Origin of the sequence: Streptomyces sp. NPDC058291 (genome assembly GCF_042880855.1) — a bacterium.
Lineage (GTDB): Bacteria > Actinomycetota > Actinomycetes > Streptomycetales > Streptomycetaceae > Streptomyces.
Window position 1 is genome coordinate 1 of sequence record NZ_JBHVYK010000017.1, and the last position, 107,936, is coordinate 107,936.

The 107,936-nt window shown below is 71.7% G+C and carries 104 protein-coding genes, 1 tRNA gene and 4 pseudogenes; 55 read left to right on the forward strand and 54 right to left on the reverse strand.

Features of this window, described 5'->3' with window-relative positions; all coding sequences use genetic code 11:
• The first annotated feature begins 510 nt into the window (after positions 1–510).
• Positions 511–1,329: an SAM-dependent methyltransferase gene (locus tag ACFVYK_RS11335; protein WP_389771607.1), complete on the forward strand. Its 819-nt coding sequence runs from the start codon at positions 511–513 to the stop codon at positions 1,327–1,329.
• Positions 1,330–1,429: 100 nt separating this feature from the next.
• Positions 1,430–2,014, forward strand: a complete 585-nt coding sequence (locus ACFVYK_RS11340) for a suppressor of fused domain protein (protein WP_389771609.1) — start codon at positions 1,430–1,432, stop codon at positions 2,012–2,014.
• 18 nt (positions 2,015–2,032) lie between these two features.
• Here ACFVYK_RS11340 and ACFVYK_RS11345 read toward each other — a convergent pair whose 3' ends face one another.
• Positions 2,033–2,761, reverse strand: coding sequence for a TetR/AcrR family transcriptional regulator (locus ACFVYK_RS11345; RefSeq protein ID WP_389771611.1), 729 nt, complete (start codon positions 2,759–2,761; stop codon positions 2,033–2,035).
• 53 nt (positions 2,762–2,814) lie between these two features.
• On the opposite strand from ACFVYK_RS11345, the gene ACFVYK_RS11350 reads away from it, so the two are divergent.
• Positions 2,815–3,933: an FAD-dependent oxidoreductase gene (locus ACFVYK_RS11350; protein ID WP_389771614.1), complete on the forward strand. Its 1,119-nt coding sequence runs from the start codon at positions 2,815–2,817 to the stop codon at positions 3,931–3,933.
• Positions 3,934–4,090: 157 nt separating this feature from the next.
• Here the strand turns inward: ACFVYK_RS11350 and ACFVYK_RS11355 are convergent, their stop codons facing one another.
• Both ACFVYK_RS11355 and ACFVYK_RS11360 read right to left on the reverse strand, forming a co-directional pair.
• Positions 4,091–4,531, reverse strand: coding sequence for a VOC family protein (locus tag ACFVYK_RS11355; RefSeq protein ID WP_389771616.1), 441 nt, complete (start codon positions 4,529–4,531; stop codon positions 4,091–4,093).
• A gap of 230 nt (positions 4,532–4,761) precedes the next feature.
• Positions 4,762–6,018: an MFS transporter gene (locus tag ACFVYK_RS11360; RefSeq protein WP_389771619.1), complete on the reverse strand. Its 1,257-nt coding sequence runs from the start codon at positions 6,016–6,018 to the stop codon at positions 4,762–4,764.
• Positions 6,019–6,130: 112 nt separating this feature from the next.
• Here ACFVYK_RS11360 and ACFVYK_RS11365 point away from each other — a divergent pair, with 112 nt between their 5' ends.
• From ACFVYK_RS11365 to ACFVYK_RS11375, 3 genes are all read left to right on the forward strand, one after another.
• On the forward strand, positions 6,131–6,688 hold the full coding sequence (locus ACFVYK_RS11365) for a CGNR zinc finger domain-containing protein (protein ID WP_389771622.1): 558 nt from the start codon (positions 6,131–6,133) through the stop codon (positions 6,686–6,688).
• A gap of 353 nt (positions 6,689–7,041) precedes the next feature.
• Positions 7,042–7,263, forward strand: a complete 222-nt coding sequence (locus tag ACFVYK_RS11370; RefSeq protein ID WP_389771625.1) for a hypothetical protein — start codon at positions 7,042–7,044, stop codon at positions 7,261–7,263.
• A gap of 614 nt (positions 7,264–7,877) precedes the next feature.
• Positions 7,878–9,032, forward strand: coding sequence for a N(5)-(carboxyethyl)ornithine synthase (locus ACFVYK_RS11375; protein WP_389771628.1), 1,155 nt, complete (start codon positions 7,878–7,880; stop codon positions 9,030–9,032).
• Positions 9,033–9,691: 659 nt separating this feature from the next.
• Here ACFVYK_RS11375 and ACFVYK_RS11380 read toward each other — a convergent pair.
• Positions 9,692–10,099, reverse strand: coding sequence for a cupin domain-containing protein (locus ACFVYK_RS11380; protein ID WP_389771630.1), 408 nt, complete (start codon positions 10,097–10,099; stop codon positions 9,692–9,694).
• Positions 10,100–10,470: 371 nt separating this feature from the next.
• On the opposite strand from ACFVYK_RS11380, the gene ACFVYK_RS11385 reads away from it, so the two are divergent.
• The 3 genes from ACFVYK_RS11385 to ACFVYK_RS11395 all read left to right on the forward strand — a co-directional run bounded on the left by ACFVYK_RS11385 (position 10,471) and on the right by ACFVYK_RS11395 (position 13,155).
• A complete protein-coding gene (locus ACFVYK_RS11385) occupies positions 10,471–11,052 on the forward strand; it encodes a sigma-70 family RNA polymerase sigma factor (RefSeq protein WP_389771632.1) in 582 nt (193 codons plus the stop codon).
• 376 nt (positions 11,053–11,428) lie between these two features.
• Positions 11,429–12,265 (forward strand): alpha/beta fold hydrolase, encoded by an 837-nt coding sequence (locus ACFVYK_RS11390; protein ID WP_389771635.1) that lies wholly within the window; start codon positions 11,429–11,431, stop codon positions 12,263–12,265.
• A 56-nt stretch (positions 12,266–12,321) separates the two neighbouring features.
• Positions 12,322–13,155: an alpha/beta fold hydrolase gene (locus tag ACFVYK_RS11395; protein WP_389771638.1), complete on the forward strand. Its 834-nt coding sequence runs from the start codon at positions 12,322–12,324 to the stop codon at positions 13,153–13,155.
• A gap of 284 nt (positions 13,156–13,439) precedes the next feature.
• Here the strand turns inward: ACFVYK_RS11395 and ACFVYK_RS11400 are convergent, their stop codons facing one another.
• Positions 13,440–16,556, reverse strand: a complete 3,117-nt coding sequence (locus tag ACFVYK_RS11400; protein WP_389771641.1) for a BTAD domain-containing putative transcriptional regulator — start codon at positions 16,554–16,556, stop codon at positions 13,440–13,442.
• Between the two features lie 791 nt (positions 16,557–17,347).
• On the opposite strand from ACFVYK_RS11400, the gene ACFVYK_RS11405 reads away from it, so the two are divergent.
• Positions 17,348–18,496 (forward strand): serine hydrolase domain-containing protein, encoded by a 1,149-nt coding sequence (locus ACFVYK_RS11405; protein WP_389771643.1) that lies wholly within the window; start codon positions 17,348–17,350, stop codon positions 18,494–18,496.
• A gap of 410 nt (positions 18,497–18,906) precedes the next feature.
• On the opposite strand, the gene ACFVYK_RS11410 is transcribed toward ACFVYK_RS11405, so the two are convergent.
• The 5 genes from ACFVYK_RS11410 to ACFVYK_RS11430 all read right to left on the reverse strand — a co-directional run bounded on the left by ACFVYK_RS11410 (position 18,907) and on the right by ACFVYK_RS11430 (position 23,102).
• On the reverse strand, positions 18,907–19,353 hold the full coding sequence (locus tag ACFVYK_RS11410) for a DUF3618 domain-containing protein (protein WP_389771646.1): 447 nt from the start codon (positions 19,351–19,353) through the stop codon (positions 18,907–18,909).
• Positions 19,350–19,721 (reverse strand): phage holin family protein, encoded by a 372-nt coding sequence (locus tag ACFVYK_RS11415; RefSeq protein ID WP_389771849.1) that lies wholly within the window; start codon positions 19,719–19,721, stop codon positions 19,350–19,352. Before ACFVYK_RS11415 ends, ACFVYK_RS11410 begins: the two co-directional genes overlap by 4 nt.
• Before the next feature lie 272 nt (positions 19,722–19,993).
• Positions 19,994–20,494, reverse strand: coding sequence for an FtsX-like permease family protein (locus ACFVYK_RS11420; protein ID WP_389771649.1), 501 nt, complete (start codon positions 20,492–20,494; stop codon positions 19,994–19,996).
• A 98-nt stretch (positions 20,495–20,592) separates the two neighbouring features.
• Positions 20,593–21,387 (reverse strand): maleylpyruvate isomerase family mycothiol-dependent enzyme, encoded by a 795-nt coding sequence (locus ACFVYK_RS11425; RefSeq protein ID WP_389771651.1) that lies wholly within the window; start codon positions 21,385–21,387, stop codon positions 20,593–20,595.
• A 206-nt stretch (positions 21,388–21,593) separates the two neighbouring features.
• Positions 21,594–23,102 (reverse strand): MFS transporter, encoded by a 1,509-nt coding sequence (locus tag ACFVYK_RS11430; RefSeq protein ID WP_389771654.1) that lies wholly within the window; start codon positions 23,100–23,102, stop codon positions 21,594–21,596.
• Between the two features lie 115 nt (positions 23,103–23,217).
• Here ACFVYK_RS11430 and ACFVYK_RS11435 point away from each other — a divergent pair, with 115 nt between their 5' ends.
• The 4 genes from ACFVYK_RS11435 to ACFVYK_RS11450 all read left to right on the forward strand — a co-directional run bounded on the left by ACFVYK_RS11435 (position 23,218) and on the right by ACFVYK_RS11450 (position 25,242).
• Entirely contained in the window at positions 23,218–23,655 is a 438-nt protein-coding gene (locus ACFVYK_RS11435; protein ID WP_389771657.1) for a MarR family winged helix-turn-helix transcriptional regulator, read from the forward strand.
• 155 nt (positions 23,656–23,810) lie between these two features.
• The gene (locus ACFVYK_RS11440; protein ID WP_389771660.1) at positions 23,811–24,416 is read left to right on the forward strand and encodes a dihydrofolate reductase family protein; all 606 of its coding nucleotides are present in this window, start codon (positions 23,811–23,813) and stop codon (positions 24,414–24,416) included.
• Between the two features lie 80 nt (positions 24,417–24,496).
• The gene (locus ACFVYK_RS11445; protein ID WP_389771662.1) at positions 24,497–24,700 is read left to right on the forward strand and encodes an SRPBCC family protein; all 204 of its coding nucleotides are present in this window, start codon (positions 24,497–24,499) and stop codon (positions 24,698–24,700) included.
• 14 nt (positions 24,701–24,714) lie between these two features.
• Positions 24,715–25,242 carry a DUF6584 family protein gene (locus tag ACFVYK_RS11450; RefSeq protein ID WP_389771664.1) on the forward strand — a complete coding sequence of 176 codons (528 nt, stop codon included), beginning with the start codon at positions 24,715–24,717 and terminating at the stop codon, positions 25,240–25,242.
• A 338-nt stretch (positions 25,243–25,580) separates the two neighbouring features.
• Here ACFVYK_RS11450 and ACFVYK_RS11455 read toward each other — a convergent pair.
• Positions 25,581–25,922, reverse strand: a pseudogene (locus tag ACFVYK_RS11455) (ATP-binding cassette domain-containing protein); the annotation flags it as partial.
• Positions 25,923–26,079: 157 nt separating this feature from the next.
• On the opposite strand from ACFVYK_RS11455, the gene ACFVYK_RS11460 reads away from it, so the two are divergent.
• The 5 genes and pseudogenes from ACFVYK_RS11460 to ACFVYK_RS11480 all read left to right on the forward strand — a co-directional run.
• Positions 26,080–26,517, forward strand: coding sequence for a GDSL-type esterase/lipase family protein (locus tag ACFVYK_RS11460; protein ID WP_389771667.1), 438 nt, complete (start codon positions 26,080–26,082; stop codon positions 26,515–26,517).
• Between the two features lie 297 nt (positions 26,518–26,814).
• On the forward strand, positions 26,815–28,242 hold the full coding sequence (locus ACFVYK_RS11465; protein ID WP_389771852.1) for an arabinofuranosidase catalytic domain-containing protein: 1,428 nt from the start codon (positions 26,815–26,817) through the stop codon (positions 28,240–28,242).
• Positions 28,243–28,492: 250 nt separating this feature from the next.
• Positions 28,493–30,475 (forward strand): alpha-L-fucosidase, encoded by a 1,983-nt coding sequence (locus ACFVYK_RS11470; protein ID WP_389771669.1) that lies wholly within the window; start codon positions 28,493–28,495, stop codon positions 30,473–30,475.
• A 55-nt stretch (positions 30,476–30,530) separates the two neighbouring features.
• Complete coding sequence (locus ACFVYK_RS11475) at positions 30,531–31,868, forward strand: ricin-type beta-trefoil lectin domain protein (RefSeq protein ID WP_389771671.1); 1,338 nt, start codon at positions 30,531–30,533, stop codon at positions 31,866–31,868.
• Between the two features lie 295 nt (positions 31,869–32,163).
• A pseudogene (locus ACFVYK_RS11480) lies at positions 32,164–32,262 on the forward strand (hypothetical protein); the annotation flags it as partial.
• A 209-nt stretch (positions 32,263–32,471) separates the two neighbouring features.
• Here ACFVYK_RS11480 and ACFVYK_RS11485 read toward each other — a convergent pair.
• The 3 genes from ACFVYK_RS11485 to ACFVYK_RS11495 all read right to left on the reverse strand — a co-directional run bounded on the left by ACFVYK_RS11485 (position 32,472) and on the right by ACFVYK_RS11495 (position 35,008).
• Positions 32,472–33,737 (reverse strand): Ig-like domain-containing protein, encoded by a 1,266-nt coding sequence (locus ACFVYK_RS11485; RefSeq protein ID WP_389771673.1) that lies wholly within the window; start codon positions 33,735–33,737, stop codon positions 32,472–32,474.
• A complete protein-coding gene (locus tag ACFVYK_RS11490; RefSeq protein WP_389771675.1) occupies positions 33,734–34,303 on the reverse strand; it encodes an alpha/beta fold hydrolase in 570 nt (189 codons plus the stop codon). Before ACFVYK_RS11490 ends, ACFVYK_RS11485 begins: the two co-directional genes overlap by 4 nt.
• A gap of 189 nt (positions 34,304–34,492) precedes the next feature.
• On the reverse strand, positions 34,493–35,008 hold the full coding sequence (locus ACFVYK_RS11495; RefSeq protein WP_389771678.1) for a 2'-5' RNA ligase family protein: 516 nt from the start codon (positions 35,006–35,008) through the stop codon (positions 34,493–34,495).
• A 153-nt stretch (positions 35,009–35,161) separates the two neighbouring features.
• Between ACFVYK_RS11495 and ACFVYK_RS11500 the strand changes: the two genes are divergently transcribed.
• Entirely contained in the window at positions 35,162–36,670 is a 1,509-nt protein-coding gene (locus ACFVYK_RS11500; protein WP_389771680.1) for a DUF4246 domain-containing protein, read from the forward strand.
• A gap of 410 nt (positions 36,671–37,080) precedes the next feature.
• Complete coding sequence (locus ACFVYK_RS11505; RefSeq protein ID WP_389771683.1) at positions 37,081–37,710, forward strand: hypothetical protein; 630 nt, start codon at positions 37,081–37,083, stop codon at positions 37,708–37,710.
• 30 nt (positions 37,711–37,740) lie between these two features.
• On the opposite strand, the gene ACFVYK_RS11510 is transcribed toward ACFVYK_RS11505, so the two are convergent.
• From ACFVYK_RS11510 to snpA, 3 genes are all read right to left on the reverse strand, one after another.
• Positions 37,741–38,442 (reverse strand): DUF4232 domain-containing protein, encoded by a 702-nt coding sequence (locus tag ACFVYK_RS11510; RefSeq protein ID WP_389771686.1) that lies wholly within the window; start codon positions 38,440–38,442, stop codon positions 37,741–37,743.
• 83 nt (positions 38,443–38,525) lie between these two features.
• The gene (locus tag ACFVYK_RS11515; RefSeq protein ID WP_389771688.1) at positions 38,526–39,425 is read right to left on the reverse strand and encodes a PIG-L deacetylase family protein; all 900 of its coding nucleotides are present in this window, start codon (positions 39,423–39,425) and stop codon (positions 38,526–38,528) included.
• Between the two features lie 1,482 nt (positions 39,426–40,907).
• Positions 40,908–41,594 carry a snapalysin gene (gene snpA, locus ACFVYK_RS11520; protein WP_389771691.1) on the reverse strand — a complete coding sequence of 229 codons (687 nt, stop codon included), beginning with the start codon at positions 41,592–41,594 and terminating at the stop codon, positions 40,908–40,910.
• A gap of 184 nt (positions 41,595–41,778) precedes the next feature.
• Here snpA and ACFVYK_RS11525 point away from each other — a divergent pair, with 184 nt between their 5' ends.
• Entirely contained in the window at positions 41,779–42,750 is a 972-nt protein-coding gene (locus ACFVYK_RS11525; RefSeq protein WP_389771694.1) for a LysR family transcriptional regulator, read from the forward strand.
• Positions 42,751–43,042: 292 nt separating this feature from the next.
• The gene (locus ACFVYK_RS11530; RefSeq protein WP_389771696.1) at positions 43,043–43,549 is read left to right on the forward strand and encodes a hypothetical protein; all 507 of its coding nucleotides are present in this window, start codon (positions 43,043–43,045) and stop codon (positions 43,547–43,549) included.
• Positions 43,550–44,594: 1,045 nt separating this feature from the next.
• On the opposite strand, the gene ACFVYK_RS11535 is transcribed toward ACFVYK_RS11530, so the two are convergent.
• Complete coding sequence (locus ACFVYK_RS11535; RefSeq protein ID WP_389771699.1) at positions 44,595–45,560, reverse strand: helix-turn-helix transcriptional regulator; 966 nt, start codon at positions 45,558–45,560, stop codon at positions 44,595–44,597.
• Positions 45,561–45,623: 63 nt separating this feature from the next.
• On the opposite strand from ACFVYK_RS11535, the gene ACFVYK_RS11540 reads away from it, so the two are divergent.
• Both ACFVYK_RS11540 and ACFVYK_RS11545 read left to right on the forward strand, forming a co-directional pair.
• Complete coding sequence (locus ACFVYK_RS11540; protein ID WP_389771702.1) at positions 45,624–46,010, forward strand: VOC family protein; 387 nt, start codon at positions 45,624–45,626, stop codon at positions 46,008–46,010.
• A 23-nt stretch (positions 46,011–46,033) separates the two neighbouring features.
• Entirely contained in the window at positions 46,034–46,336 is a 303-nt protein-coding gene (locus tag ACFVYK_RS11545) for a putative quinol monooxygenase (RefSeq protein ID WP_389771705.1), read from the forward strand.
• A 289-nt stretch (positions 46,337–46,625) separates the two neighbouring features.
• On the opposite strand, the gene ACFVYK_RS11550 is transcribed toward ACFVYK_RS11545, so the two are convergent.
• Both ACFVYK_RS11550 and ACFVYK_RS11555 read right to left on the reverse strand, forming a co-directional pair.
• Positions 46,626–48,020, reverse strand: a complete 1,395-nt coding sequence (locus ACFVYK_RS11550; protein WP_389771708.1) for an NAD(P)-binding domain-containing protein — start codon at positions 48,018–48,020, stop codon at positions 46,626–46,628.
• A gap of 276 nt (positions 48,021–48,296) precedes the next feature.
• Entirely contained in the window at positions 48,297–48,605 is a 309-nt protein-coding gene (locus ACFVYK_RS11555) for an ArsR/SmtB family transcription factor (RefSeq protein ID WP_389771711.1), read from the reverse strand.
• A 114-nt stretch (positions 48,606–48,719) separates the two neighbouring features.
• On the opposite strand from ACFVYK_RS11555, the gene ACFVYK_RS11560 reads away from it, so the two are divergent.
• Positions 48,720–49,124 carry an arsenate reductase ArsC gene (locus tag ACFVYK_RS11560; protein ID WP_389771854.1) on the forward strand — a complete coding sequence of 135 codons (405 nt, stop codon included), beginning with the start codon at positions 48,720–48,722 and terminating at the stop codon, positions 49,122–49,124.
• Positions 49,125–49,562: 438 nt separating this feature from the next.
• Positions 49,563–50,582 (forward strand): DNA-directed RNA polymerase subunit alpha, encoded by a 1,020-nt coding sequence (locus ACFVYK_RS11565; RefSeq protein WP_389771714.1) that lies wholly within the window; start codon positions 49,563–49,565, stop codon positions 50,580–50,582.
• 364 nt (positions 50,583–50,946) lie between these two features.
• Here ACFVYK_RS11565 and ACFVYK_RS11570 read toward each other — a convergent pair whose 3' ends face one another.
• The 3 genes from ACFVYK_RS11570 to ACFVYK_RS11580 all read right to left on the reverse strand — a co-directional run bounded on the left by ACFVYK_RS11570 (position 50,947) and on the right by ACFVYK_RS11580 (position 53,053).
• Positions 50,947–51,600 carry a sigma-70 family RNA polymerase sigma factor gene (locus ACFVYK_RS11570; RefSeq protein ID WP_389771716.1) on the reverse strand — a complete coding sequence of 218 codons (654 nt, stop codon included), beginning with the start codon at positions 51,598–51,600 and terminating at the stop codon, positions 50,947–50,949.
• A gap of 221 nt (positions 51,601–51,821) precedes the next feature.
• On the reverse strand, positions 51,822–52,523 hold the full coding sequence (locus tag ACFVYK_RS11575) for a hypothetical protein (RefSeq protein WP_389771719.1): 702 nt from the start codon (positions 52,521–52,523) through the stop codon (positions 51,822–51,824).
• Positions 52,520–53,053 carry a copper chaperone PCu(A)C gene (locus ACFVYK_RS11580; protein ID WP_389771857.1) on the reverse strand — a complete coding sequence of 178 codons (534 nt, stop codon included), beginning with the start codon at positions 53,051–53,053 and terminating at the stop codon, positions 52,520–52,522. Before ACFVYK_RS11580 ends, ACFVYK_RS11575 begins: the two co-directional genes overlap by 4 nt.
• Here ACFVYK_RS11580 and ACFVYK_RS11585 point away from each other — a divergent pair.
• Entirely contained in the window at positions 53,027–53,878 is an 852-nt protein-coding gene (locus ACFVYK_RS11585; RefSeq protein ID WP_389771721.1) for a class I SAM-dependent methyltransferase, read from the forward strand. The two genes, ACFVYK_RS11580 and ACFVYK_RS11585, sit on opposite strands and share 27 nt — an antisense overlap.
• Positions 53,879–54,132: 254 nt before the next feature.
• Here the strand turns inward: ACFVYK_RS11585 and ACFVYK_RS11590 are convergent, their stop codons facing one another.
• The gene (locus ACFVYK_RS11590) at positions 54,133–54,723 is read right to left on the reverse strand and encodes a TetR/AcrR family transcriptional regulator (RefSeq protein WP_389771724.1); all 591 of its coding nucleotides are present in this window, start codon (positions 54,721–54,723) and stop codon (positions 54,133–54,135) included.
• Positions 54,724–54,890: 167 nt separating this feature from the next.
• A complete protein-coding gene (locus tag ACFVYK_RS11595) occupies positions 54,891–55,391 on the reverse strand; it encodes a PaaI family thioesterase (protein WP_389771725.1) in 501 nt (166 codons plus the stop codon).
• A 103-nt stretch (positions 55,392–55,494) separates the two neighbouring features.
• Between ACFVYK_RS11595 and ACFVYK_RS11600 the strand changes: the two genes are divergently transcribed.
• Positions 55,495–55,962, forward strand: a complete 468-nt coding sequence (locus tag ACFVYK_RS11600) for a winged helix-turn-helix transcriptional regulator (protein ID WP_389771727.1) — start codon at positions 55,495–55,497, stop codon at positions 55,960–55,962.
• A gap of 496 nt (positions 55,963–56,458) precedes the next feature.
• Here ACFVYK_RS11600 and ACFVYK_RS11605 read toward each other — a convergent pair whose 3' ends face one another.
• Positions 56,459–56,932 (reverse strand): winged helix-turn-helix transcriptional regulator, encoded by a 474-nt coding sequence (locus ACFVYK_RS11605; protein ID WP_389771859.1) that lies wholly within the window; start codon positions 56,930–56,932, stop codon positions 56,459–56,461.
• A 193-nt stretch (positions 56,933–57,125) separates the two neighbouring features.
• On the opposite strand from ACFVYK_RS11605, the gene ACFVYK_RS11610 reads away from it, so the two are divergent.
• On the forward strand, positions 57,126–58,139 hold the full coding sequence (locus ACFVYK_RS11610; RefSeq protein ID WP_389771729.1) for an NADP-dependent oxidoreductase: 1,014 nt from the start codon (positions 57,126–57,128) through the stop codon (positions 58,137–58,139).
• 129 nt (positions 58,140–58,268) lie between these two features.
• Here the strand turns inward: ACFVYK_RS11610 and ACFVYK_RS11615 are convergent, their stop codons facing one another.
• Complete coding sequence (locus tag ACFVYK_RS11615; protein ID WP_389771731.1) at positions 58,269–59,279, reverse strand: enoyl-CoA hydratase/isomerase family protein; 1,011 nt, start codon at positions 59,277–59,279, stop codon at positions 58,269–58,271.
• A 364-nt stretch (positions 59,280–59,643) separates the two neighbouring features.
• Here ACFVYK_RS11615 and ACFVYK_RS11620 point away from each other — a divergent pair, with 364 nt between their 5' ends.
• A complete protein-coding gene (locus ACFVYK_RS11620; RefSeq protein WP_389771734.1) occupies positions 59,644–60,459 on the forward strand; it encodes an oxidoreductase in 816 nt (271 codons plus the stop codon).
• A 418-nt stretch (positions 60,460–60,877) separates the two neighbouring features.
• The gene (locus ACFVYK_RS11625) at positions 60,878–61,900 is read left to right on the forward strand and encodes a zinc-dependent alcohol dehydrogenase family protein (RefSeq protein WP_389771737.1); all 1,023 of its coding nucleotides are present in this window, start codon (positions 60,878–60,880) and stop codon (positions 61,898–61,900) included.
• Between the two features lie 38 nt (positions 61,901–61,938).
• Here ACFVYK_RS11625 and ACFVYK_RS11630 read toward each other — a convergent pair.
• The 3 genes and pseudogenes from ACFVYK_RS11630 to ACFVYK_RS11640 form a co-directional block, all read right to left on the reverse strand.
• Positions 61,939–62,154: pseudogene (locus tag ACFVYK_RS11630) on the reverse strand (MarR family transcriptional regulator); the annotation flags it as partial.
• A 40-nt stretch (positions 62,155–62,194) separates the two neighbouring features.
• Positions 62,195–62,632, reverse strand: coding sequence for a glutaredoxin domain-containing protein (locus ACFVYK_RS11635; protein WP_389771739.1), 438 nt, complete (start codon positions 62,630–62,632; stop codon positions 62,195–62,197).
• A 255-nt stretch (positions 62,633–62,887) separates the two neighbouring features.
• Positions 62,888–63,256, reverse strand: coding sequence for a hypothetical protein (locus tag ACFVYK_RS11640; protein ID WP_389771742.1), 369 nt, complete (start codon positions 63,254–63,256; stop codon positions 62,888–62,890).
• Between the two features lie 366 nt (positions 63,257–63,622).
• Between ACFVYK_RS11640 and ACFVYK_RS11645 the strand changes: the two are divergent.
• From ACFVYK_RS11645 to ACFVYK_RS11660, 4 genes and pseudogenes are all read left to right on the forward strand, one after another.
• Positions 63,623–64,086, forward strand: a pseudogene (locus ACFVYK_RS11645) (flavin reductase family protein); the annotation flags it as partial.
• A 173-nt stretch (positions 64,087–64,259) separates the two neighbouring features.
• Complete coding sequence (locus ACFVYK_RS11650; protein WP_389771744.1) at positions 64,260–64,943, forward strand: DUF4389 domain-containing protein; 684 nt, start codon at positions 64,260–64,262, stop codon at positions 64,941–64,943.
• A 243-nt stretch (positions 64,944–65,186) separates the two neighbouring features.
• Positions 65,187–65,873 carry a class I SAM-dependent methyltransferase gene (locus ACFVYK_RS11655; protein ID WP_389771747.1) on the forward strand — a complete coding sequence of 229 codons (687 nt, stop codon included), beginning with the start codon at positions 65,187–65,189 and terminating at the stop codon, positions 65,871–65,873.
• 412 nt (positions 65,874–66,285) lie between these two features.
• A tRNA-Met gene (locus ACFVYK_RS11660) sits at positions 66,286–66,359 on the forward strand.
• A gap of 113 nt (positions 66,360–66,472) precedes the next feature.
• On the opposite strand, the gene ACFVYK_RS11665 is transcribed toward ACFVYK_RS11660, so the two are convergent.
• The 3 genes from ACFVYK_RS11665 to ACFVYK_RS11675 form a co-directional block, all read right to left on the reverse strand.
• Positions 66,473–66,781 (reverse strand): SCO5918 family protein, encoded by a 309-nt coding sequence (locus ACFVYK_RS11665; protein ID WP_389771749.1) that lies wholly within the window; start codon positions 66,779–66,781, stop codon positions 66,473–66,475.
• A gap of 127 nt (positions 66,782–66,908) precedes the next feature.
• On the reverse strand, positions 66,909–68,399 hold the full coding sequence (locus ACFVYK_RS11670; RefSeq protein WP_389771751.1) for a DEAD/DEAH box helicase: 1,491 nt from the start codon (positions 68,397–68,399) through the stop codon (positions 66,909–66,911).
• A 342-nt stretch (positions 68,400–68,741) separates the two neighbouring features.
• Complete coding sequence (locus ACFVYK_RS11675; RefSeq protein ID WP_045556499.1) at positions 68,742–68,945, reverse strand: cold-shock protein; 204 nt, start codon at positions 68,943–68,945, stop codon at positions 68,742–68,744.
• A gap of 743 nt (positions 68,946–69,688) precedes the next feature.
• Between ACFVYK_RS11675 and ACFVYK_RS11680 the strand changes: the two genes are divergently transcribed.
• Positions 69,689–70,531, forward strand: a complete 843-nt coding sequence (locus ACFVYK_RS11680) for a hypothetical protein (protein WP_389771754.1) — start codon at positions 69,689–69,691, stop codon at positions 70,529–70,531.
• A gap of 48 nt (positions 70,532–70,579) precedes the next feature.
• A complete protein-coding gene (locus ACFVYK_RS11685) occupies positions 70,580–70,726 on the forward strand; it encodes a hypothetical protein (protein ID WP_389771755.1) in 147 nt (48 codons plus the stop codon).
• 101 nt (positions 70,727–70,827) lie between these two features.
• Here ACFVYK_RS11685 and ACFVYK_RS11690 read toward each other — a convergent pair whose 3' ends face one another.
• Positions 70,828–71,808 (reverse strand): aldo/keto reductase, encoded by a 981-nt coding sequence (locus tag ACFVYK_RS11690; RefSeq protein WP_389771757.1) that lies wholly within the window; start codon positions 71,806–71,808, stop codon positions 70,828–70,830.
• Positions 71,809–72,125: 317 nt separating this feature from the next.
• Complete coding sequence (locus ACFVYK_RS11695) at positions 72,126–72,971, reverse strand: SDR family oxidoreductase (protein WP_389771760.1); 846 nt, start codon at positions 72,969–72,971, stop codon at positions 72,126–72,128.
• Positions 72,972–73,220: 249 nt separating this feature from the next.
• Between ACFVYK_RS11695 and ACFVYK_RS11700 the strand changes: the two genes are divergently transcribed.
• On the forward strand, positions 73,221–74,180 hold the full coding sequence (locus tag ACFVYK_RS11700) for a helix-turn-helix transcriptional regulator (RefSeq protein WP_389771763.1): 960 nt from the start codon (positions 73,221–73,223) through the stop codon (positions 74,178–74,180).
• 48 nt (positions 74,181–74,228) lie between these two features.
• Here the strand turns inward: ACFVYK_RS11700 and ACFVYK_RS11705 are convergent, their stop codons facing one another.
• Both ACFVYK_RS11705 and ACFVYK_RS11710 read right to left on the reverse strand, forming a co-directional pair.
• On the reverse strand, positions 74,229–75,686 hold the full coding sequence (locus ACFVYK_RS11705) for an amidase (RefSeq protein WP_389771765.1): 1,458 nt from the start codon (positions 75,684–75,686) through the stop codon (positions 74,229–74,231).
• A 185-nt stretch (positions 75,687–75,871) separates the two neighbouring features.
• Entirely contained in the window at positions 75,872–78,241 is a 2,370-nt protein-coding gene (locus ACFVYK_RS11710) for a WD40 repeat domain-containing protein (protein WP_389771767.1), read from the reverse strand.
• A 152-nt stretch (positions 78,242–78,393) separates the two neighbouring features.
• Here ACFVYK_RS11710 and ACFVYK_RS11715 point away from each other — a divergent pair, with 152 nt between their 5' ends.
• Positions 78,394–78,669, forward strand: a complete 276-nt coding sequence (locus ACFVYK_RS11715; protein ID WP_389771770.1) for a hypothetical protein — start codon at positions 78,394–78,396, stop codon at positions 78,667–78,669.
• A gap of 87 nt (positions 78,670–78,756) precedes the next feature.
• On the opposite strand, the gene ACFVYK_RS11720 is transcribed toward ACFVYK_RS11715, so the two are convergent.
• From ACFVYK_RS11720 to ACFVYK_RS11740, 5 genes are all read right to left on the reverse strand, one after another.
• Positions 78,757–79,020 carry a DUF6199 family natural product biosynthesis protein gene (locus ACFVYK_RS11720; protein WP_389771773.1) on the reverse strand — a complete coding sequence of 88 codons (264 nt, stop codon included), beginning with the start codon at positions 79,018–79,020 and terminating at the stop codon, positions 78,757–78,759.
• A gap of 87 nt (positions 79,021–79,107) precedes the next feature.
• A complete protein-coding gene (locus tag ACFVYK_RS11725) occupies positions 79,108–79,401 on the reverse strand; it encodes a hypothetical protein (RefSeq protein WP_389771774.1) in 294 nt (97 codons plus the stop codon).
• A gap of 77 nt (positions 79,402–79,478) precedes the next feature.
• Positions 79,479–79,682 (reverse strand): hypothetical protein, encoded by a 204-nt coding sequence (locus ACFVYK_RS11730; RefSeq protein WP_389771777.1) that lies wholly within the window; start codon positions 79,680–79,682, stop codon positions 79,479–79,481.
• Between the two features lie 178 nt (positions 79,683–79,860).
• Positions 79,861–80,451 (reverse strand): lytic transglycosylase domain-containing protein, encoded by a 591-nt coding sequence (locus tag ACFVYK_RS11735; protein WP_389771779.1) that lies wholly within the window; start codon positions 80,449–80,451, stop codon positions 79,861–79,863.
• Between the two features lie 85 nt (positions 80,452–80,536).
• On the reverse strand, positions 80,537–80,959 hold the full coding sequence (locus ACFVYK_RS11740) for a DUF2809 domain-containing protein (protein ID WP_389771862.1): 423 nt from the start codon (positions 80,957–80,959) through the stop codon (positions 80,537–80,539).
• A 139-nt stretch (positions 80,960–81,098) separates the two neighbouring features.
• Between ACFVYK_RS11740 and ACFVYK_RS11745 the strand changes: the two genes are divergently transcribed.
• From ACFVYK_RS11745 to ACFVYK_RS11755, 3 genes are all read left to right on the forward strand, one after another.
• A complete protein-coding gene (locus tag ACFVYK_RS11745) occupies positions 81,099–81,530 on the forward strand; it encodes a VOC family protein (protein ID WP_389771782.1) in 432 nt (143 codons plus the stop codon).
• Between the two features lie 500 nt (positions 81,531–82,030).
• Positions 82,031–82,480, forward strand: coding sequence for a spore-associated protein (locus ACFVYK_RS11750; RefSeq protein WP_389771784.1), 450 nt, complete (start codon positions 82,031–82,033; stop codon positions 82,478–82,480).
• Positions 82,481–82,790: 310 nt separating this feature from the next.
• The gene (locus ACFVYK_RS11755; RefSeq protein WP_389771787.1) at positions 82,791–83,414 is read left to right on the forward strand and encodes a sugar O-acetyltransferase; all 624 of its coding nucleotides are present in this window, start codon (positions 82,791–82,793) and stop codon (positions 83,412–83,414) included.
• A gap of 19 nt (positions 83,415–83,433) precedes the next feature.
• Here the strand turns inward: ACFVYK_RS11755 and ACFVYK_RS11760 are convergent, their stop codons facing one another.
• Positions 83,434–83,868, reverse strand: a complete 435-nt coding sequence (locus tag ACFVYK_RS11760) for a VOC family protein (protein ID WP_389771790.1) — start codon at positions 83,866–83,868, stop codon at positions 83,434–83,436.
• Between the two features lie 207 nt (positions 83,869–84,075).
• On the opposite strand from ACFVYK_RS11760, the gene ACFVYK_RS11765 reads away from it, so the two are divergent.
• Positions 84,076–84,933, forward strand: coding sequence for an SGNH/GDSL hydrolase family protein (locus tag ACFVYK_RS11765; protein WP_389771793.1), 858 nt, complete (start codon positions 84,076–84,078; stop codon positions 84,931–84,933).
• A gap of 138 nt (positions 84,934–85,071) precedes the next feature.
• Here the strand turns inward: ACFVYK_RS11765 and ACFVYK_RS11770 are convergent, their stop codons facing one another.
• Positions 85,072–85,314, reverse strand: coding sequence for a DUF5302 domain-containing protein (locus tag ACFVYK_RS11770; protein WP_389771796.1), 243 nt, complete (start codon positions 85,312–85,314; stop codon positions 85,072–85,074).
• 210 nt (positions 85,315–85,524) lie between these two features.
• On the opposite strand from ACFVYK_RS11770, the gene ACFVYK_RS11775 reads away from it, so the two are divergent.
• From ACFVYK_RS11775 to ACFVYK_RS11795, 5 genes are all read left to right on the forward strand, one after another.
• Positions 85,525–85,989, forward strand: a complete 465-nt coding sequence (locus ACFVYK_RS11775) for a GNAT family N-acetyltransferase (RefSeq protein WP_389771799.1) — start codon at positions 85,525–85,527, stop codon at positions 85,987–85,989.
• Between the two features lie 479 nt (positions 85,990–86,468).
• Positions 86,469–86,816 carry an STAS domain-containing protein gene (locus ACFVYK_RS11780; protein ID WP_389771802.1) on the forward strand — a complete coding sequence of 116 codons (348 nt, stop codon included), beginning with the start codon at positions 86,469–86,471 and terminating at the stop codon, positions 86,814–86,816.
• Positions 86,817–87,124: 308 nt separating this feature from the next.
• Positions 87,125–88,873 carry a diacylglycerol kinase family protein gene (locus ACFVYK_RS11785; RefSeq protein WP_389771804.1) on the forward strand — a complete coding sequence of 583 codons (1,749 nt, stop codon included), beginning with the start codon at positions 87,125–87,127 and terminating at the stop codon, positions 88,871–88,873.
• 1 nt (position 88,874) lies between these two features.
• On the forward strand, positions 88,875–89,828 hold the full coding sequence (locus ACFVYK_RS11790) for a YihY/virulence factor BrkB family protein (protein WP_389771807.1): 954 nt from the start codon (positions 88,875–88,877) through the stop codon (positions 89,826–89,828).
• A gap of 1 nt (position 89,829) precedes the next feature.
• A complete protein-coding gene (locus ACFVYK_RS11795) occupies positions 89,830–90,600 on the forward strand; it encodes a phosphatase PAP2 family protein (RefSeq protein WP_389771810.1) in 771 nt (256 codons plus the stop codon).
• Between the two features lie 197 nt (positions 90,601–90,797).
• Here ACFVYK_RS11795 and ACFVYK_RS11800 read toward each other — a convergent pair whose 3' ends face one another.
• From ACFVYK_RS11800 to ACFVYK_RS11835, 8 genes are all read right to left on the reverse strand, one after another.
• Entirely contained in the window at positions 90,798–91,139 is a 342-nt protein-coding gene (locus tag ACFVYK_RS11800) for a DUF3140 domain-containing protein (protein ID WP_389771812.1), read from the reverse strand.
• A complete protein-coding gene (locus ACFVYK_RS11805; RefSeq protein WP_389771814.1) occupies positions 91,139–91,366 on the reverse strand; it encodes a DUF2945 domain-containing protein in 228 nt (75 codons plus the stop codon). Before ACFVYK_RS11805 ends, ACFVYK_RS11800 begins: the two co-directional genes overlap by 1 nt.
• A gap of 181 nt (positions 91,367–91,547) precedes the next feature.
• The gene (locus ACFVYK_RS11810; protein ID WP_389771815.1) at positions 91,548–92,339 is read right to left on the reverse strand and encodes a hypothetical protein; all 792 of its coding nucleotides are present in this window, start codon (positions 92,337–92,339) and stop codon (positions 91,548–91,550) included.
• A gap of 414 nt (positions 92,340–92,753) precedes the next feature.
• Positions 92,754–94,307, reverse strand: coding sequence for an FAD-dependent oxidoreductase (locus ACFVYK_RS11815; protein ID WP_389771818.1), 1,554 nt, complete (start codon positions 94,305–94,307; stop codon positions 92,754–92,756).
• Entirely contained in the window at positions 94,304–95,098 is a 795-nt protein-coding gene (locus tag ACFVYK_RS11820) for a class I SAM-dependent methyltransferase (protein ID WP_389771820.1), read from the reverse strand. The genes ACFVYK_RS11815 and ACFVYK_RS11820 overlap by 4 nt, the downstream gene beginning before the upstream one ends.
• A gap of 179 nt (positions 95,099–95,277) precedes the next feature.
• Entirely contained in the window at positions 95,278–96,471 is a 1,194-nt protein-coding gene (locus ACFVYK_RS11825; protein WP_389771822.1) for a lycopene cyclase family protein, read from the reverse strand.
• 169 nt (positions 96,472–96,640) lie between these two features.
• Positions 96,641–97,084 (reverse strand): hypothetical protein, encoded by a 444-nt coding sequence (locus ACFVYK_RS11830; protein WP_389771825.1) that lies wholly within the window; start codon positions 97,082–97,084, stop codon positions 96,641–96,643.
• 197 nt (positions 97,085–97,281) lie between these two features.
• Positions 97,282–97,908, reverse strand: coding sequence for a sigma-70 family RNA polymerase sigma factor (locus ACFVYK_RS11835; protein WP_389771828.1), 627 nt, complete (start codon positions 97,906–97,908; stop codon positions 97,282–97,284).
• 361 nt (positions 97,909–98,269) lie between these two features.
• Here ACFVYK_RS11835 and ACFVYK_RS11840 point away from each other — a divergent pair, with 361 nt between their 5' ends.
• The 5 genes from ACFVYK_RS11840 (at position 98,270) to ACFVYK_RS11860 (ending at position 104,896) form a co-directional block, all read left to right on the forward strand.
• Positions 98,270–99,571: a polyprenyl synthetase family protein gene (locus ACFVYK_RS11840; RefSeq protein WP_389771830.1), complete on the forward strand. Its 1,302-nt coding sequence runs from the start codon at positions 98,270–98,272 to the stop codon at positions 99,569–99,571.
• The gene (gene crtI, locus ACFVYK_RS11845) at positions 99,568–101,154 is read left to right on the forward strand and encodes a phytoene desaturase family protein (RefSeq protein WP_389771833.1); all 1,587 of its coding nucleotides are present in this window, start codon (positions 99,568–99,570) and stop codon (positions 101,152–101,154) included. Before ACFVYK_RS11840 ends, crtI begins: the two co-directional genes overlap by 4 nt.
• Positions 101,151–102,233 carry a phytoene/squalene synthase family protein gene (locus tag ACFVYK_RS11850; RefSeq protein ID WP_389771836.1) on the forward strand — a complete coding sequence of 361 codons (1,083 nt, stop codon included), beginning with the start codon at positions 101,151–101,153 and terminating at the stop codon, positions 102,231–102,233. Before crtI ends, ACFVYK_RS11850 begins: the two co-directional genes overlap by 4 nt.
• On the forward strand, positions 102,230–103,372 hold the full coding sequence (locus ACFVYK_RS11855) for a DUF5914 domain-containing protein (RefSeq protein ID WP_389771838.1): 1,143 nt from the start codon (positions 102,230–102,232) through the stop codon (positions 103,370–103,372). Before ACFVYK_RS11850 ends, ACFVYK_RS11855 begins: the two co-directional genes overlap by 4 nt.
• A gap of 264 nt (positions 103,373–103,636) precedes the next feature.
• On the forward strand, positions 103,637–104,896 hold the full coding sequence (locus tag ACFVYK_RS11860; RefSeq protein ID WP_389771840.1) for an NAD(P)/FAD-dependent oxidoreductase: 1,260 nt from the start codon (positions 103,637–103,639) through the stop codon (positions 104,894–104,896).
• Positions 104,897–104,958: 62 nt separating this feature from the next.
• Here the strand turns inward: ACFVYK_RS11860 and ACFVYK_RS11865 are convergent, their stop codons facing one another.
• Both ACFVYK_RS11865 and ACFVYK_RS11870 read right to left on the reverse strand, forming a co-directional pair.
• Complete coding sequence (locus tag ACFVYK_RS11865; protein WP_389771842.1) at positions 104,959–105,921, reverse strand: anti-sigma factor RsbA family regulatory protein; 963 nt, start codon at positions 105,919–105,921, stop codon at positions 104,959–104,961.
• A complete protein-coding gene (locus ACFVYK_RS11870; RefSeq protein ID WP_389771845.1) occupies positions 105,918–106,724 on the reverse strand; it encodes an MEDS domain-containing protein in 807 nt (268 codons plus the stop codon). Before ACFVYK_RS11870 ends, ACFVYK_RS11865 begins: the two co-directional genes overlap by 4 nt.
• 408 nt (positions 106,725–107,132) lie before the next feature.
• Between ACFVYK_RS11870 and ACFVYK_RS11875 the strand changes: the two genes are divergently transcribed.
• The gene (locus tag ACFVYK_RS11875) at positions 107,133–107,858 is read left to right on the forward strand and encodes a GAF and ANTAR domain-containing protein (protein ID WP_389771848.1); all 726 of its coding nucleotides are present in this window, start codon (positions 107,133–107,135) and stop codon (positions 107,856–107,858) included.
• Positions 107,859–107,936: the final 78 nt, after the last annotated feature.

A 107,936-nucleotide genomic window follows, 5' to 3' on the forward strand; every position in this document is an offset into this window, starting at 1 on the left:
CCTATAGGCTGCCGGGCGGCGCGTGCACCCCGCCCAGCCCAAGTCCAGCAGCCAGCAAGGAGAGTCAACCGTGTCCCAGGCGACCCACCAGGCCGAGACGTACGCCCCCCCCTCCCTCGAGGCGCCCCCCCCCCCCCCCCCCCGCCGACGAGCGAGCCACATCGCCGCCGACGGCGTGACCAAGCGCCCCGGCCAACGGGCCGACACCATGGATGCGTCGGCGCGGAGGACTTCAGCAAGGGCTCACGGGAGCAGCGCGATGCGGGGGTGGGACGGGGCGACCGGGCAGGCGGAGCTGGAGGTTGTGCTCGACGGCGTCCCCTGCGCCCAAGGCCAAGGCCTGGCCGTAACGCATACGACGCGAGCCCGTCAGTGAAGCCGGTCGCCCTGTCGTCCGGTCGAGGCCTTCGGCAGGAAGCCCCGACGTCCGTGCCCTTCCGCAGCCCCGACCGGTCTGGATGCCCTCAAAAGGAGGGTGCGCAGGCGGGGTTGCGGGGAAGAATGGCCGCCATGACGAACGCAGGCTCCTCCATCGACCCGACCAAGCCCAGCATCGCCCGTGTCTACGACTACCTGCTCGGCGGCAAGGACAACTACGCCGTGGACCGGGAGATCGGCGACGTGTTCAAACGCGATCTGCCCGGTTCGGTGGCCATCGCCTTCGCCAACCGTTCGGCCCTGACCCGGGCGGTCAGGGAGATCGCGAAAACCACCGGCATACGGCAGTTCATCGACCTGGGCAGTGGCCTGCCGACCGCCGACAACGTGCACCAGGTCGCGCAACGACACGCTCCCGAGTCCCGGGTCGTCTACGTCGACATCGACCTCCAAGTGCTGGTCCATGGCCGCGCCTTGCTGGAGAACAACGACCAGACCCGCGTCGTCGCCGTCGATGTGCGCAACCCCGAGGGCATCCGCACCCACCCCGACACCCTCGAACTCATCGACTTCACTCGGCCCGTCGCCGTCATCCTCAGCGCCATCCTCCACCACGTCAACGACGACGAGGACCCGGCCGGCATCGTCCGCTACTGGCGCGACCAAGTCCCCTCCGGAAGCTACTTCTTCATCAGCCACTTCCGCTCCGGCAACAACCCGGAGACCGTGGAGGCCGAGAAGGTCCTCCAACAGACGTTCGGCCGCGGCCGGTGGCGCACGGACGCGGAAATCGCCTCCCTGCTGGACGGCCTGGAAATCCTCGACCCCGGGATCGTCCCCGCGTCCCTGTGGCGTCCGGACATCACCGACAACCCGTGGAACGTCGGCGAAGCACGAGAACTCACGGTGTGGGAACACCTCATCGCCGCCGGACTGGCCCGCAAAGCCTAGAGCCGATCCCGGGAGACGATCGCCGGCCGGGTCGCGCCGACATCCCATGACCTCGAGTGAGCTGTCCGGGGGCGGTCGGTCGCGGTGGGATGATCGCGCGGTGAGTGATGCGAGGGTGTTGGCCGCGGGAGCCGTTGAGTCACATGTCCGGGCGTTCTTCGAAGGGCACTCCGTGGAGGTCGTCGACTACGACCTCGGGCCGGAACGGCGAAAGGTGGTGCCCGATCTCGATCTGCGAGTTCTCGTTGCGGGGCCCGGCCCCCGCAGCGACAGCTGGGCCTATGTCACCGCCGGGTGCTGGGCCGCGATGGAGAAGGACGGTCACGGCCTGGAGTTCGTCATGACCGCCCACGTCCGCGACCAGCGGTTCATCGAACTCATGGCGATGGTCGCCCACTACCACTGCGGAGGACATCAGCTCGACCTGGAGCACAGCTTGCCGATCGGTGAACCGTGGGTGCCGGGGTCGACCTGCGATCACCTGCTGATCAGCCTGCCCTATCTCCACGGACCCGACCTCGAACACTGTCCCGTTCCCGGGGGCCACGCCCGCATCCTGTGGACCCTGCCCGTGACGACAGCCGAGATCGAGTTCCGCAGGCGTCATGGGCACGAGGCGTTGGAGCAGCTCTTCGACGAGGCGGAGATCATCCCCACCGATCCTTTCAGGGCATCGGTAGCCTGAGTTCCTCTCCCCCGGCGGTCACCGATCGTGGTCGCCAGGGGCCTTTCGGCTCCAGGTTCCGCCGGCCTGGGCGAGTTTGGCGGCCACGGCGTCGAGGACCCAGTCCAGACCGGTCGCGAAGGACGCCTCGGCGTCCACGTCCGTTGCGTCGTGCACGGCCTTGGACAGCGCCGGGAAGCGGCCCGTGGCCAACATCCTCGTCACATGCGGGCCCGACGCGCGCTGCCAGTCGCGCTTGGACAGGCCCGTGGCACGCTCGGCCCGCAGGTTCGCGATCTCGCGCCTGACCGCGCCGGCGACGTAGGCGCTGACCGTCTCCACAGCACGCATGACGGTGTCGACGTCCGCGAGGCCGTCGAGGGCGGCCAGCTTGGCCTCGGTCACGGCGAGGCCGTTCGGGCCCAGGGTCGGGCGACCGCCGAGCAGGTCGCCCAGCCATTCGTGACGGAGAACGGCCTGCCTGGTGCGGCAGGCGAGGACGCCCAGCGCCTCCCGCCAGTCACCGGGACGCTCCTCGGGGAGAATCTCGGCCTGGACCTCGTCCACCATGAGATCGAACAGCTCCTCCTTGGTGGAGATGTAGCCGTACAGCCGCATCGGTCCGGCGTTCAGCCGGGCGGCGACCTTGCGCAACGACACGGCGTCGAGCCCGCCCTCGTCGGCCAGCGCGACGGCGGCGGCGACGATCCGCTCCCGGTCGAGCGGCACGGGGCGAGGCGGCGGCTCCGGCCGGTCCCACACAGTCATGGTGACATCGTACTGTTGCGAAACATTGTCACAGAGCAATACAGTGTATCGATATGAGACAGCGCATCGCAGTGGTCGGGGGCGGTCCCGGCGGCCTTACCTTCGCCCGTGTCCTGCACCGCTATGGCTACCCCGTCGCCGTCCTCGAACGCGATCCCACCCCTGACGCCCGTCCTCCGGGCGGCATGCTGGACCTGCACGAGGGGCTGGGCCAGCTAGCGCTGGCCAAGGCGGGGCTGCGGGCGGGGTTCCAGGCGCTGTCCCGTCCCGAGGGACAGGCCATGCGCATCCTGGACACGGACGGAACCGTCCTGCGCGACTGGCAACCCCGTGCAGATGACCGGGCCAATCCCGAGATCGACCGCGGGCAACTCCGTGACCTGCTGCTCGGCCCTCTCGACGTCCAGTGGGGCCGCGACGTGACGCAGGTTACGCCGGGGACCCGGGACGGCGTACTGGTCCATTTCGAGGACGGGCGACAGGAGACGTTCGACCTCGTGATCGGCGCGGACGGCGCCTGGTCCCGGACCCGCCCGGCCCTCTCGCCTGTGACGCCGCACTACACCGGCGTCACCTCGGTCGAGACCTCCCTCGACGACGTCGACACCCGCCACCCTGACCTCGCCCGGTTGATCGGCGACGGTTCCGTGGCGGTGTACGGCGTGAACCGCTCCCTGGTCGCCCAGCGCAACAGCGGCGGCCACGTCAAGGTGTACGCCAAGTTCCGCGCGCCGCTGGACTGGCACGCGAACCTGGATCTGGCCGACGTCGAGGCCGTGCGATCGAGCCTGCTGGCTCTGTTCGACGGCTGGGCCGCTCCCGTCCTCGACCTCCTCCGTCACGGCACCGCTTTCGTCCACCGCCCCTTCTACGTGCTGCCCGTGTCCCACACCTGGACCCACGTCCCCGGGGTGACGCTACTGGGCGACGCCGCCCATCTGATGCCCCCACTGGGGGCGGGCGCGAACCTCGCCATGCTGGAAGGCGCCGAACTCGCCGAGTCCATCGGCACCGGCCCTGGAGACCTGGACGAGGCCGTGCGCGCCTTCGAGGAGCAGATGTGGGCACGGGCCGGGAGGTGGGCGAAGATCACGACGGCCGGTCTGGAACGCCTCGTGGGCCCCGACCCCGCCGAGGCCGTCGCCCACTTCGACCAAGTCCAGCCATCCTGACCGCCCAGCACGCACACGACCGCGAAAGTTCGAACGGCCCGCCGTCGGGAGTCCCGTGCGGCGACGGCGGGCCGCAGGCGGGGGGAGCGGCGCGCGGCTCCTGATCCGGCCGTTCGCCCCCTCGATGATCTCGTCCGGCTGCATGGTTCGGTTTCCCTCAGCGCAGTTGCTCGGCCAGTCCGACGATGATGCCCTCCGGGCCGCGGATGTAGCAGAGCAGGTAGCTGTCCTCGAACCGGGCGATCTCGCCCAGGAGTTCGGCGCCGTGAGGGCGCAGGCGGGCAACGGTGTCCTCGATGTCGTCGACGGCGAACATCACGCGGTGCGTGCCCAGGACGTTGTGCGGCCGGTCGCGCGGCCCGGCGCTGATCGCCGCGGGACTGCGGTACTTGGCCAGCTCGAGCCGGCTCTGACCGTCCGGGGTCCGCACCATCGCGACGTCACAGCGGACGCCGTCGAGTCCGGTGCACTGGTCGGCGACGAGGCCCTCGACCTGCGCCCTGCCCTCCAGCTCCATGCCGAGTTCCACGAAGAACGCGATGGCGGCCTCCATGTCCTCGACGACGATGCCGACGTTGTCCATCCGTTGAATCGCCATACGGGTCCTTTCCGTTTTTTCTCATGCGGCCGGTAACGGGCGTTACCGTCCCCGGGCGGAGCGGGGTCATGGCCTCGACCTCCGCCGACGTCAGACCTCAGACCTCAGACCTCCGAGACTGCGGGGTCACGCCTCAGCACCGTGAAACGACAGACCCGCCGGCCAGGTGCCGCCATCGAGAGTACGTGCGGGCAGGTGGCCGCTCCGATGAAGACGCGGCAGAAGGAAGTTCAGGGCTTCGCGCTCAGGTCGGATGAGCGGTGGTCGGCGCTGCTACGGCTCTCGTGCAGCAGGAGTACGCCCAGCGCGGCCGCCACGACCTGGCAGGCGGCCACCGCGACGACGAGGCTCCTGGGCCCGGCGGCCTGCCAGACGCCCGCAAGAGCGGCCCCGCCGGCGGCGAAGGTGCTCTTGATGCTTGCTCCCAGGGTGAAGACCTGAGTGCGCGCACTCGCGGGCGCGTAGCGGTCGCGTCCGGTCAGCAGTGCGGCGAAGAGCGGGCCGGTACAGCACCCGGCCAGGACGAAACCACCGGCTGCCACGATGGCGCTGTCCGTCAAGGGCACAGCGGCCAGCGGCACCCCCGTGGCGAACAGCAGGGCGACGACGGTCCGTTCAGGGCGCCGGGCGCCCCACGGCCGCCAGGCGTACACCAGGGATCCGGCCAGCGAGCCGAGTGCCATCGCGGTCATCAGACCGCCTGCCATCCAGGGCGTCCGGTAACGGGCGGCGAGCAACACACAGACCACGGGCAGAGCGCCGACCCCGAGTTGCCCCAGCCCGCTCGCCCACGTGAGCGAGCGCAGCCGCGGATCGCGGACCAGCAGCACGATGGCGGCGCCCAGACCGGCGGGGCGCCGTGCGGAGCCCTGTCCGGGGCGGGCTCGCAGCGGCAGGGCGAAGACCAGCAGACCGCCGACGGTGGCTGCGGCGCCCAGGGCCACGACGGCGAGGGCGGGACCGGTGACCGCCGTGAGCACGGACGCGAGGGCGGGCCCGGTGATCCCGGCCAGATTGTAGGAGACGGCGTCCAGGCTGAAGGCGCGGCCCAGCGTCGTGGACGGCAGCAGATCGCTCAGCAGACTGGTCAAGCCACCGGTCAACAGAGGGGTACAGCAGCCCGCCGCGCCGGCCACGGTCAGGACGACCGGAGCAGGCGCCCGCCCGATCAGCACCGCGACCGCGGTCAGTCCGGTCCCGTAGCAGACCAGGCAACCGGCGTGGAACAGCCGGCGGCGCCGGACCCGGTCCGCGAGGGCGCCGGCCAACGGGGCGGCCACGACGCTGGGAACCAGCAGGGCAGCGACGAGGGCACCGCCGAAACCGGCACTGCCGGTGCGTTCCACGGCGAGCACCACCACTGCGACCCGCGCTCCTTCGGAGGCGAGGCGGACCAGCAGGGCCACCTGCAGGTACCGGGCGAGGACCCAGCTGTGCGTGCCTGGGCGCGTTCCCGGACGCGCGGGGGTCCGCGTACGCATGTGCATGCCCCCATCCCGGGCTCCGTACCTGGGTCGCCCCATGCGGCCCGCCTCCTCTTCGTCATACCCTGAAGGTATGACGACATGTTCCCTCCAGATCCCCGCCCATACTCGGGGTGTGAGATTCACCTTCGTCAGCGATCACTTGGCCCTCGACTTCGCCGCAACCGTGGCCTGGCGCACCACCCGTCACACGGAACTGCTCGCCGAGCCGGAGGACTTCGCCCGATGGGCCACCGCGGCAGCGGTGGTCGAGCGCCTGGAGGCGGTGACTCAGGCTGACCTGGCCACTGCCCGCAGGCTGCGCGAGGCGATCTACCGCCTGGCCCTCGCCGCCGCCACAGGAGAACCGGGTGACCCGCAGGACGCGGCCCGGATCCGGCAGACCGCCGCACGCACACCGGTCCGCCCAGCGCTCCAGGCCCTGGGACGGGTGGAACGCCGAGGCGGAGTCACAGAGGTGCTGGCCACGGTCGCCGCGGGCGCCAGCGACCTGCTCGGCGGCCCCGATCGACTCCGCATCCGGCGCTGCACCGGTGAACCATGCACACGCCTGTTCCTCGACCGCTCCAGGGCAGGCAACAGATGCTGGTGCTCGAAGCGAAGCTGCGGCAGCAGGATCAACGCCGCCGCCTACCGCCGTCGAGTCCGCCAGGACGAGCAGACCAGAGAGTGAGGAGGAGCAAGCACCCCCTGAGGAGCCACGCGGCGGCGACCGAGTCCCACATGCCGACAGGTACGGCATCTACGTGCGCTGACGGACGTCTTCGGGGTGACGGGACAGCCAAGCTGCAAGGGTTGCGCCTGCCGAGCAGCGGCACAGGAGGCCAGGACGCAGCGCCGACCCGTCGGACGGCCGTCGCCGCGTCCCCCGAGGCTCCGTGCGGGCGTCGGCCCTGCGGAGCCGATGGAGCGGGACGACATAGCCGATGGCACCGGCGGACGTCCCCGTCATCGGCCCTTGATCATCGGCTGGGGTGCCTGCCCGGGGACAGGGGTAGGAGAAGGTACGAGGGAGGAGGGACGCCTATGAGTGAAGGTCAGGGCCGTGAGTGGCCGGCGATGACGCCGGCGGACTTCGACCGGGACGTCCCGCTGTGTCTGAACGTGGGGACGGGACCCACCCCTGTGCCGGCCGAACCCGACGAGTACGGCACGCTTCCCCTCTTCGGCAAGGCGCCGCCCGCCCGGCAACCGGCCCGGCGCGCCGAGCGCCGCCCCGGTCTGGTGGAGCAGGGCGAGCTGTTCTGACCGACTCAGGACCGGGCCGTGACTGCCAACCCCCGCAACGCGTGCTGATCGCCTGCACCGGCCATGACGGATACGTCCGGGAAAGCCTGGCCACCGACGGGGGGCTCCGTTTCGGCCCGTGGAATCGTCCGGCAGGCACTCGGGCACCCTCCCGGGCGACGCCGGCCATCGACGCCACCGCCGACTCCTTCAACATCACCGTCAGGTGGGACGGCACAAGGAGCGGCGCGTTCCCCGACAACTCCATCGTGGGAAAGCGCATCAACCAGTAGGGGCTTCGGCGCCTTGGGCGATCCCGCCTGATCTTGGGCGTCTTCGAAGCATGAAGTCGGAGGAAGTGGACGGGCTCCGGGGCCGGTTGCCGGTGCGGTGAGGTCGTCGCAGAGCGGTGATCGGGCCGGATCTATCGGCGGGGTCTGATGCCGGCAGGGCCCGTTCGGCGACCTGACCGCACCGATTTCCTGGCGCGGCAGGCCCGGCGGTAACGGCGGGACACGGCCCGGGGCCGGCGACGTGAGCGCATCTGACTACTTCCTGCGGAACCCGGACCTGCTCCGGTGTGCTAGACAGGGGGCAACCAAAGGGGCACTTTGCAGCAGCTCACGCTCGGAATCATGTCGCAGACCCGCAAGGAAAACGAGCATCGTCTGCCCGTTCACCCGGCACATTTCGACCGCATCGATCCGTCTCTCCGCAAGCGCATCTATCTTCAGGAAAGCTACGGAGAGCATTTCGGCGTCCCGGACAGCCAGCTCGCGCCGCTCGTCGCGGGCTTTCGCAAGCGCGAGGAACTCATCGCCGACTGCGATGTCATCCTGCTGGCCAAACCGCTGCACGACGACCTGGCCGAGTTGCGCGAGGGGCAGGTTCTGTGGGGTTGGCCGCACTGCGTGCAGGACGAGAGGGTCACCCAGACCGCCATCGACCGGCGGCTGACACTGATCGCCTTCGAAGCGATGAACCACTGGACCGCCAGCGGCGCCTTCAACCTGCACGTCTTCCACAAGAACAACGAGCTGGCCGGGTACTCCTCGGTCCTGCACGCCATGCAGCTGACCGGCGTGACGGGCGACTACGGGCGACGCCAGCGTGCCGTCGTCATCGGCTTCGGCGCGACCGCCCGCGGCGCGGTGACCGCGCTCAGCGCCCTGGGCGTGCATGACGTCGACGTGCTGACCGCCCGTGGCGTCACCGCCGTGAGCTCCCCCATCCACTCAGCGCGGATCGTCCACTTCGACCACGACGAGGCCGACGACACCCTTGACCCGCGGCGCAGCGTCGCCCTCACCGAGGACGGCCCCCTGCCGCTGGCCGAGTTCCTCGCCGGGCACGACATCATCGTCAACTGTGTGCTGCAGGACACCGAGGCGCCGCTGATGTTCCTGATAGACGAGGACCTGCCCAAGTTGGCCCCCGGCACCCTGGTCATCGACGTCTCCTGCGACGAGGGAATGGGTTTCGACTGGGCCCGGCCCACCACCTTCACCGACCCGATGTTCACCGTCGGGAACCAAGTCAGGTACTACGGGGTGGACCACAGCCCCTCCTACCTGTGGAACTCCGCGACCTGGGAGAACAGCGAGGCACTCCTGCCGTATCTCGACGTCGTGCTCCAGGGCCCCGACGGCTGGGACGCCGACGACACGATCCGGAAGGCCATCGAGATCCGTCGAGGCGTCGTGCAGAACCCGAAGGTGCTCGCCTTCCAGCAGCGCGCCGCGGAGTACCCGCACGCCCACGAGGGGCCCCGGGCGGCGTCTCGGCCGTAACGGCGGGGACTCGCCGCCAGGGCGCGTACGACCGCGCGGCGCGCACTGCCGTGGTGCGGTGGCCGGCCTGGCCCCGAGCGGGACCACCGGTGACGACCTGCAGGGGGACGGAGAACCGGTCGTCGCGCGCAGAGACGCCGACCCGCCGTGCACGGAACGGGACCAACGTCCCGTTCCGCGCACGCGGCCACCAGCAGCACCCGGTCCACCAACGGCAGACGCCCGGGCCGGCCCTCACCGGGGCCATGCACGCCCCGCTCCTGCACCGCCCGCAGCCTCCCGCACCACCCTGGGCAAATCTCTCACGGCTGGACATGCCGGAGCGCGTCAGCAGACGGTCCCGCTCACGGCGCCTCGAAGTACTTCTGCTTCTCCGACCAGGCGCTGTACGCCGGGCCGTGTGCCGGCTTCCTACCGGGCACACATCCGGCGGAAGCCGGTGCCGGCATCCCGGCCGCAGCCCCACCCCTCCGCCGGCCTTTGCCGTTGACGAACAGGCGTCCGGCGGTGTCTGCGCCGGCCCGGCTTCCGCCGCCCAGACGGCCCGCCAACGCTGACACGCCGGCTGGTGAGCGATCCCCTTCAACGCTGCGGTGCACAAGCTGTGCCACAACCCCGCGGAGCGGCGGGAGCGTTCCGGTGCCTCCGTTACACGCCCTTCAGCTCGTGGGCCGCGCGTGGATCTGCATGCCGGGGCGACGCCGGTGGACGGTCAGGTAGGACAGGCCCTTGTCCCCCGCGGCAACGCTACGGCCGGTGCCGTGCGGGAGCCAGACGAGGCTGCCCTGGCGCAGCGGTTGCGGTGCCGGCTCGACGTCGAGGGCGCCGTCACCGGAGACGACCAGTACCAGGACGTCCAGGTCGGGCTCGACGTGCGGGGCGATACGCTCGTGCGGCGGGATGCGGACGAGGTTGGCGTCGAGCTGGCGTCCCGGCTCGGTCAGCCGCCACAGCGCCCCGCCCGGCGCGTCGTCGCCGGCCGTGAGCGACTGCGCGTCGCACAGGACACGCGGCCCCCCGACGTCGATGCGGCCGCCCTCGTCGGGCTGGTTGCCTGCGCCGTTCATCGTCCCGCCGCCCTTCTCCCATTGACCTTCGCCCGGTGGCCTTCGCCGTCGGGGACTCCGTCGCGTCCGCGGTCGGTGATCGCGAAGGCGTGAGTTCCGGAGTCCCGTCCCAGGATCCCACGGTGGACGGGCCGTCCGGCAGGCGGACGCAAGGCAGTGCGGCCCAGCGGCCGGGTCCTCACCCGCCTGCAGGAGAGAGGCATCGCCGCAGCGGCTACGACGACGTGTCGAGGTCGGGCGGCAGGAGTCGACAAGCAGGGCGGCAAGAAGACGACAAGGTCTGGCCAAGCCTCGCCGAAGAGTGTTGACCCACGTGCCTGCCTGTGCGGGAGGCACGCCACAGCACACTTGAACAAGATGGGGCGCCACCCATGAACGGGACCATGGAGCCGGGGACTGCCACCCTCGTTCCCACCCGGGCGTATGCCCGGCACGTCGCGTCGGACGTCGACTGCGACACCTTCATCCGGGACATCTACGAGCGGTACGGGCCTCTGCTCGTCCGATACGCCGTGCGGCTGCTGGACGGTGACTGGCACAAGGCGGAGGACATCCTCCAGGAGACCACCGCCCGCGCCTGGAAGCACGCAGGATTCCTGGACGCCCGCGGCGAGCACATCCGCCCGTGGCTGTACACCGTGGTCAGAAACCTGGTCATCGACCACCACCGGGCCCGGCAGATCCGCCCGTTGGAACTGATGCCGGTCGAGGATCTGGACGCCACCTGGGACGGCACGGACGCCACGATCACCTCCCATGTGGTGCTGGAAGCCCTGCGAGACCTCACCGAGCAGCAGCGGACCGTCATCCGGCTGATGTACTACCTGGGATGCAGCGTGGCCGAGGCAGCCGAGCACCTCGGCATCCCGGCGGGGACCGTCAAGAGCCGCTCCTTCTACGCCATGCGGGCACTGCGTAAGGCGCTGGAGAAGCGGGGCCTGCTGCGCGAGTAGCCGCGGTGTCGCCGTGAACGGGGCGCCGGGTCGGCGGGAGTCCGTCATCGCCTGTACGTGCCACCGGCCGGGCAGGCAGTTCGCCTCGATCGCCGGCCATCGGTGCATCCGCCGCGATGGGCATGAGGGGCCGACGGCCGCTCGTGGCAGCTGTCCGGTTCGGGGGACCGTCGGTCTGACCAGGCAGGCGGACGCCCGGCCGCCCGGGGCGCGCGGTGCGAGGAAACAGAGGTGAACCGGTCCCGGCCTCCGGTCGTAGGGCAGGAGGTAGGCCCGTTCACTGCGGTGCCGAGACACGGCGCCGCCCACCCTTCGGCGTCAGCCACAGTCCAGCCGGTCCGATCGGGGCCGGAACCCGTCAGAAGGAACCTTCACCATGCGCATCACCCGCCCGACCCGCATGACCCGGCACGCTCTGCTCGGGGTCACTGCGGCCGTGGGCCTGGCCGTCACGGCCCTGACCCTTCCCGGGGCGGCCGGAGCCGCCCCCCGTCAGCAGGACCGGCCGACGATCGTGCTGGAGCACGGGGCGTTCGCCGACGCCTCCAGCTGGGACGGTGTCGTCCGGCGCCTGAAGCGGGAGGGCTACCCGGTGGTGGCCGCCGCCAACCCGCTGCGCGGCCCGGCGACCGACGCCGCCTACCTGCGCAGCGTCCTCGACCACATCGACGGACCGGTGGTCCTCGTCGGCCACTCCTACGGGGGCACCGTCATCAGTCAGGCCGCCAAGGGCCTGGAGGGCAAGGTCAAGGCCCTCGTCTACATCGCCGCGTTCCTGCCCGACACGGGCGAGAGCTCCCTCGGGCTCACGAACAAGTTCCCAGGCAGCACCCTCGGCGACGCTGTCACCTCGGTGAACTACACGCTTCCGGACGGCAGTCAGGGATCCGACGTGTACATCGAGCCGGACCGGTTCCGCCACCAGTTCGCCGCGGACGTACCGGCCTCCGAGGCCGGGCTCATGGCCATCGGACAGCGCCCGATCGCCGCCGCCGCACTCGAGGAGAAGTCCACCCTGGCCGCCTGGAAGACCATCCCCTCCTGGTCCCTGGTCACCACGGAGGACCTGAACATCCCCGTGGCCGCCCAGCGGTTCATGTCGGCCCGTGCCCACGCGCGCACCACCGAGATCGACGCCTCCCACGCGGTGTCCGTCTCCCACCCCGGCGCCGTGACCCGCATCGTCGAGGACGCCGCCCGCACCGTCCGCTGACCACCCCGAGCCCCACCCGCACAGACGACAACCCACCACGAAAGGCAGCGACCACCATGGCGTTCATCACCGTCGGCCAGGAGAACTCCACCGACATCGAGCTGTACTACGAGGACCACGGCACCGGGCAGCCGGTCGTGCTCATCCACGGCTACCCGCTCGACGGCCACTCGTGGGAGAAGCAGGCCGCCGCCCTGCTGAAGGCCGGCCACCGGGTCATCACCTATGACCGGCGCGGCTTCGGCCGCTCCAGCCACCCCACCACCGGCTACGACTACGACACCTTCGCGGCCGACCTCAACACCCTTCTGACCACGCTCGACCTCAGGGACGCCGTCCTGGTCGGATTCTCCATGGGCACCGGCGAGGTCGGCCGCTACCTGGGCGCCTACGGGTCCGACCGGATCGCCAAGGCCGCCTTCCTCGCCTCCCTGGAGCCCTTCCTGCTCAAGACCGACGACAACCCCGGCGGTGTCGACGGCGGCGTCTTCGAGAGCATCGCGAACGCCGTCACCGCCGACCGCTACGCCTACTTCACGTCCTTCTACGAGGACTTCTACAACCTCGACGAGAACCTCGGCAGCCGCATCAGCGAAGAAGCCGTCCGCAACAGCTGGAACGTCGCCGCCGGCGCCTCCTGGCACGCCTCCCTGGCCTGCGTGGCCACCTGGACCACCGACTTCCGCGCGGACATAGCCAAGATCGACGTTCCGGCCCTCATCCTGCACGGCTCCGCCGACCGCATCCTGCCCATCGAGTCCACCGGCGAACTCTTCCACCAAGCACTCCCGCAGGCCGAGTACGTCGTGGTCGACGGCGCCCCGCACGGCCTGCTGTGGACCCACGCCCAGGAGGTCACCGACGCCCTCCTCGCCTTCCTGGCCAAGTGATCGGCGGCGACTCGCCCCTTCCCGCCGGGCGGTGAACCACCCGCGCCCCGCCACCGTTTCCGCGGTGGCGGGGGCATCGGCGCCGCCGTCGCCCTTCCGAGACGGGCCCGTACAAGTAACCGGTCATGCCCTGCCGACAGGGGGAGAGCCGCCCGCGCGTGCTCGGCAGCCGGACGACCGTCCCGCCCATACGTGCTCGGCAGCCGGACGACCGTCCCGCCCGCGCCGCCGAGGCGAGGCGTGGCCCGACGCGAGGTTGGGCGGCCCGGGCCGGACGACGGCCATCAGCCACCGGCGTGGGTCTTCACCTTTCCGACGGCGGCCCCCGACGGCGCGGGAGCCGCGAGGCCCGTTTCGGCGTCCAGGCCCGTGAGCCGGTCACGGAGCTGCTCGGCGCTGTACGACAGCAACTGCTGTTCGGCACTGTCGAGCGCACGGATCCAGTCCGCTCGCGCGGCCTCCCGGTCGCCCATGATCAGCCGTGTGTCGCCGAGCCGCATCAGCGCGCCGACGAAGTTCCTGGGGTCGCCCAGATCCGCGAACGTCTCCATCGCCCGCCGGTAGCAGGCCAGCGCGTCCTCGTACCGGCCGAGCAGACGCAGGGCGTGCCCCAGGACGTCCCGGCACTGAGCCTCCTGCCACGGTGCGTTCAGGAGCTGGAACAGGGAGAGGGCCTCCTCGCTGTAGGCGAGCCCTTTCTCGGGCTCTCCCAGGTTGGAGTACAGCCAGGAGAGCTCGACGAGGCACTCGGCCAACCACAAGTCGTCCCCCGTCGCCCGGGACAGCTCGAGCCCTCGCTCGGAGAACGCCACGGCCTCCCGGACCCGGCCGAACAGGAACAGGGCGCACGCCTTGCCGTAGTGGGCGCGGGCCTCGTCGTTCACCGCGCCGAGTTCCTCGAACAGCACCGTGGCGCGTTCCATATGGGCCAGGGCCTCCCCCTGGTGGCCCAGGTAGCCGTGGATGCTGCCGAGGCTCCGCAGGCAGCGTCCCTCCTCCAGGCGGTCGCCCCGTCGCCGGGCCACCTCCAGGGCCGGGCCGAGCGCCGCGATCGCCTCGGGCCAGTGTTCCTGCCGGTTCAGGTACTCCTTCAATGACCAGGCCAGTCCGGTGATGTGACGGTCCAGCCCCTGATCGACGGCGGTGTGCAACAGGCCGCTCAGTACGCGGTGTTCCTCGCTGAGCCACCGGCCCGCCTGTTCCACCGTGGTGATGCTCTCCGGAACGACGCCGACACTCGGGGAGCCGAGGTCGCGTTCCGGTTCGGAGTCCTGCTTCAGCAGCCGGTTGGCCGCTTGCGCCGTGAACATGTAGTGGTCCAGAACCCGGACGGTGGCCAGGTCGCGCTCTTGGGCGGTGTCGTGGGTGTGGGTGAGTTCGGTGGCGTAGCCGCGCAGCAGGTCGTGCAGCGTGAACCGGCCGGGCACCGGCTGTTCGGCGAGGCAGGACCGCGTCAGTCCGGCGAGCAGGCGGCGCGTCCGGGCGAGGGGCAGTCCGGCGAGGCCGGCGGCGGCCGGGGCGGTGATGTCGGGCCCGGGATGGAGGGCGAGGAGGCGGAAGAGGCGTGCGGCGGCTACGTCGAGGGCCTGGTAGGACCAGGAGAAGACGGCCCGGACATCGGTGGTGGCGTCGAAGCCGGTGAACGCCTCCAGACTGCCGTGGGCGTCCCGCAGATCGTCGGCGATGGCGTACAGGGGAAAGGTGGGCTCGAGCTCGGCGCGGGCGGCGACCACGGCGAGCGCCAGAGGCAGTCGGCCGCAGAGTCGGACGATGTCGGCGACGGCGGCGGGCTCGGCGGCCAAGCGCTCCTCCCCCAGCCGCCGCGCCAGCGTTTCATGGGCCTCGGCTTCTGAAGGCAGGGGCAGGGTAAGGGACTTGGCCCCGTCCGCCGCTATCAGACCCTGAAGCTGGTTGCGGCTGGTGACCAGGGTGAGACAGCCGGTTCCCGCGGGCAGCAGAGGGCGGACCTGCTGCTCGTCGCGGGCGTTGTCCAGGACGAGGAGGACCCGCCGGTCGGTCAGGAGACTGCGGAAGAGCGCGCTGCGGGCGGCGGTGTCCTCGGGGATGCGCTGGGCGGGGACGCCGAGAGCGGTGAGGAAGCCGCGCAGGGCGTCGCCGGGGTCCACTGCGGAGGCATGGGGATGATGTCCGCACAGATTGACGAAGAGCTGCCCGTCGGGGAAGGCGAACGCCATCTGGTGGGCGTGGTGGACGGCGAACGTGGTCTTGCCCACGCCGGGAGCGCCGCCGATGACGATGACGGGGGCACCGGCCGGGCCGGCCAGGCCTGCCGGGCCGGCCGTTCCGCTCGCGGCGGACAGCCACGCGCCCTCGGTCGTCCGTCCTGTGAAGACCGGCAGGTCGCCCGGCAGCTGCGCCGGACACGACACGGGCGGTGCCCCGGATCCACCGCCGTCCTCGATCGAGAAGCCAGGCGCATGGGATGGCCTCGCCCCCGCGGGCGGCTCGAAGGCCTCGGCGCCAGGAGGTGCGGCGGCGGCTTCGGTCCCCTCCTGCTTCGCCGCTGCTCCGGATCCTTCCGGTCCGCCCGGATCGCCGCCGCCGTCCGCCGCGCCGGCCACAAGTCCCACGGCGTTCCCCGCGTTCGGCACCGTCATGGGCGGTAGCTCATGGCGGAGGATGCCGTCGTGCAGCGCGCGCAGTCCCGGGCCGGGATCGAGACCGAGTTCGTCGACGAGGTGCCGGCGCAGGTCGGCGTAGCGCTGCAGCGCTTCGGGGTGGCGTCCGGCCAGGTACAGGGCGCGCAGCAGAAGGGCCCACCCGGTCTCCCGCAGCGGGTGCCGCGTCGTGAGATCCCCTGCCGCGTCCACGGCTTCGGTGATGCGCCCGTCCAGGAGCAGGGCGGTGGTGCGGACCTCCTGGACGGTCTGCCGCAGTTCCTCCAGGCGTGCCGCCTCGTGGGCGGCGAACAGGTGATCCGCGGCGTCGGCGAGCGCGGCCCCGCGCCACATGTCGAGGGCTCGTCCGGCCTCCTCCACCACACCATCGGCCCGGCCTTGGTCCAGCAGTCGGTGCGCGCGAGCGACGGCCCGCTCGAAACGCACCGTGTCCCGGCTCTCGGACGGGACGCGCAGGGCGTATCCCAGCGGCTCGGTGACCAGCACCTCGAACGCCCCTCCCCCGCGCAGATGCGCGGGCTCCAGTACCGCCCGCACCTTGCTGACATGGGCGTGGAGCGAGGCCATGGCTCCGCCCGAGGTCCGTCCCGGCTGCCCGGACCACAACTCCTCGCACAAGGCCTCCGGAGCGACCGCGCGGCCGTCGGCGAGCAGCAGCCGGATCAGCAGCAAGCGCTGCTTCCGGCGTCCGCAGTCCAGTGCCACGCCTGCCCGCCGTACGATCAGCGGACCCAGCACTCCGAAGTCGAGTTCATTCCCCACAGTCTTCACCGTCCCCCCGGCACATCCTGCTCAACGGTGTCGCCACCCCACGCGCCTCGCGCCTGCCCCCAGTCACACGAGCGGGCCGATCCAGCCACGGACGACTGCTTCCGGTCTGCTCTGGTGCGTACAATCCCGCCGTGACGCGGCGGTGAACGCCGCGCCCTGTCCGGTCCGAACGCCTGCGGTCATGGCCACCCTGTCGCACGGCACGCCACCCGAAACCGGGCGTCACGCCTGATCAGAGGTGAGGACTTCGTCGTCCGCTTCCCGCGTCCCAGCTGCGATTTTATCAGGGCGCGATGCGGCTCCGGCTCCCGTCGGTGGCAGGCTCGTGCCATGGGGCGGCGCATCCGGCAGGAGGCGGGAGGCGATGCCTCGGCACGCCCGGGCTTCTCCGTGTGGTGAACCAGAAGCGTCGGATCCACGTTGAGCCGTTCGGACGCGCGCGCGTCCAGTCCCGCGGGCCGCCGAAGAGCCTCCGTTTCGTCGTACAGGGGCCCCGTCAGTACTTGCCGGCGCCATCAAGACGCTCAACGTCCCCGCGGCGCAAGCCCATGACAGCCCGTGCCCCGCCGGGCACTTGTGCGTCTGACAGCACGGCAGCTGCGACGGCGCCTCTCGAACCTGAAGTCCTGACCTCGAGCGTCCGCCCTTCCGCTCGAAGCCCTTGGCGTTCAAGTAGCGCCCCGAATTCCTGCTTTGTGAGCTCGGGCACGGGACGTGAACCGAGCCGTCGGTCCCCCCGTTCCTGTCCTTGAAGATCGCCGTCGAGCACAGAAGAGAAGACCATGGTCACCATCGAAGGAACAAACAGCGCCCGGTTCGAACCGCTCCGCGCGGCGCTGGCAGCTCACCTCGAGTGCGGCGATGAGCTGGGGGCGTCGATCGCCGTCGACGTCGACGGCGTCATGGAAGTCGATCTGTGGGGTGGGCACGCCGATGCGCAACGAACCGTTCCTTGGGGTGAGGACACGCTGGTCAACCTGTGGTCGACCACCAAGACGCTCAGCAGTCTGGCGGCCCTCGTCCTCGTCGACCGGGGAGCGCTGGAGCTGCACCGCCCGGTCGCGCACTACTGGCCCGAATTCGCCGCCCGCGGCAAGCAGGACATCGAGGTGCGACACGTGCTGGCACACACCTCGGGCCTCTCCGGCTGGGAGCAGCCCTTCACCGTGGACGACCTCTACGACCATGCGAAGGCGAGTGCCCGGCTGGCCGATCAGGCCCCCTGGTGGAAGCCGGGAACCGCTTCGGGCTACCACATGCAGACGCAGGGGCAGTTGGTGAGTGAGCTCGTCCGCAGGGTCAGCGGCCGAACCCTGACCGAGTTCGTCACCACGGAGATCGCCGATCCGTTGGGGGCCGACGTCCAGATCGGGGCACGGGAAGCCGACTGGTCGCGTATCGCCGAGCTGGTTCCGGCCTCGCAAGCCCTCGACCTACCGGCTGATCTCGATCCCGAGGCCGTCTTCACCAAGACGTTGCTCGGAAGTCCCGCCCGGGACGAACACGTCGACACACCGCGGTGGCGCCACGCCGAGCTCGGAGCCGTCAACGGCCACAGCAACGCACGTGGCATGGTCCGCGCGCTCTCCGCCATCTCGCGGCGCGGCGAGGTGAACGACGGCCGGCTGCTCTCCCCGGAAACGGTGGACAAGGTCTTCGACGTGCAGGCCGACGGCATCGATCTGTTCCTCGGCGTCCCCGTGCGCTGGGGCATCGGCTACGCCATCGCCGACGTGCGGACGATGCCGCACATGCCCACCGGACGGATCTGCTTCTGGGTCGGTCATGGCGGCTCGATCGTCATGATGGACCTCGATCGGCGCGTCACCTTCGCGTACACGATGAACAAGCTGGGCGCCGGAATCCTCGGCTCGGAGCGCACCCACCGCTACCTCCGGCACGTCTACGAAGTTCTCGACGCCGCGAACTGAGCGCCCCGGCGCGGCCTTGAGGCCGTCGACGCGGCAGCCGCGTGCTTGTCGGATACGACGGTGATCTTCCGTGGGACCTTCGACCGGAGGGAGGCCGGTCATCCGGTCTCGGCCGGCCTCCCTCACGCTGACGGTATCCACCGGGGCCGGGGTCCAGTCACACGACTGGTGGCGGCAGCGCCGACACGATGGACGGCCGCTCGCCTCCGGCCGAGGTCGCGCCCCGCACCGCGGTGGCGAGCCGGGCTTCGCTCGGGCGCGGTCCTCGGCGGTGGCGTCCGGCGCGCCCTCGTCAGGGCCGGGCACCGTTCATGCCTGGGTGAACAGTGCTTCCACGAGCATGCCGCCGACCGCGTGCAGGGCGAGTGACCGACCGGCTTCTGGTCGATCAATTCGCTGCCCTCACGGCATCACCCCTTCCGGCGGCACAGCAGCCACAGCGCGACACCGGTGCCCGCGGCCGCCAGCAGCAGGCCGCGGTTGTCGCGCGCGACCCGGGCCGCCTGTGCCGCCTGAGCCCGCACCGGCTCGGGCGCCTTGTCCTGGATCAACTTGCCGGCCTGGGCTGCCTTCGCGCGTGCTTGCGAGGCTGCCTGGGCGGTCTTGTCCTTCACCGGGTCGGGCAGCTTGTCCTGCACCCGGGACGCGGCCTCGGCTGCCTTGGACTTCAGTTCCCCGGACTTGAGCGCGGCCTGTTCCCTGACCTCGGCGGCCTTCTCCTGGGCGCGGGCCCTGACGTCGGTCTTGCCCGCGAGGGCCTCCACGGTCCGGCCGAGCTCCTGGCGGGTCCGCTCCACCTGATCGCGCAGCTGCTCGGGGTTCTGCGCGGTGGGCTCGTCATGAGGCGGCTGGGTCATCGGTGTGCACTCTCCTTGATCTCGGCCACATCGGCCTTCACGTTCTCGATCGTCTGCTCGGGCGTGGGAGGCGCGGCCCGGCTGACCTGCTTCTTCCCGGTCAGCGCCATCACCGCGGCGATGGTCCCCAGGACGGCGGTGACGATGAGGGCCGCGGCCCACACCGGCAACGGCACCGCCAGCGCGGCGATGACGGTGGTCACCAGCGCCTGAAGCGTCAGGAATCCGACCAGGCCGGCGCCGCCGAACAACCCACCTCCTTTGCCGTACCGTTTGCCTTTCTCCTTCATCTCGGCCTGCGCCAGCCGCAGCTCGCCTCGCACCAGTTCGGTCAACTGCTGCGATGCCCGCTGCACCAGCTCTCCCACCGGCTCCGAATCCGTCGTGGCCCGCTGACCGGATCCGGCATGCGGCTGGATGCTCGACACGGTGATCACCTCCCGTCACACGATTCCTGTAAAGCCCGTTGGGCGCCGCAGCGCGCCCTCCCGGTGCGCAGGCGAGTACCCCGAACGCGGCGGTTAAGGGCGGCCGAGTGCAGACTGTCCGTCACCCGGTCAGCGGTAGGCGGTAGGCGGTGCGAACGGGCCCCCTGTGACGCGCCACGCTCCGCGGCCACTCCCGCGTGGTCACTCGCCCGTCACTCCTGGATCCCGATGGCCTCCACCGGTCGGGCACGGAGCATCAACCGGGTGGGCAGCATCCCGCCCGCCACGGCCAGGAGCGCCGTCGCCCCGATGACGGCGAGCCGTCCCAGCGTCGGCGCCGTCGGCCAGGGGCCGGTCAGCGCCGGAGAGATCTGGACCAGCGGTGGGACCGAGAGCAGGGTGCCCAGGCCGCCTCCGACGGCCGCCACGGCGAAGCTCTCGCGCCGCGTCATGGCCAGCACCTGCGATCGGCTGCCGCCGGTCAGCCCCAGCAGCGCGAACTCGCGCCGGCGGCTCGCCGTGTTCATCGCCTGGGTGCTGACCGAGTCCCAGTTACGAGGCCGACGTGGTGCTGAGAGCGGCCGTGCCCGGCGCCAGGGCGGACAGGTCCCCTTCGCGTTCGTCGAGGTGTCGACGGTGGCGCTCAGGGCCGACGGCTGAAGGCCCTGCGCGGACGGGGAGACCGCCTCCTGCGTGCCGAGCAGCGATCCCACGCCGACCGCCTTGGACCGCACGCGGACCGGACCTGCTCCAGCCGATCCAGTGACGCCGACCTGCCCGAGCGTCGGCTGGCCGGCCTCTAACTGTGCTTTCAGAAGGCGGAGTTGGCGAACCAGTGCGCCAAGAGGTCCTTGTCTCCGTCGTGTGTGAAGGCCGCCGCGTCCCGGTGCGGTCGGCCGTAGACGAGCAGCAACAGGTCGGCCGCGGTTCCCTGGACGGTTGCGTCGGCGGATTCGGCGGCGCCGGGGTTCGCGTCGAGCCCGAAGCCGTCGGGCCGCAGGCGGACGAGCCAGTCGCCCTCGCCGTCGGTCGCCCGGAAGCGGATCGACTTGTCGGGGCCGCGCAGCTTGGCGACGTCGGGCGCGAAGGACGTGGCGAAGGGCAGATTGACGAGGAACTCGTCGATCCCGTCGACCGCCAGCGGGCGGTCGAGCGTGGGCCGGCGGCCCAGGGCCAGCTCGGCGTCGACCCGGTGCACCAGGGTCTCGAAGAGCATCCGGCGCGCCCAGAAGCGGGCGTGCTGGTCGACGCCCCATGCCCACATGGGAAGGTTCGGGTCGGTGGCCGCGAAGGCCTGCGCGGCGACGGTCGCACTGTCGGCCAGCCAGTCGACGTACTCCTCCTGCCGCTCCGGGATCCGCAGGTCCACCTCGCGCTTGCGCGGCGGCTCCTGGATGCGTGCGTGCAGAAGACTCGAGAACCAACGCTGGACGCTGCCGGTGTGCTTGACCAGGTCGGCCAGCGTCCAGTCGGGACAGCTCGGCACGGGCGTCGTCAGGTCGGAACCCTTGAGCGCCGCGACGAATCGGGCGGTCTCCACCGCGATCGCGGCGCGGTGGTCGACCGGACCGGATCCGTCCACGGGGCGGTCCGAGGAGTTCATCATGAAACCTTTCTCTGGGTGACGGCTTCGGTGTGACGGCGAATCGGGCAGCCATCAGGCGGCTGAGCTGAACGTGCCGGACCCGATCCCTCGGCGGCGGGGAGGATCAGGGTGCCTCGGGTCTCGGGTCCCCCTCCGACGGACGAGGGGTCGCCTACCCGATACCCGCCGACCGCCTCGCCCGGTCAGGGCCCGCTCAGCCGGCCTGATCACGCCGACTTCGCCCCGGACTGAACCGCTGCAAGCTCCGCCGTCTCGGATGAGGCGAGATTGCGCGTCACGGGAGTGCGCGGCGCGGCTGCTCTCCTGAGTCCGACGAGAGCGACGGCGGCGACCAGGAGGAACGCGGCTCCGGCGATGGCGAAGCTCAACGTGAACTGGCTTTCCTGAGGGAGGGCGGGCATGCCGGCCGGCAGCGGGACGGACTTCGACGCCAGCAGCGATGTGATCACCGCGCTCGCGACAGCGCTGCCCACGGAGCGTGAGATGGAGTTGATGCCGTTGGCGATGCCGGTCTGGTGGGGCGGGACGCTGGCGACGATGAGCGCGGGCATGGAGGCGTACCCGAAACTGATCGCCAGACCGATGAGCATGCCGGCGCCGATGACGGAGGCACTGGTGTCGTGTGCGACGGTCAGCCAGGTGAAGCCCAGCACTCCGAAGCACGCCCCGGCGGCCAGCGTGACGCGTGCGCCGAGCCTGCCCACCAGCACACCGCCGAACTGGGCGCCCAGCAGGGAGACGAGCGTGGTCGGCAACAGATAGACGACGGACGCGGCGAGGACGGAAGCGCCGAAGCCGTAGCCGACCAGGCCTTCGGGCATCTGCACCAGGTACGAGACGCCGATGAAATGGGTGAACATCGCGAACCCCAGCAGCAGGCCCGCAAGGTTGGTGAAGACGACGGGCCGGTGGGCGAACATCTTCATGTCCACCATCGGATTCCTGACCCGGCTTTCGGTGAGGACCCACACGCCCGTCATGACGACCGCGCCGGCGAAGGAACCGAGCGTGCGGCCGGACGTCCAGCCCCACTCGCGCCCCTGCGAGATCGGCAGCAGCAGGAGCAGGAGCAGGATCCCGAGGGTCAGCGCGCCCAGCCAGTCCGTCCGTCCGCCCGATGTCGCACGGGAAGCGGGCACCGTGACCAGCACACCTGCCAGTGCCACCACTGCGAGCACGGCGGCCAGCCAGAAGACGCGGTGGTAGTCGGGGTCGGAGCCCCGGGTGAGCAGCCCGGCACCGACCAGGGCGAGTCCACTGCCGAACGCAAGCGTGCCGCTGACCAGCGCCATCGCTCCATGCAGCTTCTCCGGCCTGATCTCCTCACGCAGCACGGAGAGGGCCAGCGGGAAGATCGCGGTCGCAGCGCCCTGCATCACCCGCCCGATGATCAGCCACGTCAGCGAGGTGGTGGTGGCGGCGAGCACCGACCCGGCGATCATCACGATCAGCACACCGACGAGGGTGGGCTTCTTGCCGTGCTGGTCGCCGAAACGGCCGAGCAGCGGGGTGAACACGGCGGCTGACAGCAAGGTGGCCGTGGTCACCCAGCTGACGTTCGCCGTGCTGACCTTCAGGTCGCTCTGGATGATGCCCAGGATCGGGACGACCAGGGTCTGCATCATCGAGACGACCATCGCGGCGAGTCCGAGCACCAGGACGATCCCGGTCTGTCCGGAGGACCTCGTCGACGGTGCGTGCGTTGCGTGGAGCACGGAAGCTCTGCCCTAACTATTTGAGAACCTCGATGCTTGAGAACTTCAAGCAATGCGCCAGACGGTATCCGGCAATATTTGAGATGGTCAAACTTCCGGGCTTAGGGTGACTCACATGACAGGAACCCGCGGTGTCGACACCGCGCAGCTCATGGAGCTGCTCTCGGTGTCGCTCGGTGCCTACTACGGTGATTTCACGGTGGCCGCGGCGAGCGAGAACCTCACGGCCAGCCAGGGCAAGACGCTCAACGTCCTGCGCCGCGGGCCCGCCGCGATGCGTGTCCTCGCCTCCATCCTGACCTGCGACGCCTCCAACATGACCGGGATCATCGACCGGCTGGAGAAGCGCGGCCTGGTGCGCCGCGAGCCCAGCCCCACGGACCGTCGCGTCAAGAACGTCGTCCTCACCGAGGAGGGCGAACGCGTCATCGACGTGATCCGCGGCAGGATGCACGCCACGCGCGCCGGCCTGGACAACCTCAGCGCGCAGGAGCGGGAGACCCTGTACACCCTTCTGGAGCGCGCCTTCGTCTCGCATCCCCCTCGCGTCTGATCCGCGCACTCGGCCGGCCAGGGCGGCGGCGGTGCATTGGATCCCGTCGCAGGTAAGCGCTGATCCGGACGACGGCCCTGGTGCCGAGCCTCGGAAGTTTCGCCGATGAGTTTCCGGCGGCTGTGCCGTCTACCCGTCGACGAAGGGAGCGCACCATGCGCAAGATCATCGTTTGCACGTTCCTGACGCTGGACGGCGTCATGCAGGCCCCGGGCGGCCCGGACGAGGACGCCGAGAGCGGATTCGCGTACGGCGGCTGGCAGAAACCGGTCTCCGACGACGAGGTCGGCACGGCCATCGCCGGCTGGTACGAGGACTCCGACGCGATGCTGCTCGGCCGCAAGACGTACGACATCTTCGCGTCCTACTGGCCGACCGCGGATCCCGGCAACCCGTTCACCGATCGAATGAACAGCATGCACAAGTACGTGGCGTCCCGGACCCTGACGTCCGTCGAGTGGCAGAACTCGACGCTGCTGGAGGGCGACGTCGTTGACGCCGTACGCCGGCTGAAGGCGTCCGACGGCGGCAACCTCAACGTCGTCGGCAGCGGTGACCTCGCCCAGACCCTCATGCGGCACGACCTCGTCGACGAGTACCGGCTGACCATCCATCCGGTGATCATCGGCACCGGCAAGCGGCTGTTCGCCGACGGAGCGATCCCCACGGCCCTGGAACCGGTCAGCGTCTCGACGACGAAGGGCGGCACCGTCGTCGGCGTCTACCGGCCGAGCGGCAAGCCCGGCTACGACAGCTACTGAGCACCTGCCGACGGGGGCGAGCGTGTCACGCGGCGCCACCTTTACGCGGCCGTGACCCGCGCCCCTGGGAGCTTCCCCATGTGGAACTGACCGCGACCACGACCGTCGCCGAGCCTGCGGAGGAGGTCTACGGCCTGTGGAGCGACCTGGAGCGACTGCCGGACTTCATGGCGCACCTGGACGAGGTACGCGTCACCGGCCCGCGCACCACCCACTGGCGTGCGAGCGCGCCGTTCGGCGAGTTCCGAGCGGCAAAACCAGATCGACGTAGATCAGTGCGGTAGTCGATCATGCGTTCATGCCCCTGAGAGAGACCCTTGCCCGAGTCGACGAAGAGCTGGCCGTCGGCCGCGTTCCCTCCGCACGCCAGCGCCTGCGTGGTCTCGTCTCGTCCTTCCCGCAGGACCTGACGCTGCGATGTCGTCTCGCCGAGGTGTACCGGCTCTACGGCGACGCCGCCGAGGCGGGACGCTGGATGTACCTCGACGAAGACCGGAACGCCGACGAGACCGCCGCCTTCGAGGCACGGTACGGGTCTCCCAGGCGGCGGATGAAAGCCCTCGCCTGGCACGGCCCCGAGACGGAGGCCGCCACCGCCTTCGCCGAAGGACAGCTGACCGCGGTGCGGGCCGCCTGCGCCGAGGAGTTGGGGCGCCCCGTCGACTGGAACGACCCCGCCTCCTACCGGGACGACTTGGAAGGCGAGGACGAGGCGCCCTCCCGTCCATGGACGCTGAGCGGTGTGCTGGCGGGCGCCGGCTGCCTGGTGGCCGCCCTCGCATTCCTCGCGATCTGGGTGAACGGACTCGTCGCCCTCTTGACCTGACACAGGTCACCGAGGTCGGTGAGGGCTCCGTGCCGGTCGTTCCGGCTGGGGCGACGGCACGCCCAGAACCTCCCGCCCCTGTCAGAGGGTCGTCGATGGGCGGGCCTCTTGTTCTTGCGGAACGTGGCGCCACCCGCATCCGCCGTCGGCTCTTGCCCGCCCATGTCGGCCTCGGCCTGACCGCGGGCCTGCACGTCTCCGGCGTAGGCGGTGAGCGTGACACGGTCACCGTTGTGCCCGTGACCGCGGTCCAGGTCCGACGGCGGGCTAGGCCACCGCGCTCAGCGCGTCCGCAAGTCTGCGGCGGGAGGCCCGGGTCGCGGGGAGTGCGGCGAGCGTCACCGCGCCGAGCAGTGCGGCCGCGCCGAACGCGGACAGCGCGAGGGCGGACGGCGCCCGTGCGATCCCGGCTCCGATGCCGCTCGAGCGGCCCTCGGCGTCGATCTGATCACGCGGTCCGCGGCGCTCGCCATGCGTGCGTCATGGGCGACCAGGAGAATCGTCCGGCCGCGCTGGTGGAAGCGGGACAGCGGTCGCGTCACCTCGCGGGTGCCCTTGCCGTCCAGGCTGCCCGCGGGCTCGTCCGCCAGCAGCAGGGGGGGATGGTTGACCAGGGCCCGGGCGAGCGCCACCCGCCGCTGCTCGCCGCCGGACAGCTCCCCGGGCAGCAGCCGTGCGCGCCGGGGCGCGGACGCGGGCGGCGCCGCCCGCCGGACTGATCACGGGCGGACGGACGCCCCTCGCCCATGCGGCCCGACCGGGGCCTGAGAAAGCTCCCCGGGCGGGCTGCCAGGCGTTGACGCGCGTCGCCCACCCCCACAGCCTTCGAACGTTTCGATGCCCTCGGCGAATCATGCGGAAGCTCTTGACGTCCTTCACCGGTTCCCTAGTATCCAGGTTGCCCGATGCTCCGAGCTGCGTTCGACAGGACGAACACGCTGGAGCGGCTCCACCCGAAGAGCAGGAAATCTCCGGGGCACGCGCACCGAACCGGCATCGCGGACTCCGCGCCGGGCCCGTTACCGGCCGAACGTGGTCACCCTGGAGATCGGCGCCAACGACCTCAACGGCAACTACCAGATTCCGACCGCCCCCGACCGGCTCCGGGCGCTCATCCACCGGATCACCAGCGACGGTGCCGACGCGACCGTCCTCGTCGGCACCGTGATCGTCTCCACCAGCGGCACCGAGGAGGCAGACCGGCCGGCGCCCGGGACGGAGAGCCGTCGCCGGGCGTGTGTCCCGGCCTGCCCTCATCAGGCACCGACCCCTTAGACATGGGATGGATCCAGTCCTGGCAGGCTAGGCATGTGTATTGACAGGGCATCAGATGCGTGGGATCACTGATGACATGGGATGTCTGAGCGTTCCCTTCGGGTGCTCTCGGACACCACGGGAGCGGTCTGCAGCAGGTGGAGCCGCCTCGCTGACCCATCCCTTCCGACAGGCACGGCACTCTCTGTCCCCTTCCCCCCGCATATCCGAGGAACAGAAATGCAGCCTTCAACCGCTCCGCCGCGGAGCCTCGCTCGTGCACCACGCCTGCCGGCGGCCGCCGTCGTCGTCTGCGTGATGGCACTGCTGCTCGTGTTGCTGGAGACAGCGCCGACCTGGTCGGCGCCGGCCGCTGCCGCGCCCCTGACGAGCTCGGCGTCGGGGCGGTGCCTGGACGTCAGGGGCAACGTCGACACGCCGGGGACGACCTTGGACGTCTGGGACTGCAACGGCCAGACCAACCAGGCGTTCGCGTTCGCGTCCGAGGGTGAGCTGAGGACGATGAGCGGCACCCGGTGCGTGGACGCCTACGACGACCGGACGGCGCCGGGAGCCCCGGTGGTCATCCGCTCGTGCGACGGGCGGACGAGCCAGGTGTGGCGGCAGAACCCCGACGGCTCCGTCACCGCCGTCCGGTCCGGATCCTGTCTGGACGTCAACGGGGCGGGCACGGCCAACGGCACGACGGTCGTCCTGTGGACCTGCACCGGCCGGAGCAACCAGAAGTGGAGCACGCCGACGTCTCCGCCCCCGCCCGGCGCAGCGGGCCCGTGCGACCTCTACGCCGCGGGCGGCACGCCGTGCGTGGCCGCGCACAGCACGGTGCGGGCGCTGTCGGGCGAGTACCGGGGCCCGCTCTACCAGGTCAGGCGTTCCTCGGACAACGCGACCAGGGACATCGGCGTGCTGGCCCCGGGCGGCTTCGCCGACGCCGCGGCGCAGGACTCGTTCTGCGCGGGCGCCACGTGCGTGATCACGGTCGTGCGCGACCAGTCCGGGCACGGCAACGACCTGTGGTACCAGGGATCGACCCAGGTCCCGGGATCGAGTCGGAGCAGTCCTGCGAAGGCGACCTCCGAGTCGCTGACCGCCGGAGGCGCCAAGGCGTACTCGCTGTACATCAGTCCCGGCAACAGCTACTGGCGCGACGGTCATCTGACGGGCGTGCCGACCGGCGCCGCTCCTGAAGGGGAGTACATGGTCACCAGCGGCACCCACGTCAACGGCGGCTGCTGCTTCGACTACGGCAACAGCGAGACGAGCCGGAAGGCTGACGCCGCCGGGGCGATGGACGCGATCAACTTCGGCACTCAGTGCTGGTTCGGCGGTTGCGCCGGCGGCGGTCCCTGGGTGCAGGCCGACCTCGAGTGGGGCCTGTACTCCGGCGGCAGCCAGTCCTGGAACTCCGGCCAGCGGGCTCTTCGCAGCAAGTTCGTCACCGCGATGCTGAAGAACAACGGAACGTCGAGGTTCGCCCTCAAGGGCGGGGACGCGCAATCCGGTGGCCTGACCACCTTGTGGGACGGCGGGCTTCCCGGCGGATACAGCCCCATGAAGAAGCAGGGGGCCATCGTCCTGGGCAGCGGTGGCGACTGCTGCAAGCCCGGCGGCGGCGCCAACCTCAGCGCCGGCACCTTCTACGAAGGAGCGATCGTCGCCGGCTACCCCTCCGACGCGACCGACAACGCCGTGCAGGCCAACGTCACCGCGGCCGGCTACCGCTGAGCCCCCTTCGCCTGCGAGGGGGCGCGGCCCCGGCACGGCTGAGACACCGACGCGTCCCGCGGGTTTGCCTTCCCTCACCAGCCCCGCGTCCGCGCATCGACGACGCCACCGGCGCGGGCACGGCCAACGGCACCTTGCTCAAGCTGTGGACCTGCACCGGCAGCAGCCATCAGAAGTGGACGCGCGACTGACCCGACGACCGGCCGACGACCCCCGCTCCACCCCGTCGATCCCCCGAGAGGCCCCCCACATGTCCTCCTCGTCACTGCCGCTCAACCGGCGCCGACTGCTGGCGGCGGCCGGCGCGGCCACGGCCTTCGGCCTGCTGCGATTCGCCCCCGAGGCCGCCGCGACCGACGGCCCCCGAAGCTATACGGCGAACTGGTCCTCGGTGGACCAGCACCCCCCGGCCCCGGCCTGGTTCCGGGACGCCAAGTTCGGCATCTACTACCACTGGGGCGCCTTCAGCGTTCCCGCGTTCGGGAACGAGTGGTACCCGCGCAACATGTACATCGGCGGCTCGAACGAGAACAGGCACCACATCACCACCTACGGCGACCCCTCGGCATGGCCGTACAGCAACTTCATCGACGGCGCCCGCGACAAGGCCGGCGACTACGTGCAGTTCGCGCCCAAATTGGCCTCCCAGGGGGGCAGTTGGGACCCGGACGCCTGGGCCCGGCTGTTCAGGTCCGCCGGCGCGAGGTTCGCCGGCCCGGTCGCCGAGCACCACGACGGCTTCTCCATGTGGAACAGCCGCGCCAACCCCTGGAACTCGGTCCGGCACGGCCCCCGACTCGACCTCGCGGCGCTGCAGGCACAGGCCATCCGCGCGCAGGGGCTGAAGTTCATGGCCTCGCTGCACCACGCCTACCACTTCAACGGCTTCTACGACCACGTGCCCTCCCAGTCGGACCCGGCGCTGCGCGTCCTCTTCGGCCAGCAGGGCTCGGCGGTGGAGAACAAGCTCTGGTACGACAAGCTGGTCGAGGTCATCGACGGCTACCAGCCGGACCTGATCTGGCAGGACTTCGACCTCGGCCTGGTGCAGGAGTCCTACCGGCTCCAGTTCCTCGCGCACTACTACAACCAGGCCGTGTCCTGGAACAAAGACGTCGTCGCCACCTACAAGGACGGCCTCGACAACAAGGGCGAGGTCTTCGACTTCGAGCGCGGCGGCCCGGCGGGGCTGCTCACCCCCTACTGGCTGACCGACGACAGCATCTCCTCCTCCAGCTGGTGTTACACGGTGGGCATCGGCTACTACTCGACGCAGGCCCTGCTCCACTCGCTGATCGACCGGGTCAGCAAGGGCGGCAGCATGCTGCTGAACATCGCCCCGACGGCCGACGGCGCCATCCCGTCCGGGCAGCAGTCGATCCTTCTCGGCATGGGCGACTGGCTCGGCCGCTTCGGAGAGGCCGTCTACGCCACCCGCTCCTGGACCAGCTACGGCGAAGGTCCCACCAGGATGGGCGGCGGCTCCTTCAGCGGACCGGTGGCCGGCACGGCCAAGGACATCCGGTTCACCCGCAGCCAGGACGACAAGGCGCTCTACGCCACCGCGCTCGGCTGGCAGGGCTCAACCATGACCGTGACGACGCTGAACTCGAACCGGATCAACCTCGGCAGCCTGACGGGCGCGCAACTGCTGAACAACGCCGCCGGCGCCTACACCGACCTGCCCGCACCGGTCCAGGACGCTTCCGGCCTGCACTTCACGATGCCCTCGTCCGACCCGCCGTTCACTGCGCTGGCGTACACGGTCAAGCTCACCTTCTCCGGTGCGATCCCCGTCCTCGGCGCGCCCGGCGGCTCCACAAGCTGGGTGAAGATCACCAACGTGGCCAGCGGACTCGTGCTCGACGGCGGGGGCGACGTCGCATCCGGCTCCGACCTCAAGCAGTGGAACTACGACGCAAGCACCAATCTGCAGTGGCAGCTGACCGATCTCGGCAACGGCTACTACCGCGTCATGAACCGCACCAACGGCATGGCCGCCGACAGCTGGGGCGACTCCGCCGACGGCGCTCCCGCCCGCCAGGAGACCTGGAACGGCGGCGACAACCAGCAGTGGTCGCTCCGCAGCCTCGGCGGCGACCGCTACCAGATCGTCAACCGGGGCACCGGCACCGCCCTCGACGGCGGCGGCAGCACCACCGTCGGCTCCACCACGGTGATGTGGACGCCCAACTCCAGCACCAACAACGCATGGACCGTCACCGGGGCTTGATACGCCCCGGCCGCCCACCTCCCCCACCCGTCCTCAACCACGGAAGAAGGAGTGTATGCAACGCAAACCGCTCTTCCTGTCGATCGTGGCCGCGTTACTCCTCGTCCTGTCAGCTGCGGGCACCTCGTTCAGCAGCGGCCTCGGCGCGCCCGCGTCGGCCACCGGCGCCGCCGTCCGGGCGACTGCGGGCTGTGGCAGACCCCCGGCGCTGGCGAGTGGCGCCCACACGATCCAGAGCGGCGGCCAGACACGCACCTACCTGCTGCGGGTCCCGGCCGGCTACGACAACAACCACCCCTACCGGCTCGTCTTCGGTTTCCACTGGCGCGGCGGCACGGCCAACGACGTCGACTCGGGCGGAACGGACGGCTACAACTGGTCCTACTACGGCCTGCGTCGCCTGGCGGACGCGAACAACAGCACGATCTTCGTCGCCCCCCAGGGCAACGGCAACGGCTGGGCCAACCCCGGCGGCCAGGACGTGGCCTTCGTCGACGCCATGGTCAGCCAGCTCGAAGCAGGACTGTGCGTCGACACCACGCAGTTGTTCTCCGCCGGCTTCAGCTACGGCGCCGCGATGTCGTACGCCCTCGCCTGCTCCCGGGCCACGGTCTTCCGCGCGGTCGCGGCCTACTCCGGCGCGAACCTCAGCGGATGCAACGGCGGCGCCCAGCCCATCGCCTACATGGGCCTGCACGGCATCAGGGACAACGTGCTGCCCATCTCCTCGGGACGGGAACTGCGCGACACCTTCGTCCGCGACAACGGCTGCACCCGGCAGAACCCGCCCGAGCCGGCCTACGGCAGCCTGACGCACATCATCACCGCCTACTCCGGATGCAGGCCGGGATACCCCGTCGTCTGGGCCGCGTTCGACGGAGCGGGCCACGACCCCGGTCCCATAGACGGTTCCACCGGTGACGGCTGGCGCACCTGGACGTCGGCAGCGGTGTGGCAGTTCTTCACGCAGTTCGACTCGGGTACGCCCCCGCCGCCGCCCACCGGCAACCAGAAGATCGTCGGCCAGCAGTCGGGGCGCTGCCTCGACATCGGCAACTCCGCCACGGCCAACGGCACCCAGGCCCAGCTGTGGGACTGCAACGGCGGCGCCAACCAACGGTGGACCCACACCACCGCGAAGCAACTGGTCGTCTACGGCGACAAGTGCCTGCGCGCCTCCGGCCAGGCAGGGGACAACGGCGCCCCGGCGGCGATCTGGGACTGCAACGGACAGACCGACCAGCAATGGAACATCAATCCCGACGGCACGATCACAGCGGCGCAATCGGGGCTCTGCCTGGACGCGGTCGGCCAAGGGACCGTCAACGGCACGAAGCTCCAGCTGTGGAGTTGCAGCGGCGGCGCCAACCAGCGCTGGCGCCTGGAGAACTGACACGCGGCGACCGGGCAGCCACGGCACCGTGGCTGCCCGGCCGCCGCGAACTGTGCCGCGCTCTACGTCTCGCCGGCCCTGCCGCGGGAGAACGCCGACGTCCATCCGCTCCTGCGGACGGCCTTCTTCGCCGCGTTCGCGCTGGGCCCGTCCGAACACGCGCGCCGCTCGCAAAGCCGCGGAGCACGCCGAGCGTGCCCGGCGCCTCGAACAGGAGTGGACGGCAGCGGTGTCGCGCGAACGCGCCCGTATCGCCCGGGACATGCACGACATCGTGACGCACTCGGTCGGCCTGATGGTGCTCCAGGCGGTGGCCGGTCCCTTCGCCCGGCGCGACGAGGCGGTCGCCACGGACCGCGGGGACGCCCCGGCGGAGGTCTTCGACCGCGTCGCCGCCGACACCGGACGGGCCACCCTGACCCAGTTGCGTTCGCTGCTCGGCGTCGTCAGGGACGTGCCTGCGAATCTCGCCCTCGCGGCCATCGGTCGGCGGCGCGGGCAACGGGTCCGGGCCGGCGTCACGGGGAGCGACAGCCAGGCTGACGAACACTGTGACCCGGCCGGGGAGGGGATGCCGGTGCGCCGGCGCGGAGTGTGGCCGCGTCAGCCGGTCGGGCTGCCGGCGACCCACTCGCTCCAGGACATGTTCCAGTCACTGAGGCCGTTGTCGGGGGCCAACGCGCTCTTGTCCGTGGAGTTCTTGACGATCACGATGTCGCCGGTCACCGAGTGGTCGAAGAACCAAGCGGCGGGCTGCCTCGCGTCGCCGCCGCCCCTGACGTCCTTGAGTCCCACGCAGCCGTGACTGGTGTTGACCTTGCCGAAGACGGCGTCGGTGCCCCAGTAGTTGCCGTGGATGAAGGTGCCGGAGTCGGTGAGCCGCATGGCGTGCGGGACGGCCTCGATGTCGTACGAGGGCTTGCCGTTCTTCTCCGTGAGGCCGACGCTCGCACCGTTCATGTGGGTCTTCCGGAACTTCTCGGAGATCACCATCCGACCGTTGTACGTCGGGTGTTCGGAGCTGCCCGACGAGATCGGGATGGTCTTGATCACCTTGCCGTCCCGGACGACGGTCATCTGCTTCGTCCTGGCGTCGACGGTGCTGATCTGGCTCCGGCCGATCGTGAACGTGACCGTCTTCCGCACGCCTTGGTGGTCGAGCGTGACGGTGACGGTGGAGCCGGCCTTCCAGTAGTTCTCGGGGCGGAAGTCCAGGCGCTGGCCGTTGAGCCAGTGGCCCACGACCCGCTGGCCGCTGCTGGAGCTGACCCCGATCTCCGACTGCACGAAGGCCTTGTCACCGACCGCGTGGTCGAAGGTGACCGTGACCGGCATGCCCACGCCGACGATCGAGCCGTCCTCGGGAGAGACGTGCCCGATGAAGTCGTTGGCCGGAGAGACTGTGGTGATCGTGGCGTTGCCGGTGGCCGAGCGGCCCTTGGCGTCCTGGGCCTCCGCGGCGATCTGGTACTTGGTGGCCCGCTCCAGCCGGTCGTTCGGCTTCCAGGATGTGCGGTCCGCGGACAGCCTGCCCGAGACCTCGGCCCCGGTCGCGACGGCGGTCATCGTCACCCTGGTGAGCTTGCCCTTACCGACGGTGACACCGACCGGATCGTTGACCCCGACGTCGTAGGCGCCCTGCCCAGGCGTGATCTGTATGCGAGCGTCGGAGGCTTCCTCCGCACTCGCCTGCTCTGCCTGCGCTGTCGCCTTCGGGTGCTTCCCGGCAGGGTCGCCGCCGGTGGCGGCGTTGCTGGTACCGCCCAGTGCCGTGACTGCCAGGACGCCGCCGAGTACGCCGGCCGTAGCCACCAGCCCGGTAGGTCGTTTACACAGCGTGAACAAACGCTTCTCCCATGCCACTGTCATCGGTCCGTGCTCCAGGCGCTGATCGCCGACGGAGCGCAGCGAGGTCTACCTTCAGTTATAGGCACACCTCCGGCAGCAAATGGGCAAATCGTGATGAAGGGCACGTGACAGCAGGCGGGCCCCGGTGGGTGCGCGGCGCGCGCCGGCCCTTGACCCAGCGTGAGCATCGCCTCGGCTACCTCGTCGTTCGCCATGTCGGGGATCGCCGTGTCGGCGTCCTGGAGGACGAGCAGCCGCACCCGAGGGATCTCGCGCGCGATCGCCTCGCCGTTGCCGACGGGGAAGAACCGGTCGCGGCATCCGTGCACGACGAGCGTGGGGATCTCGATCTCGGGCAGGCGCTCGCGCCAGCGGGGCCGGCAGTCGAGCCTGGAGAACACCATGCCCATCTGGTTGGCCCTGTGGGCCGGGGGTGCGGCACTGGGCCTGCGGTCCCAGATGCGCGCGGCGAGCACCCGCGCGGCGGCGGGACCGTCGCCGAGGGTCTCCGCGCCGGCGGCGGCGAACGCGGCCACCGCCTCGCGGTCCGCCCAGTCGGGCGATGGACGCGCGAACGGCCGGCTCATCGTGGCTTGGTCATGGCCGGGGAGGTCGTCGTCCGGCGGGCCGGGCGCGACCGGGCGGGTGCCGACCAGGGTGAGCGCCGAGAGCGCGCCACTGCTCCGGTCATCCGCCCCTGCGCCGCCCCCGCTCTGCCGCTCGGCTCCGCGGGCGCCAGTTCGCGGTGCGCCGACCGGTCGGGGCCGGCGGCTGTCTCAGGAACGGGGCTCCAGCAATTCCAGGGCGCCGGTTTCGGTGTCGTAGCTGCGCAGGGTGGTGAGCCGCACCGACAGCGGCGGCATGGGCAGCAGCTCGGGAATCCGTCGGCCGGCGAAGGCGCCGGCCCTCCGGGTCCGGCCGAGGGTGACGTGCGGACTCCAGCGTCCGGGTTCATGGAAAGGGTTGAGGGTTTCGGGCGGGCTGTCCGAGGCGACCGCCTCCCACACCCGGCGGTGCAAGCGCACCAGCACGGGGTCGAGGTCCAACGCCCAGGCCAGGACCGAGGTGGGCCGTTCGAAGCGGACCAGACCGGTGAACCGCACGGGCAGCGGCAGGGCTGCGGCCACCTGGGCGAGCTCCCAGCGAATCGGAGCGGTCAACTCCGCACAGGCGGCCAGCGTGAGGTGCGGGCTGTTGGTCGGTGAACGGTGGCGCGCCTGACTGGGCAGCCCCGCCTCCGCGAGCCGCCGCCACGCCTCCCGGACGGCAAGGTCCGCCGCCTCATCCAGCAAGAGCTCGACCGTACGCACCGCCGCAGCCTACCGGCGACGACCCACCGCGCCGTCGCGGGCCGCGCTCACAGTCCGAGGTGGACCGCGGCTGCGGTGTCAGTCTGCTGAAGTATCGTTCCCGCCACCGCACACCGACTGGGAGGACCAGAAGAGTTGACCGGCCTGTCTGCTTTCCCGCTGCCCTTCAACGCATCCCGTTCCATAGCGTACGCAACACCCCGAACTCTGCGCGAAATTGAGATGATGCAGTGCAGCTCGCTCATCCGGGCGAAGCCGGAATGGTTCGACAAGATGAACGATGCCGGCATCGTCGCCAAGTGGACGCAAGAAGCCGCCGCCCAGGGCCTCACCGAAGCGCAGATTCGTTACGTGCTCGCTGAACTTCGGTATTACGCCGCACTGAGGGATGAACGAACCGGCGTCGAGGTGTCCGGCGTCGACGGGGTGTGGCAGTCGGACGCCCTGGTGGACGACAAGCTCAGATCCCGGCTGCGCGAGGCGGTCCGGGTTCTGGAGCAGGTTCCCGAAGCAGAACTGGACTGGCATCCCGGATCCGACGGCCAAGTGCTGGATCTGGTTCATCCCTCACTGTTCTGCCTGGTGAGAGAAGTGAGCGGCGGGCCCGAGAGGGCTTGGCAGAATCCGACGGACCCCTACTCCAAGTACGAGTTCTCGGAGACATTCCAGTGGCTGCCCACGGACGTCGACGTCAGTGACGACGGCGCTGTCGCCTTCCGGTCGTACGTCAACAACGTTCACCCCGAGACCCACCGTGAACTGGTCGACGTCCTACCGCACTTGTTCGCGCGCCTGCGCCCGCTGTTCGAGAACGTGCTCACGGATCTGCGCCATCCGCGGCCCGTGCGGATCGAGGCCGACCCGTACGGGTGGTACGACTCGGAGCCGGAGTATCCGGACAAGTCCTCCTACGGTGACGCTGCGGCCCACGCAGAAGCCGTCCGCGTATGGGAAGAGGCACAGGACGACTGGTGGGAGAACCGGAGCCCGGTCATCCCGGACGCCCCGGATTTCACCCCGCCCGAGGCGCCCGACGAGTCCGCCCGAGTCGACCTGCGCGGCCGCAGCCTCCAGGTCATCGTCAAGCTCGCCACCATTCATCTCACCCCGGACAAGCCCGAGTACGCCGGCGGTTCCTGGCATGTCGAGGGGATGATGAACGAGCGGATCGTCTCGACCGGCATCTACTACTGGGACAGCGAGAACATCACCGAAAGCCGGCTGAGTTTCCGGGCGGCACTCGACGATCCGCACTACGAACAGAACGACGACAACGGCTTGCGTGAGGTCTACGGACTCGAGAACGAAGACGCGCTGAACCAGTTGCTGGGATCGGCATCGACCCCAGCGGGCCGCTGCCTGGCCTTCCCGAACATCCTGCAGCACCGCGTCGGCTCTTTCCGCCTCGCGGACCCCACGCGTCCCGGATATCGCAAAATTCTCGCGTTCTTCCTGGTCGACCCGTCGGAAAGAATCGTCTCGACGTCCGATGTGCCACCGCAGCAACCCTGGTCCGACACCTCGACGATGACGCTGGAACAGGCCAAGGACTTCCGCCGACAGCTCATGCAGGAACGCAAGTTCTTCGTCGACGAACACAACGAGCAGCTCTACGAGCGAGAGTTCTCCCTCTGCGAGCACTGACCGCATCCGTCTCGACCGCCCGTTGCCCGCACCCGCGGGGGTGGTCTCTCGACAGGGTGGCCGGTCACGACGGTCGGCTCCTCGCAGCGGCAGCCCTGCTGCGCGGGCCGGCCGACCCGTGTGGCTTGTCGTCTATGGGGTGGGTGCGATGGTGTGGCCGCCTGCCACACGACATGGCGTCACGGAGGAGCCTGGCCCACCCGTGCTCCTGGAGTAGCCGGCGGCGCGTGCGGGCCACCACGCCGTCCGGTGTCCTCGCATCCGATCACCCGACACACCGGGGCAGCGAACGGGTCGCACATACGCCCGAATCCGCCCATTCGGGTCACAGCACCATCACGTCCGGCACAGGCTCTCCCCGCCGGTCCTAGGCTCGCCAGGATCACCACCTGCATAACAAGGGGGCACCCATGGTCAGCCGGAACATCATCGGCCTAGCGGTCGGCGTACTCGTCATCGCCGGCATCACGTCGGCCTGCGGGCCCGACGATGTGCACAACAGCAGCACGCCGTCCGCCACCGGCTCGGCGAAGACCGCGGGCAGCAAGGACGACAAGACCGAGACGAAGACCGTCCCCGACTTCGTCGGCATGGGCCTGCAATCCGCCCAGGACAGCGCCCAGTCGCTCGGCTTCTACAGCCTCGCCTCTCACGACTCCCTCGGCCGCGACCGCATGCAGGCCTTCGACCGCAACTGGAAGGTCTGCACACAGAACGTCGCAGCCGGCAAGACCGTGCCCGTCGACACCAAGCTCGACTTCGGAGCGGTGAAGCTCGACGAGACCTGCCCCGCCAAGGACCAGGCCCCGCCGGCCAAGGCCCGCGGCACGATGCCCGATTTCGCGGGCAAGAGCGTGAAGGCCGCCCGTGCCGCCCTGGACTCCGGGACGTCGATCTCCGTGAAGGACGCCGCCGAAGACCGGTTCGTGCTCGTGGAGTCGAACTGGCAGGTGTGCACGCAGAAGCCCGCCGCGGGAGCGGAACTGAACGGACAGCCCGTCGAGTTCGGGGCGGTCAAGTTCGGCGAGAGCTGCCCCTGAGCCGGAGCGTCCTGTCCCGCGCGGTGGGACTCAGAAGTCGTCCGCTCCGTTGCGGAGTTCGGGAGTCCAGTAGCCGGTGAGGGCCTTCGCCGGGTCGACGGCGATGCCCTCGCTGCCGGGCGCGGTGACGGCGATGACCGTGGAGTCGCCCTCCAGCGTGACGGAGAACCCCGCCACGGGTTCGTTGTCCTCGTCGACTCCGCCGTCCGACAGCTTCACCAGGGCGTAGGCCGGGGCGCCCGCCGCCAGCACGACCGGTGTGGCCGGCTTGCTCTTGGCGACGGCCGGGACGTCCTGCCGATGACTCTCCAGGAACTGGACGTGCGGGAAGCCAGCCAACCGGCAGGGGTGACCGGCGGTGTTCTTCGCGGTCAGGACGATGTGGGTGTAGGGCGGTCCGTCCTGCCGGGCGGCGGTGACCTGGACGTCCCCCGCGGTGCACACCGCTGTGGAGGCCGCTGCCTGCTCACCGGTCCCGCCGGCCGAACCCGAGGCGGCGGTGCCCGTCGAGCCCTTCGATCCCGTGGAGCTCGCCCCGCCGGCCGACCCGGACGCACCGGTGCCGCCGCCGGTCGTCGACGCCTCGGCGCCCGGGGACGACGCCACCGTGGCCGCGTCGGTCGCCGTGGAGGAGGACTGGACGCCTGAGCCGTTCTGACAGGCGGTGAGGGACAAGGCGAGGGCCGTGCCGGCGAGGGCGAGCAGCGTGGAGCGGTGACGTGCGGTGTTCATGGAGAAATCCCCCGTTGGTGGTACGGGGCCGCGGCTCGCAGCCGTCGGCCGGTGTCGTGGTGCCTGTGTGCTGTGCTCGGTAATCAGTTGCCCCTGCCCGGCCGGTAGCCGGAGGGCAGGGTGTGGACGAACTCGCGCGGGTCTGCGTGCGCGGCCTCCAGCAGCTCCGGGACGCTGTGGTAGCCGAGGGCGTACAGGTTTCGGGTGGGGTCCCAGGTGTTGTAGGCGTACATGGCGTTGCGCTTGATCTTCATGTGGGCGTCGGGGATGTTCAGGACGTAGGCGGCGCCGTCCGCGCGGTCCTGTCGGGGGCGCTCGTAGGCGTAGACGTGGTTGAAGCGCACATCGGAGATCGTGCCGTCGTTCATCAGGCGGTAGGCCACGTCGCTGCACGCCTTGTGCGTCTCGGTGTGTTCGAGCCAGCCGGCGGTGAACTTGTGCGAGGCGCCGGGGTGTTGCGCGGCGAGCGCCCTGACCTTCGCGTCGATCCGGTCGACCAGCTTGTTGTAGGCGGAGTCGCTGGAGAATCCGTCGTCCGCCACCTTGAAGTTGATGACCTTGTCCACGCCCAGTGCCTTCGCGGAGGCCCTGAACTCGGCGGTCCGGCCGGCGACGATCCCGGTGGTCCCGTCGGTGGGCCAGGACAGGTGGTGCCGGCCGCCCGCGGCGCACGGATGCGGGCTGGACCACTGGGTCAGGGGGCACGGGTCGGTGTTCATGCGCACGGCCAGGTCGGGGTTGCGGCCGTTGCTCACCAGGACGAGGTAGACGGGCCGGCCCGCCGCCTTGTGCTCCAGGATCGACCCGGCCAGCCCGATCGCGTCGTCGTCCTGGTGCGGGGCGTAGAAGATGGCCGGCTTGGCGGCGGCCGACGCCGCGGGAGCGCGGCCCGCCTGGTACGCCACGGCGCCGGCGGTCAGCGCGGCGGCGGCCAGGACGCTGCGCCTGGACAACCCTGCGGTGGGCTCGTTGCTGCTGTTCATATGAGAGGTCCCCGTTCGGTGAACTACGGCGTGGCGGTGGTCCGCCGACGGCGGGTGGACGGCGGACCGCGTGGCGGTGGTCCGCCGACGGCGGGTGGTCGGCGCCGCCCCCGGACCCGCACCGGCTCTCGGTCCCGGCAGCCGTCGGCCGGCGGGTGTCGAGCGCGGTGCGTGCGAGCCTGGCGGCGTCCCCGTCAGCCATCAGTCGATCATTTCCGGTCCCCCTCGCCCAGGCGGTTCTACCGGCGGAAGTACCGTCGTCCGTACTTCTGCCGGGCGCTCGCATGCGGACGAGCCGGATGATCGGGGACATCGACGGTGCGCGTCGGCACGCCTTCCACGGCGGGCTTCGGGGAGCAGTTGCCGAATCCGCGGGTCCGCGCCGGGCTGAGCGAGGAGGCGCTGTCGCATGCGGCCTGGGTGAGCGTCAGGGCGCTGGCCGCCGACATGGAACGCGGGCGCACCAGCGCCGTATCGTCGAGGCGCCGGCCGAAGCGCTGGGACTCGACGACGCCGAGGCCGTGAGGCTGGACAAGTCCGCCGCCGCCGGACGCCGGCGTCCCATGGGGGCCACGGGCCCGGCGGGTTCTGGCAGCCTGGCTCTGCCGCGTGACATCCAGGACTTCACCGCGCGGGGTCCGGCCCTGGCCCGGCCGCTGGAACTGGCGCGGGCCGCCGATCCGGGCCCGCCGACGGTCACCGTGGTCGCCGGGCAGCCCGGCCTGGGCGAAACCCCACGGACGACGTCATCGCCCTCTACTACGCCGTCGCCCTTTACCACGCCGCCGCCCAGCAGCAGATCGGCAACGACCTCGCGGCCCTCAAACGCTGGCCCGAGGCCGAAGAGCCGCTGCGCCAAGCCCTCGCCGCCTTCGACGCCGCGCAGATGCCGGCCTGGTCGGAGCAAGCCCGGCTCGGCCTCGAGCACGTGCTCGGCGCCACGGGACATCCGAAGGCCCGGGAGACGCTCATCACCGCCCGCGACGCCCTCGCCGCGCCACGCAGCCCACGCCGGGCCGAGGCCGCGGAGGCGCTCGCCGCAGTCGACGAAGCCGGTGCCGATGCCGGAGCGGGAGCCGGGGCAGGTGCCGGGGCAGGTGCCGGAGCCGGGGCAGGTGCCGGGGCAGGTGCCGGGGCAGGTGCCGGAGCCGGGGCAGGTGCCGGAGCCGGGGCAGGTGCAGGTGCCGGGGCCGGAGCCGGAGCCGGAGCCGGGGCAGGTGCGGGGGCCGGAGCCGGGGCCGGGGCAGGTGCCGGGGCCGGGGCAGGTGCTGGGGCCGGGGCCGGGCCGGGGCAGGTGCTGGGGCAGGTGCAGGTGCCGGGGCCCCCTGACGCGCGAAGTTGACAGGACGTCAGCCATGGAGGCCACGGTGCGGGGCTGATCTGCGGGGGTCGCGGCGCGGGCACGGCGGGAGCGGGCCGTGCCGCCGGGGCACGGCCCGCTTGCCGCGAAGGACGCAGAAGGACGCAGAGTCAGCCTGGCTGTCAGCGCACGCGGTTCAGCTTGTCGAGAGCCTTGGCGAGGCCGTTGGCCCACAGCTGGTTGACGCGCGACCGCTCGGTCGCGTTGGGGTACCGGTTCGTGCAGGAGGTGCCGGGTCCGCCGCCGGACATCAGTTCGCTGCACGGGCCGCTGTAGTGGTCAGGCAGGCCCAGCACGTGGCCGGTCTCGTGCGCCGCCACCCGGACGGAGTCGTACTGCCGGTTCTGGGCGTAGTCGAGGAAGATGTAGCCGCTGCCGTGGCCGTTGGTGGAGGCGTACGACCCGCGGGAGTCGTTGCCCTCGTAGTACGAGAAGTCGGCGCCGCCCGAGGTGGACTGCAGCTTCACGTTGCTCACGGAGCTGTTCCACACCGAGGCGGCGCTCGATATCTGGGACCGGAAGCTCGGCGCCTGGGAGGCGTTGTAGTACACGGTCACGGACCTCAGGCTGGGATCGGCCGCCTGCTTCTTCGCGACGGAGTTGAGCACGGCCTCGAAGAACGCCTTGTTGTTCGCCGCCTCCTGGGCCGAACCGGTGTAGCCGGCACGGACGGCCGTGGAGGAGCCGGTGGCCTGGGCGCTCGCCGGGACCGCGCCGCCCAGGGCCGCGAACGTCACGCCCAGACCGAGCGCCAGCAGTCTCCTGGAGGCCTTCGCGGAGGACGCGGGGGACGTACGGGTGAACGTCATGTGGGGGGCTCCTACTCGTTCATGTGGGGTGGTGAACGATCGGTCGACCCGAGTGTGGGGCAGCGCGGTGGCCGAGCGGATGATGGCAACAGGCGATAGCCCGCCGCTATCAGGGCGACTCGTGCTGTTTCCTTCGCGTTTGAACATCTGGTGCCTCACCAGGCCCAGCCTTTACGCTCCGCGCATGGAGCTCGAGGTGAGGCACTTACGCGTGCTGTGCGCCATCGCCGACGCCGGCAGTCTGCACAAGGCTGCCCGTGAACTGGGCATGACCCAGCCCTCGTTGAGCACCCAGCTGCGCCGCATCGAGCAGTTGCTCGGCGGCCGGCTCTTCGCCCGCGACTGTACGGGCAGCCGCCCCACGCCCCTCGGACACGCCGTGGTGAGCCGCGCCAGGCCGCTCGTCGCCGAACTCTCCGCCATCGTGATCGAGACCCGGTCGGCGGCCGCCCGCGCGGCGGGCGGTCCCCGGCTGCGCGTCGGCGCCACGGCCAGCCGGGCGGTCCCGGGCTGGCTCAGGCGGCTGCGCGCCCGCGTGCCCACGGTCGAGCCCAGCCTGCAGATGGACGTGTCGGCGAACGCCCTACTGCGGCAGGTGGCCGAGGGCAGGCTCGACCTGGCGTTCGTGCACGAGGTCGAGGGCAGCCCGCTGCGCGTCCCGAACGGGCTGTCTGTGCGGATCCTGGTCGAGCGCGAACCCCAGTTCGTCACCATGGCCGCCGACCATCCCGCAGCGTCCCGGCCGGAGGTGCGTCTCGCGGACCTCGCACAGGACCGCTGGATGGTGGACGCCACGGTCGACGGCGAGTGGGACGGAGTGTGCCGGGTGCTGCGCGCCGCCGGCATCGAGCCGGACCTGCTGCACGGCGACTACCTCACCGCCTACTTCCTGGCCGCCATCGGCGAGGTCGTGACGGTCAGCCAGCCGACCTCGCTCCCGCCCCGCTCCGACCTGGCCATCCGGCCTCTCCACGGTGACCCGATAGGGGTTCGGCTGCTGCTCGCGGCTCGGACGGCGGACGAACTCGACCTCGGGTTCGACGAGTTGGAGGGAGCCTACTGGGAGGCGGCCCGGCAGGCCCCGGCCTACCAGGAGTGGCTGGCGCGCGAGGCTGCCGGGAAGGCCGCCCACACTCCGCGAGCGGTGGACGCTTGAGGAGCGAAGCCGGTCGTAGACGGCGGCGAGCACCTCCTTGGGGTCGGCGTCCTCCTCGTCCGCGAAGACGAGGTGGTCGAGCATTGTGGGGGCGAACCGCAGGTCGCGCCCATCGCCTCGTCCGCGCAGGCGTCGGCACCGGCCGCCGGCCTCGGGCCGACTCGTCCCCGCAGCGTTTCGACCACGCCGAAGCCCTGGAGCCGGTGGCTGGCCTCGGGCCGACTCGTCCCCGCAGCGTTTCGACCACGCCGAAGCCCTGGAGCCGGTGGCTGGTCTCGTGGATGCTTACGGGGTGAGCGAAACTGGCGCGTACATGCTGAGAGAACTTCGGTCGCTGGATCCCGCGGCGCGCGCGGACGTCCTGCGCGTGCTGGACTGCGTCGTCCGGGACCTCCCCGTCCATTGGCGGCGCCGCAAGGGGGTGCCGCAACTGATGGTGTTCCTCGACGGCCCGGAGGACGTGCGGATGGAGAAGATCACGTTGCGCGAGCTGTCCGAGCACGGGTATCTCGACGAGTTCAGCCGCTGGGCCGGCAGCGTCCCGGTGGCGAAGGCACGGGAACACGGCTGTGCGGCTCTGGTCTTCGGGGACCGTATCCACGCGCGGATCAATCGCATCGGACCCATCGGATCGGGTTGGCATCTTCCCGACACCTTCGTCAGCGTCCGCACGGTGCACCGGGATGTGAAGATGAGCCCGTCCTTCTCGCTCACCTTCGACGTAGTGGGCCGCCTCTTCCCGCGGCTCGTGTTTCGTCAGTGGGTCTTCGACACCCTCGCCCGCGCCCGCCAGATCTGACCGGGACCCGGCCCGCCCGCGGGCCCGATCGCCTGCTCGAACCTGTCCCACGGCATGAACACGTAGAGCTGCGGCCCGTCGGCGAAGCCGTGGCACGCCTGGGTGTGACGCTCCGCCGAGTCCGACCGGGCTCAGCCGCAGACGACAGGCGCACGGCCGAGCCGCCCCTGCTGACGCAGCGGCGGCTCTGGCAAGGCGCGGCCAGGACGCCGCGGACGCTCTGCCCCATTTACTGAGCGGCCCCCGCGTCCTGGACGACCTCCCTTCGAGGCCTTGGTGACGATCCCGGCCGAAGAGAACCTCGTCAGCGCCGGGCAGTGGACCTTCGACCAGCCGCTGGTACGCCAGGCGACACCGTCGACGATGTCCGTGCCGCCCTCCGTCCAAGCGCGTGCAGTTGACGGTGGCCTTGCAGTGGCCGCCGTAGCCGTGATCGCAGCAGGCCATCACAGCGTTGCCGAAGTCGCCTTGACAGGCCGGGCGGTGGGCCTCCTGGGCGCTGCGAAGGGGGCGCCCTGGGAGCCGAAGGCGAGCGCGGCGAGCCCGCCTCCCATGACGAGTGCGGACCATTGCCTCGCCGCCGCTGTGGTTCGTGTCGGATTGCGGTCGTTTCCCGGAATACCGGGCACGGGAGGCCGACCTCTCGCATTCAGGTGACCCTGGTGTCGACACCGGTGGACACGGTCCTGGTCGAGCTCGGCCAGTCACAACGTCTCGTTCTCATCGCGTGGTTCCCCCGGAAGGTCGGTGCGGTTGGCTGAGATGACCGCGGCGATCTTGCGATCAGGGGCCTGTCCCATGTGGAACAAGTCCCAGGATCACTGCGGCGATCACAAGGATGTACGGCGGTTCTTCGCCCGTCATTGGCGGACAGTCCACATCTGCTTGGCGCACAGTCCAAGGCGTACGGGGGGCGGTGCCGTCAGGGCCGGACACGCGGTTTGCGGTTCACCGGTGTTCTCCCGCACCCGTCACCGCGAGGCGGGAGGCGGGAGGCGGATCCCGCGCAGCCGGTCGAGGTTCGGCGCTCGTGCCGACCCGACCCTTACAGCGGCTGACCGCCCCCGTTGTCCTCGAACAGTTCGCGGGTGCGGCGCAGCAGCGCCTGCCGTACGTCGTCCGGGGACAGCACCCGTAGCGGGGCGCCCAGGCTGAGGAGGTATCTGGCGAGCCCGTCCGCATCGGGGCCGCCGATCTCGACGACGGTGGCGTCGGGACCGTCCGGGTGGTGCGCGCCGACGGTCGGCGGGATGATCCGCACCGCCTGCTCCATGGGCAGCGGGAGACGGATCGTCACGTAGAGCGGGTAGGCGCCGGTGGCGATGCCTCGGGAGACGAGCAGCGCCGGGTCGGGCGGGTCGAGGAGTTCCACCATGTGTCCGGTCGGTCGCGCCTGCGTCACCCGGTCGGCCCTGAACGTCCGCCATTCGCCGCGCGCCACGTCCCGGGCGACGAAGTACCAGCGGCGCCCGGTGTGCACGAGGCGGTACGGGTCGACGTCTCTGACGGTGTCCTTCCCTGCCCGGTCGCTGTACGACAGGCGGACGCGCTCACTGCGGCGGCATGCCATGGCCAGTTCCAGCAGCATGCGGGGGGCGATCTGCGGCTCGTCGGGCCTGGGTGTGTGCACGAACGCGGCATTCATCTCGCCCAGTCGGTCCGCGATCCGCGGGGGCAGGGCCTGGCGTAGCTTCAACAGCGCCGACAGCGCGGCCTGGTCGCTGCCGAGGACGCCGCTGAGGGCGGCCTCGCGCAGTGCGACGGCCACGGCGAGTGCCTCCTCGTCGTCGAGGATCAGTGGCAGAACCCGCGTACCGCCTCTGAGGCGGTAGCCGCCCCATGGCCCGGGCTCCGACTCCACGCCGTAACCGAGTTCCCGCAGCCGGGAGACGTCCCGGCGGACGGTGCGCTCGGTGACCTCCATCTGCCCGGCCAGCTCGGCGCAGGTCCACAACGGGCGCGCGGACAGCAGCGAGACCAGTCGCAGCAGGCGGGCGGAGGTGCTGATCACACACCGCAGTCTCCCTCATGACCAGGACCGAATCTGTCCTGGTCCCGTCATAGCGTCTTCCCCATGAGCACCGGAACCCCATCCGCGCCCGCGATTCGCTACTCGGCCGTCACGTTCGACTGCCCGGAGCCGGCCGAGCTGGCCCGCTTCTACGGCGACGCCCTCGGGCTGCCCGTCGTCCACACCAGCGACGACTTCGTCATGCTCGGCCAGGAAGGCGCGCCCGGCCTGGGCTTCTCCCGGCTGGCCGGCTACCAGCGTCCCACCTGGCCGGACCCCTCCCGTGAGAAGAGGGCCCACATCGAACTGGGCGTCGACGACCTGGACGCCGCCCAGGCCCGGCTGCTCGCCCTGGGCGCCGTCGAACCCCCCGCTCAGCCGCAGCCCGACCGGTGGAGGGTCCTGCTGGACCCGGCCGGCCACCCGTTCTGCATCTCCACCCTGGTCTGAGCGTGATCGGCCGACTGATGGTCATGACCGCACACCCGGGCAGCGGAGGCGCGCTCGCCGCACTCCTGCTCGAGGTCGCGGAGAGGCTGCGCGGCTTCCCGGGCTGTGAGATCTACCTGATCAGCCAGGACGGAACCGACCCGGACACGGTCCACGTCACCGAGGTCTGGAGGGACGACGCCAGCGCACAGGCCGCCCTCGCCGCTCCGCCTCCCGCCGACGGCCCGACCCCCGCCGACGTCCTCGCCCTGCTGTCGGCCCCGCCGCTCCGCACGGACCTGACCGTCCTGGGCGGGGTGGGCCTCCTGACCGACGGCCGCCCCTGACTGACCCGCCACCGGCCGGCAACGGACCCGGACGGGCTGCCACCGTCGGGGGCGTGCATGCCGACCCTGTGGCGCCGGGACCGGCATGCACGCCCCGGTCCGAACAGCAACTGGCTCACGGCTGACCGAGCGGCGCACAGCCATCGCCTGCCTTGCCTGGGCGGGAGGCCCTGTCATGATCCCCGTGGCACACCTCAGGCGACGCGGGCCGGTCCCGGAGGCGACGCGAGGGGCCGCGACCGGTCCCCCGTTCCGGTCGCTGCCCCGCCCCCGGGGGTTCCGAGGTCGGTCACGAGCCGCAGCAGCCGCCCGCCGACGCCTCCCCGGCCGCTGTGGCGGCGGGCGCGTCGCCGCCGATCCGAACGAGCACGGACGACTGAGCGGGGGCGCAGCAGCCGCCGCCGTCCGCCTGCCCGGCGGCCGGGTCGTCGACGAGGCCGGCGCCGCCGCACACTCCGGTCTCCGGGAGGGTGAGTTCGACGCGGTCGGCGGACTCGAGATCGCCGGCGATGGCGGCGGTGACGGAGCGGACCTGCTCGTAGCCCGTCATGGCGAGGAAGGTGGGGGCGCGGCCGTAGGACTTCATGCCGACCAGGTAGACGCCGGGTTCGGGGTGGGACAGTTCGCGGTGGCCGTGCGGGTGGACGGTTCCGCACGAGTGCTGGTTGGGGTCGATCAGCGGAGCCAGCTGGACGGGCGCCTGGAGTCGTTCGTCCAGGCCCAGTCGGAGCTCGGACAGGAAGGACAGGTCGGGGCGGAATCCGGTGAGGACGATGACCTCGTCGACCGGGTCGACGCGGCGGCCGTCCTCACCGGTCAGGACGACTCGGCCGTCGTCCGTCCGTTGGATGGCTTCGGTGCGGAATCCGGTGACCGCGTCGGCGTAGCCGTCGTCGACGGCGGCCTTGGCCGCGAGTCCGAGGGCGCCGCGGGCGGGCAGCTGGTCGGCCTCACCGCCGCCGAAGGTGGAGCCGGAGATGCCCCGGCGCAGGATCCACACCGCGTGCGTGCCCGGCTCGTCGCGGGCGACGTCGGCGAGTATGGCGAGCGCGGTGAAAGCGGAGGCGCCGGAGCCGATGACGGCAGTGCGCTTGCCCGCGTAACGGGCGCGTACGGCCGGGTCCTTGAGGTCGGGGACGCGGTAGGTGACGCGGTCGGCCGCCGCTTTCTCGCCGAGGGCGGCGAGGCCGCCGGCGCCGGCCGGGCCGGGAGTGGTCCAGGTGCCGGAGGCATCGATGACGGCATGCGCGAGGAGGCGTTCTTCGCCGTCGGCGGCCGTGAAGTGGACGACGAAGGGCTGGGCTTCGCGGTCGGCGTCGACGACTCGGTCGCGTCCGCTGCGGGAGACGCCGGTGACGGTGGCGCCCACGCGAACGCGCGCGCCGAGGACGTCCGCGAGGGGCTGCAGGTAGAGATCGGCCCAGTCCCCGCCGGAGGGGTAGGTCGCCGGGTCGGGCTTGGTCCAGCCGGCGGGGGCGAGGAGCTTCTCCGCGGCCGCGTCGGTCAGCTCGCCCCAGGTGGAGAACAGCCGGACGTGGGACCACTCGCGCACCGCGGAGGCCGCGGTCGGTCCGGCTTCCAGGACCACGGGTTCGATGCCGCGCTCGACCAGGTGGGCGGCGGCCGCGAGTCCTGCCGGGCCGGCGCCGATGACGACGACCGGCAGGTCCGAAGTGGTGGTCATGGCAGATCGTCCTCCTGGTTGAGCGGCCCGACCCGGATCGCTGTTTCGATCACCGTCGATGCCTATGTCCCGACCTTGGCACTTGCATCGACGAGTGTCAACATAGACGTATGTCAAAATAAGAACGAGCGGCACTGCCGGTGCCGCCGGCCCTGGACGCCAGGTCGGTCCTGAACGCCGGAGCGGTGGCGCCGTGTCGCCCTCCGGTCAGCGGCGGGGAACCGTCGCGGGCCGCGTCGGCGCTCCGGGCCGGGGCGGCGGTGGGCTCGGTGGACGTCACGGACAGGCGCGCTTGTTCTCGGCGGCGGCACGGGCGGAGGCGGCGAGAGCGGCGAACTGCTCGGAGAGACCGGCCAGAACCTCGGGCTTGAGCTTGTAGTACGTGAAGCGGCCGCACGGCTCGGTCTCCACGATCCCGGCCTCGCGCAGCACCTTCATATGGTTGGACAGGTTGGCCTGCTTGGATCCGGTCTCCTCCACCAGGTGCGTCGCGCAGAGCGTTTCGCTCGCCAGCAGCGTCACGATCCTCAGACGGAGCGGATCGCCCAACGCCCGGATCACATCAGGATCGACTGAAGTCAGCATCCACTGATACTGTCACATCACTTTTCGCTGATATCAGCGCAGACGGAAGTCTGCGGGGCCGGGTTCCCCCTACGACGAGAGAGAACGATCACCGTGGCCGACAAGCCGTCCGACTTGGCCGACAAGCCGTCCGTCCTGTTCGTCTGCGTCCACAACGCGGGCCGCTCCCAGATGGCCGCCGCCTGGCTGACCCATCTCGCCGGAGACCGCGTCGAGGTCCGCTCCGCCGGCTCCGACCCGGGCGACCGGGTCAATCCGGCCGCCGTCGAGGCCATGGCCGAGGTCGGCATCGACATCTCCGCCGAGACGCCCAAGGTCCTCACCACCGACGCGGTCCGCGCGTCGGACGTCTGCATCACCATGGGCTGCGGCGACACCTGCCCCGTCTTCCCCGGAAAGCGTTACCTGGACTGGAAGCTCGAAGACCCCGCCGGACAGGGCGTGGCGGCCGTGCGTCCCATCCGCGACGAGATCAGGACCCTGGTCGAAGGCCTGATCGCCGAGATCGCCCCCGCCTGATCGCCGAGCGGTCTTCGTCGGCGGATCCGCTGAGAACGCGCCCGACGCCGCCACGGGGCCGGCACCCGAGGCACGATCCCGGAACCGGCCGACCAGCTCGGCCGGTTGGCTCGGCCGGCCGGCTCGGTTCGGCCGGCTCGGCCGGAGCAGGCGTCGCAGCAGCAACGGTGAACGTTTTCGCGGACGAGCGGCTCCTCCCCCGCTCTCTTGCCCATGGCGGCCGGATCCCGCCCAGGACTGTCCGCCAAGCAGAGGCAAAGAGGCAAAGGGGCGACGGGCGCGGGCGGGGCGGGCAGAAGGGCGGGCAGAGAGGGGCCTCCCGGGTGTGAAGTCGGGCGGTTCGGCCTCTCCGGCGGCCGTAACGCCGGTAGGGCACGTACCCTTCTTGGTGTCTACGGCGTCACATAGCGGGCGCCAAACCACTGGAGGCAACACCCCGTGCTGATTGCTCAGCGTCCGTCCCTGACCGAAGAGGTCGTCGACGAGTTCCGGTCCCGGTTCGTGATCGAGCCGCTGGAGCCGGGCTTCGGCTACACCCTCGGCAACTCCCTGCGCCGTACGCTCCTGTCCTCGATCCCGGGTGCGGCGGTCACGTCCGTCCGCATCGACGGCGTCCTGCACGAGTTCACCACCGTGCCGGGCGTCAAGGAGGACGTCACCGACCTGATCCTCAACATCAAGCAACTGGTCGTGAGCAGCGAGCAGGACGAGCCCGTCGTGATGTACCTGCGCAAGCAGGGCCCGGGTCTCGTCACCGCCGCCGACATCGCGCCCCCGGCCGGTGTCGAGGTGCACAACCCCGACCTCGTCCTCGCCACGCTCAACGGCAAGGGCAAGCTGGAGATGGAGCTGACCGTCGAGCGCGGTCGCGGCTACGTCTCGGCCGTGCAGAACAAGCAGCTGGGCCAGGAGATCGGCCGTATTCCGGTCGACTCCATCTACTCGCCGGTGCTGAAGGTCACGTACAAGGTCGAGGCCACGCGTGTCGAGCAGCGCACCGACTTCGACAAGCTGATCGTCGACGTCGAGACCAAGCAGGCGATGCGTCCCCGCGACGCCATGGCCTCCGCGGGCAAGACGCTGGTGGAGCTGTTCGGTCTCGCCCGCGAGCTGAACATCGACGCCGAGGGCATCGACATGGGTCCGTCCCCGACGGACGCCGCCCTGGCCGCCGACCTGGTGCTGCCGATCGAGGACCTGGACCTCACCGTCCGGTCGTACAACTGCCTCAAGCGCGAGGGCGTCCACTCCGTGGGTGAGCTCGTGGCCCGTTCCGAGGCCGACCTGCTCGACATCCGCAACTTCGGCGCGAAGTCGATCGACGAGGTCAAGGCGAAGCTGGCCGGTCTGGGCCTGGGCCTCAAGGACAGCCCGCCCGGATTCGACCCGACCGCCGCGGACGCGTTCGGCGCCGACGACGACGCGGACGCGGGCTTCGTGGAGACCGAGCAGTACTGAGCGCGGCCGGTTCCGCCCGGCCGGGAACTCGGCGTCATCAGCGCCGGGTCCGGCCGGCGGCGGGATGCCGCTGGGGCCCGACGCACGGACCGCGCGCGCGGGGGCCGTGGACGTTCCGGCGGGCGGCACGGTGCGCACGGCGCCGGGCGGGGTCGCGGTCCTGGGCCCTCCTGCGCTCAAGGGCGGACAGGAGGAGCCCTACGTCCTGTGGTTCCGGCAGAGCGGGAAGGTCGTCGTCCCGCAGAGCGGGAAGGTCGTCGTCCGGGCGACGGTGGCCGAGGGCCGCGCAGTGAGCCTCGGTGGCCGGCCGGCTCCGTACGGGGTCCGGCCAGGGGGCGCCGACACCGGCCGGCGCCCCCTGGCGTCATGCGGCCACGGCAGCCGGGAGACCGGGTTCCTCCGCTTCGGCGAGCAGCGCGACGAGGGCCGCCCGAGCCCGCGACACCCGCGAGCGGATCGTCCCGACCGGGCAGCCGCCGGCCTCGGCGGCCTCCTCGTACGGCAGTCCCGCCAACTGGGTGAGGACGAACGCCTCTCGGCGCTCGGCGGGCAGGCCGTCCAGCAGGTCGAGCAGGGCCACGCCGTCGTCGAATCCGGGCAGGCCCTTGGGCTGTGCCCGCTCGGCCCAGATCGTCCAGTCGTCCACCTCGGCCGACCGCGGCCGGGCGGACGCGTACCGCAGGCTGTCGACGACCGTGCGGCGCGCGATCGACAGCAGCCAGGTGCGCGCCGACGAGCGCCCCTCGAAGCGGTGCAGGCTGCCCAGCGCGCGCAGGAACGTGTCCTGGGCGAGGTCGTCGGCCAGCTGACGGTCGGCGGACAGGTACGTGACATAGCGGACGACGTCGGAATGCAGGGCCCGAACGAAGCGGTCGACGGCGTCGGGGTCGCCGGTGCGGGCGGCGAGGGCCCAGGCGGTGGCCGGGTCTTCAGGCGCCGCGGGCGCGTGGGACCGGTCGGTCACAGCGTGGTCCGCGGCACGTTGCTCGCGCGACGCGGGGAGGACAGGAGTGATCACCTGATGTCCTTCTCGGGGAACCCGGGACCGCTCCGGCGCGACGGCGCGCGCGTGTGCGCGACGTGGCACGGCGGGCGCGCGGCGCGCGGCGCGGGGCGCGCCGTCGCCGGAAGGTCCCAGGACAGGAGTGGGAGGGGTCGTGCGGTGTGCACGCCCCGTGCCCGAAGCCCTGCAGCCGCTGATGCGGCTCGCATGGGGAAGACCTCGGGAAACCGGCTGTCTCAGACGACAGCGGTCCCGGCCGGAGGCCCCCGAGAGATGATCGTGTGCGTCAGCGCCAGCCGCGGCACCCGCTGCGAACGCTCGCGCGTCGGCCGCAGACCGGGCCGGCACGGCGGGACGGGAGTCGCGGCGGGAGGGAGCCGCAGCGGGGCCGCCAGCCACCCGGCGACGACCCGTAGCAGACGGAACGCGGCCCGCTCGCCGTAGGCCAGCCACAGACCGGTCAGCAGCGCGGCCAGGGCGTGGGCGACGAGCATGCCGAGCGACGACGTGCCGCCCGTGCCGTGCGCCATGTGGCCGAGATGCTCGGCGTGCGCCGAGTGCCCCATGTCCGTCGAACCCATGGGCGCCATGGACCTCATGGAACCCATGGCGCCCATGTCCATCGCGTCCATGGACATGCCGCTCGTGCCGGGCGCCGCGGAGCCCGTGCCAAATCCCGAGGGCGCCGACTGGACCAGCGAGAAGGCTGAGTGGAGCGCGCCCTGGGCGACGACCACGACCGACACCACCAGCGGGACGCCGCGTTCACGGTCCGCCAGAGCCCAGCCGACGCCGCCGGTCGCGGCGAACCCGGCGGCCATCGTCCACCACGGCACGGTGGAACCGGACATCATGACGTGCCCGAGGGCGGCGAACAGCGCACAGACGGCCGCGAACATCGCGGCCCGTACCGTGCGCGCACCCCACCCAGCAGTCATGACGGCCTCATCCTCGCATCCGAGCTCCGCTCGTCACCCGTGGGTACGCACAGAACCCGGGCCTGCCACTCATCCCGAAGAGAGTGATACAGGACACAGCGCTCTGACGGAACTCGGCATACGGGCCGACCGACGAATCCGGATGGGGGGTCATATGCCGTCCTGACCCGGCCGGACCACCACCGCGAGGTCTGCACCGCGCCGCAGCGCTCGACATACAGGGTGAAGGAGACGAGGTCGCCCGACCGCCAGTTCGCCTTCGCCGGCAGTACCACGTCGAGACCGTCCGGGGACATGGCCAAACTGTCACCGGCAGCTGCGACGACCGAGGCCACCGTCTTGTCGGTGGCCGTGTCGCCGCTGAGCATGAGGTGGCGGCTCAACGTGGGGGTGCCCGCGCCGGCCTCGGCGGTCGTGACCTTCACCAGCCGGTCGGCCGACCCTCCGGCATTGGTGATCCGGAAGGAGGCCGCCGTGAGCGGGGTGTCATTTACGCTGACGCGGTGACTGGTGAGCAGGAGCGGGTGCAGCCGTCGGGAGTGTGGGCCACGGCGGTGGGCGTGGCCAGGGTGCGGGCGCTGGAGACCGAGCGGGAGAACGCGCTGTTCCGCGACCCACTGGCACAGGCCTTCGCCACCGCCGGCGGCCTTTGGCCCTCCTCGCCGCCGCTGCCGGACGACGAGGCCGCGCGACGTCGCCGGCTGGCCGTGTCGTTCTCCATCGTGATCAGGACGAAGTTCCTCGACGACCTGTTGCAGCAGGCCTCCGCGTCCGGGGTCCGGCAGGTCGTGCTGCTCGGCGCGGGCATGGACAGCCGGGCTTTCCGGATGGACTGGCCCCAGGGCACCCGGCTGTTCGAGGTCGACACCGCCGCGCCCTTGGACTTCAAGGCTTCGGTGCTGCGCCAGGAGCGGGCCGACGCACGCTGTGAGCGGATCACCGTCGCCGTGGATCTGCGGGAGGACTGGCCGGCGGCGCTGACCGCCGCAGGGCATGATCCGGCGGCGCCGACCGTGTGGATCGCCGAAGGACTGCTGATCTATCTGCCCGCCGACGCGGTGGAGTCGCTGCTGGCGCGGATCAGCGCGCAGTCGGCCGCAGGCAGTCGGATGGGGCTGACGTTGGGCTCGCGCGGCGTGATCGAGCGCTTCGGGGCGGGCGCCGCGCCCGGGTCGGCGGCGTCCATGTGGGTCTCGGAGATGCCCGACGACCCGGTGGGCTGGCTGGCCGGACACGGCTGGGAGGCCGGGAGCCGCACCCTGCGCGAGTGCGCCGCCGCCTACGGCCGCCCGATCGGCACGCCGCCGCAGCGTGAGGAGCAGCCCGGTGGACTGATTTCGGCGGTCCGCCGGTAGAGCGCCTCCCGGTCCCCTGGTGATCGACTGCTTCGTCACCCATCTGTGGGCCGGGCACGGCGTTGACCGTGGCGGGGTGCGGCCCGTCCCGTGAAGAGGAGCCGACAGCCTTGGCGCGTCCGCCCCGCGGTCTGCCTGGCACCCGCGGCCACCTCGCCGCGCCAGGGCGTCGGCCGGCCCAGCCGGGGAAAGCCCGTCAGCCGTCGGACTGTTGCCTCGGAGGCGACAGCCCGAGGCAGCCGGCGTACGGCACGTCAGACGCGTTGCCCGGCGTCCAGCAGCGCGAGGGCGTTGTCGATCCCCTGGTCGAGGAGCTCATCGGAGAGTCTGCTGTCCGTCAAGGCGCGGGAGAGCTGCAGCGTCCCCGCCATCATGCCGAGGAGGCCGAGGGCCTCGACGCGTGCGGAGGCCGGGGCGTCGGGCGCCATGCGGGCGGCGATGCCCTCGATGAGGACCAGCACGCCGTCGGTGTACGCCTGCCTGGTCGTCTCGGTGCAGCGCCCGATCTCGTCGAGCAGAGCGGCGTTGGGGCAGCCGTCGCCGAGACTGTCGCGGTGCTGGGGCGACAGGTATCCCCGCACGATCTGCTCGAGTCCGGCACGGCCGGGCGCGGCCTGGGCGACGACCTGTTCGGCCTGTGCCGTCAACTGGTCGGCGATCGCCGTGGCGACGAGGTCGTTCTTGGACTCGAAGTGCGCGTAGAAGGCCCCGTTGGTCAGCCCCGCGTCCTTCATGAGCGTCGAGACCCCGGAGCCGTCGATCCCGTCCTGCTTGAACCGGCGGCCCGCCGTCTCGATGATCCGCCGCCTCGTCTCCGACTTGTGCTCTTTTCCGTACCGCACCACTGCGCACACTCCTCCGCCGGCGGGAGGGCCGGTTGCCCTTCGCCGACGTCGGCAGTCTATGATATTGCGAACGTAATCCCAAAGGGCGGCGGCGAACGCACCGACACCTCACCGGCTCGCCCGCACGCTCACCCGCGGGCTCGCCGGCGCCCTCACCGCCGGTGGAGTCACGCCTGAGGGGCGGGCACCGGGAAGAGCATGCAGCTGCTGGTGGCGTGCGCGAGCAGCCGGCCCTCCGCGTCGACCAACTGCGCCTGGGCCAGGGCGGTTTGGCGGCCCCTGCTGATGACCGTGCCGATGGCGCGCACCGGGCCCGTGTCCACGGTGACCCGTCGCAGGAACTTCACCGTCAGGTCGAGCGAGGTGTAGGCCATGCCCTGCGGCAAGGTGGACTGGACGGCGCAGCCCGCCGCCGAGTCGAGCAGGGTGGCGAAGACGCCGCCGTGCATGCTGCCGATCGGGTTGTAGTGCTCCTCCCCCGGCGTCAGCGAGAAGACCGCTCTGCCCGGCTCCACCTCGTCGAGGTCGAAGTCGACGGTGTGACTGATGGGCGCCCTCGGCAGCCGTCCCGCACGCACCTCGCGGAGGAAGTCGATGCCGGCCATGCCCCCGGCGGCCTCCGCCGAGATCGCGGGGTCGTCCCAGTGATACGTACGCGTTCGCCCCACGATCCAGCGCCTTTCATCAGACGGTCGGCTGACTTCTTCAAGCGAAGCTAGACGTCCGTTCGGCTGACTGTCAATGGCGAAGCCAGGCGCTTACGATGGCGGGATGGAGTGGCTTGAGGCGAGCACGGAGAACTGCCCCGTACAGCGCACGCTCGACGTGATCGGGGAGAAATGGACGCTGCTGATCCTGCGCGACGCCGTCAACGGGGTGCGACGCTTCGATGACTTCCACCGCCACATCGGCCTGTCCGAGGCCGTGCTCAGCGACCGCCTGCGCAAGCTGAGCACGGCCGGCATTCTGCAGACCGTGCCCTACCGGGAGCCCGGCAGCCGCTCCCGCAACGAATACCGCCTGACCCGCAAGGGCTGGGACCTGTGGCCCGTCCTGATGGCGCTGACCCAGTGGGGCGAGGCCTACGCCCTGGGCTCCGAGGAACCTCCCCTGGACATTCGTCACACCGGTTGCGACGCGCCGGTCCGCGTCGTCGTCGAGTGCTCCGCGGATCACTCGCCCCTCACTCACCGGGACGTCACCGCCCAGCTGGGAACAGGCGCCCGCCTCCGGTCATGAGCCGTCGCCCCGGCGGTCGCAGGCCAGACAGCGCCGGGCCGTCAGCCGAGTGATCTGCAGTCGCCGGCATCACCGTTCGCACGCGCCGCTCGCAGTCTGCTCGCGGACCCGCCCGTCGATCGCCACCGTCAAAGGTGCTCGCCGAGTCGACGACCGTCACGCCGCGGGCACGCGAACGACTCATCGCCATCGCCGGACGCTTCGACGTCCCGGTGACCGCGCTGCGGTTCGATCCCGGCGTCACCGATCTCCTCCAGCGGTACACCGAGCGGGGCCGCACGGACCTCACCGCCGCGGACGTGCGTGCCTACGCCGCCGTCATGGCACGCGACGCAGACGCCGACCGACTGCGCGCCGAGGGCGCGACCACCGTCCACGACGTCCCCGGGCGTCGCCAGGCGACCACACCCGCCGGAGCCGCCGCGCGCTTCCTCTTCGCCTGCCCCTCCGGCGCGTTCCTCCGCGCTCGCGAACTCCTGCCGCGACCGGGCTCGGCTCAGTCGGCGGGCCGCATGCGAAACGCGGGGCCGGGGACGCTGTCGATGTCTTCCGCCCGCACGGCGTGGCCCCGTTCACAGCGGATCTGGGCGTCGACGCGCGCGCCGCAGCCGCGGTGTCGCGCCAGCACGGCCGGGCCCTCCGGGTCGGCGCGGTAGCGGTCGCCCCACTGCAGCAACCCCATCACGGCCGGGACCAGGTCCATGCCCTTCGCCGTGATCACGTACTTCGGCCGGCTCCGCGCGCCGGGCTCCTTGTAGGTCTGCGTGGCCAGGATGCCTTCCTCCACGAGCATCCGCAGCCGCGCCGCGAGAAGGTTACGAGGACAGCCGAGGACACGCTCGAAGTCGCTGAAGCGGGACGAGCCGTACCAGACCTCGCGCAGGATCAGGAGGGTCCACTTCTCCCCCACCACCTCAAGGGTCCGGGCGATCGAGCAGTTCGACGTGTCCCGGTCGAGACGGGGGTCCATGCCGGCGCCCTGAAGGGCTTCGGTCCTCGCATCCATGGGGTGATACTAACCTCACCTGAGTTTACTTTCCTATACTTAGATGGGTAGCGTCTCCGTCAGGACCTCGCCCCTGCGGCGCCGAGAACGGGCGAGCAGGGGGATCTCCGCGAAGAATCACAGCAATCACGCCCTACCCAGGCAGAAGGCGGCCGGCATGAAGGCATTCGTCGTCGAGAAGTACGGCAAGGACGGCGCGCGCGCCGCAGAGGTACCCGAGCCTCCCGTCGGAGACCGCGACGTCCTGGTCCGGGTGAGCGCCGCCGGCGTCAACCCGCTCGACAAAATGGTCCGCAACGGGGAGTTCAAGCAGCTGATCAAGTACAAGCCTCCGTTCGTGCTCGGCCACGACCTGGCCGGCGTCGTGACGCGGGTCGGCTCCGCCGTGCACGGTTTCGCGGCCGGCGACGAGGTCTACGCCCGTCCGCGCGACCTGCGGATCGGAGGCTTCGCGGAGTTCATCGCGATCGACATGGACGACGTCGCGCCCAAACCGGCCTCCCTCACCTTCCAGGAGGCTGCCGCAGTACCGCTGGTGGCCCTGGCCGCCTGGCAGGTCCTGGTCGACCGCGCCCATGTGAAGCCGGGCCAGAAGGTGCTCGTCCACGCCGGCGCCGGCGGCCTCGGCTCGACGGCCGTCCAGCTCGCCAAGCACCTCGGCGCCACCGTGGCGACGACCGCGAACACCAAGACGGCGGAACTGGTCAGGAGCCTTGGCGCGGACGTCGTCGTCGACTACACCAAGGAGGACTTCTCGAAGGTGTTGTCCGGCTACGACCTGGTGCTGGACTCCGTGGGCGGAGCGAACCTGGAGAAGTCGCTGACCGTGCTCAAGCCAGGCGGCCTGGCAGTCAGCGTCGTCGGCCCGCCGGACGCCGGATTCGCCAAGCAGGTAGGAGCCCCCTTCTTCCTGGGTCCGGTCATGAGCGGGCTCAGTCGCAGGATCCGCAGGCAGGCGAAGGCGCTGGGCGTGCGCTACCAGTTCTTCTTCATGCGGGCCGACGGCTCCCAGCTGCGCAAGCTCGGCGCCCTCTACGACAGCGGGAAGCTGCGCCCGGTCATCGACAGCACCTTCCCGTTCGACCAGACACTGGAGGCCATGGCGTACGTCGAGCAGGGCCGCACGAAGGCCGGCAAGGTCGTGGTCTCGATGACGTCCGGCAACGACTGAGCCCCCGCACCGGCGCCTCGCCGGTCACCGGTCTTCCGTCCGGCACGGCCCACAGGCGCGTTCGACACCGAAGGCGGTCCCCCGGCGACTGCGGCCGCAGAGAACCGCCGCGGCGGGCGGCACAACGGCTCAGGACGGCAGTGTGCCCGCGCCGAGCGACGCTCCCTGCCAGCGGGGAGTGCGGTCCTTGTCGACCAGGGCGGCGCGCACACCCTCCAGGAAGTCCGGCGTGCGGATGGTCGTGCGGGTGAGGGCGAGTTCGGCGTCGAGGCATGCGCGCAACGTGCGCTGCCTTCCCCCGGCCAGCAGGGCGTGGGTGATCTCCAGGCTCTGCGGCGAAGCCGACTCCAGGGCGGCCAGCGCGGCGGTCGCCCAGGGAGTGCCGAGGCGGCGCAGGCGTCTGTGGATCTCGCCGAGAGCCGGCGCGCCGAACGCCTGGTCCACGTCCCCGCGTACGGTCGCCAGCTCGCTCTCCGCCACCGGGGAACGGCCGGCCAGGCGGTTCAGGACGACGTCCACCGGGTCGCCGGGGTGGTCAGCCAGGGCGTCCCCGACCGCGTCGAGCCCGTCCGCGGGGACGAAGTGCGTGGCCAGCCCCGTGTACAGGGCGTCGGCGGCGTCGATCCGGTGCCCGGTCAGTCCCAGGTACATGCCGATCGCGCCGGGCAGCCTCGGCAGGAACCAGCTGGCCCCGACGTCCGGGAAGAACCCGATCGCGGTCTCGGGCATCGCCAGCACCGCGCGTTCGGTGACGACGCGGAATGCGCCGTGAACGGACAGGCCGAGCCCTCCGCCCATGCACACGCCGTCGATGAGCGAGACGAGCGGCACGGGATACTCGGCGATCCGGGCGTTGAGCCGGTACTCGGAGGCGAAGAACCGCTCGCTGGCCTCGGCATCCCCGGCGAGGCTGTGCTCGCGGATCGTACGGATGTCCCCGCCGGCGCAGAACGCCTTCGCGCTGGTACTGGCGAGCACCACGGCGGACAGCGGTATGCGCTCCCAGTCGGCGAGCACACGGTCGACGGCGACGACCATGCCGGTCGTCAGGGCGTTGAGGGCCCGGGGCCGGTTCAGCAGGATACGGCCGACGCCCCGGTGCACCTCGGCGAGGATCTCGCCGGTAGCGGTGTCAGTCATGGGTCAGCGCCTCGGGGTCCGCGGGGACCCGGCTGTCGTGGCCATCATGTTCCTCACTCGCGGGCTGTCCGGCGTGGATCTGTACGCCTCAAGATCCTGACACAGGGCTCGGAACGCTTTCACGAGCCTGTCGTCGACCCGGGGACCGCAGGCCTTCCTCCCGGGCGAGGCCGCGCCACACAGCGCCGCACGTGCCGCAGGCGCCCTGAGTGCGCTGAGTGCCGCCTGAGCACCGCGGGAAACCTCACGTCTCCCGGATCACCGCAGGAATCGCCGGGCCCGCCCACTTGCCATCGACCCATGCCCGCCCTATGGTCGAATGAACGTAAGTCATACGATCGTAATTCAAATTGAGGAGTTCGTGATGGCGACAACTCGGCCGGTGGCGCTCGTGACAGGTGCGTCATCAGGGATCGGCAAGGAGACGGCCCGCGCGTTCGTCGCGGCGGGCTTCGAGGTGATCGGAACCGGCCGCAAGACCTCCGCGCTCACCCCGCCCGCCGGGGTGACCTACCTCGACCTCGACGTGGCCGACGATGACTCGGCGACCGCCGCGGTCGCAGCGGTGATCGACCGGTTCGGGCGCATCGACGTCCTGGTCAACAACGCGGGCGTCGGCTCGTCGGGCGCCGTCGAGGAGAACTCCGTCCTCCAGGCCCAGAGCGTCCTGAACGTCAACGTGCTCGGCGTCGTCCGGATGACGAAGGCCGTCCTGCCCCACATGCGCACCCAGGGCGGGGGCCGCGTCATCAACGTCTCGTCCGTCCTCGGCATCGCCCCCCAGCCCTTCATGGCCGTCTACGTCGCGTCGAAGCACGCCGTCGAGGGCTACTCGGAGTCGCTGGACCACGAGGTCCGCGAGTACGGCGTCCGGGTCCTCCTCGTGCAGCCCGCCTACACCAGGACCAGCTTCGAGGCCAACGCCGCACAGCCCGACACCCCGATGTCGCTCTACGCGGAGCGCCGGCGCGTGTTCGACGAGGTGATGGCGGACGCGATGGGGAGCGGCGACGACCCCGCCGTCGTCGCCAAGGTGATCGTCGCCGCGGCCACCGACAAGAAGCCGAAGCTGCGCTACACCGCAGGCCCGCTGGCCTCACGCGTCGCCACGGCGCGTCGCTTCGTCCCCGCCGCAGCGTTCGACAGGCAGATCCGCAAGAACAACCGCATGCCCGCGTGACGTCCCGGTCCGGCTCCAAGGCGCGGACGCCGGCCGTATGCGCGTGGACGCCTCGGTGGACGTTCCGTGCGACTCGGCCCGCCCGTCAGGCGGATCGGCGGGGAATCGGCGTCCTGGTCGCGGAGATGAAGCATGACCACGCGAGGAGGCGCTCCCCACGCCCGCCGCGACCCTGATCCCTCCACGCCCGCCGACCCTGATCCCCGCGGTGGCCCTCGCCCTCCTCCAGCGCCGCCGTCGGGTCGTGCACGCCCGGGCTGCCACGGCGTGCCGCACGGCCCTGGGGCCCGTCACGGGATTCTCACCGGCTCGACAGGCGCGAGACACGCATACCGGGGAGAGTGCGGAGATACCGCGCCTTCCTGAAAACCCCGTCGACGCCACAGGCGCCGGTGCACAGAAGCAAGGAGATCCGCCCATGCGTGGAGTAGTCATGCACACAGCCGGTGATGTCCGGGTCGAGGAGCGCGAGGGCCCGAAGATCATCGAGCCCACCGACGCGATACTCAAGCTGACCGCGACCTGCATCTGCGGCTCCGACCTGTGGCCTTACCGCGGCGTCGAGCCCGCCGACCACACGCTCATGGGGCACGAGTACGTGGGCGTCGTGGAGGAAGTCGGCTCCGAGGTGAAGACCGTCAAGGTCGGCGACTTCGTCGTCGGGTCGTTCGTCATCTCGGACAACACGTGCGAGATCTGCCAGGCCGGGTTCCAGTCCAAGTGCGTGCACGCCGAGTTCGTCCACGGAGGAATCGGCACCCAGGCCGAGAAGGCCCGCATCCCGCACGCCGACGGCACCCTCGTCGCCACCCCCGGCCAGCCCGCCCCCGAGCTCATCCCCTCCCTGCTGGCCGCCTCCGACGTCCTCGGCACCGGCTGGTACGCCGCCGTCGCCGCCGAGGCCGGACCCGGCAAGACCGTCGCGGTCGTCGGCGACGGCGCGGTGGGCCTCATGGCCGTCCTCGCAGCCAGGCACCTGGGCGCGGAACGCGTCATCGCCATGTCCCGGCACCCCGAGCGGCAGAAGCTGGCCCGCTTCTACGGGGCCACCGACATCGTCGAAGAGCGCGGCGACGAGGGCATCGCGAAGATCAAAGAGCTCACGGGCGGGCTCGGCGCGCACTCGGTCATCGAGGCGGTCGGCACCCAGGAGTCGTTCATGCAGGCCGTCGGCGCCACACGCGGCGGCGGACACCTGGGCTACGTGGGCGTCAACCACGACGTGTCCATCCCCGGCATCGAGCTGTTCTTCGCCGGGATCCACACCCTCGGCGGCCCGGCCCCGGTGCGCCGGTTCCTGCCCGACCTGATCCGGCTCATCTGGGACCGCGAGATCGACCCGGGCAAGGTCTTCGACCTCGCCCTCCCCCTCGACCAGGCCGCGGAGGGCTACAAGGCCATGGACGAGCGACGCGCCACCAAGGTCCTGCTCACCCTCTGACGCGCGGCTCACGCCCCTCGCGTCAGTCGCCGGTCGTCGTGATGGACGCGTCCGAACGACTCCGGCGGGTGGATGCCCCGCGCCACCGCGTCGAGCACGTGGGCCTCCGTGCCGCCGACGTGCGCACCGACGAGGGCGGCTACGTGCCCGTCACCGCGGTGCTCGCGCAGCATGGTCGCGGAATGCCACAGCCGGGCGACCGGGTCGCCCGGCACCGGCAGGGCGAGCATCCCGGCGTACATCACCCGGCCCTCACAGGCGCGATCCTCGACCACCCTCCGACGGCGCGGTTCTTCAGCCGGAAGGACGGAGCTGTTCGCGCAGCCATGCGGGATCGGGGTTGGTGTGCGGCTGACCTGCCACGACGACGGTCGGCACCGTCTCGTTGCCGTCGTTGGCCTCCCTCACCGCCGCGGCTGCTGCCGGGTCACGCCAGATGTCGACCCAGTGCAACTGGCCTGCGCTGCGGCCCAGTCGGATGCGCAGGCGTATGCAGTACCTGCATCCCGGACGCCAGAAGACGACTGGCCGGCCGTCGGCCGCACTGCGGCGCTGTGCCTCCCCCGCACCGATCGAACTCGGAAAGATCAGGGGCGAGTTCACGCCTGCGAGCACCAGGAACACCAGCAGGAACGCTGCGGCTGTGCCACGGTCCCCGTTGAGGAGGGGCCCCGTCGCGACGGCTGAGCCGCAGAGCACGAACACCATCGGCAGGATCCACACGCGCATCATGGTGACGCAGGCTATCCATAGGCCGAGACGCTTTTCACGGCAGTCAGCGCTTCGGGTGGGGCAGGGCGTTGAGCACCGCCGCGATGGAGCGCTTGCCGCCCGCACCGGCTGACGCCGGTGCGGGCCATGACCTGCTCGAAACGGGTGCAGTTATCCGACGTTCCCAGCGGTGGTCGCGAAGGCGGGCGAGCGGCCGGGCCTGTCCGTCACGAGCAGGTGGCGGCCCCACGCCCGCACCGCGGCGACGCCGCCGGCTCAGCGGCCGGCGATCCAGCGCCGGACGGACTCGTTGACGGTGTCGTCGAGGGTGCTCAAGGCTTCCACGGCGTGCAGGTCTCCGGACGCGGGCGCGACTCCCGCCCGGATGAGGGCCGCGTGCAGCTCCAATCGCCGGCGGTCGGCCGCCGACATCGCCAGGGGCAGCCGCCGGCCGGGGTCGGGAGCAGGCCACGATTCCTCCTCGACGGCCCGCCCCTGAGGGGGCACACGCCAGTCCTCGTCTCCCCACTGCTCCCCCGTCTCCGGCGCGCCCAGAGTCGTGTGGGCGTCGAAACCGCAGCGGTAGGGGTCCAGGATCAGCTCGGGCACCGTCACGGCGGTCGGCGAGTACTGCCACTCCTGCATACATCCTCCAGCGTTCGGCGTTCGCTTGGTGTCCAGGAGGCGGTCTGCCCGGTCGGCAGTTGCAGGAGCGGCGGCGAACCACCCGAACGCCCCCAAAGCCATCTCGTCACACGACTGCGCCACCCGGCGCCTTCGAGCCCCTGCCGCAGGCGCGGGCAAGCGATGAATTCGGCTGCGGATCGCATTCTCAGCATCCCCCCGGACCTGGTCGCGCTGATCACCCCGCTGCCCGCGGGCGGGGGGCCGGTGCCGGGCGAGATCATCGAGCAGGGTCTCGGACGGCCGTCGTAGATGCGGAACGGCCGCACCCCTGTATCCCGCCGAGAGCGAGGCCGGGTGGCCGCCTTCATCGGCCCGCCCCGCGTCGGCACCCTGGTGCACGCCTGCGGTCCGGAGCCGCTGCTGCGCGCCGCGCGGGAGGCGTGCGCCGACTGGCCCGCCGACACGCTGGGCATCGAGCGGTTCGCCCCCGTTCCGCCCTCCGCGGCCGACGCGGCTATGGCCGCCCCGTTCGACGTGGTGCTCGCCAGTCCGGGCCGCACGCTCACCGTGCCGCCGAACCGCTCGGTTCTCGAAGCGGTCGAGGAGGCGGGTGTCCCGGTGGCGTTCTCCTGCCGGGCCGCTCGGTGCTCGAAGCGGTCGAGGAGGCGGATGTCCCGGTGGCGTTCTCCTGCCAGGAGGGCACCTGCGGCACCTGTGAGACCGACGTGCTGGAGGGCACGCCGGACCACCGCGACTCACTGCTCGACGAGGACGAGCGGGCCGCCGGCGAGACCATGCTCATCTGCGTCTACCGTTCCTGCGGCCCCCGGCTGGTGCTCGACCTCTGACCGCCGGGCGCCGACGCGGGCCGCACCGCGACCGCGTTCGACGGGGACGGCCGCCCGCAGACACGCAAGCACCTGGTCCGGGCCGTCCTGCCTCGCGGCCCGGCACGGAAGCGGCCAGGCTGGTCATGAGCCCCTCGGCGATGTTGACGCCGGGGTGAAGGAGTTGATCACCCATGACGAATTCGGTGGGATTCCCGGAACGCCCGGTCCGGGTGAACGCGCGTGTCGACTCACCACTGTCCCGATGGCTGTGGCTCGTGAAATGGATCCTCGCCGTTCCGCACTACGTGGTGCTGTTCTTCCTCTGGATCGCCTTCACCGTGGTCACCGTGATCGCGTTCTTCGCCATCCTGTTCACCGAGCGCTATCCCCGTGCACTGTTCGACTTCAACGTGGGAGTCCTGCGCTGGAGCTGGCGGGTCTCCTACTACGCGTACGACACCCTGGGCACCGACCGGTACCCGCCGTTCAGCCTCGGCGAGGAACCGGACTACCCGGCACGGCTGGACATCGTCTACCCGGAGCGGCTCTCGCGCGGTCTGGTGCTGGTGAAGTGGTGGCTCCTGGCCATCCCCCAGTATGTGATCATCGGCTTCTTCGTCGGCGGGGCCCATCTCGGCTGGTGGTCCGGCGGGCTGATCGGGGCGCTGACGATCATCGCGGCCGTGATCCTGGCCTTCACCGAGAAGTATCCGAAGGACCTGTTCGACCTGATCACCGGGCTCAACCGGTGGGCCATCCGCGTCACCGCCTACGCCGCGCTGATGACGGACGCGTACCCGCCGTTCCGCCTGGACCTCGGCGGCGCGGAACCGCCCGGTTCCGGCTTCGAAGAGCCCCTTCGCGGGTCCGTTTGACCGCTCCCCCTTCGCGCTTGCACCGGCTACCCGCCGAAGAACGGTCGACGCGGCCTCGCCGAGTAGCCGAGCCGCCCGACGCGACGCGCGCTGAACGTGCTTGCACCGGCTACCCGCCGAAGAACGGTCGACGCGGCCTCGCCGAGTAGCCGAGCCGCCCGACGCGACGCGCGCTGAACGCCGTTTTGCCGGACCGGCAACAAGAGTGGCCGCGCGGGTACGCCGTGCGCGACGGTAAGGCACGTGACCGACAACATCGCAGCAGCATCACCGACGTCCGCCGTTCCCACGCCTTCCGACGGCTACGTCGGCGACCCCGCGGTACGGGCGGAGTGGGACGACCGATACACCGACCGAGACCAATTGTGGAGCGGCCGCCCCAACGGTGCGCTCGTGGCCGAGGTCGCCGGGCTCGCCCCGGGGCGGGTCCTCGACGTCGGCTGCGGCGAGGGCGCGGACGCCGTCTGGCTCACACGAGCCGGCTGGGACGTGACCGCGCTCGAGGTCTCGGGCGTGGCGCTGGAGCGGGCGGACGGGCACGCGCGGGACGCCGGCGTCACCGTTCACTGGGTGCACGCCACCCTCACCGAGGCAGCGCTCCCGCCGGCCTCCTTCGACCTGGTCTCCGCGCAGTACCCGGCCCTGCTGCGCACCCCCGACGCCGCGGCCGAGCGGGCGCTGCTCGCCGCCGTCGCACCGGGCGGCGTCCTGCTGCTCGTCCACCACGCGGGGATGGACGCCCAGCAACCACACGACGGAGGCTTCGACCCGGCTGACTACGTCTGGCCCTCGATGGTCGCCGCTCTGCTCGACGACGACTGGGAGGTCCAGGTGCACGAGCAACGCCCCCGCGTGGCACCCGTCGGCGGCGTCGGCGCCCACCATCGGGACGACGTCGTGCTGCGCGTGCGCCGACTGCGCCAACGCTGACGCCCATCGCCGACGCCGCGAACATGGCCCGTCCGGCGAGCCGGCCCCAGGCCGAGTGGTTCACCGCGGGCACGCCCGAGGAGGTCCGCGGCAGGGTGCACACGCTCGTGGGCCGGGCCCGTGCCGCGGACCGGACGCCCGTCCTGGTCGACCGTCACCTATGCACGCCGTCTGTACATGCCATGTATACGCGAGGTGCATAGTGCGTCGGAATCGAGCGCTGCCCCCCGGGGGCTTCGGCATCATCTGATATCGATCAAGACACCGTGTCCGGCAGGGTGGTTGCCCGTGAGGCGCAGATCACCTCTCGTGCGGCTCGGCGCCGCCGCCGGAAAGCCGCGGGAGCCGTCAGCCGTACATCGTCCGCCCCGGGAAACTGAGCCGTCGTGGGCGTGTAGTATGGGATCACCGACGCGGGGTGGAGCAGCTCGGTAGCTCGCTGGGCTCATAACCCAGAGGTCGCAGGTTCAAATCCTGTCCCCGCTACGAAGGAAGAAGGGGCCCGGCTGATGCCGGGCCCCTTCTCTCGTCCCTGCCTGCCGGCGGTCACCGCGAAGTGAACCGCCGTCAGGCGTCGGGCTTGTGCCTGACTGCCGCCGTCAGACCGCGACGGGGGCGCCCAGCATCGCGGAGGCCTGCTCCAGCGAGCTGAGGGTGACCTCGGGCGCGGCGTCGGGGACGGGGCGGCAGGTGAAGCCGAGCGCGGCCATGGCGCGCAGCACTTCGGCGGCGCTGAAGTCACGGCGGTCCTGGCGGGTGACGACCTGGCCGACCTGCTTGGCCGGGTAGTGACGACGGCCGATGATCACCGATTCACCGGTGACCGGTTCGGGCTTGACGCCCTTCATCGCTGCCAGCACTCCTTCCTTGGTGAGCTCGAAGGGGAAGCGGGCGATGACGCAGCGCATGGGGCCTCACAGGGAGAAGGGGGAGAACGGTCCGGCCGGGGGGTGAGGTGGTTCGACGAGCGAGGGGGGACGCCCGGGGCACTTGCCTTGCGTGCGGCCCCCTCGCGAGCGGCGTGGCTCGGGCCTTCTAGGCCACCGTGTTGGAGACCGACGGCCGTGCGGATGCGTACCGTGCCGCCGGGGTGGGGCGGCGACGGCCGCGGGAGGAGCTGCTGCGCTTGGGGCGCTCGCTCACCGGTGCGGTGATGACGACGGGGATGCCGGACGGGGCCTGGGCTCCGGTGATCCGATTGAGGGCCTCGTCGCCCGAGCGGACCTGGGTGGTCAGCGGCTGGATGCCGGCGTCCGACATCAGGCGGACCATGCCGCGCCGCTGGTTCGGTGTGACCAGGGTGACGACGCTGCCGGACTCGCCGGCGCGGGCGGTGCGTCCGCCGCGGTGCAGGTAGTCCTTGTGGTCGGTCGGCGGGTCGACGTTGACGACCAGGTCGAGGTTGTCGACATGGATGCCGCGCGCCGCGACGTTGGTCGCCACCAGCACGGTGACATGGCCCGTCTTGAACTGCGCCAGCGTGCGGGTGCGCTGCGGCTGCGACTTCCCGCCGTGCAGCGCGGCGGCCCTGACTCCGCTGTTGAGGAGGTCCTGGGTCAGCCGGTCGACGGCGTGCTTGGTGTCCAGGAACATGATCACGCGGCCGTCGCGGGCGGCGATCTCGGTCGTCGCGGCATGCTTGTCGGCGCCGTGGACGTGCAGGACGTGGTGCTCCATCGTGGTGACCGCACCGGCCGACGGGTCGACGGAGTGCACGACCGGGTCCGTCAGGTAACGACGCACCAGCAGGTCGACGTTGCGGTCCAGGGTGGCGGAGAACAGCATCCGCTGCCCCTCCGGGCGCACCTGGTCCAGCAGTGCGGTGACCTGGGGCATGAAGCCCATGTCGGCCATCTGGTCGGCCTCGTCCAGCACGGTGATGCCCACGTGGTTCAGCCGGCAGTCGCCGCGGTCGATGAGGTCCTTGAGGCGCCCCGGCGTCGCGACGACGATCTCGGCCCCGCCGCGCAGCGCGCTGGCCTGCCGGCCGATCGACATGCCGCCCACCACCGTGGCCAGCCGCAGCCGCACGGAGCGGGCGTACGGGGTCAGCGCGTCGGTCACCTGCTGCGCCAGCTCACGCGTGGGTACGAGGATCAGTCCCAGCGGCTGGCGGGGCTCGGCGCGCTGACCGGCGGTGCGGGCGAGCAGGGCGAGACCGAAGGCGAGGGTCTTGCCGGAACCGGTGCGGCCGCGGCCGAGCACGTCGCGGCCCGCCAGGGAGTTCGGCAGCGTCGCTCCCTGGATCGGGAAGGGCGCGCTCACGTTCTGCCTGCCGAGTTCGGTCAGCAGCTGCTCGGGCATGTCGAGATCGGCGAAGTCCTGGACCGCGGGCAGCGCGGGGGTGATCGTCTTCGGCAGCGCGAACTCGCCCTGCACGGCGGCGGGTCGGCGGCCGTAGCCACCGGAGCGGACGGGGCCGCCGGTGCGGCGCGAACCCTGCGAGCCGTAACCGCTGCCGCCCCTTCCGTCGGAGCGGCCGTCACGGCTGCGGGCGGAGCGGTCGTTCGTATACGTGCGGTCCATGCGGAACCTTCCTCGATGTGGCACATATCAAGGAATTCCCGCTGCGATGAATGGCACGGAGAACCACAAGTATGAACCGGTGAAAAAAAGCGGATCTGGCCGGCGGAAAGCCGTGGGCACAGGTGCTTGAATGGGTGACGCGACGAGGATCCGGAGATCCGCGCGTCGGCTGCGGAGCAGCGCTTCAGGGTGCGTCGGCACCCTGAGGGAGGAACCCCGTGCAGGGGCGCTGCGGGTTCCTCCTGGTCGTCCCGCGGGACGAAGACCGCTGCGGGACACGCATGTAGCTGGGGCCCGCACCCCGAAGGATGCGGGCCCCAGCTACGGATGTGCGCGTGAGCGTCAGGCCGGAACGATGTTCTCGGCCGTCGGGCCCTTCTGGCCCTGCGCGATGTCGAAGGTCACCTTCTGGCCCTCGAGCAGCTCACGGAAGCCCTGCGCGGCGATGTTCGAGTAGTGGGCGAACACGTCGGGGCCGCCACCGTCCTGCTCGATGAAGCCGAAGCCCTTTTCCGCGTTGAACCACTTCACGGTACCAGCAGCCATGTCATATCTCCTTTGGGGCAGTGCATCGGCGTCCACACCTTGCGGACGCCGTGTCGCCGCGATGATTACCCCGCCGGAAATGACCGGAAATACAAAAGCGCTCCCACCGGCGTAAGCCTGGTGGAGGCACTTGGAGTTTCGGGAACCACAACTGCAACTTGTAACGACAGTAGCACGCCGGAACGGCCTGCGCTCGTCACCGAATTCCGCCCTGCTCACCGTGGCAAAAACTCTCATCACACGGTCGGCCTAATTCTCACTTCGCGGGTGCAGATATTGCCTCGCCCGCAGGGCAACGTCTCCCGGACGGCGACGCCGCCGAACTACGGGCGCACGCCGTGCACTGTGCGGTCAGGCCCGGCGATTCACCGCGTCCTGGGGCCACTTCATTACGCAGAGACCGCCGATCCATGGATGAGCCTTCCTCTCCCGCCCTCGCGTACGCCGCGCCACGGTCGAAATCCGCGGGCGCTCACCGACCCGCCGCAACGAAGGAGCGAGATCCCCATGAAGACGACCGGCAACACGATCCCGATCACCGGCGGCACCTCGGGCATCGGGCGGATTCCACGGCAGCTGGATCGCGGACGCCTGAAGGGCGCCGCCCGAGCCCGCCACGCGCATGGCCCGGCGATGGTTCTCCCAACTGTTCCACCCGGTGCGGGTGAGTGGTGCAGGAGGGGCGAGGGCCTGGACGGCGTTTCGCCCGTCCTGGGTGCGGCCCGAGGTTCTAGGGTCGGCCCGTGGGGCAACCTTCGCAGCGCGCCGAGGGCGCGGGACCGTTCACCACCCGGCTCACCTGGCACCTTCCCGACGGCGGCACGGCGGTGTGGGAGTCCCGGCTCGCCCGGCGGCGTGGGGTGCTCGCCGTCCGCCCCCTCAACGCGGCGGCCGCTCACCCTGTGCGGGCCGACGCCGTCTCCCTCGCCCGGCTGCGCCGGCTCAACGCCGTCGCCGCGATCGCCTTCGTCATCGGCGGGGCCCTCTTCGCCGCCGGCGCGGCCGAGGCCCAGTTCGGCTCGGGCGACGCCACCGAGTGCGCCTCGATCTACTTCGCGGGCGGGCTGTTCTTCACCACCGGCGGATACGTCTCGCTGCTCCAGGTGATCAACGCGCCCCGCCACATCGCCGGCGGCGAGGGACGGCTGGTCACCCGACGCTGGCGATGGTGGAGTTACGAGCCTGCGCGGGTGGACTGGCTCGGCACGTTCGTCCTTTTCACGGGCACGCTGGTCTTCGCCGTCGACCTGTTGGACTCCTTCCTGCGGGGCCTGAGCGTGCAGCAGGTCAACAGGCTGATCTGGACGCCCGACGTCGTCGGCTGCATCCTCTTTCTCCTCTCCGGTCACCTGGCCTTCGCCGAGGTCTGCCACGGACGGTTCCACGTCCGGCCGCGCAGCCTCGGCTGGTGGATCGTCGCCGTCAACCAGCTCGGGTCCGTGCTGTTCATGGTCTCGGCGCTCGCCGCCTACACCCGCCCCGCCACCGGCAGCCTCGTCAACGCCGACATCGCCAACTGGGGCACACTCGCGGGCGCGTCGTGCTTCTCGCTCGCCGGCATCCTCCAACTCGGCGAACACTCGTAGGTTCCCCGGCCGGGGCCTCAAGCGCCCGGAAGGAAGAGGCAGAACGGGATGTGGACGATCGGCGGTCAGGAGTCGCACGACCGGGTCTGCCGCAGATTGGCGCTCAGGACCGGCGCGGCCGTCCTGAGCGTCGATCACCGAGACCTTGGACATGATGAGGAACCTTTTTCGGTGATCAGTGAACTGGGTCGATGAATCCGGCTCGGTCGCGTGTGACGGGGCGAGAGGTTCGCCGGAACGTCAGTCGTTCACGAAGTCCGGGAGCGTGGGCTGACCCGGACTCGGCGGCGACGGCGTCAGCGGTCGATGCTGGCCATGTTGGCCTCGTCGTGGCGTTCGCCGGCGGCGGGTGTGAGGTTGTTGAGGCGGTCGAGCTGGGCGGCGGTGAGTTCGACGGCGTCGGCGGCGGTGTTCTCCTCGACGCGGGTGACGCGGCGGGTGCCGGGGATGGGGGCGATGTCGTCGCCGCGGGTCAGCAGCCAGGCCAGTGCGGTCTGGGCCGGGGTTGCTCCGATCTCGGCGCCGATGGCCCGCACCTCGTCGACGATCGCCAGGTTGCGCTGGAAGTTCTCGCCGGTGAAGCGCGGGTTGGTCTTGCGCCAGTCGTCGTCGGCGAAGTCGTCGACGGTGCGGATCTGTCCGGTCAGCAGCCCGTGGCCGAGGGGCGAGTAGGGCACGAATCCGATGCCGAGCTCGCGCAGCAGCGGGAGGATCTCGGCCTCGACGTCGCGGGTCCACAGCGAGTATTCGGTCTGCAGGGCGGCCACCGGATGCACGGCGTGGGCCCGGCGGATCGTGGCGGGGCCGGCCTCGGAGAGTCCGATGTGGCGCACCTTGCCTTCGGCGACCAGTTCGGCCAGGGCGCCGACGGTCTCCTCGATGGGCGTGTCCGGGTCGACGCGGTGCTGGTAGTAGAGGTCGATGTGGTCGGTGCCGAGCCGCTTGAGGGAGCCTTCGACGGCGGTCTTCACGTTGGCGGGGCTGCTGTCGATGACGCCGGGGCCGTCGCCGGCGTGGGAGAGGAGGCCGAACTTCGTCGCGATGACGACGTCGTCGCGGCGGCCCTTGATGGCCCTGCCGACGATTTCCTCGCTGTGGAAGGGGCCGTAGATCTCGGCGGTGTCGATGTGGGTGACCCCGAGGTCCAGGGCCCGGTGGACGGTGCGGATGGACTCGGCGTCGTCGAGTCCACCGCCGGTGGTGTAGGTGCCGGCCATGGTCATGGCGCCCAGGCCGATGCGGGAGACATCGAGCCCGCCCAGGGATACGTGCTTCATGAGGTTCTCCTTGTCGTGACGGCCGTCAGGCCTGGTCGGTGTGCAGGGCGCGTGAGGCCCCGGTTCTGTGCCGTCGGGGCAGGCGCCGCTTCGGGTGGCTGGCGGGACGGCTGCTGAGGGCGCACTCCGCCGCTGCGCGGTCGGAAAGGCGGCGGAGGCCCGCGACGGTGCCGGGTCAGTCCTCGTGGGCAGCCGGCTCCAGGACGAGGGCCGGGTTCCGGGCGGCGTCCTGCGGCCCCGTGCCTCTACCTCGGACCGTGCCACGGTGCTCATGGCACGGGCGGTGCGCCTGCCGCGGGCGCGCCGGGGTGCGTGGCTCAGGCCTGGGCGTCATCGTGGGCCAGCGCGCCGCCCGGCTCGCGGGAGGCTTCGGCCTGGGCCAGGAGTTCCCGCGCCTTGGCCTCGGCGGCCTCGATGGCGTCCGCGCCGGCGACGAAGCGTCGCAGGGGCTTGTCCTGGCCGGCGATGGCGAGCAGGGCGCGGGCGAGCTTGGCGGGGTCGCCGGGCTGCTTGCCGTTCATGCTCTTCATGCCCTCGATCGTCGGGGCGGTGCGGGGGGCGTAGTCGTCGATGGACAGCTCGGGCCAGACGGTGGAGCCGTCCACGAGGAGTTCGGTGCGGAAGTAGCCGGGCTCCACCACGGTGGTGTGGATGTTGTACGGCTCGACGTCATAGCGCAGGGACTCCATCCAGCCCTCTTCGGCGAACTTCGAGGCGGCGTAGGCGGAGGTGAACTCCATGCCGACCAGCCCGGCGGTCGACGTGATGGTGATGACGTGACCGGCGCGCTGCTTGCGCATGATCGGCAGGACGGCGCGGGTGACGTTCATCGGGCCGAAGAGGTTCGTCTCGAACTGCCGGCGCATCTGCGCGGGCGAGATCTCCTCGAAGTAGCCGGTGAAGAGGTTCCCGGCGTTGTTGACCAGGACGTCGATGCGGCCGAAGCGCTCGACGGCGGCCTGCGCGGCGGCCTCGGCATCCTCCAGGCTGGTGACGTCCAGCTTCGCCACCAGCAGGTTGTCCTGCGGCCCGCCGAGCGTCTTCTCGACGTCTTCGGGGCGGCGACCGGTGGCGACGACCTGGTGGCCGGCGGCGAGGGCCTCGCGGGCGATGTCCGTTCCCAGACCGCGTCCGGCGCCGGTGACGAGAATGACCTTGCGCATGGGAGTTCCTTTCGGGTGGCGCGTTGGGGCGCCTGGTGTGCGGGAGGTGCTGCATGCGGCGCCGAAAGCACCGCACGGAGTCGAGTCGCGAGACCGGGGGCTCGGGCGCCGCCCGGTCCGGGCCGTGCACACCGCCGTGGACGGTGCACCACCAACAGAACCCGCTGTCGCGGGAGCGTGGGAGTCCCTCTTGAGGGGGTCACTGACAGGGACCCCCAAGCCGACGGCAGCGCTCGTAGAGTGAGGCGCATGGCAGGCAGAAACGGCCCACAGGCTGACAACCGCGACATCCGTGAGGATTTCCGCGCGGAGATCCGTGAATTCCTGGGCACGCGGCGGGGCCGGATCACCCCCGAGCAGGCCGGGCTGCCCGCATACGGCGGAGAGCGCCGGCGGGTCACCGGCCTGCGCCGCGAGGAGGTCGCCCTCCTCGCGGGCATCTCCAGCGAGTACTACACCCGGCTGGAGCGCGGCAACGCCACCGGCGTCTCCGAGAGCGTCATCGAAGGGATCGCACAGGCGCTTCAGCTCGACGAGGCCGAGCGCGCCCACCTGCTCGACCTTCTGCGCGGCGCCGGCACCACCCGCCCGCCACGCCGCCGCCGGGCCCAGCAGCGGGTGCGGCCCACGGTGCAGCGCGTCCTCGACTCGATGGCCGGCACACCCGCGTTCGTCCTCAACGGACGCGGGGACATCCTGGCCGCCAACCACCTCGGGCGCGCCCTCTTCGCCCCCGTCTACGCCGACCCGGCACGGCCGCCGAACAACGCCAGGTTCGTCTTCCTCAGCCCGCAGGCGAGCGAGTTCTTCCGCCACTGGGACGAAGTCGCAGGCGACGCGGTCGCCATGCTGCGCGCCGAGGCCGGCCGCGACCTGTACGACCGTCGGCTCTCCGACCTGATCGGTGAACTGTCCACCCGGAGCGAGGAGTTCCGCCGCCGCTGGGCGGCACACAACGTCCGCATGCACACCACCGGCGTGAAGCTCCTCCATCATCCGGTCGTCGGCGACCTCGACCTGCCCTTCGAGACGTTCCCCCTCGGCAACGGCCCCAGCCAGTTCCTCCTCACCTACACCGCCGAACCGGCCTCGCCCACGCAGGACGCCCTGAACCTGCTGGCCAGCTGGGCCGCAGCCAACGACGCCATCGTGCGGTCGGCGCCGGCCAACGGGGCCGCACCAGCCGACTCGGCCGAGACACCCGACTGACCGACCGCACCCGTCGAGGGAAACGACACGGAATCACGGTTCAGGGGACTACGTCGGTGGCTGGAAGCCGCCGAGCTTCTGCTCCAGCAGCTCGGCCAGCAGCAGCGGGGTGCGGTCCTCGAACATCGGACCGACCAGCTGCACTCCCACCGGCAGGCCCCCGGCGGTCCGGCCGGCTGGTATCGCGGTGGCGGGCAGACCCGGCATTGTGGCCAGACCGGCCCAGACGAGCTGGTCGAGGTAGGGGTGCTCGACGCCGTCGATGTCGATCCGGCGTTCCCTCAGGTCGGGGTGGTGGTCGTGCGGGAACGCGGGAGTGGGCGTGACGGGACACACCACGGCGTCGAAGGCGGCGAAGAGCTGCCGCCAGCCGTGCCGGTGGCGCTCGCGACCGTTGTTCACCTCGATCCAGTCGCGGTGGCTCAGCACCACGCCGCGCAGCCGTGCCGCGTCCACACTCCGGTCGTCCTCGCTCAGTCCGGCGGCAAGGGCCCGCAGCTGCTCGTACGTCTCGGCCGGGAACCGCGCGGCGGACGCCGAGAACAGCAACTGCGTGTAGAGCAGCGCGGCTTCGGTCAGGTCGGGCAGCAGCGGACTGTGCCGTTCGACGCGGGCTCCGCCGTCGACGAGGGCGTCGGCCACCCGGTTCACGCCCGCCCGTACGGCGGACCCGGTCGGAATGAGGGGATGTTCGTCGAGGACCAGGACCCGGAAGTCGCGGAGCCGGTCATGGCGCGGGGGCGGCAGCCTCAGGTCGTAGGCCACACCGTGCGTCAGCGGATCCGGTCCGGCCATGACGTCGAGCAGCAGCGCGAGGTCGCGGGCGGTGCGCGCCATCGGCCCGACGACGGCGAGGTCCGGTTCCAGCGGCCACGCCGGGGTGGCCGGCGGGACCATCCCGCGGGCCGCCGCCAGGCCGACCGTCGGCTTGTGCGCGTACACACCACAGAAATGCGCGGGCGTGCGCAACGAGCCGCCGATGTCGGAGCCGATGGACAGCGCGCCGAACCCGCAGGCCAGGGCCGCAGCCGATCCGCCGGAGGATCCGCCCGCCGTGCGGCCGTGATCCCAGGGGTTGTGGGTGGTGCCGTAGATCTCGTTGAAGGTCTGCACATCCTGCAGCGCCAGGGGGACGTTGGTCTTGCCGAGCACCACCGCGCCCGCGGCCTTGAGCCGCGACACCTGCACCGCGTCCTCGGCCGGCACATGGTTGCGGTGCTCCGGCATGCCCCAGGTCGTGGGCAGTCCGGCCATGTCGTAGGACTCCTTGACCGTCACCGGAATGCCGAGCAGCGGCCGGTCCTCACCGCGGGCGCGCGCCTGGTCGGCGGCGCGCGCGGCGGCGCGGGCACGGTCGAAGTCCCGCACACAGATCGCGTTGATCGCCGGGTCGTCCCGCTCGATACGGCTGATCGCCTGGTCGGTCAGTTCCGCCGAGGTCAACTCACCGGCGCGCAGGGCGACCATGAGTTCCTCGGCCGTCGAAAAGTTCCCGTTCCACTCCATGAAGCAGGACCGTATCGGCGACGGAGAGAGGCCATAAAACGCCTCTTCACACAACGGGTCGAACGGGCCCGCACGCGCATACGCGACGGGAAGTGGACGACCGAGCCGCCGGGTTGCGGCGGCACGTCGGGCCGCCACCAGGTGCTCGGTCCGGCCCGCGGGCCCGGCGTCCGTCCGCCGACGCCTCAGGCGTACAGCGTGACCTGGCGCCCTGTCGCCAGGGCGAGCACCGAGGAATCCGGGGAGAACGCCATCGCGACGACGCTCTCTTCGCCGTCGGTGAGGGGGTCACCGACGGGGGTGCGGGTGACGGGGTCCCACAACCGAACGGTCCCGTCACGACCGGCGGTGGCGAGCAGACGGCCGTCGGGGGAGAACGCCACGGAGCGGACAGCCACGTCATGGCCGGCCAGGGGCGCAGCCGTCGGGGCGGGGGCCGCCACGTCCCACAGCCGCACTCTCCCGTCGTGGTCCGAGGTGGCGAGAAGGCGGCCGTCCGGCGCTGACACCAGCGCCCACACCCGTACTGGACGGCCGGGGTCGGGGACGCCTTCGATCGGTGTGCGGAGGGGGGCACCGATCTGGGTGCGGGTGGCGGGGTCCCACAACCGCAGGTCCCCGTTGTCGCCGGCGGTGGCGAGGATTAGGCCGTCCTGGGAGAAGGCCACCGACGTGACGGGCCGGTCGTGGGCGGTGAGCCGATCGGCGATGGAGGCGGGTGTGGCTGTGTCCCGTAGCCGCAGGGTCCCGTCGATGCCGACGGCGGCAAGGAGGCTGCCGTTCGGAGAGAACGTCACGGTCCGTAGAGGTCCCTCCCGGCCGGTGAAGACGTCGCCGGTCGGGGCGCGGGTGACGGGGTCCCACGACCGCACCGTCCCGTCGTGCCCCACAGCGGCGAGGAGCCGGCCGTCCGGGGAGAAGACCACCGATGTGACGGGCCGGTCGTGGCCGGTGAGGGGACCGCCGATCGCGGCGCGGGTGACGGGGTCCCACAACCGCACCGTCCCGTCGTGCCCGACGGTCGCGAGGAGGCGGCCGTCAGGACGGAACACCATGGCGTGGACCGAGCCGGAGTCCTGCAGACGTCCCAGTTGCAGGGGCTGGGCGCGGTGCATGCCGTGGAGCACCGCGCGAGCCGCGAGCGGGAGCGCATCCGGTTCCCGGCGCGGAGGGGCGCCGGTCGGCCGCTCCCAGAGCCGCACGGTCTTGTCCTCGCCCGCGGTGGCGAGGAGACGACTGTCCGGAGAGAACCTCACCGACCAGACACGTCCCTCGTGGCCGGTGAGGGGACCGCCCACCGGGGTGCGGGCGACGGGATCCCATAACCGGACGGTCCCGTCCCTCCCGCTGGTGGCGAGGACGCGGCCGTCCGGGGAGAAGACGACCGAGTAGACGGACCCGGCGTGGCCGGTGAGGGGGGCGCCGACCGGCGTGCGGGCACCGACGTCCCAGGGGTCCCACAGCCGTACGGTTCCGTCGTTGCTGGCAGTGGCGAGGAAGCGGCCGTCCGGCGAGAACGCCACCGACGTGACGGGCCCGGCGTGACCCCTCAGGGGCTTGCCGAACGGGACGCGGTCGGTGACGTCCCATACGCGCACAGTGGTGTCCCTGCCTGTGGCCGCCAGGAGTCGACCGTCCGGGGAGAACGCCACCGCATAGAGGGCTCCGGCATGAGCGGTGAGCCGGTCGCCCACCGGGGCGCTGGTGAGGGGATCCCACACCTGCACGGTCCCGTCCTTGCCACTGGTGGCGAGGAGACGGCCGTCCGGAGAGAAGACCACCGAGTAGAGCGCTCCCGCGTGTCCGGTGAGCCGGTCGCCGACCGGGGAACGGGTGACCGGGTCCCACAACCGCACGATCCCCGAGGTTCCGGTGGCGAGAAGGCGGCCGTCCGGCGAGAACACCAGTGACGTGACGGGTCCGTCGTGACCGGTGAGGGGGTCGCCGATCGGGGTGCTGGTGGCCGGATCCCACAGCCGCACGGTTCTGTCGTCGCCGGCGGTGGCGAGGAGTCGGCCGTCCGGGGAGAACGCCACCGACATGACGGGCCCGGTGTGGCCGGCCAACGTGAAGCGCACGTGCGGGCCGGTCGAGGCGCGTGGCCCGGGGAGGGCAAGCGGTGGCGGGGCTGGAGCCGAGGGTGTCCCTGCGGGCGGTTCCGGCTCGCGGGTCCGCGGGTGGGCAGGGCTCGGCGGTCGGCGGCGCGCGCCGGTGCGCAGAGCGTTGAGCGTCTGCCAACGGCTGCGCCACGGCGTCAGCGCCACGGATCGGCGATCGGGTGGGACGCATTCGTCGCCGTACTCGTCCCAGGCCATCAGGGCCCGCACCAGCCAGATCAGCTTGTCCAAGGAGATGAACTGCTCGCCGGCGAAGACCTTGCTCATGGTCCCCTTCGAGCAGGCGCTGGTGGGAGCGGCGTCCTGCAGGACCTTCAGCCCGCGGGCGCGAATACGGTCGAAGGACGGAGCGCCGCGCTCCGAGCGCAACTGGGTGAGCCCTTGCCCCAACTGCTGAAGCCGCTCCTCATAGGTGATCTGCCCCGTGTCCTGTGCCATGCCGCCCCCGCTCGCCCCGTGCCAGCAGGCTAGAGCGGGAGACGGCCGACGGCACCGGACTTGGCTGAACATCACTGAACACGGGACAAGTCGACCAGAGGTGTTCAGCACTGTGCGAGTCCTGGTCAAGTCAGGCCCGGACTGTTCGATCCATGCAGGTCAGCACCGGTTGCGCGGGCACGGTCAAAGGCATGGACCCGAACCCGCCGGTGAACCCCGGCCCTCCGCCCGAGCCCCCGTTCCTTTCCCTGCACACCGCCGTCGTCCTGCTCACCGCGCTCGTCATCGGGCTGATCACGGGGGCTCTGACCGCGCTCACCGGCGTGTCTGCGGCGGGCGCGGTACTGGCCGGTCTCGCCGCGGCCGGCCCCTCTGTGCCCGTGCTGCGTTCACTCGTCGGGGCCTCTCGCGAAGGCGCTGCCCGGTGAACCGCGCCGGGGACCGGACGGCCGGGCCCGCCCCAGGCGTGCGACGAGCCCTGCCCGCTCGGTCGATCACCGCGGCGTGGCCCGCCGTCAGATGTGCTGTACCAGCATCCAGGTGGCGACCGCCAGGAAGAGCACCCCCGTCACGCGTTGCATGGCGTATCCCTTGCCGGTGGGCTCGGTCGCGTCCGGGTCCTTCACCCAACCCCGCTGGAGGTTCCTGTTCACCTTCCAGAGCAGTTGCGGACGTATGACCTGAACCAGTCCCATGATCAGCATGGCGCACATGACGGGAATCAGGACCGCACTGCCGCCGCCCCCGGAGGCGGATTCCATGACCGCTTCACGATTCATGCACCCTCTGCTGCCCTGACACAGCCTCAGATAACGTCGGTGCGACGCCGATTGCCCACCGCCCCACCGCCGCTCGGGCTCTCGGGCTCAGGCGTTCGCGTGGCGTGCGGCGACCGCCTGTCGCGGTGCGGCATGACGCGCCGGCCTGTGCGCTGTGGCGGGCTGGAGGCGTCGCAGCCACAGGGAGGCCGTGAGCAGCAGGCCGGTGAAGACCACCAGGAGAAGTACGGAGACCCACATCTGCCGGCTTGCGGGATGGGCCCATCCTGTCCAGGCCGCTGCGGCCGTCCACAACACGACTCCTGCCGCGTAGAAGGAACGGACCCGGCGCAGCTGCCGCACGGCCCGCGAGGAAATGGGGTGATCAGTCTTCGGTGCCATGGCGACCGTGTACCCCCGCGGACGTCGTTAAGCGCGGTATCCGGCGGGGGATTCCGCCCCGCCGTCTCGCGCAGGCCTCACTCGCGCCGGCCGGTGCGTTCTTCGAAGTCTCGTCGTACTGCGGCGCCCTGGTCTTCGACGAGCCCGGCGTCGTCCGGGAGGTCCAGGACGGCGCCGCAGTGGCCGCACAGCTTTCCGTCCTCGGCCGGCCTGCCGCACGCCTTGCAGAAGCGGTTGCCCTTCTCGGTGTCGCTCTTCTCGGTGTCGCTCTTCTCCGTCATGGCTCTCCTCCGTGCGGTCGACAGTGATGGGCGCGGAGTACCCGTGGGGTGCCTGTTGACACGCGCCACGGGCGTTCGGCGGCTCGGCGAAACCGCGGAAAGGGCGCAGGCCGCAGGACGGGCCCGGGACGCCGGGGACCTGCGGCAGCTCGTCTGACGACGGGCCCGGAGCCGTACGCTAGCGCGGCGCCTGGCCGCCGTGTTCCGCCAGGACCTCGGCGGCCCGGCTCCGGTGGGCGCGGAAGCGACGCAGGTACGACTGTGCCATGGGGCCCGGCGGGACGCCCCGGGCGAAGGCTCGCATGTTGCGTTCGCCCGCGTTGTAGCCCAGCGCGAGGAGTTCGTCGCGGGTGTAACGGCGTACGTGCCGCCGCGGAAGGCTGCGGTCGAGGTCCCGCAGGTGCAGGGCCGCCGCGTGGACGGCGAAGGCCGGATCGTCGCGCAGGTCCTGCCAGCGCTGCGGCAGGCCGTGCGTACGCCGAACGTCCTCGAACGTCGCTCGGTGCATGTTGACGACCCCGAAGGACGCCCCCGGCTTCCACCACTGCCACAGCCGCTCCAGCAACGGATGGTGCGGCTTGTACGCCTCGTTGTGGAGCACGGTCATCACGAGCAGCGGCGACACTGCGGCCTCGCTCGCGCTGCGCACCACGCAGGCGGCGTACTGGGCCGGATCGTAGCCGTCGGGCCGCAGGGGCGGCGTCCGAACGCCGTCGCGCTCCGCCGGTTGCGGGTTCGACGCGGCCTTCGATCGCTCGGCCCTGCGCACTCGTATCCCCCTCTTGTCCGCCTGCTCTCGCCTCGGCGGCGAGATGTCCAGGACAGTGTGGTGCGTGTGCCCCTGCGACTCGGTCTCAATCCAGCGCACCTGGCTCGCGCCCGCCCTCTCGGTCAGGGTCCCGTCCGGCGCGAGGGGAGGCAACGGCTGCGGTGTGGACGAGCCAGCCCACGGCCGCGCCGACGACGTACCAGAACAGGTCGGGCGCGTTGAAGGTCGAACCGAGCACCAGGCGGGCGACGTCACTGCGCTGGGACAGGTCGGCCGGGATCCGGGTGAGCTGCAGGAACTCGACGGCCCAGCTGACGGCGAGCGCGCCGCCGGCGGCGATCGGCGGCGTGACGCGCGGCGCCGCCATGACGACGAGCGTGAGGACCAGGAGCGTGTACAGGGCGTCTCCCCTGTACTTGGCCACGCTCCCCGCCGTCACAGCCCTCAGTCCCAGCCCGGCGGCGAGAGTCGCCGCCGCGGCGCCGGCCGCCGGCAGCCGGGTACGTATCCGGTCTGCGCAGGCGTCCTGGATGTCGAAGTCGCGAGCCACGACGTCATACTGCCCGACCGTGAGGCCGACTCCCGTCGCCACCATGCCTGCCGACGACGGGAGTTGGGCGAGCATGCCTCCCTGTTAGGGTGATCCGATGGCGACGATCAAGCAGTTCCAGGTCACCTTCGACTGCGCGGAACCCGAACGCGTCGCTCGCTTCTGGTGCGAGGTGCTGGGGTACGTTGCACCGCCGCCGGAGGGGTTCGCCACCTGGGACGCCTTCCATGGTTCGCTGCCGTCCGAGGAACAGGGCTCCTGGTCCGCATGCGTCGACCCCTCGGGAGCGGGCCCGCGACTGTACTTCCAGCGCGTTCCCGAAGGCAAGACCGTCAAGAACCGGGTGCATCTGGACGTCCGGGCCGGCATCGGACTCGTGGGCGAGGAACGCCTGGCCACGCTGGAAGCCGAGTGCGCACGGCTGGTCGCGCTCGGCGCGACACGTGTACGGCTTCTCCCCGCCGACGAGGACAACGAGTCCTGCATCGTGATGCAGGACGTCGAGGGCAACGAATTCTGCCTCGACTGACGACCCGCCGACGACACCGCGCGGCGGTCTGATCGGGCCTCCTCGAAGGAGGTCTCGCCTCAACGACGGACGGCACGCCGCGGTGCTCTTGAGTCATCGCCCACCGGCCCGACCGCTCCCACGGCACAGCCCCTGCCGCGCACGAGAAGCACTTCGTGTGAAGGCGCCGGCACAGGGCGCTCCCGACTCCCCCGACTCCCCCCGACTCCCCCTTCTCCGTCCGTCGGGCCGAGGAGCGTCAGCGGCCGCCATGCGCCCTTTCCCGTGCGCGGCGCATCGTCCGGGAGCGCGGCTCCACGCATCGCGAGTGCATCCTGCCCGCCCGCGCCACGGCCCCGACCTGGCACGCGTCGCTCATGGCTCTCCGGTTGCGTTCCAACTCAGCCAATCCGTCCGTCACTTATGGCCGGAAAGACCAGTAACCACGGCACAACCATACGAAGCCTCGGTCTGTCATATAAGGCAGGAGTAACCAGCTCCTAAGCACACAAGGGGGAAATATGCGCTTCACTCATTCCATGCTGGGCGCCGCCGCTCTGGCCGCACTGGCGATGGGGACCGCCACCGCCCTGGCGGCACCCGCCTCCGCCACACCGAACACCACCCCGCAGAAGGTCTGCGGGAGCAGCTACAAGACCGTGAACTCCGCTGCCGTCGGCTCGCTGGGCACGGTCTACCTGACCTACAACGCCGCCAACGGCAACAACTGTGTCGTCACCATCCGCAACAGCCCCGGCACCGCCGTGGACCTGTCCGCGTGGATCTACGTCCCCGACACCGACAAGGGCGACGACGACTTCGGTCGCTACACCTCGTACGCGGGCCCGACGTACGTGTCCGGCAAGGGCCACTGCGTCGACTGGGGCGGCTCCATCGCCAACACCGCCGTGCAGGTGACCGGTTCCAACTGCGCGTCGCTCAAGGAACACCGCACCACCCTCACCCGCTGACCCGCCCGGCCACCCGCTGACGGTCGGCCCCGTTGACCCCGGGGCCGACCGGATGCGCTGTGGCGGAGGACGGCCGACAGGCCGTATCGGTCGGGCTCGCCCTGGCGGAAGGCGCCCTCTCCGCCAGGGTGAGCACGCCACGGCCGCGGTCCGTCCCACCGCGCCTCGCCGGCTGGGGCGCGCGGGCCCCACCCACCGCGATCCGAAATGACGGGGCGGGACCTTCTCCGTGCACGTAGGCTCTTGGCGCGGTCGGACCGGGCCGTGTCGGGCCCGCGCCCGAGGAGTTCGACGAACGGAGCGTCGCACGGTGACGGACACCCACGAGGGAAAAGATCCTCACCAGGAGGAGGTCCTGGCTCGGATCGCCGACGGGCTCGTCTACACCGAGTCGGAAGCGGCTTTCCAGGCCCCTCGCCGCCGCACGGAGCAGATCTTCGAGTACAACCACACCCCTCCGAGCCAACCGGAGAAGCGTCGATCGCTGCTCGTGGCGATCTTCGGGTCGATCGGTGAACGGACCGTGCTGCTGCCGCCCTTCCACGCCGGGTTCGGCAGCAACGTCCACATCGGTGACGACTTCTTCGGCAACGTGAACCTGACGTTCGTCGACGACGTGGACATCCGCATAGGCAACGGTGTCATGATCGCTCCCAGCGTGACACTGACCACCACGGGGCATCCCGTGCACCCGGCGCGACGCGCGGACTTCGGGCGTTTCTCCGAACCGATCGTCATCGAGGACAAGGTGTGGATCGGCAGCAACGCGGTGGTCCTCCCCGGCGTCCGCATCGGGTACGGGTCGGTCATCGGCGCGGGCAGCGTCGTCAGCCGCAGCATCCCGCCGATGAGCGTCGCACTCGGAACACCGTGCCGGGTGATCCGCCCCATCACCGACGACGACCTCGCCGCGCGTACCGCTGCCGGACAGTGACAGGCGCCGGCCAGGGCGCTCAGTCGAGACAGAATTCGTTGCCCTCGATGTCCTGCATCACGATGCAGGAATCCGTGCCGTCATACAGAAGCCGCACGCGCACCGCGCCGAGCGGGATCAGTCGTGCGCACTCGGCTTCGAGCGCGGCCAGACGCTCTTCGCCCACGAGCCCGGTGCCGACCCGCACGCACAGGTGCACCCGGTTCTTGACGACCTTCTCTTCGGGAACACGCTGGAAGAACAGTCGCGGACCGACACCTGAGGGATCACCGCACGCGAACCACGAACCCTGTTCCTCGGGGGGCCGGGAGCGGTCGAACTCGTCCCAGGTGGCGAAACCCGCCGGTGGCGGCGAGACGACGTATCCCAGCACCTCGCACCAGAAGCGAGCGACGCGTTCGGGTTCCGCGCAGTCGAAGGTGACTTGGAACTGCTTGATCGTTGGCGATGGCACAGGCGCACCCTAGCAAGGGGCCATCTGGCTCTTCCGCCCAATTGATCCGCCAGTCGGCCGGACAGCGGGCCGGCGAGCCGTCGGCGGGGCGTGCGCTCGCGGAGCCTCGAACCACGCTCCTGATACTCACGGCGGGGAATAGTCATATCCTTGACTAGGATGCCGTGGCCGATGAGGGCGGCGAGCCCGGGGAAAGACGGAGGACTCATGCCGAGCGGTGACTACCTGCGTTACGTGGCCCTGGGCGACAGCCAGACCGAAGGACTGGGCGACGGGGACGACAGCGTCGGCCTCCGCGGCTTCGCCGACCGGTTCGCCGAGCACCTCGCAGCCGTCAACCCCGGCCTCCGGTATGCCAATCTGGCCGTGCGCGGACATACCGCCGGTCAGATCCGCGCGGAACAACTGGGACCCGCGCTGGCCCTGCGCCCCGACCTGGCCACCGTCGTCGCCGGGGTCAACGACCTGCTGCGCCCCCGGTACGACGCCGCGGAGGCGGCCGGGCACCTGGAGGAGATGTTCGCCGCGCTCACCGGCGCCGGAGCCCAGGTGGTGACCCTGACCTTCCCCGACGTCGGAAAGATCGCGCCCCTCGCCCGGCCCATCAGGTCCCGCGTGTTCGAGCTCAACGACCGCATCCGCGCCGCAGCCGCCCGTCACGGGGTCGCGGTCGCCGAAACCGGCCGACAGGCCGTCACCACCGATCCACGGCTGTGGACCGCAGACCGGCTCCACGCAAGTCCCCTCGGTCACGCACGGATCGCCGCGGCCCTCGCCCAAGCCGTCCACCTGCCCGGAAGCGACGACGCCTGGGCGATCCCCCTCCCACCGCAGAGGGTTCCCTCTCGCCGGCAAGCCGCAGGAGCAGAACTGCGCTGGGCGGCCGCACACCTCGGTCCCTGGCTGGGCCGCCGGCTGCGCGGTCGGTCCTCCGGCGACGGCCGCACCGCCAAACGCCCTCAGCTCCTGCCCTTGGACGCCACGTCCGACTCCAGGGGGGACGCGAGGGCGCCCGGGGACGGAGACCTTCCCAGGGACGGCTTCCGCTCGGGCGGTCTCTCCTAGAGCGGCCCGGTCCGGCACCGTGCTCGACGCCGGAGCGGGCAGGTTCACGCGTGAACGGCCCAGGCCTGGGAGTTCGGTCCCCGGTCCTCGCGGTCGTCGCCCGAGCCCGCGGCCTCCCGACGGGAGACCGCCGAGAACTCAGCCGCCGCTCTTTCGACGGAACGACCGCTGACTCGCGGCCGGTCCGTGCGTGCCGTGCACCTTGGACGTGTCGGTGTTCGCGGCGAGGTCGGCCGCGTCCGCCTGTGCACCACGCTTGCGCGCCAGCGCCTCACGGAACTTGCGCTTCAGGTCGTACTGGCCGTCGTCGTCGGGTGACAGGGGACGGCCCTCGCCCTCGATCGGCTCCGAACCTTCGGACGACGGAGACTCTGCAGCCATGGTGACCTCCTGGCAGTGGACGGTGGAGAGCACAGCTTGTCATGGCTGGCCCTGTTCGAGCGCCACGTCCCGCATCCCCCACCGCCGCCCCGGCGGGGCAGCCCGCGCACGGCCCTCGTGCACGCGAAGTCACCCGTTCTCGGGCGCCCTGACATGAGGACCGGAAATCGGGGGACCCGTGGCGGCATGCCGGGAAACCAGATGTACGCCATGAGCAACGCACACGGTCGGCCTGCACACGACGGCGCCACGCAGCGGCGGGCCGAGGGAAGGCATCGGCGCCGCGGACGACGAGGGGGCCGATGGCATCGAAGGCTACTGGCCTACCGCGACGTCGAGCTGCTGCCCTCGCCCGCTCCGGAGGGCGCGGACGAGGAGTGCCTGCTGCTCGTCCACATCCGCAAGGTGGTCGGGCGGGTGACCTATCGAGCCTGCGACGAGTGCGCCGAGGGCGTGATCCTCGACGTCGTCCTCGACGAACCGTTCCGCGACTGCGGGCTGGGCACCAGGGCGTTGTCGCATCTTCGCTCCCGGCATCCAGGTCTCATCTGGCACACGACCGTCGAAACCCGACTCACCCGGGGTCTGCTGCGCCGGATGCGCATCTCCAACGCGGCCGCCGCACGGAACTGCACCCACATGCCGGCCGCCTTCGCCGCCCCCGTCGCCGGTTGAGGCGCGTGGGCGCAGAGCCCCGGGCCGGCTCCTGTCCAACGGTGAGCGGTGCGCTGCGAGCGGTACGTGGTGTGACCTTTCTGCTCCGCCGTCGTTGAGCACGGTGGCGCGTGCACAACTCCCCCGGTGGACGCGTACGCAGACGAGGGGCCCGAACCGTGCCCGGCCCGGGCCCCTCCTGCCGCCGCCGGCCGCCACGCTTCAACGGTCGAGCGCTGCCGTGGCCCAGAAGACCGCGCAGCGGTCGGCTGCTGAGACGGCCTGTCGAAGCGCCGCGGTCTGTGCAACGCTGCAAGGACAACCAGCCTGGTCTGGTAAGAGACCCCGCGCCGCCCTCGAAGGTCACACCGTGACCGGGACGCGGCACGGGTGGTCTTGCTCGGCTGCACGCGCCCCCACGTCGCGTGCTTGACGCCCTCGCCGTCCAAGGGCGTGATGGGCTTTGACCCCGAGAGGGGCGGAGCGTGAACATCCTCGCCGTGACTACGCAGCAGCACACCACCCGTGCCGTGATCACCGTGGCCGGAGACATGGACCTGCAGACCCACCCCCAACTCGCGCAGGCCGCGTCCCTCATCCCCGCGCACTGCACCACGCTGGAGATAGATCTCTCAGGTGTGTCCTTCATGGACTCCAGCGGCCTGAACCTCCTGCTGCTGCTCCGCCGGCGCCTGCAGGCCCGAGGCGGGCGCCTCACCGTCACCGGCCTGCGCCACCAGCCGAAGCATCTGCTCGCCCTGACGGGTACCCACGACCTGCTGACGGCCGGCACGACCGGGCGCCACCGGCCGCAGGCGGCCCGCCCAACCCGCCGCCCGCACGGCTGATGTGAGCGTCCGGGACCCCGCTGTCCAGCAGGCTCCCGAGAACTCCCGGGGACCGGGCGGTGTCCCGCCCGCTCCCGACGCCCGCACGCAGACGCCCTGTCGCGCGAGCGCCCGAGCAGCGCCGGGGCAGTCCGCCGGCTTCTTCCTCGTCGACCGTCGAAGCGTTCCAGCGCGGCCGGGCGCACGACGCTGATCAATCGTCCCACCGGCAGGACGTCTGCACAGCGACATCAGGGGCAGACGGCGGTGCATCGGCCTCAACGCCCGTGGCCGGCACCGCCGTAGCCCGACGACCCCTGGGAGACCTCATGGCGACCTCCGCACCGGAAAGACCGGCCGAACTGCCCGGTGAGAGACCAGGAGCGAACGACACCGGCCGTTCGACCGCGCTGCCCCGAGGCATCGGCCGAACCGCCGCGCGCGTCGCGGCGCTGACGGTCTGCCAGGGCGCGCTGATGGTGGGATTCGGCCTGCTCATCACCGGGCCCGCCCGTGGCACTTGGCCGATCACGGCCGAGGACGACGTCAACGAGGGCTTCGAACGCGCCCGGACCAGCACTCTCACCTCCCTGTCGTACTGGGGGTCCGAGGCCGGCGACACCCTCACGGTGGTCTCCGTCACCGTTCTCGTGTGCGCGGGCCTGATCCTGATCCCCCGTCTGCCGATGTGGCGTCAGGCCGCCTTCCTCGCCGTCGCCGTGTCGCTCCAGTCGCTGGTGTTCCTGGTCATCACCGAGTCGGTGGACCGCCACCGCCCCGATGTGCACCGTCTCGACGCCTCCCCGCCCACCTCCAGCTACACGTCCGGGCACACCGGGGCGGCCACCGCGCTCTACGGCGGCCTGGCCGTGCTCACGCTGACCCGGCTGCGCGGACCGTGGCGGCGGATCGTGGGAGGCCTGCTGCTCCTGGTGCCCGTGGTGGTGGCCGTCGCCCGCCTCTACCGGGGCATGCACCATCCCACCGACGTCATGGGCGGCCTGGCCAACGGCAGCCTGTCCCTGCTGATCGTCGGCCGCGCCCTGTTCACCGACGGGACCGTGACCGCTCCCGTCACGACACGCCCCGCACCGTCGAGCGCGAGCGCCGGCCCGGACGCACCGGTCCGGGGCCGCGCCGCGGTGATCTTCAACCCGACCGTGACCACCGAGGCCGACTGCGAAACGCTGCGCGCGGTGCTGGAACGGCACGGTCACCGCGCACCGGTGTTCATCGAGACCACCGCGGAGGACCCGGGCACGGGCCAGACGGCCGGCGCGGTCCGCGACGGCGCCCAACTGGTCGTGGTCTGCGGCGGCGACGGCACCCTGCGGGCGGCCGCGGACGCCCTGGCCGGCAGCGGCGTACCCCTGGCCCTGGTCCCGTGCGGCACGGGCAACCTGCTGGCCCGCAACCTCGGCCTGCCGCTGTCGCCCATCGACGCGCTCGACGCCGCCCTGCGCGGCGCCCCCCACCGCATCGACCTCGGCAGCGTCGAGGGCGACGGCCTCACCGCCACCCACTTCGCCGCCATGTCCGGAGCCGGTCTCGACGCCGCGATCATGGAGCACACCGACGACCGGGCCAAGTCCGTCCTGGGCTGGCCCGCCTACGTGCTGGCCGGCGTCGGCGCACTGCGCACCCCGCGGATGCGGCTGACCGTCCGGCTCGACGACGCGCCCGCCCTGCGCCGCACGGCCCGCATGGTGCTCATCGGCAACGTCGGCAGCGTGCAGGGCGGCACGACGCTCCTGCCGGCCGCCCGCCCCGACGACGGCCGGCTCGATCTGCTGATCCTCGACCCGCGCGGCGTCGGCGGCTGGATGCGCGCGCTCGCCACGCTGCTGCGCTCCGGCGGCAGGACGCCCCGCCCGTCGGCTCCGGACCCCGTCACGGCGCAGCGCGACGACACGAGCGGCGTGCCGGTGGAGTTCTTCACGTTCCGGCGGGCCGAACTGGCCTTCGACTCCGCGCAGTCCCGGGAGCTGGACGGCGACCCGGTCGCACCGGGCCGGCGCCTCACCGCGGAGGTCAGGCCGGGTGCGCTGACCATGCTGCTGCCTGCCGGGGGTGCCTGACATGGGTACGGCCACCACGGTCCCCGAGACCCGCGACATGACCGGCGACGAACTGTCCGCCGACGAGGCGCTGGCGTCGCTGCGCCGCTACGGCCGCTGGGCCCTGCTGCGCGACTCCTTCGTCCGTTTCCGGTACGCCGACGGCTTCACCCATTCCCGTGCGCTCGCCCTGCAGACGGTCCTGTCGGTCATACCGCTGGCCATCGCGTTCGTCGGGCTCTCCACCACGCTGCACACCGAGAACATAGGCCGACTCGCCGAACTGACGATCCACCGGATGGCCGAGGGACCCAGCGCCGACGTGGTCGACGACGCGCTCCAGCGCAGCCGCCACACGGCGGGCGACGGGGCGCAGGTGGCGCTCTGGTTCGGTCTGCTCTTCTCCCTGGTCAACACCACCACCGCGATGTGCCAGGTGGAGCGCGGCGCCAACCGCATCTACGGGAACGAGCGCGACCGGCCCTTCGGGCAGAAGTACCTGCGCGGCCTGGTGATGTCGGTCAGTGCCGGACTGCCGCTCGGTCTCGGGTTCATCGTCATGGTGGCCGGCGGTGACCTGGCCTCCGCGGCGGTGAGCGTCTACCGGCTCGGCGACGGCGCGCAGACGGCCTGGCAGATACTGCGCTGGCCCTTCGGGCTGCTGCTCGCGCTGATCTCGGCCAGCGTGATCTTCCGTCGCTCGCCCCGCCGCAAACAGCCCGGATACACCTGGCTGGCCTTCGGCGCCGCCGTGTACCTGGTGCTCTGGACGGCGCTGACCTGGCTGCTGAGCCTCTACCTCGGGATCAGCGGCTCCTTCGACACGGTCTACGGTCCGCTCAGCGCCTTCATGTCGCTGCTGCTGTGGGCCTACCTGACGTCCATCGCCCTCTTCCTCGGACTGGCCTTCGCCGCGCAGCTGGAAGCCGCGCGGGCGCACCGGTCCGAACCGATCGAACCTGATCCCGGAGTCTGACATGGTTGTGCGAGCCGCGATCCGGCGCCTTCAAGACCACCGCCGCCGGACAGCCGACCGCAGATTCGGCGCCCGGCTGCTCGGAGCGGCTGTCGTCGCCGCCGTCGCCGCCGTGCCTTTCGCGCTGCTGCTGATCCTCGTCGAGGGCCAGTGGGAGCCGCTGCGCCGCCTGGACGCGGACGCCGCTCAGCGTCTGCACCACACGGCCGTGACCCACCCGGCATGGACCGGCGTCCTGCGCTTCCTGTCGGACTGGGTCTGGGACCCGGCCGTCCTGCGCACCGCCGTCGCCCTGCTCACCGTCTGGCTGCTGTACCGCAGAGCCTGGCGGCTGGCCGCCTGGGTCGCCGTCACGGCGGTGGCCGGCGGGCTGATCGGGCTCCTGGTCAAGACGGTCGTCGAGCGGGCCAGGCCGTCCCTGGAGGATCCGGTGGCGCACGCTCCCGGATTCTCCTTCCCGTCGGGTCACGCGATGACGGCCACCACGTCGTTCGCCGTCCTGCTGCTGGTCCTGCTGCCCTTGGCGCCGCGCGCCTGGCGGCCCCTGTGCTGGTGCGTCGCGGTCGTGTCGGTGCTCGGGGTGGGCTTCACCCGCGTCGCGCTGGGTGTGCACTGGTTCAGCGACGTGGTGGGCGGCTGGCTGCTCGGCCTGGCGGTCGTCACGCTCACCGCGTGGGCCTTCGAAGCCTGGCGCGCCGAGGCCGGCCGGGGCCACGCCGAGGTGAGCGAGGGGCTGGAGCCCGAACTCGTCGACGCCCACCCCGAACCGTGAGCGGCGTGCGGATCGGACCGGCGTCGCCACGCACGGGCGGCGGCACGGCAGCCGCCGGCCGAACCACCCGCCGGACGGCCCGCCGACGAGCTGCTCCCGCCGACGTGGACCCGACGGCTCTGACCTGACGCCCTCCCGGCCCGCCGCACCGAGAGCGGTCCGGGGCGCCGGCGAGGTCGCCCCCACCGCCATGCGCCTCACTTCTCGGGGTCGTGGCCCCAGTTCATGAGGGAGTAGCGCCACCGGGTGTCGGTGACGTCGCCGCCGGGGCGCTGTCCGAGGTGGCGGTGGACGTAGCCGACGACCTTGCGCATGTGCGCGAGGTCGTCGTCGGTGAGGTCCGTCTTCTTCGTCTTCAGGAGCTCGACGATGCGCCGCCCGGAGGCGTGCCCGACGCTCTCGCCGCCGTCGCTCTGCCCGACGCTCCGCGACTCGTCGGTGGTCAGCCACTTCTCCAACTGACCGGCGGTCATGTTGACCGCCTCGTGGAAGTCGCCGACGGTCCCGTCGCGGTCGTCGCCCCGCCCGTCGCCCGCCATCAGGAGCGGTGGCCCTTCTTACGCAGGGCACCGGGCTTGTGCACGGCCGAGCGGCCGGACTTGTCGCTCTCCACCTCGTACTGCGGCTCCTCACTCGACGCGTCGACGGTGCGGCCTGCGGCTTTCGTGCGATCGGTGATCTTCTTCTTCACCTTCCCGGACACGTTCTGGCCGTGGCTCTTCCACGTGACCTCGTCGCCTTTGCTCAGGTCGTCCTTCTTGGGCATGACAATCTCCTCGAACGGATGCCGACGGCGAAACGGGCTCGGCCGGGCGCGGCGCTGAGCCGGTAGGCGATGTCCCGCTCCGAGTTCCCAGGCTCGCGCCGCCGACCCGTTCCCGCATCCGCGGGCGCCGCCTGGCCCTCGACAGGCCCTGAGGCCCCCAAGCGCCCAGGCCCTCAGGCCCTCAGGCCCTCAGCAGGGCGACGGTGCCCGTGGCGACCGGCTGTCCCTGAGCCAGTACCGCGAACCGGGGCCCCAGCGACTCCGCGGCCACCTCGACGAACGCGCCCTCACCGGGCACAGGACCGCGCAGGTCCACTCGCAGGCCGGTGACGGCTGCCGCTGTCATCCCACAGGAGAGGAGCGCCGCCTGCCGCCCTGCCTCCAGGACCGCGAGGGCCGGAAGCCGGGAGGGTCGTCCGGGGAGGAGGACCGGATGTCCGGGGTCGCGCGGAGCGAGGACGAGCCGGCCCTGACAGGCCCGCGCGAGCATGACGTCGGGCTCGGCGGCCGCTCCCACGACGGCCGCCGCCGGGTGTTGGAGGCCGCCGGTCGGCTTGGCGTGCACCGGCGGGTCGCCGTCGGCCGCCCGGCGCGCCAGCCGCATCGTGCACGAGCCGAACCGCTGGCCGGCGTGCAGGAACTCGGCCGAGACCCGGTATCCGATGAGTTCTCCGTCGTCGAGCAGGACGTCGCTCACCCCGAGCCGCACGCCCACGGCGGTGGCGTCGCCGGCCTCTCGCGGCTGTGCTCCCGGAGCCAGGCCCAGGCCGACCGAGACGGGCTCCAGCGCCGTGGCGGCCGTCGCGAGGTGCCGGCGTTCCAGGGCCGCGGCGAGCTGGCGCAGCGACTCGGCCATGATCAGCGGGTGGTGGACGACCGTGAGCGCGCGTTCGTTGAGCGGGTGCAGACGCGGCCATTGACAGCGGGCTTCGAACCCGCGGGCGCCCACCTTGCGCAGGGACACCACGAGCATCGCGGCCATGGTGCCCAGACCGATGTCACCCCAGGTCAGCGCGGTCTCCGTGGCCTCTCCCCCCGGCCCGCGGCTCGGCTGCGCGGGGTGGGGACGCCGCTCGGATTCCCGCTTCTGCTCCGGCTCCGGCCGGGGTTCCGGCCGTGGATGTGACCGAGGTTCCGTGGCCGGACCGTCGGGAACGCTTCGGGCCGCTCGCTCCTCGTGCGTCGTCGCGCCGTGCATGTGCGTCTCCCTCGGGGGCCGAGCTCTTGGCGGGCCTCTGGACGTGCGGTGCGGAGCTCCCGGCGGGCCTCTGGACGTGCGGTGCGCGCCCGCCGCTCACCCGGACGATTCGCCCGTCGCCGCCTCGACGGATGCGACGCGCGGGCAAGACCACCCGTTCGCAGGCTCTTCTTCGGCCGAGTGCCCGTGTCAGCCGAGGCGCGCGAGCCCGCGCAGCACCGCGCTGCGTCCCCGGTCGGGGACCGTCCACAGGGTCTGGCCCCTGACGCCCCGGCGCTCCAGCAGCGCGTTGGCCGCGAGGAAGCCGCTCGTGGCCGCACGTTCCATCAGCGCCACGGGCAACCCGGTGCGCACGACGTCGCCGGCCACCACCAGTCCGGGATCCGAGGTGCGCACGGTCGGCCGGTCGCCGTGTCCGCCGACCGGGAACAGCGGGCAGTCCGCCCGCCACTCGTGCCGTTCGTCGACGACCCTCGCCGCACGCGTCTCCGGATACACCCGGTGCAACTGCTCCACCAGGCGCTTCTGCTCGACGTCGCGTACGGCGCGCTCGGGCAGGGCGTAGGCGTGCAGTTCGACGACCGACCCTGCGGTGCGCGCGGCCCAGCGCGCCGCCTCCCCCTCCCAGCGTTCCAGGACGCTGACGTTGTCGAGGGTTCCGAAGCCGCTGGTGCCCAGGAAGCCGGGGCGGTCGGCGGCGACCGGACGGTCCAGCCACAGGCGGGAGACCAGGAACGGCGGGGCGGTGCGCAGCCGCGAGATCCGCGCGCGCCACTCGGCGTCCGCCAGGCGCGGGGAGCCCGCGACGAGCGAGCGGAGACCTCCCGCGTCCAGGGCCAGGACGGCGGTGTCGTAGCGCCGTTCCGTCGTGTCCGTGGCGACGACGAAACCGCCGTCCGCGGTCGGTTCGACGGTCTCGACACGGGTGTCGGCGCACACGTCGACGCCGTGGCCGCGCAGATAGTCGGCCAGCGGTTCCCACAGCGCGGACGGGAAGGGCTCGTCGGGCACGTCGAAGAGGAGGCCCTCCGCCGAGCCGAGGAAGTAGATGTGGAACATCAGCACCATCTCCGCCGCGGACAGGTGACGCGGGTCGGCGAAGAAGCTGCGGGAGAACACCTCGAACGCGAGATGGTGCGCGGCCTCCGGGAAGCGGATCGACCGGAGGAAGTCGTGCGCGCTGACGTCGTCGAGCCGCTCGTAGACGTCGGGGACGCGGACGTCCAGAAGGGGCAGTGCGGCGACCGGGTTCATGCGGACGAGGTCGCGCAGTCCGAACGTGGGGCTGAGGGCCACGAAGCCGAGCGCGCTCCACGGCGGGGTGCGCGGGACGTGCCGGAAGCTGTCCTGTACGCCGCTGCCGTGCCGGAGCGGGTAGTCGGGCAGCGCCCGCAGGCGGTTGAGCTGCGGATCGGTGCGCCGTAGAAGTCCGCGCAGGTTGTAGTACTGGCGGAAGAAGGCGTGGAACCCGCGGCTCATGGTGACGGTGCTGCCGTCGGAGAGGACGGTCGGCCGACCGGACAGCCGGCCGCCCAAGGCGGGTTCGCGCTCGTAGAGCGTGACCCGCGCGCCCTTCTCGGCCAGGCCCGTGGCGGCCGCGAGGCCGGCGATGCCGCCGCCCACGACCGCCGTCGTCAGCGGACGGCCGGCGCCGACGCGCGGTGCGCCCGGAGCGGGCAGGACGGTGCGGGCGCGCCGGTCCCGGCCGCGCCGGGCGGCGTCCGGTCGTCGGATGCGGGTCATCGGCGGCCCGCCGAGGTGGCGCCGTCGTCGCCCGCGGTGGTCCGGGCGCCCTCGCCGGGGGCGCCGCGGTCCTCCTCGGGAGCTCCGCGGCGGCGGGCGACGACGGTGTGGGTGATGCCGGTCTGCCACCCCGGCAGCGGCAGCGTCCTGACGTCCTGGAAACCGGCGGCGCGGACCCGGGCGGCGAAGCGGTCGGCCGTGTCGAAGTCCACGACGCTGCGCCACAGGTGCCGGTACAGCTCGCCGTCGCCGAGGAGGGTGGCGACGGGCAGGACGAGTCCGCGGCACACGCCCGTCCACACCGCGCGGTGGGCGCGCCGGCCGCTCAGGGTGTACTCGTGCACCGCGAGGCGGCCGCCCGGCGCGAGGACGTCCCGCACCGCGCGGAGCACCGCGTCCGGGTCGGCGACGTTGCGGAAGAGGTAGGCGGCGAAGACCGCGTCGAAGGGGCCGCGCACGCCCGCTTCGGCCAGCCGTTCGGCGGGGGCCCGCACGAAGGTCACCCCGTCCCGCCACGGCTTGCGCGCGGCCCGCTCCAGCATGCCGGCGGAGGCGTCCACCGCGGTGATCCCGGCGTCGGGGAGGACCGCGGCGAGGGCGGCCGTCGAGGCGCCCGTGCCGCAGCCGAGGTCCAGCACACGCAGTCCCCTGCCGCCGTCGGGCAGCCCGAGGCGGCGCGCGGAGCGGCGCAGTTGGCCGTGGTAGCCGGGGTTGGCGGCGACCAGGGTGTCGTAGCTGCGAGAAGCGTGGTCGAACGCGGCGGCCAGGTCCTCGTCGCGCAGCAGGGTCATGCGGTCTCCTGTGGTCGGCGTGCGGCCGGCCGGGATGCGGCCGGGGCGGTCATGGGCGGGGCGGTCGGGACGAACGCGGTCGGAGGCAGTGGCGGAGGCAGAAGCGAAGGCGGAGGCGGTCAAGCGCGGTCAGGTCGTCGGGGGCTCCTTCGTGCTCCTTCGTGTCGCTCGTTCGTCGCTCATCGACCGGGCGGGGGTGTGCGGGTGAGCCAGGGCAGCTCCGCCACGCAGCGCAGCATCGGCCAGACGGGGGTGCGGACGCCGACGGAGAGGTCTTCGCGCAGGCGGGTGCCGCCGTCCAGGAAACGCAGCAGCCGTTCCATCGGCACCTGCGCGAAGAGCCGTCCGAAGAAGGCGTCGCCGTCGACGCGGCCGCTGGCCAGTGCCCGCAGCATCACCGCGTCCATGGCGCGCGAGCGGGCCGAGTGGGCGGGCGGCGGCATCGGGTGGCGGCCCGTGTGCAAGGCGTCCGCGACGGCCCGGGTCTGGCGTTGGACGGCGGAGAAGGTGTAGCCGGTGGACGGCCGGGTGGCGCCTCCCGCGGCGCCGATGCGGAAGACGGACGGCGCCGGCCGGCGGGTGAAGCGCGCGTCGGTCATGGGGATCACGCCGGTCTCCGTCGCGGTGATCCGGAAGCCGTTCAGGTGCAGCACGTCCTGGGTGTAGTGCCGCAGCGCGCCCTCGTACGCCTGGCGGGACAGCGCGGTGTCGGAGAACTGGGTGTACTCCACGAGCGCCTCGTGGCGGCCGGTGGGGAGGAGGTAGCCGAAGGCGAGGCCCCGGGGCGGCTGCGGCACCCTGAAGTCCATGAGGTCCACCGTGGCGGGGTCGAACACCGGCCGCTCGGTGCGCACGAACCAGCCGCGGAAGTGCTGCAAGAGGGTGGTCCGTGCCGGGGGCAGACGGTCGAGGGGCCGGGAGTCGAAGACCCAGCGGGCGTGCACCGTCACCTGGCGGCCGTCGCCGGCGCGGGCACGGATCCGTGCTCCGTCGGCGCCGCCGTCCACGGCCTCGACGGTCGCCTCCAGCCGTCGGACGTCGTCGCAGCGCGCCAGGTCGCGGGCGACGAGGCGCTCGAAGTCGTCGGAGCGCAGCATCTTGTAGCGCAGGGGGGCGATGTCGTCCTCGATCGGCTGTCCGGCGCGGCCGTGGACCCGCAGTCGTTGCCATGCGGCGGTCAGCGCGGCGTCGTACGGGCCGGCGTCCGGCTCCCAGAAGCACCAGGTGCGGCTCGGCGGACGGAGCGGACCGGGCGGCGCGTCCACCAGCACGGCGGATACCCGGCGGGCCCCGGGCGCGGCCCGCGTGAGCCGGTGGGCGAGGGACAGTCCCGCCGCTCCCGCGCCCAGGATGGCCACCTCAGCGTGCACCACGAACCGTTCCCTCCCTCTGTGCGCTTCCCACCGGCGGTGCGCGGGCAGCCGGTGGTCTGTCGGAAGCATTCACCCTGGGAGCGCTTCGTGGATGCAGGCTCCGCCGGGTTTGTCGTCCGTGTGGGGGCGCGGAGCCGGCGTCGGGGGGCAAGCGGGTGAGTGGCCGGTGTCAGCGGTTTCCGTCGCGGGGCCGCCCGTGGCGCAGCCGGGCGAGCAGGTGAGCGGGCAGGCGCACGAGGGTGCGGACGACCGCCCACGCCGCGGCGGCCGGGCGGCGCGGGGCGCGGAAGCCGGCGTTCGGTGCGCGATGGACGGCCGGCTCGGACGGGGGCGACGGTGTCCGGGCGCGTTCGGCGGCGAGGTGTGCGCGGACCGAGGTCCACACCCGGGCGGGGGGTGCTTGCAGGGTTTCACCCGGACGGGTCAGGCGGCCCGCAGCCGCGGCGCGTTCGTAGGCGGCCAGCCGTTCGCGGCAGGTACGGCACAGGCCGAGATGGAGGGCGGCGACCGTGCCCCACGGGGCCCGGTCGCCGTCGAGGGCGCGGGAGACCAGATCCGCGTGGGGAATGTGCTCCCCCTGGGGGATGTGGGGCGAAGCCCGACGCTCGGCCACCCGTGCCTCCTGACGTCCTGACGGGCCGTTGAGCAAGCCCCCTGCCCCTGACGGGCGCCGTCGCGGCGGTGGGGGTGGAGCTCCCTGTGCCGGGTCTACGGGCGTCAGGGCCGCGTCGGATGCACCGGCCGCACGACTCGCGTCTCATCCGGACGCCGAGAGCGCCGTTCTGCCCGGCGCATCGCTTGTGCGTCGGATTACCCGCCGTCATCGCTGACGCCGTCCCCCTGGAGGCAGCGGCCGAGGCGGTGCAGACCGCGCCTGGCATGGCTCTTGACCGTCCCCAGCGGCCAGCCGGTGACGTCCGCGATCTGCGGCTGCGTCAGGTCGTCGTAGAAGGCGAGAGTGAGGACCCGCCGCTGGGCCGGGGGCAGCTTGGCGAGTTCGTGGCCGATCAGGACGCGGTCGAGGACGGCGTCCGGCTGGGCGTCGCGGTCGACGTGGCCGACGGACATCCGCGCGCCGGCCGCCGCCACGAGTTCGGCCCGCCGGGTGCGCGCCGTCAGGGCGTCGGCGATCTTGCGGCGGGTGACGCCGACGAGCCACGCGCTCAACGCGCCGCGCTCCGGGGCGAACCCGGCTCGCCCCCGCCAAGCGGCCAGGAAGACGGTCTGGGTGACGTCCTCCGCCTCTCGCGCGTCCCCCAGCGAGCGCCGGGCGAGGGTGTACACGAGGGCGCCCCACCGGTGGTAGACGGCGACGAGGCAGGTCTCGTCGCCGTCCGCGAACCCGGCGGCGAGTTCCTCGTCGGCCAGGGAGTCCTCCGTCGGAGCCCACAGCGGGGCGCTGTCGACGGTCTGCTCGGTGACTTGGCGTGCAGTCATGACGCTGCTCCTCGTGCGGGCGGTGCCCGTGCCGTCTCTCGGGGCGGGCGGGGCCCGGTTCCCGCGGCCGACCCCTCATGCCGTGGTCGCGGTCGCGGACGGCGACCGCCACTCCCCCACCATGCGAAGCGCACCAGCGACACGACAACTTGCATCGCCCTTGCATCGTTTCTCGCGCCGCCCGTTCTGCCGACCGCTGTTCCTGCGCCGCGGTCTCGGCCCGTCGGCCGAGATCGGCCACACGTTCTCCCCCAATGGCGCATCCGTGGACGCCCTTTTCGCGGAAGGCATTACGTCAGACACCCAGGCGACCGCGGCGAGAGGAACCGGGATGCGCCCCACCGAGGCGAAGGATCTCCCTGTGGCCAAGAAGGCACCGGACCCTCACCCCATGCGCCCCGCAGGCGGATTTCCCCTGTTCGCAGACGGTCTCCCCGCCCCGGGCGCACCCGAAGAAGTTTCCCGGGCCCCGCGGCTCCGGCTGGACGGGGACGCCCTGGCGGACATCGACGCGGACGTGTCCGCAGCCGTGGGCCGACTGCTGGACGACCTTTTGGGCCAACGCGTGGAACGGGCCGCCGCCCTCGACCCGGTGTTCGGACACGATGTCGCCGAGCGCGTCGCCGCCTTCACACGGAAGGGGGGCAAGCGCATGCGTGCGCGGTTCGTGTGGTGGGCGCTGCGGGCCTGCGGCGGCGGCCTGAGGGAGGCGGAATCCGCCCTGCGGGTCGGTGCGGCCCTGGAACTGATCCAGACCTGCGCCCTCGTCCACGACGACGTCATGGACGGCTCCCGGATGCGTCGCGGCCGGCCCGTCCTGCACGCCGACGTCGCCGCCCAGTACGCCGGCGCCGTGGCCCCCGAACCCGGCCGGCGCTTCGGCGAAGCCGCGGCGATCCTCGCCGGCGACCTCGCCCTGGCCTGGGCGGACGACACGGTCGCCGCCATCGAGGTGGCGCCGGACACCGCCCGCAGGGTGCGCGATCTGTGGAGCACGATGCGCACCGAGATGGTCGCCGGTCAGTACCTCGACATACAGGGCCAGGTCACCTCCTCCGTTTCCCTGGCCCGCGCGATCCGCGCAGCCTGCCTCAAGAGCGCCCTGTACTCGGTGGAACGGCCGCTGGCGCTCGGAGCGGCCCTGGCGGGCGCGGACGCCGCGCGCACCGCGGCCCTGTGCTCGGCCGGCCGCTGCGTCGGCATCGCCTTCCAGCTGCGCGACGACCTCACCGACGTGTTCGGCGACCCCCTGCGCACCGGCAAGCCCACCGGCGGCGACATCCGGGCGGGCAAACCCACCTACCTGACGGCGGTGGCCCGTGCCCGGGCGGAAGCCACCGCGGACCGGCGCGCCCTGGCCGTGCTGCGCCGTTCGCTGGGTCGCGCCGATCTCTGCGACGGCCGTCTCGCCGAGGTCCGCGACGTGCTGGTGACCACCGGCGCGCGTGACATCGTCGAGGCGAAGATCGACCGGCTGGTCGCCCAGGGAATGCGCCATCTGGACTCCGCCGCGCTGGAGCAGCACGGCCGTCGCCGTCTTCGGGACCTGCTGCACGCGGCGGCCGGCACGACCCCCGGCTCACCGCCCGGACCGAGCGGAGCCGACGACGGGACGCCCGTCGCCGCACTGCTGGCCGTCGGCGCCGAAGGGGGCGTGCGATGACCAGGACCATCACCGGACCCACCGATCACGTGGTCGTGGTCGGCGCCGGGCTCTCCGGTCTGGCGGCCGCGCTGCACCTGCTCGGCGCGGGCCGCCGGGTCACCCTCGTGGAGCGCGACGCCCAGCCCGGAGGGCGCGCCGGACGCCTGGAGCGCGGTGGCTACCGCATCGACACCGGACCCACCGTGCTGACCATGCCCGACCTCGCCGACGAGGCGTTCGCCGCGGTCGGCGAGAACCTCCGCGACCGCGTCGACCTCGTCCCCCTGCATCCCGCCTACCAGGCGCGGTTCGCGGACGGCAGCAGCCTCGACGTGCACACCGACGCGGCGGCGATGGAGGCGGAGGTCGAACGCTTCGCCGGCGCCCGGGAGGCAGCGGGCTACCGGCGACTGCGCAGCTGGCTGGAACAGCTGTACCGGGCCCAGATGCGACGCTTCATCGACGCCAACTTCGACTCGCCCCTGCAACTGCTGACCCCGGACCTGGCCCGGCTCGCCGCCCTCGGCGGATTCGGACGCCTGGACGCGGGCATCGGCCGCCATCTGCGCGACGAGCGCCTGCGGCGTGTCTTCTCCTTCCAGGCGCTGTACGCCGGAGTCGCCCCGGAGCGGGCCCTGGCCGCCTACGCCGTGATCGCCTACATGGACACGGTCGCCGGCGTGTACTTCCCCCGCGGCGGTATGCACGCGCTGCCGCAGGCCATGGCGGACGCCGCCGCGCAGGCGGGCGCCGACCTGCGCTTCGGGCAGGCGGTCACCCGGCTGGAACGCTCCGCGGGCCGCGTCACCGCCGTCGTCACCGACCAGGACCGCATCCCGTGCGACGCCGTCGTCCTGACCCCCGAACTCCCGGTCTCCTACGGCCTGCTCGGTCGCACACCGCGCCGCCCGCTGCGCCTCCGGCACGCCCCTTCGGCGGTCGTCCTGCACGTCGGCACCGACCGGACGTGGCCCGGACTCGGCCACCACACGCTGTCGTTCGGCGGCGAGTGGCGCCGCACCTTCGACGAACTCACCCGCGAGGGCCGCCTGATGAGCGACCCGTCGCTGCTCATCACCCGCCCCACCGCCACCGACCCGACGCTCGCCCCGCCCGGGCACCACCTCCACTACGTCCTGGCCCCGTGCCCGAACACCGACATCGGGCCGGACGCCGCCGCCTGGGGCGATCTCGGCCCGCGGTACCGCGACAGCGTCCTGCGCGAACTCGACCGGCGCGGCTTCGAGGGCATCGCGGAGGCCGTCGAGGAGCAGGTCCTCGTCACGCCCGCCGACTGGGCGGCGCAGGGCCACGCGGCCGGCACTCCCTTCTCGGCCGCCCACACGTTCGCGCAGACCGGACCGTTCCGGCCGCGCAACCTGGTCCGCGGCGCCGACAACGCCGTACTCGCCGGGTGCGGCACCACACCGGGCGTCGGCGTCCCCACCGTCCTGCTGTCCGGCAAGCTCGCCGCGGCCCGCATCACCGGACGGCACACCACCGCCGTCGCCCCACACCCCGGCCCACGCGCCGTGCCGCGCGTGCCGGACGCGCCCGCCCGGCCGGACGCGCCGACCGTGTCGGAAGGAACGCGCTCATGACGACCCGTGAACTCGACGCGGCGGGCATCACCGAGCCGGTGCTGCGCGACGCCTACACGCGGTGCCGGCGGCTCAACGCCCGGCACGGCAGGACGTACTTCCTCGCCACCCGGCTGCTGCCCGTGGAGCGGCGGCCGGCCGTCCACGCCCTCTACGGCTTCGCCCGCTGGGCCGACGACATCGTCGACTCCCTGGACGCCGGCATTCCTCCCCAGCGCCGCGCGGCCGACCTCGCCAGGCTCCACGAGCGGCTCCAGCGGGGCCTGCGGGACGGCAGCAGCGCCGAGCCGGTCGTCCTGGCGCTGGCCGACACGGCCCGGCGCTACGCCATCGACCACGACCACTTCGGCGACTTCATGGCGTCCATGCGCAGCGACCTGGAGGTCACCGACTATCCGACCTACGACGACCTGTACGCGTACATGCACGGATCCGCGGCGGTGATCGGGCTGCAGATGCTGCCCGTCCTGGGCTCCGTGGTCCCGCGCGAGGAGGCCGCCCCGCACGCGGCCGCCCTCGGCGTCGCCTTCCAGCTGACCAACTTCCTGCGCGACGTGGGCGAGGACCTCGACCGCGGACGCGTCTACCTCCCCGCCGACCTGTTGTCCGCGCACGGCGTCGACCGGGAGCTGCTGCTGTGGAGTCGCCGCACCGGACGCCGCGACCCGCGCATCACCGACGCCTTCCGCGCCTTCGCCGACCTCACCCGCGGCGTCTACCGCGAGGCGGCGCCCGGCATCGCGATGCTCGAACCCGTGTCACGCCCCTGCATCCGCACGGCCTTCGTCCTCTACGGCGGCATCCTCGACGCCGTCGCCGCCGACGGGTACGCCGTCCTGCACCGGCGCGCCGTGGTGCCCCGTCGGCGGCGGGCCGTGGTGGCCGCCGACGGCCTGGCGCGTCTGACGGCGGCCCGGGCGCGGGCCCGCATGACCGGCCGGCCGGCGGCGGGCGTCACGCCCCGCACGGTGGCGCCGGCCGTGCGGCCCGCGCAGTCCGTCGCACCGGGGAGGCTGGTCGAGAAGCACCCGATGTCCCGGACCGTCACGGCGCAGCCACTGCACAAGGAGGTCACGTGAACCCCGACCGTTCCGTCCGCCGCGGACGCCTCCCCCTGTCGCTGCGCAGGAATCCGGTCGCCTGGGAACGTCAGCGGCCGACCTGGCGCGAGGCCCGCCCGGCCGTCATCGCCCAGGCCCTGAAGCGCGCTCAGGGCCGCCCTTCGGGCAACTGGTTCGTCGTGGGCGCGACCCGCGACGTGCGGGACGACCGTCCCCTCGCCCGGACGATCGCCGGACGGGAGGTCGTCGTCTGGCGCGACGCCACGGGCCGCCTCGTCGCCGGGCCGGGCATCTGCCCGCACCTGGGGGCGCCGCTGCGCGACAGCCCGGTCCGGTGCGGGACCCTCGTCTGCCACTGGCACGGACTCGCGCTCGGGGGCGCGCCGTTCGCCGGCTGGGAGCCCCTGCCCGCGCACGACGACGGCGTGCTGGTGTGGGTGCGTCTGGACGACGTGGGCGGCGAGCCGCCCCTGGAGGCGCCGGTGGTGCCGGCCAGGCCCGTCCTCAGCCGGGCGGTGACGGCCGTCTACGTGGGCGTCGGGACCTGCGAGCCGGAGGACGTCGTGGCCAACCGGCTGGACCCCTGGCACGGCGCCTGGTTCCACCCGTACTCCTTCGTCGATCTGACCGTCGTCGACATCCCCGCGACGACGACGCAGCGGGCGGGGACAGGAGCCGGAACGGAGGCCGGGGAGGAGACAGGAGACGCGTCGGGTGAGGAGGCGCGGTCAGCAGGCGAGGCACGAGCCGAGAGGCGAGCGGTGGCAGACGCCGGGGCCTCGGCGGCCGGCGAGGACGGTTTCGTCGTCGACGTCTCCTTCAGACTCGCCGGACGGCTCGTCGTACCGGTCCGCGCCGTCTTCACCGCACCCGAGCCGCGCACGGTCGTCATGCACATCACCGCCGGCGAGGGCCACGGCTCGGTCGTCGAGACGCACGCGACCCCGCTCGGCCCCGACGACCGGGGCAGGCCCCGCACGGCGGTGGTGGAGGCCGTCGTCGCCGCGTCGGACCGCACCGGCTTCGCCGTGGCACGACGGATGTCGCCGCTGCTGCGGCCCCTGGTGCGGGCCGCCGCCGGACGCCTGTGGCGCGACGACCTGGCCTACGCGGAGAGGCGCTGGCAGCTGCGCTCGACAGGACGTTTCCCCGGCTGAGCCCCCACGGCCGCACGAAGCCGGGGCGCGCCACTCGGCGGCGGGCGGATCGAGGACGGTCCACCCGGTCAACGACGATGCGCGCCGCCGACGCCCGCCGCCCGGACGCGCCGGCCGAACCCCGCGACCGCCACGCGACCGCCCCGCGTTCGCCCGGGGTGCGTCCGCGCCGGCGCCCGGCGGCGAAAAGGGCGTGACGGCGCTCAGCCACCAGCGGGCGGCCCCGCCCGTACGGGGGCGAGCCCGGCGACGGAAGGAGACGACGTGACCGACGTGACCGACGTGACCGCAGGGCAGCGTTCCCCCGAGGTCGTGGTGATCGGAGCAGGCGTCGCCGGCCTCGCCTGCGCCCAGGACCTCCTCGCGGCCGGAGTCGCGGTCCAGGTGCTGGAGGCCTCGGACGGGGTCGGCGGCCGGATGCGCTCCGACCGTGTCCAGGGCTTCGTGATCGACCGCGGCTTCCAGGTCTTCAACCCGTCGTATCCGCAGGTCCGGAGGCGGCTGGCGCTGTCTGCTCTGGCTCTGCGCCCGTTCACCCGGGGCGTTCTCCTGCACACCGACTCCGGCAGACGCCGGCTGACCGTCCCCGGCCCGCACCCGTCCTCGTTGGTCGACCTCCTGCCGGGCCGGGTCGCGGGACCGCGGGATCTGGCGGCCCTCGGCGCCCTCGCGGCCCGGGACGCGCTGATCCCGCCGCACCGGCTCAAGCGGAGCCCCGACCGCAGTACACGGGCGGCGCTCGCGCAGGCCGGGTTCAGCGAGGCGTTCGTCGAGCGCTTCTTCCGTCCCTTCCTGTCCGGAGTGTTCCTGGAGGACCGGCTGGAGACCTCCGCCCGGGTCTTCCACCTGGTGTGGCGCAGCATGCTGCGCGGCGCCCTGAGCCTGCCCGCCGACGGCATCGGAGCCGTCCCGCGCGCGTTGGCGGCCGCGCTGCCCCAGGGCGCCGTGCGGCTGGAGACCGCGGTGGAGCGGCTGACCGACGACGGCGTGGAGACCGCCGCCGGCGAAACCGTCCCGGCACGCGCTGTGGTGGTGGCCACCGGCCCCGGGCCGGCCGCCGCGCTGCTGCCGACGGTGACCGTGCCCGCGTACCGCACGGTGACGACGTACTACCACGCCCCCGCGCGCACGCCGCTGCCCGAGCCCACTCTGCTGGTCGACACCCGGCGGCGCTTCCTCAATACGTGCGTGCTGAGCGAGGTCGCTCCCGCCTACTCCCCGACCGGCCGGCCGCTCGTCGCCACCTCGGTGCTGGGCGCCGACGCGGAGGGCCGGGAGGCCGGTCTGCGCGAGACGCTGAGCGAGGCCTACGCGACCGACGCGACCGGCTGGGAACTGCTGACCGTCCGCACCGTCCCCGAGGCGCTGCCCTCGATGACGGCCCCACAGGATCTCGGTCGCACGACCCGGGTGGCCGCGGGCCGGTACGTGTGCGGCGATCACCGGGCCACGGGCTCGGTCCAGGGAGCCATGGCCTCGGGCGCCCGCGCCGCCCGCCAGGTCCTGCGCGACCTGCGGGCCTGACGACCAGGGACGACGCCCGTCCCGGAACGCGCGGCGGGACGTCGCTCGGCCGGGGCCGTCGCTCAGTCGGGCACGTCGACGTGCAGGCGGACGGTCGTGCCCTGCTCGCGCGTGGAGCGGATCTCGACGAGGTCGCAGAGCTGGTGGGCGAGCCAGAGGCCGCGGCCGCCGATCTGGTCGACGGTGGGGCGGGTGCGCCCGGCCATCACGTCGGGGATGTGGCCGGCGTCGCGGAACTCGCACAGGAACGTCGTGTCCTGGGTCCAGGTGCGCAGGGTCCCGCGGCCTCCGCCGTGCCGGATGCTGTTCGTGGCGATCTCCGTGACGGCGACGGCCAGCTTCCGCTGCTGATCCTCCGAGACGCCCGCGTCCGACGCGCAGCGTGAGACCTTCGAGCGGACCGCGGCCAGGTCGCCGTGCGTGTAATGCAGTTCCTGGAAGGGATCGCACGGCGGGTTCAGGGCCTCGAAGGGGTAATCCCCGTCTGCGAGGTAGCCCTCGTTGGGGACGTAGTGGCCGTTCCGGCGGATCAGCGGATGGCAGCGGGACAGGGTCTGCAGGGCGCTCCGGTCCTCGTCGGCGTCGTCGTAGGGGCACAGCATCGACCACGCGGAGCTGCGGACGAAGGCCCGGTTCAAGAGCCACTCGTGATAGCGCAGTTCCGACAGGTGCGCGGCGCTGCGGGCCTCGCGCCACGCCGTCTCCCCGATGCCGCGAACCGGCCTGTCGCCCTCTCCTCGCTCCTTCATCCAGTCCACCCAGGCGCCCACGAGCCGACCGGGGTTGGGGCCGAGGGTCATGGTGTCGACGAAGGTGACGTCGGGCTCGTCGGCGAGCTCGCCGCGCAGCAGCGACGCCTTGTCCGAGGGGACGGCGACGACCACGGCCTCGCCGCCTTCCAGAGCCTCGTGGATGTAGCCGAGCGTCCCGGAAAGGAACTGCTCGTCTCCGCGATAGGGGTAGAGCTCGTGGCGGAACGAGTGCTGCGCCCGGTCGGACGGCTGCGAGGGCAGGGTCTCGGTCATGCGGCCATCACCACCGGCAGGCCGGCGGTCGCGTAACCGGCGAGCTCCCAGCACAGCCGCACGGTCTCGTTGGCGCCTTCGACGACGATGCGCCGATCGGGAAGGTACCGGGCCGCGTCGACGAGTGCGTGCATGCCGGCGGCGTCGATCATGTCGAGGGTGTCGAAGCGCAGACTCACCTTGCGCGAACACCGCACCGCCGCGCGCACCGCGGTGTTGAACGCGTCAGCGCACTCCGAGTCGATCACTCCGTCAACGCTCCAGATGTCGGCGCCGGTGCTGTACATCCGGAAGGCCGGACGCTCAGCGCGCATGCCCATCTCATGCGGGTGCACACCTGCCATATGTTCCAGCGTAGGCCCGTCCCACTGAGACGACCGGAAGGCGCACACCACGATGGCGTTGCTCTCCGAGGCGAACTCGTCGAGCTTCAGCTCCTGGGCCACCAGTTCCTCGGTCTCGACGGGCTCTGCCGCGGGCACCCGTTCGGTCAGCACACGCACCGACCGGTAGCCCTCGCGGGCTGCGGTACGCGCTTCCCGGCGCACCGCGGCCAGCACGGAGTCGGGGTTCCCGTCGCGTGGCGCGTCGAGGATCACCGAGGCGGACGGGACCACCGCCAGGGGAAGACCCGAGACGGCGCCGGCGGAGCCGACCACCACGATCTTGTCGCCGTACAGAGCGCCGTCGGCCACGTAGGCGAGGACGTCCGCGGGGGAAGCGGCGGCCGGGTCCGTGTGCCAGCAGACGTGATCACCGAGCTCGACGTGGTCGAACGTGGCCAGCGTGCGCGCCGCTCTCACCTGGTCCCCTTCCGACCTACCAACCCCGTCCTCGGGTACAGAGGGTACCGGCCGGCCGGGAGGGCGTTGAGCCGAACGGGGTCAGCGACTCGCACGTCCCTTTCGGCACGGACGACACCGCGGGAAGGTCCGCGGGGCCGGGGCGCCCAGGTGTCGGGGGGACGAAGGACGCCGGGAGCCGGTCGGCGAGCGCGTCACGCCTGCGGTCGGCCGGCGGTTACCCGACGGCGGCCAGGGCGGACATGATCCGTTGGGCGCAGGGCAGCCGTGAAGGAGAACGCGCGCGACAGAGGCCACGCCGGGCCGGCCGACGACCGGCGTCGGGCAGTGGCCGCGCTGAAGGTGTCCCTGCGGGCCTCGGACTCCGTCGCCCCGACGCCACCAGATGCCGCTCAGAAGGAACCGACGATGCACGCCGACGCCGCTCACGACGGCAGCCAGCTCACTCAGTGGCTGCTGGACACCGATTCGCTCGAGGACTTCCTCCAGACCCTTGCCGCCGCCGCCCTCGACCTGTCCCGGGCCCAAGGCGTCGGCGTGACCATCGAACGCGAGGGCAAGGCGCTGACCGTGGCCAGCGCCGGAACCTCGGCGACGAAGCTGGACGAGAAGCAGTACGGCCAGGACGACGGCCCCTGTCTGCAGGCCCTGCGTACCGGCGAGGAGATCCACATCGCCGACATGCGCGAAGAGACCAGATGGGGCGATTACCCCGCCTACGCCGTCGACTGCGGAATCCTCAGCTCCCTCTCGCTGCCGATCGCCGCCCACACCCACACCTCCGGCGCCCTCAACATCTATGCCGCCCCGCCCCAGGCCTTCGTGCACAGCGACCTCGGCGCCCTGCGCGCTCTCGCCTCTCAGGCCACCGGCGGCATCGCCCTGGCCCAGCGCATCAGCGACACCCAGGAATTCGCGGAACAGATGCGGACCGCCATGCAGTCGCGCAGCCTCATCGACCAGGCCATCGGCGTGGTCATGGGCCGACGCCGCTGCAGCGCGCACGAGGCCTTCGGCGTCCTGCGGTCCGCCTCCCAGCAACGCAACATCAAACTCCGCGATCTGTGCGCCGAACTGATCACCGAGATCACCGGCCAGCCCCCGGCCCCTTCCGAGCTCCGCCGAAGCACGTGAGGAGTCCGGGACCGGTTCCCGCGGAAGCGGTGAAGAAACCAGGCAGATCCGCCGTGTGTTCTTGCATCCACCGGGCAC

Coding starts and splice junctions, on each gene's coding strand:
- ACFVYK_RS11450 (WP_389771664.1), top strand. CDS start 24,715: ATGCCCCTGAGAGAGACCCTTGCCCGAGTCGACGAAGAGCTGGCCGTC.
- ACFVYK_RS11810 (WP_389771815.1), bottom strand. CDS start 92,339: ATGCTCGTGGTGTCCCTGCGCAAGGTGGGCGCCCGCGGGTTCGAAGCC.
- ACFVYK_RS11690 (WP_389771757.1), bottom strand. CDS start 71,808: ATGAAGCACGTATCCCTGGGCGGGCTCGATGTCTCCCGCATCGGCCTG.
- ACFVYK_RS11795 (WP_389771810.1), top strand. CDS start 89,830: ATGGTTGTGCGAGCCGCGATCCGGCGCCTTCAAGACCACCGCCGCCGG.
- ACFVYK_RS11710 (WP_389771767.1), bottom strand. CDS start 78,241: ATGGCACAGGACACGGGGCAGATCACCTATGAGGAGCGGCTTCAGCAG.
- ACFVYK_RS11395 (WP_389771638.1), top strand. CDS start 12,322: ATGGCGTTCATCACCGTCGGCCAGGAGAACTCCACCGACATCGAGCTG.
- ACFVYK_RS11805 (WP_389771814.1), bottom strand. CDS start 91,366: ATGCCCAAGAAGGACGACCTGAGCAAAGGCGACGAGGTCACGTGGAAG.
- ACFVYK_RS11510 (WP_389771686.1), bottom strand. CDS start 38,442: ATGAACACCGCACGTCACCGCTCCACGCTGCTCGCCCTCGCCGGCACG.
- ACFVYK_RS11390 (WP_389771635.1), top strand. CDS start 11,429: ATGCGCATCACCCGCCCGACCCGCATGACCCGGCACGCTCTGCTCGGG.
- ACFVYK_RS11615 (WP_389771731.1), bottom strand. CDS start 59,279: ATGACTGACACCGCTACCGGCGAGATCCTCGCCGAGGTGCACCGGGGC.
- ACFVYK_RS11410 (WP_389771646.1), bottom strand. CDS start 19,353: ATGACCCAGCCGCCTCATGACGAGCCCACCGCGCAGAACCCCGAGCAG.
- ACFVYK_RS11625 (WP_389771737.1), top strand. CDS start 60,878: ATGCGTGGAGTAGTCATGCACACAGCCGGTGATGTCCGGGTCGAGGAG.
- ACFVYK_RS11715 (WP_389771770.1), top strand. CDS start 78,394: ATGCAGGTCAGCACCGGTTGCGCGGGCACGGTCAAAGGCATGGACCCG.
- ACFVYK_RS11665 (WP_389771749.1), bottom strand. CDS start 66,781: ATGCGCTGCGTCATCGCCCGCTTCCCCTTCGAGCTCACCAAGGAAGGA.
- ACFVYK_RS11505 (WP_389771683.1), top strand. CDS start 37,081: ATGGTCAGCCGGAACATCATCGGCCTAGCGGTCGGCGTACTCGTCATC.
- ACFVYK_RS11540 (WP_389771702.1), top strand. CDS start 45,624: ATGAGCACCGGAACCCCATCCGCGCCCGCGATTCGCTACTCGGCCGTC.
- ACFVYK_RS11425 (WP_389771651.1), bottom strand. CDS start 21,387: ATGATGAACTCCTCGGACCGCCCCGTGGACGGATCCGGTCCGGTCGAC.
- crtI (WP_389771833.1), top strand. CDS start 99,568: ATGACCAGGACCATCACCGGACCCACCGATCACGTGGTCGTGGTCGGC.
- ACFVYK_RS11345 (WP_389771611.1), bottom strand. CDS start 2,761: ATGACTGTGTGGGACCGGCCGGAGCCGCCGCCTCGCCCCGTGCCGCTC.
- ACFVYK_RS11405 (WP_389771643.1), top strand. CDS start 17,348: ATGGTCACCATCGAAGGAACAAACAGCGCCCGGTTCGAACCGCTCCGC.
- ACFVYK_RS11750 (WP_389771784.1), top strand. CDS start 82,031: ATGCGCTTCACTCATTCCATGCTGGGCGCCGCCGCTCTGGCCGCACTG.
- ACFVYK_RS11465 (WP_389771852.1), top strand. CDS start 26,815: ATGGCACTGCTGCTCGTGTTGCTGGAGACAGCGCCGACCTGGTCGGCG.
- ACFVYK_RS11355 (WP_389771616.1), bottom strand. CDS start 4,531: ATGGCGATTCAACGGATGGACAACGTCGGCATCGTCGTCGAGGACATG.
- ACFVYK_RS11785 (WP_389771804.1), top strand. CDS start 87,125: ATGGCGACCTCCGCACCGGAAAGACCGGCCGAACTGCCCGGTGAGAGA.
- ACFVYK_RS11685 (WP_389771755.1), top strand. CDS start 70,580: ATGTGGACGATCGGCGGTCAGGAGTCGCACGACCGGGTCTGCCGCAGA.
- ACFVYK_RS11865 (WP_389771842.1), bottom strand. CDS start 105,921: ATGACCGAGACCCTGCCCTCGCAGCCGTCCGACCGGGCGCAGCACTCG.
- ACFVYK_RS11640 (WP_389771742.1), bottom strand. CDS start 63,256: ATGCAGGAGTGGCAGTACTCGCCGACCGCCGTGACGGTGCCCGAGCTG.
- ACFVYK_RS11815 (WP_389771818.1), bottom strand. CDS start 94,307: ATGACCCGCATCCGACGACCGGACGCCGCCCGGCGCGGCCGGGACCGG.
- ACFVYK_RS11635 (WP_389771739.1), bottom strand. CDS start 62,632: ATGATGCGCGTGTGGATCCTGCCGATGGTGTTCGTGCTCTGCGGCTCA.
- ACFVYK_RS11605 (WP_389771859.1), bottom strand. CDS start 56,932: ATGGACCCCCGTCTCGACCGGGACACGTCGAACTGCTCGATCGCCCGG.
- ACFVYK_RS11775 (WP_389771799.1), top strand. CDS start 85,525: ATGAGCAACGCACACGGTCGGCCTGCACACGACGGCGCCACGCAGCGG.
- ACFVYK_RS11370 (WP_389771625.1), top strand. CDS start 7,042: ATGAGTGAAGGTCAGGGCCGTGAGTGGCCGGCGATGACGCCGGCGGAC.
- ACFVYK_RS11555 (WP_389771711.1), bottom strand. CDS start 48,605: ATGCTGACTTCAGTCGATCCTGATGTGATCCGGGCGTTGGGCGATCCG.
- ACFVYK_RS11790 (WP_389771807.1), top strand. CDS start 88,875: ATGGGTACGGCCACCACGGTCCCCGAGACCCGCGACATGACCGGCGAC.
- ACFVYK_RS11545 (WP_389771705.1), top strand. CDS start 46,034: ATGACCGCACACCCGGGCAGCGGAGGCGCGCTCGCCGCACTCCTGCTC.
- snpA (WP_389771691.1), bottom strand. CDS start 41,594: ATGACGTTCACCCGTACGTCCCCCGCGTCCTCCGCGAAGGCCTCCAGG.
- ACFVYK_RS11800 (WP_389771812.1), bottom strand. CDS start 91,139: ATGGCGGGCGACGGGCGGGGCGACGACCGCGACGGGACCGTCGGCGAC.
- ACFVYK_RS11600 (WP_389771727.1), top strand. CDS start 55,495: ATGGAGTGGCTTGAGGCGAGCACGGAGAACTGCCCCGTACAGCGCACG.
- ACFVYK_RS11765 (WP_389771793.1), top strand. CDS start 84,076: ATGCCGAGCGGTGACTACCTGCGTTACGTGGCCCTGGGCGACAGCCAG.
- ACFVYK_RS11650 (WP_389771744.1), top strand. CDS start 64,260: ATGACGAATTCGGTGGGATTCCCGGAACGCCCGGTCCGGGTGAACGCG.
- ACFVYK_RS11745 (WP_389771782.1), top strand. CDS start 81,099: ATGGCGACGATCAAGCAGTTCCAGGTCACCTTCGACTGCGCGGAACCC.
- ACFVYK_RS11380 (WP_389771630.1), bottom strand. CDS start 10,099: ATGAACGGCGCAGGCAACCAGCCCGACGAGGGCGGCCGCATCGACGTC.
- ACFVYK_RS11700 (WP_389771763.1), top strand. CDS start 73,221: ATGGCAGGCAGAAACGGCCCACAGGCTGACAACCGCGACATCCGTGAG.
- ACFVYK_RS11335 (WP_389771607.1), top strand. CDS start 511: ATGACGAACGCAGGCTCCTCCATCGACCCGACCAAGCCCAGCATCGCC.
- ACFVYK_RS11670 (WP_389771751.1), bottom strand. CDS start 68,399: ATGGACCGCACGTATACGAACGACCGCTCCGCCCGCAGCCGTGACGGC.
- ACFVYK_RS11515 (WP_389771688.1), bottom strand. CDS start 39,425: ATGAACAGCAGCAACGAGCCCACCGCAGGGTTGTCCAGGCGCAGCGTC.
- ACFVYK_RS11705 (WP_389771765.1), bottom strand. CDS start 75,686: ATGGAGTGGAACGGGAACTTTTCGACGGCCGAGGAACTCATGGTCGCC.
- ACFVYK_RS11525 (WP_389771694.1), top strand. CDS start 41,779: ATGGAGCTCGAGGTGAGGCACTTACGCGTGCTGTGCGCCATCGCCGAC.
- ACFVYK_RS11435 (WP_389771657.1), top strand. CDS start 23,218: ATGACAGGAACCCGCGGTGTCGACACCGCGCAGCTCATGGAGCTGCTC.
- ACFVYK_RS11835 (WP_389771828.1), bottom strand. CDS start 97,908: ATGACTGCACGCCAAGTCACCGAGCAGACCGTCGACAGCGCCCCGCTG.
- ACFVYK_RS11730 (WP_389771777.1), bottom strand. CDS start 79,682: ATGACGGAGAAGAGCGACACCGAGAAGAGCGACACCGAGAAGGGCAAC.
- ACFVYK_RS11725 (WP_389771774.1), bottom strand. CDS start 79,401: ATGGCACCGAAGACTGATCACCCCATTTCCTCGCGGGCCGTGCGGCAG.
- ACFVYK_RS11720 (WP_389771773.1), bottom strand. CDS start 79,020: ATGAATCGTGAAGCGGTCATGGAATCCGCCTCCGGGGGCGGCGGCAGT.
- ACFVYK_RS11385 (WP_389771632.1), top strand. CDS start 10,471: ATGAACGGGACCATGGAGCCGGGGACTGCCACCCTCGTTCCCACCCGG.
- ACFVYK_RS11440 (WP_389771660.1), top strand. CDS start 23,811: ATGCGCAAGATCATCGTTTGCACGTTCCTGACGCTGGACGGCGTCATG.
- ACFVYK_RS11575 (WP_389771719.1), bottom strand. CDS start 52,523: ATGACTGCTGGGTGGGGTGCGCGCACGGTACGGGCCGCGATGTTCGCG.
- ACFVYK_RS11350 (WP_389771614.1), top strand. CDS start 2,815: ATGAGACAGCGCATCGCAGTGGTCGGGGGCGGTCCCGGCGGCCTTACC.
- ACFVYK_RS11770 (WP_389771796.1), bottom strand. CDS start 85,314: ATGGCTGCAGAGTCTCCGTCGTCCGAAGGTTCGGAGCCGATCGAGGGC.
- ACFVYK_RS11695 (WP_389771760.1), bottom strand. CDS start 72,971: ATGCGCAAGGTCATTCTCGTCACCGGCGCCGGACGCGGTCTGGGAACG.
- ACFVYK_RS11485 (WP_389771673.1), bottom strand. CDS start 33,737: ATGACAGTGGCATGGGAGAAGCGTTTGTTCACGCTGTGTAAACGACCT.
- ACFVYK_RS11610 (WP_389771729.1), top strand. CDS start 57,126: ATGAAGGCATTCGTCGTCGAGAAGTACGGCAAGGACGGCGCGCGCGCC.
- ACFVYK_RS11475 (WP_389771671.1), top strand. CDS start 30,531: ATGCAACGCAAACCGCTCTTCCTGTCGATCGTGGCCGCGTTACTCCTC.
- ACFVYK_RS11550 (WP_389771708.1), bottom strand. CDS start 48,020: ATGACCACCACTTCGGACCTGCCGGTCGTCGTCATCGGCGCCGGCCCG.
- ACFVYK_RS11360 (WP_389771619.1), bottom strand. CDS start 6,018: ATGCACATGCGTACGCGGACCCCCGCGCGTCCGGGAACGCGCCCAGGC.
- ACFVYK_RS11675 (WP_045556499.1), bottom strand. CDS start 68,945: ATGGCTGCTGGTACCGTGAAGTGGTTCAACGCGGAAAAGGGCTTCGGC.
- ACFVYK_RS11850 (WP_389771836.1), top strand. CDS start 101,151: ATGACGACCCGTGAACTCGACGCGGCGGGCATCACCGAGCCGGTGCTG.
- ACFVYK_RS11470 (WP_389771669.1), top strand. CDS start 28,493: ATGTCCTCCTCGTCACTGCCGCTCAACCGGCGCCGACTGCTGGCGGCG.
- ACFVYK_RS11820 (WP_389771820.1), bottom strand. CDS start 95,098: ATGACCCTGCTGCGCGACGAGGACCTGGCCGCCGCGTTCGACCACGCT.
- ACFVYK_RS11375 (WP_389771628.1), top strand. CDS start 7,878: ATGTCGCAGACCCGCAAGGAAAACGAGCATCGTCTGCCCGTTCACCCG.
- ACFVYK_RS11875 (WP_389771848.1), top strand. CDS start 107,133: ATGCACGCCGACGCCGCTCACGACGGCAGCCAGCTCACTCAGTGGCTG.
- ACFVYK_RS11620 (WP_389771734.1), top strand. CDS start 59,644: ATGGCGACAACTCGGCCGGTGGCGCTCGTGACAGGTGCGTCATCAGGG.
- ACFVYK_RS11490 (WP_389771675.1), bottom strand. CDS start 34,303: ATGAGCCGGCCGTTCGCGCGTCCATCGCCCGACTGGGCGGACCGCGAG.
- ACFVYK_RS11460 (WP_389771667.1), top strand. CDS start 26,080: ATGCCCTCGGCGAATCATGCGGAAGCTCTTGACGTCCTTCACCGGTTC.